This is a genomic window from Helicobacter bilis, assembly GCF_001999985.1.
Classification (GTDB): Bacteria; Campylobacterota; Campylobacteria; order Campylobacterales; family Helicobacteraceae; genus Helicobacter_A; species Helicobacter_A rappini.
Genome location: NZ_CP019645.1, coordinates 1,555,390 through 1,670,732, shown reverse-complemented (window position 1 = coordinate 1,670,732; position 115,343 = coordinate 1,555,390). Strand labels below are relative to the sequence as shown.

Below are 115,343 nucleotides of genomic sequence, written 5' to 3'. Positions count from 1 at the left end.
GTAGCGGGGCTGGAAGTGCAAGCAGACATGCTATCGGCACAGGTGTTATTGGTGGTATGATGGCAGCAACTTTTATCGCCATATTTTTCATTCCGCTTTTTTGGAGTTATGTAGCAAGACTAAATGAATGGCTTAATAAGAGAAAAGAGCAAGAAAGTTAAATAAGATTCCGCCATATTCTATGTGTTTGGAAATATAGGGCTGTGGTTTTTTGTTGCGGTTTCTCTTCACCTGCACTTGTGCTAATACAGATTTATATTTCTATAGACAAACACAAGACTTGTGTGCAATGTGGTTTTGGTTTTTATAAATTCTTGCATTGTATGCGATCATTTAAGAACAAACATAAAAACCATGAAAACAACATAAGCTACATGAAAAAATATCTATCGATAAAATTCCGTTTCTACTTGCAGTAAAATCATATTCTAAGCGTATGGACTACTAGGTATATCCAAGCGATATTAATGCTAATGCAAAAAATGTCTTTTGCCAGAAAAATAAAGTGCGATATTATGTTTATCTGCTTCTTGTATCACCTCATCATCTCTTATACTTCCACCCGGCTCAATAACTGCACTTACTCCCACACTTGCGGCAAGTTCTATGCTATCCTTAAAAGGGAAAAATGCTTCACTTGCAAGCACACAGCCCTTTAAATCTAGCCCCATTTCTCCAGCCTTTTTAATGGCTGCATGACTTGCATCAACGCGGCTTGTCATACCCATGCCAATGGCGACAAGGCTGCCATCTTTTACATAAGTTACGCAGTTTGACTTTGTAAGACTTGCGACTTTATAGGCGATTTCTAAATCAAGCATTTGGGCTTGTGTAGCCTTTGCTTTACTCACGCATTTAGAATCTCTCACTTCATTTGGTGTGATAAAATCGCTATTTTGATACACAAAACCACCCTCAATATGTTTAAAATCCCATGTATCTCGTGGAAAATAAAGGCGGCTATTCTCCGCATTACTGCAAGTAAAGATTTTAATCCGCTTTTTATGACTAAAAGATTCTAAGGCTTCAGGGGTTACATGACTTGCTACAACGACTTCAATATAGCTTTTTAGAATCTCTTTAGAAAGCTCTACATCTAGCACACCATTAATCGCTACAACACCACCATACGCACTCACACTATCACATTGCAGGGCATGGCGATAAGATTCTATAAGATTGTCTTTGAGACTAAAACCACAAGGATTCCCATGTTTTACAACACATACGCAATCTTTATCACCAAACGCACTAGCGATTTTTATAGCCGCATTCATATCGGTGAGATTATTAAAACTTGCCACGCCTTTTAAGCTTTTAAAATGCTTTGAGTAAAACTCATTGTATTCATAGAGACTGCCTTTTTGATGCGGATTCTCCCCGTAGTTCGTATCCATGACTTTTTTACCAGTGATAAATACAGAATCTCCAAAGCCATCACAAAAGCGACTAGACATATAGTTTGCTATCATGCAGTCATACTCAGCGGTATGACTAAAGGCTTTTATCATTAAATTTCTGCGAAACTCTAGCGTATTATTACTTTTTAGATTCTCTAAAATATAGCTATAATCCTTAGAATCTACAACGACTATTACATGCTGAAAGTTCTTAGCTGCTGCGCGTATCATGCTGGGACCGCCAATGTCTATATTCTCAATGATTGTATCAAAGCAATCTGTCTTTTCTATCGTTGCTTTAAATGGATAGAGATTCACACATACAAGGGATATATTAAAGATTCCATGTTTTTCTGCGGTTAGTTTGTCTTCTTTATTATCTCGTCTATGCAGTATTCCGCCATGAATCTTTGGGTGCAGTGTCTTTACTCTGCCATCAAACATTTCCTCACTCTGTGTATAGCTACTCACTTCAATAGATTCAATACCATTTTCTTGTAAGACTTTTAGAGTCCCACCTGTGCTTAGAATCTTATAGCCTAGCTCTATTAGCCCCTTAGCAAAAGGGATAATATCAGTCTTATCACTCACACTCAAAAGTGCGTATTTTTGTGTCATTGCTTTTCCTTACATAAAATAATGAAGCGTATTGTAGCCAAGTAACAATAAGGTTTAAATAATAGCCTATAAATTACCCCCAAATATCAAGGCTGTTTATATAAAGCAGTGGGCGTATCTTAGGGGGGATATTTTGGATTCTATATTTCTCTCTCTCTTGTTTTGGAATCTTTATAGAATCTTTTTGTATTAAATTATATAAATGCTTTATATTGCAAGGTAGTTGTATATATTTTTCCCTTCTTTTCTCTAAAAATGCCTTTATAAGCCATCTAATCTCAATGCCTACAAATATAAAAGATTCATTCTTTGCAATTACAATTTTGCCACCCATGACACACGCCCCATTTTTTAAAAGTGTATGTTGCAACTCATCTTTTTGTTTGCCACTCATAATGTAGCCAAGTCGCTTTGTAAGCATATCTATCGTGTGAATCTCGTGTATATGACTTTTACATATAAAAAGATTATAATCTACACATACCATCACATGCGGATAAAGCCTAGCCCTCTCTTTCTCTAAATACACAAAGCTTTTTTTGATACCATTTACAAAATCCCTATTCATTAGCCCAGAAAGCTGCTGTCTAAATAGATTGCGTTTATAGCTTATATCGCTATTGCTTGTATCAATGAAGTATTTAATATTATTTGTGTGATTGTAGTTTAGAATCTCTTGCTTTGTGTAAGTGATAAATGGTCGCACAAGATAATACACTTTGTTATGTATCATGCGTTCTGTTATATCATGAAAACCTAGCAATGTGTTTAGCCCAGCACCACATGAAAGCTGCATGAAAAACCACTCAAGTCTATCATCAAAGTGGTGTGCTGTAATGAGATTATGATAATCACGCGTGATTATAAGCTTATGAAAAAAGTCATAGCGAATGTTTCTTGCATTATGTTCAAAATCTTTTGTAATAGATTCTGAAATGAGTGTATAGCATTGCTTTTTATACTGCTTTGCAAGGCTTTTAGCATATAGCACTTCATCTTTACTTTGAGATCTTTTGCCATAATCAATGATTGCAATATCAAACTCTATTTTATGCTCCATTAACACAAAAAAAAGTGCAGTAGAATCTACCCCGCCAGAAAAAGCAAGTAAGTTTTTATTGTTACTTAAAATGGCATATATATGCGGTGAAATTGTAAGGGTGTGTGTATCTTTGTGTTTCATTGGTGTTCTTTAGTAAATGAATTGCGGCGTGTAAATATAAAAATATGATAGTATAAAAACCCTATCAATATGATCTTAACCTAGCGATTTGTAATTGTTTCGGGATATAAATCATGCAACCATAAACGCTTTTTTGCCATTTTTGCATACACACTTTTTTCTTTTCCATAATTTACATAAGGGTCTATACTCAAGCCGCCTCTTGGTGTAAATTTACCCCAAACTTCAAGATATCTAGGCGATAAAAGATTGATTAAATCATCTGCGATTGTATTTACACAATCTTCATGGAAGCCGCCATGATTGCGGAAGCTAAATAGATATAATTTAAGCGATTTTGATTCTACAATAAGTTTGTCGGCTATATAGCTAATGTATATGGTAGCAAAGTCCGGTTGTCCTGTGATAGGGCAGAGTGAAGTAAATTCTGGGCAGTTAAACTTAATAAAATAATCCCTTTGTGGATGTGGGTTTGGCACAGATTCTAAGACATTTGGATCATAGCTGAAAGTATATGTCGTCTCTTTGCCTAATTGCTTTAAATCATATTGTTTTTGCTTTGCCATACTTTTTCCTAGTTTAGATTCCACATTACACTAACAAAATTCTTTCAACAAAAGTTTTTGTGTATCCATTACGCCAATACCCTTATCAAGCATATCTTGTGCTATCTTTTGTGCGTTATGAAGAGAGTGCATTTTTGCTGTGCCGCATTGATAAATATTTAGTTCTGGGATCTGTTCCTCGCTTGTTAAACGCAAAATATCACGCATACTTGCTTCCCACGCCTCTTTTACCTCATATTCGCTAGGTGTGCCAATCACGCTCATATAGAATCCAGTCCTACAACCCATAGGAGAAATATCAATGATTTCTGTATTTTTGCCATTGAGATGATCTCGCATAAAACCTGCAAATAAATGCTCTAGTGTATGAATGCCTTTTTCATCTAATATCTCTATATTCGGCTTACAAAAACGCAAATCATATACAGAAATCTTATCGCCTTTTGGTGTTTCCATGCTTTTTGCAAGACGGACAGCTGGGGCAGGCATAATCGTATGATCGACTTTAAAACTATCAAGTAATGGCATAAATGCTCCTTAAAAATATAAAAAATTAACGCATATTATAGCAAATTATTGTAGAATATCCGCTTTATAGAATCTATTTAGTTTAGTCAAAAACTTGCAAGGAGAATACAATGTCTTTTAAAATAAAAATCTTAGGTATTGCATTAGCAGCTATCATGCTTAATAGTGGTTGTGCCAAAAAAGCCGAAGTAGAACAAAAGAATATCGCACAATGCGAAGTCTTTAAAACTTTTGCTAGTGCTACTTTTGAAGTAGAGGGTGATATGGCAGAAGCGATTGAAAAGACTGCAAAAAAGGCTTTAACAAAAAGTTGCTTTAAAAAATCTAGTGATAGCAATGCAAACTTGCGCATCAAGCTAGAAGCAAAAAAGACATTGCAAACAGAAAGTGGTTTTATACAGGACAAGCATGATAATAGCTTTGATATTACCATACACGCAATTATGCTTATACCAACAGACCAAGGCGGCTTGACAACACTTACAAGCACACAAAATGCAAAGCTTAATCTAAAATCCTCGCAAATTGCTGACTTAGGCAGTAAATCAGAGATTACAGAAAAAGACATAAATAACTTAGTAGAAGAAAATGTTTTAATAGCGTTAAAGAATCTTTTTAAAGATATGCCTTAAGGACTTGATTTTATCACTCCATAATTATAGCTAAATGCCTATTTTAGCTATAATTCACATTTAATTTTTAGAATCTAAAACCTGTCAATGAGGAAATATGCGAGAATTTACACATACTTTACTATATGCAAAATCATCTAGCACATATCTTTTTGTTTTATGCTTTGGCTTACTTATAGCTTTGTTTGGTTGCAGTGATACTGATGATAATAAGACAAGTGATAGCAAAACAGAATCTTATGATTTCACAAATATAAGCAACAGCACAACTGCAAAGATTTCATTGCAACATGTCAATAACAAAATACAGCTACATATTACAAACACGACAAATAAGCAAAGCATGCTATCTAGCAATGCAGTTAAATTATTTGCTTTTTTCCCAAAAGACTGCAGTATGTGTATGCCAACTTTTATCCATATTAACAATTTATTGCATCGTTCAAAAAATTTGCAGGTATTTATTTTAAGCAAGCAGGCAATACATGCTAATAGTTACAGAGATTTTCCAATTACGCTTAGTCAAAATTTAGTGAATCTTGTGGATACAAATAATAAGCTTGATTTATTTCTAGATTCTCTAAAACGCACATTAAATATTGAGATTAGAGACTACCAAGCACCATTATTTATACTACAAGACACTCACAATAATATCATACAAAGCATTGAGGGGGCGGTGCTAGAAGAGATATTTGAACAAATGATAACAGAACTTTTAACACAAGACAATAAAATAGATTCTAACAAGCCAGATTCTAGCACGACAGAAAAGACACCAAATAATACACTAAGTCAAAGCGCTCCAAGCAGCACAGAATCTCTACAATCTAAATAGCTCTAAAAGATAAGGAATAAACATGTTTTCATTTTTTAAGAAAACTTCAGAAAATATAGCACGATTTTTGGGACAAAAACAACAAAAGATAGAAAAAAGTATGCTAGAAGAGATTCTAATAGAATCAGATATTAACTACGAAATCATTGAAAAAATGTTAGATAATCTCGATGAAAATGTCAGTAGAGATGCCTTGCGTGTTGCTATTGAGAGATTTTTTCGCGGGGAAAGCTATTATGATAAGATTAGATTCCAAGAGATAGAAGAAAATCCTATCGTCTATCTTGTGTTCGGTGTAAATGGTGCAGGGAAAACCACGACAATAGCAAAACTTGCAAAAAGATTTAAGGATAATAACAAGAAGGTAATACTTGGTGCAGGAGATACATTTCGTGCGGCAGCCATCGAGCAGTTGCAGTTATGGAGTGAGAAAATCGGCGTAGAGATTGTTACCACAAAACACGCTCATGACCCAAGTGCGTTGGCATTTGATACGATTAGTGCCGCAAAAGCACGGAATATGGATTATGCTATTATCGATACAGCAGGGCGACTACCCAATCAAACAAATCTTAAAAATGAGCTTATAAAAATCTCAAAAACATGCAGCAAGGCTTTGGAAAACAAGCCTTTTCATAAGATTTTAGTGCTAGATGGCACACAAGGCAGCTCAAGTATAGAACAAGCTAGAATCTTCCATGAAGCCTTAGGACTTGATGGCATTATCATCGCAAAAATGGATGGCACAAGCAAGGGCGGTGCGATTTTAAGCATTATTCATGAGTTTAAACTGCCCATTCTATTTTTGGGTGTTGGTGAAAAGGCTGATGAACTTATTGCATTTGAAGAAAAAGATTTTATCAATGGACTTTTAGATTCTATTTTTGAGAAGTAGATTCAGAGTGTTATTAAAAATATAACAATCGCATGGTTTTGGTGTGCCATTACGAATACTGCATTCTACAAAGAGTCAATACAAAACTAAAGAAGTAAAAATATTAAACGATAAACAAGAACATAAAAAGATATTTCAAGCAAAATGACAAATGATAGAGAAGGCATTTCTACAACAAGAAAGGGCGAAACAAATACCAACTGCATACATTTGAAGCAAATACAATAACCTAAAATTAGAAAGTCAAATCGTAGAATCCGTGTAAGACATTAGATTCTACAGCAATCGCATATTATAGCGACATAGCAATCTCACGCAGAGACTTAAATCACATTTCCCATTGCCTATTATCTAAAAATAGACATCTTTAAAAGCTATCGCAATAAAATAATTAATCCCGAAAGATTCCAAACTACTTCTTAGGATTACCTTTATGACTACTATTGTTACTTCCTTTAGAAGCATTGGTGCCAGATTTTTTAGATTCTGGATGCACTTTTTGATATTCTAGGTGATTTGGATTTAACTGATTTGAATGATTATCAAACTCTGCTTGTGTAGTCATACCATGATCTTTTTTAGCCATATCTATTCTCCCTATTCTAAACCATATTGTCTTACCAATGCACCATTGCCACTTTTTAAAAGAGCATTCTTAATATCTGCCACTTTCCATTCTGCAGAATCTACAAAACATGTTGTTTTGTGTTGTTTTTTTGCCTCTCCTGCAGCTTTTGCATACTTTTCAGCTACTTGCTTATCCGCAAACTTTGCTATTAACCTATCAATAGACATACTGATCTCCTTGTAAATAAAATATTTGTCAAAAAAATATGACGGAGGGCATTCTAATATATATATATATATAGTAAATGAAATAAAATTTTTGGACTTTTAGTAGTTTGTGATTTTAAACGATTAATCCCATGCAATACTTTTTAAAATGCTATAATAAAGCAAACTACAAAAAGGAAGATTATGCAAAGCTATGAAAAGATTATAAGCGGGGAGCAGGGGCTGCTTGAGTGGATTGTAGAAAATGCGACACAAGAGGGCTTGGATAAAGACTTGCCAGATGATGATAGTCTGCATATTGCTATGCCAGAGATTGCGGGGCTAAACTTTATGCCCGGAATGCTAGATGGCATTATGGGAAAAGATGAGAAAAATAGTGCAGATACGCTACTTACGATGTTTAGGCATTTTGCGGAAGTGGATTCTAATGCATTAAGCGATGAATTGATAGATAAGCATTTAGGCGGGATTTATATGTTTATTATCCAGCATAGAACGCTTGGGTATATTGATGATTTTTTAGAAGCACTAATCAATGAGGCGGATAATAATGCGAGGCTTTTGCATTTCTGTATCACTGCGGCTAGGCGATTTTTGCTTAGTGGGGTGCATAGAGAGGCGATTAAATTTGGCATTGCCGTGCTTGGGATTTGCAATCTTGATGAAAAAGAGATAGCTATGCTTTTATACTTGGGCTTGGCAGATGAGTTTGCGAGATTTGTCGCCGTGGCGTTAATGCGTAATGAGAAAAATGACGAAATCTTTTATCTAGCAAAACGCACAAAGGGCTGGGGGAGAATCGCCTATGTGGATTATATGAAAATTGATGATGAGAAAAAGCGAGAGTGGCTGCTGCTTGAAGGCTATCAATGTGAGATTGGCATTGATCATATTGTGCTTGAGTGTTTAGAAAAGGGCGATTTGCTAGGGTTTATAAAGGAGCGGGGATTTGATGAAAAAATCTACACAGCAACGGGACAAATGCTAAAAAGCTTTTGTGGCTTGAGTAAGGTGCATTTTGCAGACTATCCACACTCAAAAGAACTAGTCGCGTTGTTTATTGAAGAATCTAAAAACAAAGCGATGAATATAGAGCGATTTGCCATTATTTGTGCGTTGATTAGCCCTATTGAAGAGGAGCTAGAATATGATGAGAGTGAGAAAAAGGAGCTGCTAGATATTATCAATACTCTAGCCTTTCATAGCGGGATTGATTGGGAGGGGCAAATCCGCGCTGATGTATTTAACTATGATGCAAGGAGCATTGCTAGGCATCTTGGCATTGATATATGGGAGGATATGTTTCATATTGCTAGAGAAAATAAGGATTTTACAGAATGGTATCCCCTTACACTCATAGATTCTAAAGATAGATATAAAAGGCTTTGTGAATTAGCAAGGGAGCGATTTGACTTAGAATCTTTAAAAAGTGAGCCAAAAGATGAGCTAGGGCTTGGGGCGGAGTTTAGGGTGTATGATGAAATAAGCTTCATCGTGCAAAATCTTAGAAATTTTGATGAGATTATTGGGCTAGAGTTTGTAGAAACTGCCCTGCAAAGCCCTGTAACTCGCTGCCGCAATATGGCATTAAATGTAATTGAAACTTACAAAGAGATTCCACAAAGCACTATTGACATTATGGAGAGAAATAGCAAAAAAGAGCCAAATAAAGGCGTGCTAGAGCGATATGAAAAGCTACTACAAAAGCATAAAGAGCAATTAGAGCAAAAAAGAAATATTAAGCCCTGTGGCGATAAGTATTGCAAGCATAAATGGCATTTGCAAGTGTGGGAAGAGTTTGGGAGCAGTGGAATATGGAATCTTTGGGATAGTAAAAAGGGGGAAAGGAAGTTTGCAAATGTTGATTATGAGTCTTTAGATTTGCCACAAGATTTAGCGTGGAAATTTACGCAGTGGCAGAGGCTACACGATGAGTATGGGCTGTATTGGTATAAAGATGATGCAGATGAGTTTCTAAAAAAGCTGTATGCTGCCTTTAATGAGCAAAAATTAGAACTTGCTAAGGCATTGAAAGCACACTTTAAAGGCGATGCGTATATAGAGACTTATGTTGAGAGTGAAGATGATATAAAGGAGATAAAGTATTATTTTGTAATGGCGGATTATGATTGTGGGATATGGAGTGAATGTGGTGGTGCTGATTTGCTTGAGGGGATTATGGAAAATGACTTAAGGCTTGACATAACAGACAAAAAAGCAGAGATAGAAAAGCTTGATGAAGAATTGAGAGATTGGGGGTGTGATTCTAATAATTTTCAATTTGATGAAGATGGTGAGTGGCTGGGGGAAATAACCGATGAGTCCCTTGTTGAAAAAGGCAAAATCCTAACAGAAAGAGTAAAAGAAATTCTGCCGCATTACTGCGTCGTGGAGTATAGGGTATAGAATCTTATGAGATAAAAATGATTTTGAATCCAAACTCATTAAGATTTTGAGTGAATAAAATCTAAACCAAACCTAGTTTAAGAATCTCGCCTATAATATCGCCACAAATGCAATAAGGAGAGTGCAATACTTATTTTGCTGGTGTGATATCTTTTGTTTCACACCCTAAATCTACACCCAGCCCATTTGGAAGAAAAACCTTTTCGTTCATTTAACACGCATATTTTTTGGGGGTGGGCATGTGAATTAATTGCCGTTTTGCCCTCTTTATGCGTCCCATTATTATTTACTATTTACATTTTTACTGAAATGCACGAGATTTTCACTCATATTTTTAACAACTTTATTTATAGCCTATGGGTATATGTAATTAAGTATGCTAATTGTCTGGAAGAAAATCATCAAGTGTATGAATGAGTGTATATTCACTCTTATCTAATTCCTCTGAGTTTTCATGTTTTTTATCCCTATCTAGCAAGTAGCGTTTTGTTATACCTGCATTTTTAGCTGCCATAATATCAGTTAATCTATCACCAACAAGACAAGATTTACTAAGGTCTAAATCTAAATCATTCATAGCTTGTATAATCATGCCATTTGCTGGTTTTCGCCTTATCGTATCATGTAATAGCGGACAAAAATAGATTCTATCAAAGCAAAAACCCATTTGCTCTTGCATATAGTCTTGCATATAAGCACTTAATGATAAAAAATCTTTTATTGTGTAGTAACCCCTTTCAATTCCCGATTGATTTGTAACTACAACGAGCTTATACCCTTGCTTTTTAAAACGCGTAACACAAGGAAAGAAATCATCATAGAATCTAAAATCTTCCTTTTTATACACATAAGATAAATCCATATTAATCACACCATCTCTATCAAAAAATACTGCTTTACTTTTTGCCATAACTTACTCCATAATGAAGTTTATTTTGCATTTAGAATCTGTTTTATCATTCACAATTACCTTATAATCATAGATTTTAGCAATCAGCATTTATAAGATTCACTAGTAAAGAGATTTAAACCCATTCCCTTACACTTAACACACCAAAACAATCCCTACATTTCCAAAATCTGCATGAGTTCGCTAGATTCTATAATCTTAATGCCTAGCTCTTGTGCTTTGGTGAGTTTTGATCCAGCTTTTTCACCTGCGATTAGAAAGTCTGTTTTAGTGCTAATACTGCTTGAGACTTTTGCCCCAAGTGATTCTAGCTTTGCTTTTATAGAATCTCTGCTTAAAGCAAAAGTGCCAGTGATAACGCAAGTTTTTTGATAGAAAATAGAATCTGTGTTTATCTGTGTAGTTTGTGTTTGTAATTGTGGCTTTAATATCCCTTGCATTTCGTTGATAAAATCTTTATTATGGATACAAAAGTCATAAAAGCTTTGTGCCATATCCTTGCCAAAGCCCTCAATCCCTTGTAATTTTTCTATATCATAATCAAAGATTTCATAACCATAATTTGCTAGTTTTTTACTCGCTACTTCGCCTATATGTAAGATCCCAAGTGCGTGGATAAATCGCCAAAATTCCCTATTTTCTATGCTATCTTTAATCGCATTAATAAGATTTTGTGCCTTTTTCTCTTTGAATCCTTCAAACTTTAAAAAATCTTCTTCCTTTAAGCTATAAATATCTTTACACTCTTTAATCACGCCATTATCGACTAAAAGCTCTATAATGCTACTGCCTAGCCCATCAATATCCATACATTTTTTTGAGGCAAAATGTATGAGTTTTGCCTTGATTATCGCATCGCAATTTGGATTTGTGCAATAGATATAAATATCTTCATAGCTTAACTCATGACTGCATATAGGACAATGCGTGGGCTTTTCTATCTTTATTTCATCACCCTTTCTTCTCTCATGCAATACTTTTGTAATCTTTGGAATCACATCGCCACTTCTAACAAGCAGACAATAATCGCGTATGCGTATGTCTTTTTGGTCTATCTCTTTGTAGTTATGCAGTGTCGCTCGACTAATAAATGCACCATCTAGCGGTGTGGGCTTAAAGTTTGCAACGGGTGTAATGATACCAGTCCTGCCAACTTGTGGTGTAATAGATTCTATATTTATCACAACTTCTGTTGCGGGGAATTTATACGCACAAGCAAACCTTGGGGCTTTCTGTGTAAAGCCTAGCTTATCCTGCAAGGCTAAATCATCTAGCACAATCACAAAGCCATCAAGCATAAAAGGATAGTTATCCCTATCATTTAGAATCTTTTGATACTCACGCTCAATAGATTCTGCATTCACTCTTTCTAAATATCTAAAGGAGCTAAAGCCAAACTCTGGTAATAGCATAAGCATATCATAAAAGCCCAAATTAGATCTTTTCGCATATCTTTCTAGCTCTTTCATATCAACACTGCCTATACCCCATGCTACAAAGCTTAGATTTCTCTCTCTTGTGAGATTAGAATCTAGCTGTCGCATACTCCCTGCGGCAGCATTGCGTGGATTTGCAAAAAGGGCTTTATTATTCCTTTCTTGCTCTTTGTTTAGTCTCGCAAAATTCTCTTTAGATAGCACGACTTCGCCCCTTATCTCTATGCTGCCTTTAAAGGGGATTGTATGCGGGAGAGAATGCAGGGTCTTTGCATTTTGCGTAACGACTTCGCCTATCTCGCCATCGCCCCTTGTAGTTGCACTTTGCAAGATTCCATTTTCATATAAGAGATTCAGACTCATGCCATCATATTTTGGTGAGATACAAAAGGCTAGATTGTTTATAGAATCTATTTGTGTTTCTGTATCAAAAAGCGTTGGACTTAATGTAGTCTTTTGGACTCTAGCTATCGCATTTGATAGCTTTGTAAGCCACTCATCTAAATCGCTTGGGTTAAAAATATCTTCTAAACTCCACATACGCTTTTTATGCTTATTTTTACTAAAATCTTTTAGAATCTTATCGCCTATTCTTTGCGTTGGGGAATCTTTTGCGATTTTATCAATATTATTTTCTTCATAAAGTTTCACTGCCTTATATAGCATATCATATTCAAAATCACTAGCAATAGGGTCATCTAACTCGTAATAATGCTTTGCATAAAGGTTTAGCGTTTTAATAGATTCTAAATATTCTTCATAGCTTTTAATCTCTTGCATAGTTGCCCTTTACTTATCATCTTGGTCTTGTATCTTTTGTATTAATACTCTTGCAAACTTTTTCTTACCTTTTATATAAGGAAAATATTGTTCTTTTAAAATGATTTTGAAACCACATTCTAACACACCATTTAGAATCTGCCTTGCTGATACTGCAAAAGGTTTATCATAATCATTTGGGATATAACTGCGATCTACCAACAATACACCGCTATCATCAAAGATTCTATACACATCTGGAATCTCAATTAGTGGCATAAATTTTAAACGACTTTTAGTGGGGCGATCTTTTATAGGAAAATTTGTAAAAAAATGCCCTGCGGCTTGGACTGGGACTCTTTTTGGATTTAGATACCAATCTACACGGGTATATCCCGCCCATGCTTTTTTATCGGCAAAATAGGGAATAAAAGATGGCGTAATGCAATTTGTAATATTTGAGATAATGATAAATTTCTTTTTACTGCTTATTAGAATCTGCCAATATTCTGCTGCACGAGAAAAGGGGGGATTTGTGCAAACAATATCTGCCTCTTCGTTTAGAATCCTAAGTGATTCTGTCTCTTCAAAACCACCATTATAACCTTTTGGTGTATTTAATAGCTCCCTTGCCCCTTCTTTCGTAAAGATATAGCCTTGTGTCCCTGCGTTAAATAAATCTGCTCTACTTCCATAATGAGTGCATATAAGCTTTTTAAGCTTTAGTCTAAAAAAATGTTTTATAAAATAAAGTGAAAAGGCTGAAGAATCTGTATAATCTCTATTGCTGCCTATCGCATCATCGCAATTACAAAATACAACTTTATCTTTCCATATTTTAGTAGGATACATTGAGAGTTCTTTCTCTACATCTTCCATGCGTGTATAAAACTCATCATCTTTTATCCGCATGGCTTTATCAAGTAGTAATTTTCTTGTAACTCCCCGCTCTTTCATCGTGGGCGTATTAGCAGGCTTTATAATTGTTTGCTTTTTAGATTCTTTAGTGTTTGACTTTGCAAGAAAGCAAGGGTGTGATTGAATAAAATCTACATACATATCAAACAAACTTTGATTAAAAAAGTAAATTTCTCGGCTGCGATACTCACGCAAATGCGGAAATTGATTTTTTATATCTTGCTCGATTTGACGCATATCGCTCACTTCACAAGTAAAAAGATAGCTATATGTATTATCCAGTGATATGCCTGTAATACTATTATATTCTTTCAATCTCCGCTCTAAATCATTTGTGATTCCAATCTTGCATTTGCTTGGCTCTTTACTTGCTTGAATTATGTAGAGATACTGCTTCATAGATTTGCCTTTATTGAAAGCTTTTAAGGGTTAGTCTGCTCTACTTCTGTAAAGACATTTGTTAAACCAAAATATTGTAATGCTGCCATGATTTCTACAAACTGCTGCACATTTGCATCTTTATCCGCTTTAATAATCACGCTAGTTTTAGAATCTAAGCTGCGTAAATAGCCCTGCATTGCTACCTTATCAACCTGCTGTGTGTTGATAAATATCCTGCCGTCTTTATCTAATGCAATATGAATGCGTTTAGATTCTAAGCTATTTTGTGCACCTTCATCAACTTGGGGTATTTGAATGGGGAGTTGAGATGAGACGCTAAAAGAAGCTGACATTAAAACAATCACAAGCAATACAAGCATAATATCAATGAAAGGCACAAGGTTTAGTGAATCTATCTTTTTCATGCTAGTCCTTTTTGTCTGTTGTTGTTCTAGATACTATATCTTTCATCTCTAGTCGCTTTGCTTTGTGTATGCGGTCTTTGAGATTAGAATCTGTTGTATAGCTATATGGCTTTGGTCTTTTATCTTCTCTTAATTGATTGCTTGTTAAATCTTCTCTGTAATCAAGTCGTGGATTATTCTTTGTATTTGTGTTTGGATTTGTGAAAATATCCCAATTTGTTAGAATCACTTCTGCTTTTCGCACTAAAAGGTTATAAAACACAATGCTAGGTATCGCTACAACAAGTCCCAATGCAGTAGCCCTTAATGCCATAGCAAGTCCTACCATAATGCCCTTTGTATCAAGCATACTATTTGCCCCAATGCTAGTAAAAGTTAGCATAATGCCAATAACAGTGCCAAGCAAACCAACATAAGGTGCGTTTGAGCCAATCGTAGCAACGAGTGTAAGCCGCTTGTGTAAATCAAGCTCCAACTCCCTTTTATCGCTATAATCATCAAGCCGAATGATTGAATAAAACCAAAGTCTCTCAATCCCAATGGCAATAACAAGCAAACTCAAAAACACTAAAAAACCAAAGATTCCATAATCTATATACAGCGCATAATCTGCTACCTTTTCCATAATAACCCTTTAATATGTATGATTTTTCATATTTGCTCTAGCTTCTCTATCTAGCTCTTTTCTTTTTATAGTCTCTCTTTTGTCGTATTCTTTTTTCCCTTTTGCAAGCGCGATAAGCATTTTTGCATAGCCTTTTTTATTAAAATGCACTTGTAGCGGCACGATGGCTAAACCCTTTTGACTGACTTGCCCAAAGAGTTTATCAATTTGCTTTTTATGTAAAAGCAGCTTTCTTGGACGCTTTTCATCTGGCTTAAAATAGGGATTTGTAGTGTGATGATAGGTTAGGTGCATACCAAATACAAAGGCTTCATTATTTATAATACGCACAAAGCTGTCTTTAAGATTCGCCCTGCCATTACGCAAAGATTTAACTTCACTCCCTGCTAATACAAGCCCTGCTTCAATTTGCTCTAATATAAAGTAATCATGATATGCTTTTTTATTGCGGATAATACTACTCACGATAACTCCTTTAGATTCTTAAAGTAGCTCCTTTGAAAGCACTTTGTGCATTATGTCAAACGCACTTTGCTTTGTTATATAGACATAAGACAATGCAAAATTGATAGAAAAAGATTCTGTGTGATTACACAAACACCTAATACATTCTATTATATCTATTACGCATGGCAAACCATAGAAAACTAGTCTTGAGAATCTTGGCTAGATTTTCTATCTTTGTTCTGTGAGTTTGTGCTATATGTGTCTAAAAACTTTGTATATACTATTTCCCATAAGTGATTTTTGCACTATCACGCATTTTTTTCACTTTTTCTTTTAGCACTTCTTCCATTTTTTGTTGTTTTAAAAGCTCAACAAGCTGTCCTTTTACAGAATCAAAAGTTTGTGTTGCTGGCTTATCAAGCTTTTTAAGATAGATTATGTGATAACCATAACGAGTTTTTACAGGATTTTTTGTATAAGTTCCTGCACTCATTTTTAGCACTTCTTGTGCGAATTCTGGTGCGATTGCTGGGCTATTGATAGGCAATTTCATAAGACCACCATTGTCCTTTGAACCCGGATCGATTGAGAGTTTTTTAGCGAGTTCTTCAAACTTACTTTCAGTTTTTGCTTTAGGCACTTTATTAATCTCTGCGATAATGTTTTTTGCATCTTGTTCTTTTTGCACTAGGATATGTCTTACCTCAGCATTTTGCGTTACAAATGCTTTTGGGTTTGCATCATAAAATTTCTTTGCATCCGCAACGCTTACATTAATGGTTTTTGAAAGGCTATCAACTTGTTTTTTAAGCCATAAGCCAGATAGCATTTGCAAATTTGCCATTCTGTATTCTTCACTTTTATCAAGCCCTTCTTTTTTTGCTGCATTCGCTGTAACTACACCATCAATGATTTCATCTAATAATTGCTTTTTTTGTGCTTCAGGCAATGCGTCATAATTAAAACTTGGATTTTGCTGCTTTAATGCCGAAAAGATAGAATCAGAAATCTCAATCCCATCAACATTCACAAGAACCTTTGCATTTAACGCCATTGGCATAAGGCAAAGACTAGAAATCGCCGCCACTTGTGCTACACGCTTTAAAACAAAACTTTTCATCACTACTCCTAAACTTAGAATGTCAAAAATAAGCTATAATTATAGCGATTAATTGTAAATTCGCTTATAAATACCCAAATATCACATTTGAAACACATAATAAAGGATTTAAGCATGTTGAATGGAGATAAGGAATACTATAGGGTTGTTATAGATTTGCTCAAAAACATCATTACCGCTTTGTTTGTAGCAGAACTTGGATTAATTGGGTATTTTTTCACAAATAATAATGAATATACTATTTATGGCATAGGGATTGTGTTTATTTGTCTTATTTTTGTTGGTATTATTTTCTTTAATATTGCTGAAAATTTGAGAGATTAAAGGGGTTAGTTATGAAACATGAAATTTTAGCGTTAATTATGTTATCAATGGTTGGACTTTTGCCCGTAGTATCCGGGCTATATGTGATTTATAGAAGCAAAAAAGACAAAAAAGCAACAATAAAAAAGGATTAAAATATGAATATATACATAAAAAGCTTTCATCATGCTAAATGATTCTAAATGATATAAGGAAAGCGTAGATGAAAATTAATATTAAGCCCAATTATGCAAGGACTATAATCACACAATGCTTTAAACAAGCATGGCATAGTTTGCGGTATAAATACATATTGCTTTTAAGCTTTTTACCATTTTGCTGCTCTATTTTGCTATGGGTAGTTGTGATTACTTTAAGTATTACGCATTTTGATTGGTTTTTGCACCAGTTTCCTAGCATTTGGATTAATTACGCTTTGAGTGAAGGAATCTTGCCTAAAATCTCATACTATCTACTCATATTTTTTGCGACTATTTCTTTAGTGCTATGCGGTGTGGTTTTAGTAGGTATTTGCATGAGTATTATAAACGCATTTTTAGCCCCGCTTGTAGTGCAGTTTGTGCATAAGACTTATTATCCTTATATACGGCTAAATGCACCAAATTTTATGGAATCTCTTCGTTTAAGCTCTATGTTACTTTTAAAAACCTTGCTAAAATTTATCATCTTTTCACTTGGGTGCTATTTGCTTTCATTTATCGGCTTAGGTTTTATTGGCTTAATACTTGGCATTTTTGTATATTTTCAGTTTTATTGCAAGAATCTAAATCATGATATTGGCATTAGCATTATGTCAAAAGATTCTTATAAGCTATTTTTACAGACAAATAGACTGCCACTTATTGCTATAAATATTTTTATTTTTATCCCGCTTTATATACCTGTGCTAAATTGCTTTATTGCGACATGGCAAATGCTTGTATTAACGCATTATATGTTTGCTTGGTATGGTGAAAATCATAGTGATGAAGCAAACGCATATATTGAAGATGCGGTTATTGTTGAGTAGATTCTATGCGGCTTGATTGCTTTATCACACAAAAATATACGCATATCACAAGGCAAAAAGCGCTAGAGCTTATAAAACAAGCCCAAGTCAGCGTAAATGGCAAGATTATCTTAAAACCAGCTTTTAATATAAGCGATACAGATTCTATAAGCATAAAGCAGGACTTTTTTATAGAAAGTGAGATTTTTTGTAGTAGAGCAGCATTAAAACTGCAAAGATTTCTACATAATACAGAATCTAGTGTCTATTATTCTGCATTCTATAACCCCCTGCTTTTAACAAAAGAAAATAGCTTTCTATCTCATTTCACAAAAGATTTAGTTATATGGCAAAAAGCCCATGATTCTATAAAACACAATATGGAATCTAGCCTAAAAATCTATATCACAACAAGCCTAAAAGAAATACTTCCTTTACTCATAAAAGATTCTATTATCCTTGATGTTGGAGCAAGTGCTGGGGGATTTAGTCAAGTACTACTCACTTATAAGCCAAAGCTTATAGTCGCACAAGATATTGGTAGCTTACAACTAGATTCTAATCTATCCAAAAGAGATGAAATTGTATCGATTGAAAATGTAGATATTAGAATCTTTTCACAAGATTTTCATATCTATAAAGAAAAGATTCTAGAACGCATAAAAGATTCTAAACATAGAGCCTTGAAAGAGAATCTATTTGATTTTTTAGTATGCGATGTGAGCTTTATCTCACTAGAGAATATTTTAGAATCTTTGCTTAATCTCTCAAAAACCATGCTACTTTTATACAAACCACAATATGAAGTCGGCATACAAGCAAAACGCAATAAAAAAGGTGTAATCAAAGACACGAAAATAATCTTAGCATGTTTAGAATCTTTTCTAGCATTACTAAAAGCTAAAAACGCACTCTATATTTTTGTAGAGAAATCACTCTTAGCAGGAAAGGAAGGTAATGAAGAGTTTTTTATCTTTTGTCAATTCTAAGCTACCTTATGAGCGAGTAGCTATTGGCAAATTTGATGGTATGCACAAAGCACATAAATATCTACTAGGACTTGTGGGGACAAATGGTTGTGCCCTAAGCATTGCATCAGTCAAGCCTCCCTTTATAACCCCGCCAAAAGAGCGGACAACATATACGCATATCCCCTTTTTTCGTCTCCGCTTTGAGAGTATTAAGTCATGGGATTCTATGCAGTTTTTGCAATTGCTTTTTATGGTTATGCCACATTTAAAGTGTATTGTCATAGGCTATGATTTTCACTTTGGCAAGGATAGAATGAGTCATGCAAGTGATTTATATGGACTATTAAAACTCATGGGTAAAGCCGAAGTCCAAATAAAGATTATAGCCCCACAAACTTATCTCAATATACCATTGCATACAAGCATTATTAAAGACCTTTTAAAACAAGGCGAGATACAAAACGCAAATGCTATGCTTGAGCGATTCTATCATATCAAAGGACGCATTATAAATGGGCAAGGCATAGGCAGCAAAGAACTCTATCCTACTATTAATATGAAAAATACGCTTTATTTCGTGCCAAAACATGGCGTATATGCCACCTTTGCTTATTATAATGGCATACTTTATAACGCAGTATCATTTGTTGGCAATCGCTTCAGCACTGATGAAAGATTCTGTATTGAAACCCATATTATTAATGAAACTATAAACACAAAGCATAATGAAGTAATTACAATCTTTTTTGTAGCCTACCTGCGTGATAATAAAAAGTTTTTAAACCTTAACGATCTAAAAATACAAATAGAATCTGATATAACAGATGCAAAAGAAAAACTAAGCACACATGATAGGACATATTGTAAATAGCGTGTTGTGTATGGTATAGAATCTAAGGTGGTAATAAACTAGATCTGTTGCTTGTAACTTATTGATTTAATATCTGGAGTCTCTCTTGATTCTTGCATTAGTTTTTAAACTTGCATACAGATACACAAACAAAACCTATCTAAATTTCAGCAAAACACTCTTCACACATTATAAAATGAAATGATTTTAGCTATAATACAGACTTATTTTTGGGTTTTAAAGGTGGTGTAATGGAAGTCTTTTTAGCAAGATTTATGCGTTGTAATCAAAGTCAATTTCACAAGCAAGGCTTTAGAGATTTGTTTGCTAAATGCTTTATAGCTAGGTTGTTTGTCTCAAAGTTATTTATATTAGGCTTATTTGTATATGGCATGTTTCATATCGCTCATGCAGAAACACAAAGCACACAAATCTTTGTGCCACAAAAGCCACTCACCGCAATACAAGGTAGCTTTTTAGCATGGTATCAGCAATGTGCTAAAAGAAATTATACTTCATGTGGGCTTGTCGGCAGGGCGTATTATGAGGGTTATGGAGTATTGCCAAATATGACTAGGGCAAAAAGCTATTTTACAAAGGCTTGTTATAATGGCGTTGTAGAATCTTGTTTGCTTTTAAGCAATTTTACAAAAGAGAATGCAAAGCAAGAATATATGGTGCTTTTATATCAGCAAGCTTGCGATTTAGATCATAAAGAATCTTGTCTAAAACTAAGTGATATATTACTAAAAGAAGCGATAAGCGATATAACAGATTCTAAAAAAGCAGAGATTAGCCATACGCTAGATAAGATTTGCAAACTTGAAAATGATAAGGAATGCTTTAGAAAAAAGGCATTTGAAGCACAATTTGATAGCAACGCAAATGCACTTCTTGCAGTAGAGTTTCAAAGAGATTTTGCCGCATGTAAAAAAGCCCAACAAGAACATGCTGATGATATGAGGGTGTGCGGTGAAGTTGGCATAAAATACGCAAGGGGCTTGGGTGTTACTAAAGATAAAGAAGAAGCACAAAGCTATTTTCACATTGCATGTAAAAAACATAGTGAATTTTGTCGCTATGAAATACTTGATTCTATATTAAATTAAGGTGGCTTTAATGAGAAATAATTTTATAGCATATATTGTAATATTTATGGCATTATTTAGTCTTTCTTATGGGAAAAATGGGGTGCTTAATGATGAGTGTAAAAATAACTTTAGCCCAGCATGTCTCGCCTTACTAGAACAAGCAAAAAAAGAAAATAATAAAGAAAATATCGCCCTTTATAAAACAAAACTGCTTGATATTATGGAGAGTGCATGTAAGAAAGACTATCAAACATGCCTTGTGCTTTCACGCATTTATGAAGAGAGAGAAAATGCAGCAATACAAGCGATAAAAAAAGATATACAAGCACAAAAAATACCCGCACAAATCCCCTTGCCAGATTCTAACTATACAGATGAAACAAAGAAATTTTTTACCGATACAGAATCCATTGTTAGCTTAATGCGTGAAAAGCCAGACCAAAGCAAAGCCTTGCAGTATCAAGAAAGAGCGGTAAATATGCTAGAGCATACTTGCTATGATTCTAATGTAGGGGCGTGTTTATATTTACGCTATTTCTATGAGTATGGTATCGGTGTGGCACAAAACAGACCAAAGGCAGAACGACTTGTAAATCTAGCCCTAGACTTTGCTGCAAAAGAGTGTATGCTAGGTGATATGCAGTCATGCAAACTGCTCAATCCATACAAAGAGTATAGAGAAAAGATAGCAAAAGATTTAGGTGAGCTGAATAGAAAATGCGATGAGAAAGATTCTATAGCTTGTTATCAAATAAGTCTTTATTATACACAGGACTTTTATATAAGCGATAATATCGATACATACGATGATAAAAGCGACTTTGTAAAAGCGGCAAGATTCCTACAAAAAGCCTGCAAGCTTGATACAAATGCGTGTGATGATACAATCTTTAATATCAAGTATGCAAAAGAATGTATTATGGATAATGATATGAGGGCGTGCTCTAGCGTGCAGAATGTGCGACCAGAGTTTTTCTCCCTTGCATGTGATAGCGGAGATATGACTAGCTGCTATGAGTTGCGACATTTACCTACATTTAATGATACAAAACGATATGTGAAACTTTTACAAAGAATTTGTAGGGGTGGAATCATTGAATCATGCACAGAATTAGCAAATATGTATGAAAATGGCGATCGTGTAGCAAAGAATAAAGAAAAAGCATTGGGCTTTATGCAAAGGGCTTGTGCGTGGAGTATGAAAAAAGGGGAAGCAGGGAATCATTGCTATTTTGCAGGGCTTGGATATGAGAGGGGTGAATATGTAAAACAAGATATAGAAAAAGCCATTGAAGCCTATCAATACGCTTGTCAAATAAGCGATGAAAATAGTGCTGCTTGTGAGCGTTTGGGTGTGTTACATGAGAATTACAGGCAAGATATGCGGAGTGCATTAAAGTGGTATGAAAAGGCGTGTAATTTAAGCAAAGATTCTGTAATTAGCTGTATGCAACTTGCTAAACACTCTATAAACGGGGAATATTTAGCTATAAACGAAAAAGATTCTATACGCATTTATGAAGAATTATTAGAGCATAAAGAAGCCCCACATGATGAGATTTACTACAATCTTGCAAATATTTATAGCACATTTGAGTTTCAAAATAAACACACTCATACAACAAAAGAAAACTCACATGTAAATTATGCAAAAGCATTGCAATATTACAAGAGGGCATGTAGTCTAGGCTTACAAAACGCATGTAAGAAAAAGCTTACCTTGCCAAACTTAGCCAAAGAGTGTAAGGCAGAGAATGCAAACTCATGCTATCAGTTAGCCACCTTGCTTGAATTAATACAAAAAGATTCAAGTTATCAAAATATGCTTATCATGCCAAATAAAGATTCACTACAAATAGAAATCACAAACAATACAAAACCACTTGCAAAGGGTAATGATAAAACACTTCGTCTATTACTTTACAAACAAGCATGTAAGGGCAATGTAGCAGAAGCTTGTATAAGATTCTATAATGAAACAAAAGGAGTATTTGAAAAAGACTTTGTATTGCAAGAGTCAATGTGTAAGAATCTAAAAGCCCTGCCACTTGATCAAATGCAAGATAGCAAGAATATAGATTCTATATCTAAACAAAATAAAACCAAAACACAAGAGAGAAAAGATTCTAGCAATGACTTAGGCACATTTAGCTATTCTGGCACACAAGGGCAAGGGCAAGATGAAAAAGATTCTAAGCCTGTAAAAACAACTTTAAACGCAAAGTCAATATGCCTTGATTTTGCTAAAGATGCGATAAAAGAAAGTGAATACCAAAAAGCAATTAATGCCTTAGAGCCATATCAAACAAAAGATGATGCAATAGCCCTTGATTTACTTGCAAAAGCCTACTTTTACGCAAAAGAGTATAATAAAACCTTTGATACATATAAACGCATTTATGCTTTAGATATACCAAATGACTACTTTTATTTAGCCCAAATGTATGCTAATGGTTTTGGTGTAAGGCAAAGCTATGAGAAGGCAATGAATATTTATAAATTATCGCAGTCAGCAAAAAACTATCATTCAGCTAGAAGCTATCTTGGATTAGCAGAGATGTATGCCAATGGGCTTGGAGTGCAAAAAAGTATATTTAACGCAAAAGATTACTATAAACTTGCATGTCCGCTTGATACAAACGATGAAGCAAAAGTTGCAAATGAAGCATGTGCGAATCTTGGCAGCATTATCTATAATGAAGGGGATTTTAGAACTGCACAAAAGTATTATCTAAAAGCATGTGAAATGGGCTATAATGGGGATATTATATCATGCGATAAAAAGTAGATTAAAGGGATTAAGAGAGCATGAAAAAAGCAGGTTTAGTATGTGTAGCATTATGTTTGCAAGGCTTATTTGCAGATTCTATTGATAATGCCCTTTTAGAATCTTTAAGAGAGAGTAAAGAGAAGGCAGAGATAGAAAAACACAATAAACAAAAATATAATCAAGCAGATTCTAATCTTTTTGAATCTAGCACCAAGCGTAATGACAACCTAAAACCGCATGTAGTTAAGCCACATTCACGCTCACCTTTTCGTTATCATCTTATTCAAAATGAAAATACGCAAGATTTAGAACCATATAAAAAGCTTACATGGTTTTTTGGCATGGGGTTTGAGTATCAATTGCCAAAGACAAATAATGATGGTAAAGCTCTTCTTAGCACAGGCTTACAACTTGGACTTTTTACGCGTTTTTCACGACATCAAGGACTTAGATTCTCACTGATAAGTAACTATAACTTAACTTTAAAAGATGAGTTTTACAGCATTGGCGGGGCGATTGATTATTTTTATGATGTGTTGCTAGAGGGACGCCTTTTGAGTGGGTTTGGCGTATTTTTTGGAGCAGCAGCTTTAATGCCACTTAGCATATATGACACGCCAAATGTTGCTGCTAGAATCGGACTAGCAGTAAGCGGGATTGGCACTCGGGTAGAAGTGTATGGTGGATATCCTATCTATCAAGATTTGAGACTAAATAATACTATTGTTGTTGGTGTCAATTTACATTATCTTTTTTAGATTCAAGGCTTTTCATGCGATTTGGGAAAATAGAATACTTAAATTTATTGCCATTTGATGTATTTTTGAAAGGATATAGAACAAGCAATAGTTTTAAAAGCACTTGCAATTACAAAAGAAGCTATCCTGCAAAGCTAAATAAAGAGTTTTTATTTCGTCGTATTGATGCTGGTTTTATCTCATCTATCGCGGGAATGAAAGCACACTATAAGACAAAGGCATGCAAAGCAGGTATCATAGCTTATAAGGAAGTATGGAGTGTGCTTGTTTTAGAATCTAGCCCCGCAAGTGATTATCAGTCAGCAACCTCTAATGCGCTTTGCTTAGTGCTTGATTTAAAAGGGGCGGTATTAATCGGCGATAGGGCATTAAAATACCACTATGATTGCATGTATGCTAACTCTAAAAAATCTAATTCTAAACGACATGATTCTATGAAATCTGCTTCTACATATTTGACTTATAAAAATCTTAGTTCCAAAAATTCTAATTTTCAAAACTCTACTCTTAAACATAACAAGCCATCAAAATATTATGATATGGCAAAATGCTGGTATGATAAGACTGGTCTCCCCTTTGTTTTTGGTCGTGCATGTTTTCATACAAATGATACTTTTTATAAGAATCTTATAAAAGATTTTAATCACAAATTAGGACAAGGAAAGAGATATAAGGGAGTTAAGATTCCACACTACATACTTATGCCTTATGTGAAAAAAATTGGCATTACAAAAACATTTGCCATCAAATATCTAGAACATATTTATTACAAAATAGAAGCTAAAGAACACCATGCCCTAACCCTTTTTTATAGATACTTGCGAATAAAAGGGATAAAAGCACCGAAGAGATTTTAGAATCTCCCCTTAAAAATTCGTTATAATTGCTTATTATTTTTTTGTTTCATGGTAAAGAAAAAGGATATAAAATAATGCGGTATTTACTTGTAACACGCGGTATGCCTTTATGTGGGAAAACTACATGGATACAGCAATATAATTTAGAATCTTATGTATTGAATCCAAAGCATTTTCAGCGACTCTTACACGCACCTATGCTTGATGATTCTGGAAAATTTACACAGCCAAAGCAAAATGATAAGCTTGCGTATCAAATGCTTTTTACAGCCTTGCAGTCAAGAATGGAACGTGGTGAGTTTATCATTATAGAAGATTTGCATATATTAAAATCATACTGGAGTAACTACAAAGAAATGGCAAAGCATTATGCCTATGAAGTGCTTATAGTAGACTTTAGTGATGTGCCTTTTGAGACAATTTGTGAGAGAAACAGCACACAAAAAGACCCTTATACAAAAGAAGAGTTACAAACTCTCTATAACACCATGAATAATGAAGAGATTCCTATTAAATGTAAGATTATAGCACCAGATGAGATTAAAGCAATGCTAGATACAGAGCCTTATAATCTCAATGGCTACAAGATAGTCCATCACATAGGCGATATACATGGCTCATATCATGTATTGAAGCAATATCTAAAAGATATGAAAAATGATGAGTTTTATATCTTTCTTGGGGATTATATTGACAGGGGATTCCAAAATTATGAAGTACTAGAGTTTTTAATGCAGATTATGGATAGAAAAAATGTGTGTTTGCTTGAGGGTAATCATGAGAAATGGCTATGGGAGTGGGCAAATAATAGAGAGGTTGAGTCAAAAGAGTTTCGCTTTAGCACGCAGATAGAGTTAGAGCAAAAAGGCTTAGATAAAAATGATGCAAAAAGATTGTATCTCAAATTAAAGCCCTATCTTTTCTACAAATTCCATGATAAAAGAGTGATTTGCACACATGGTGGAATCTCAAATATGCCAAAGCATTTAATCCTGCTTAGTGCCGCACAAAGCATACATGGCGTAGGCTCATATCTTAATGCAAGCAGCATTTCACAGGCATTTGCATACAATACACCAGAGAATTTCTATCAAGTATTTGGACATCGTAATAAAACGGGGCTGCCTATACAGCTAAATGATAAAAACTTTATTCTAGAATCTCAAGTTGAGTTTGGGGGCTATTTACGCATATTGCAGTTAAACCAGCATGGCTTCACAGATAAAAGCTTGAAAAATACCATTTTTATCCCAAAAGAAGAGAAAGAAGCACAAAGAAAGCTGCAAAAATTTTTCGATCATCTTTTACATAACAAGCGATTTATATTGAAAGAAAACAGGGATTTTATCGGTGTAGAATATCCCTCAATCAAGCGACCAAAGGATTTAGTCGAGCTTATACACGCATTTTACCCCTGCATTATTGATACAAAAAAGTGGCAGTTTGTAGCAAGAGGATCTCATCTAAGCCAAGATAAAAACCCTTATTTTCAAGCAAATAAAGAGAGTGTCTTAGAGCATGTAAGATTTCCTTTACATATCACACAAAAGCTTTTTAGTAAGCAGTTTATCATCTCTTTTTACAACAATAACTTTTATATGTTTAAAGATTCTATAATGGAATCCAAATTGCCAAAATTCTTACGAGATAAAGATAAACAAAAAAAGCTTATAGAATATTTTAGGAATAAATCACATTCCATGCTTTTTGCTCAAACAAATAGACATGAGATTTATCTGCTTGATATATTCCCTAATCTTACTCAAGCAACAGCCCTGCCACAAAGCGAGAGAGAGAAAATCGCAGAAATACTTCACATAAAAACACAAAAACTTCTTTTTACAATCAATAATAAAGAAGAATTTAGTGCTTTTATAAAAGCTATCAATAGCTTTAATATGCGTATCGCTTCAAGCAAAACACTTCAAGTAAATAAAATAGATTCTAATGCGATTGATAAAAATAATGATTCTACAAATACAGCACAAGATAGCACAAACGCTACTTCAATAAACACAGAATCTGACTCTTTAGAATCCATGCCTTTAGAGCTACATATCTTAGAATCTAGTGCTTTAAACATACGCCCTAATGTATCTTTTAGTGGCTTTTATGTGGTTGATACTGAAGGCAACTATTTTACAATACAGACTTTATATAAGCATGAAATGCAGGTTTGCTTGGAGCTTGTTAAAGTGTGGCGTATGCGTGATGAGATTGCCCCTTTATCATGGGTGAATAGCCCATTTCGCCTTGCTTTTATGCGATGGTTTAGTGCCTTTGCCACGCAAAATGATTGGAAAAATATGCCAATATCATGGATACAAAATGCGTTTATACATAATTTAGTTAGCAATGAAAATGCTACACAGATTCTATGTGATTTTACGATTTAATAGCTTTAAATAGGTAGATTTATGTTTGTTTTTGGAGATTATATCTACACAGATTCTAAACGCATTTTGCAAGCTTTTAGCTATGATGAGGTTATGGCATGTTTGCGTATCATGCAAAATCATACAAAAAGAAAAAAGAAGGGCTATTTTGTCGGCTATTTAACTTATGAATGTGGATTACTTTTGCAAGATTCCTATTATGGTATGCAAGGTAGTAAAAATCTAGATTCTAAACAACTTGAGCGAAGTGCGGGATTTAAGGTACAAACAATAGAGAATCAGGCAATAGAGAATCTAGATTCTAAAACTTGTCATACTGAGACTTTAGTCGAAGTATCTAAAGTTTTAGAATCTAAAAAAGATTTTTCAACTTTTGCAGCAACTCACACTTGCAAGAATATAGATTCTAAAAAATCCACACCCCAATGCCCTACACCCGCCCAAGTAAAAGGAAATATAGAATCTAACCCCAGCACAATTAAAACAAATAATACAAAAGAACCACTTCTCTACTTTGAGCTTTTTTTAAAACGAAGGAAATTTAAACCAATCCAAAAAAAATATCAAAAAAATAAACTCTTTGAGATAGTAAAACCCCTTGATAAAAAGCGATATAAACTCGACTTTTCACGCATTAAAGAAAATATAGAACAAGGGCATACCTATCAGGTAAATTACACACAAGAGATTCTATTATCCCCGCTATTAAAAAAAGATTCTTTTACTTACTTTAAAATTCTATCCAGTCGGCAAAACACAGCTTATAAAGCCTATATCACAAATAAACATGTAGAGATTTTATCCCTATCCCCAGAACTCTTTTTTCATTATAAAAATCACACTATCACAACACAACCCATGAAAGGCACAATAAAGCGTGCATTTATAGAGAAAAACAAAATAAAAAACGAAGTAAAGCCAAATCTAAAACTCTACAAGCAATATAAAAAGATTCCAAAAATAAAGGGCATTGACAAAGTAAGCGATTTTTCTAACCTTAAAACACTGCATTATGATTCTAAAAATCGCAGCGAAAATGTGATGATTGTAGATCTATTGCGAAATGATTTAAGTCGCATAGGACTGCAAGGAAGCGTGCGTGTCAAAGAACTATTTGCTATCCGCACCTATCCTACGCTACATCAAATGGTATCAACAATACAGGCAAAACTGCCAAAACACTATGGAATCATTGAGATTTTAAAAGCACTATTTCCATGCGGGTCTATCACAGGTGCGCCAAAATACAAAACCACGCATATAATCAGCGAGTTAGAACAGCGAAAAAGGGGGGTGTATTGCGGTGCTATTGGTGTGATTAGCAAAAAAGAGTGCATTATGAGTGTGCCTATCCGCACACTTTATAAGCCCAAGCAAGAAGTATATTATCACTATGGTGTCGGCAGTGGAGTCGTATGGGAATCTTTGGCAGAAGAAGAGTTTAGTGAATTGCAGTTAAAATGTAAATTCTTAACTGATATAAAATTTTAAACAATAGTCTCTAACTTTAGAATCCAAAAGAACTTCACAAAACCCTAAAGTGCTAATTTATACTTAATGATTCTATGGCATATAAAGTAAAACAAGCAAAGCAATACAATATTATAGAGATAGAGTAATAATAAAATTGTATTCTCTTCTATGTTATCTGGCAATAAGTTAGATAATATTCCAAAAAGTATGAGTAATAGCACTTTGATTCCAAAATAAGTCAAAATACCAATAAATAAAGTGTAAGTCTTCTTACGATGGACTAAGGCTACCACCATAAATATAAACACAATCTCTTGTAAAACAGATAGTATAAAAAGTGGAATGAGTCTCCATATAAAATCTAGCGTCTTTTTAAAAAATACTAAAAGGTCGTGTATCGATGATATGCCGCTTGTGCCTGCATAAAGGGCAAACACAAAAGCCGCAAAAATCACTAAAAACCATAAGAAATAAATGAGAATCTTTGCGCCAATAATGCTCTCAATACTCACAGGCAAAGCATGTGTTAAATAGGCGTGTTTCCCAAAGACACCTTGATAAAAGCTTATAGCCGCACTTAGCACATAGGTGATGCTACATATAAAAAACGCAAAATATTGAATCCCTATCAAAATGAAAAATGTAGCAGAATGCGGATCATTATTGATAAATATAAGCAGATTTATCGCCATGATAATACATACGATAATAAGCAAGATTCTAGACATGAGAAACTCATGCTTACATATTTTTAGGGCGTGTGAGATATGCGTTTTAAATGGGGTTTTTGCTATTTGCATGATATTCCTTACTCTTTAGATTCTGTATTTTCAAGTTGTTTTAAAGGCTTTATAGTGCTATCACTCGCATAATATCTAAAGCTATCTTCAAGGCTATTAAAATCTATTAATAACTCCTCCTTACTACCATAAGCCATAGCCTTTTTATTCAAAAACAAGGCTTTAGTGAGAATGGCTTCTACACTAGAGATTAAATGTGTAGCAATGATAGTCGCTCCACTCTTACAATATGTAGCAATCAGCTTAAAAATCTCATCACGGCTAATCACATCAGCCCCAGCTAAAGGCTCATCAAAAAGATAGAGTTTTGCCTCCCTTGCAAGCATGAGTGATAGGGCTAACTTTTCTGCTTGTCCCTTTGACATTGTGCTAATTTTTTGTGTCGGCACTACATCTAATAGCTGAAAAATCTCTAAAGCCTTCTTATCATTAAAATCACTGAAAAAATCCTTGAAAAACGCAATGCTTTGCAAGCCATTCATGTGTGAGTATAAAAAATCTCTATCAGGCAAATAGGCAATATGCTGCTTAAAAAAGATGAGATTCCTTTTATCCCTTAGATTATGCCCTAAAAATTCAATATCGCCAGTGTAATCTGTAAGCATTGAAGTAATGATTTTAATCATTGTGGTTTTACCACCGCCATTTCGCCCTAAAAGCCCGAAAATATCGCCACTATTTAGCGTAAAGCTAATATTATCAAGAGCTATTATTCCATCATAATGTTTGCTGACATTGTGTAGGTTTAGTATCGTTTCCAAAAAGTAGTCCTTAAATAAAATAGGAATTCTAACAAAATTTTATGCATTGTTTGAAAAACTCATCTAAAAATTCATTAAACCATTAATCAACCTATAAATATGCCTTCTTGTTGCATAAGGTAACATATAGTTAAAAACTATAATATTAAGTATTTTTTATAATTTTAGTTAGTATAAATAAAATATACCAATGCATTATTCTTTAACACATTTTATAACCATTCTCTAAAAAATCATGTTATTTTTGCTTTTATAACAAAATATTTTATACTCTAAAAGTATTCATGTTTGCAACATGAGAATCATGTAACATAAAGGAATGGCAATGAAAAAAGAGATTGACTTAAATAGTGATATGGGTGAGTGCTTTGGTCCATGGATTATCGGTGATGGTGTTGATGATGAGATTATGCCCCTTATTAGTAGCTGTAATATTGCGGCAGGATTCCATGCGAGTGATCCAAATATTATGCGACACTCTGTCCAGCAAGCCATAAAAAATAATGTAGCAATAGGTGTTCATCCGGGCTTTAGGGATTTAGTAGGTTTTGGTAGAAGATTAATTATTGCAAAGCCAGATGAATTAGTGAATGATTGTATTTATCAGCTTGGGGCATTGCGAGAGTTTATAGGGATTGAGGGGGGCAAACTCCACCATTTTAAACCACATGGCTATCTTTATATTCATGCCTCTAAAGATAGAGATTTTTCTACACAATTAATACAGGCTTTACAAAAAATAGATTCTAAACTTCCTATTTATTGCATGGAAGGCACAATTACTTGCGATGTTGTGAAAGAGTTAAAACACCCTTATGTGCGAGAGTTTTATGGCGATAGAGATTATGGTGATGATGGACAGCTTGTTATGGTAAGACGCGCTAGAGCTTACACGCCAGATGAGGTTGCAAAAAAAGTATTGCAAGCATGCAAAGAAGGCACGGTAACAAGCGTTACAGGAAAGACCATTGAAGTAGATTTTGATTCTGTATGTATTCATAGTGATACAGCTGGGGCATTGCAGCTTATTGGGGCAACAAGAAAGCTTTTAGAGCAAAATGGCATTACCATCAAGCAACCAGTGGTGCATGGATTATAGAGACTAGTCTCTAATCTTTGTTGTGTTGCACAAAGCGAAATCTCGATATGGAATCTAGAGGATATTTTTGCTTTTTGAAAGACTTAAAACAACAAGATTGGATTCTAGATCTTAATTTCATTGCAAAATAGTAACGCATAAATAAAGGCAATAAGCAACTACTTTTAAAACACGAATATGTTATGGAATCTAACCCTGTGTATCTCTCTATACAACTTCAATGGATATAGAGGGCTAGATTCTAGCAAAATTACTTATAAAGGAAACAACATGGCAGAAGTTTTAAGCCCAATACCAGGAACATTTTATAGGAAACCAAATCCAGATGCAGCGCCTTATGTAGAAGTAGGCAGTGTAGTAGAGGCAGATACAACGGTGTGTCTTGTAGAAGTGATGAAAACTTTTAATGAAATCAAGGCAGGTTCAGCTGGAAAAATAACAAAAATTTGTGCGGAAAACGAAGCATTTGTAAATCCGGGTGATGTGCTATTTGTCATTGAATAGAGTGTTAAAGAGATAGAAAAGATTCTAAGCAATATTTTTTAATAGCGATTTAAATCACAAAGTCTAGAAGCATATAGAATCTTTTCGTGTTTTACAATAAAGATAAGATTTTAAACTCTTAAAGATTCTAATAACAAAAGACTCTAAATATAGAATCTTTTAAGTAATCAAAATATTTCTAGTAATTAGATCTACTAATGATTTTAAATAGAATAAGCCCAAGATTCTAAGCTATGCTAGATAAGCTGAAATGGTTGTAGAATCTAGAGTTATAGAATCTCATCTTAAAAGTAAGGCTTAAAAGTAATGATAGCTTAAGGTAATGAAAGGAGCAACATGTCATACAAACCTAAGAAAATTAAGAAAGTTTTAATCGCTAATCGTGGAGAAATTGCAGTGCGTGTTATCCAAGCAGCACATGAGCTTGATATGCTTGCAGTGGCAATTTGCAGTGATGCAGATATTGGAAATCTCGCTTCACAATTAGCCGATGAAGTCGTGCATATTGGTGAGAATCTAGCACATAAAAGCTATTTAGATATGGATAAAGTGATTGATGCGGCAAAGCAGGTAAATGCCGATGCGATTCATCCAGGCTATGGCTTTTTGAGTGAGAATCCAGTGTTTGCGAAAAAAGTGGTAGATGCGGGTATGATCTTTGTTGGTCCAAGTAGTGATATTATCAAAACAATGGGCGATAAAGCCGCAGCGATTCTGAAAGCAAAAGAAGCAAATGTACCGACAATACCGGGCAGTCCAGTATTAAGCGATGTGGAAAATGCCATAAGTGAAGCTAAGAAAATAGGCTATCCAGTCGTTATCAAAGCCATTGCAGGTGGCGGTGGCAAGGGTATTCGTATTGTGCAAAATGAGCAGGATTTAAAAGAGCAGTATGTCATAGCAAGCAGTGAAGCGTTAGCAGCCTTTGGAAATGGTGGCGTGTATTTAGAGGCATATCTACCAAAAGCAAGACATATTGAGGTGCAGGTTTTAGGCGATGGAAAAGATGTGATTCATCTCTATGATAGAGAGTGTTCCCTGCAGAGAAGAAGGCAAAAAGTCGTAGAGGAAGCCCCAAGCCCAGCCCTTAGTGCTGAAATGCGAGAGAATCTTTGCAAGAGTGCCTTAGGTCTTGCAAAGCTAGTAAATTATAAAGGTGCTGGCACACTTGAATTTCTCTATGATGAGGAAAGGGGTGGATTTTATTTCTTAGAGATGAATACAAGAATCCAAGTCGAACACGCCATTACAGAGATGATAACAGGTGTAGATTTAGTGCGAGAAATGCTGCGTATTGCCGATGGTGAGCCTTTAAGATTCAAGCAAGAGGATATAAAAATCAAAGGGCATTCTATTGAAATACGCATTAACGCTGAAGACCCAAGCAATAATTTCTTCCCAAGTCCGGGAAAAATTAGCGAAGTCTTTTATCCCACCGGCTCTGGAATCCGCGTAGATAGTATGCTTTTTAATGGCAGAGTAATTCCACCTTTTTATGATTCTTTAGTAGCAAAACTCATTATCTATGATGAGAATAGAGCGATGGCTATTTCTCGTATGAATAGGGCATTAAGACAAGTAAGGATTGAGGGTATTAAAACAACCCTGCCTTTATTTAACGACTTATTTAAAGATGAAGATGTTGCAAGTGGTAACTATCATATCAATTTCTTAGAATCTTGGATGGCAACACATAATAATAAAGGAGCATAGCATGTTTAGATATACATTTGGTGGCGATACATTTTTGTATGTGGAGGTAAGCGAAGAGGGCATGAGCCTTGAGGCTTTCTTTCAAGCGATGGCGATTTGTGATAAATTACGCGAGAGAAATATCAAGGGCATTACAGAGATTTGCCCGGCAAATGCGTCTTACATGGTTGCATTTGACCCTGATATTTTGCATTATAATAAAGTGCTTGATATATGTAAAGAGTTAGAAAAAGAAGTGCAAAGCACGAATGCAGAGATTATGACAAGGTTGATTGAATTTCCTGTATTTTACCAAGACCCTTATACACATGAAACCTTAATGCGATTTAGGGATAATCATCAAGTGAGAGCAGAAGATTCTAAATTTGATCCAAACACCACGGACATAGAATACGCAAGTAAGATAAATGGCTATGATAGCGTAGAATCTTATATTAAAGCACATTCAGAAAATCCATGGTTTGTAAGCATGATAGGCTTTGTAGCAGGGCTTCCATGGCTATATCAGCTTGTAGAGAGACAAAAGCAAATAGAAGTGCCAAAGTATCTAAAAGCACGGATTGACACTCCAAAGCTTACCATTGGACATGGTGGCTGCTTTGGCTGTATCTATGCTGTGCGTGGTGGTGGTGGCTATCAAATGATGGGAATAACCCCTGCACCTGTATGGGATCCAGCTCAAAAGCTTGAATACTTTAAAGATTCTATGGTATTTTTAAAACCAGGGGATATTATCAAGTTTAAGCCTATTGATGAAGCAACTTATAATAAAGCGGTAAAAGAAGTAGAAGATGGCACATTTACACTAAAAAGTGCGAATGTAAAATTCTCACTACAAGAGTGGCAAAAAGACCCAAATAATTACAATAAAAAACTTTTGGAGGTATTCAATGGCTAAGATTAAAGTAATAAATCCCGGACTTGCAACCTTTGTAGAAGATAGCGGACGCTATGGATACTATCATTTAGGCATTCCGCCCGGCGGGGCATTAGACCAAATGTCCTTTAAGGCTGGAAACTTGCTTTTAGGCAATGATATAAATGCTGCTGCACTTGAAGTGGCTTTAATGGGACCCGTTTTAGAGTTTGAAGAAGGTGGCTTTGTCGCTATTACTGGAGCAGAAATGACTCCTATTGTAAATGGTGAGAAAAAGGCTAGTCATAGTGTCGTTGAGATTCCAAAAGGTGGGACACTAAGTTTTGACTTTTTGCGAGGTGGTGCTAGAAGCTATATCTGCGTGAAAGGTGGCATTGATGTGCCCGTTGTGATGGGATCTCGCTCTACTTATCCGCTTGGTGGCATTGGCGGATATAAGGGTAGAAAGCTTGAAGCAGGAGATATTTTACCTATCGGAGATTTCACAGAGAAACCACAAGTTGGCAAGGCATTGCAAGATGAATATAAGATTAAGTTAGAATCTATTGAGACATTACGCGTAATCATGGGCTTACAAGACTATAAACTCACAGAGGATTCTGTAAAAGGACTTTTTGAAGACACCTTTGTTGTATCAAGCGAAGCTGATAGGACTGGTTATCGTTTTAAAAATGGTCGTAAATTTAAATACAAAGACTTACCGCAACCATTTGGCGCAGGAAGCGATCCTAGCAATATTACAGACGCATGTTATCCAGTCGGCTCTATGCAAGCACCGGGTGGAAATGAACCTATTGTGCTTTTAAGAGATGCACCAAGTGGCGGGGGCTTTGCTATGTATTGCACGGTTATTAGCTGTGATTTAGATAGAATGGGGCAACTACCACCAAACCATAAGGTAAGATTCCAAAAAGTTAGCATGGAAGAAGCCCTAGAAGCAAGAAAGGCTTATCAGGCAAAATTACAGGCTTTACAAAAAAGCTTGTAATGCTCCACCAAACACCATTTAACACAACCTACTAGCCTATTACATTCTATTGTAATGGGTGTTTTAGGGTTTGTCGTAGCTTGTGCATACGACAAAGCAATGAAAAGCATTTTCAAAATCACCATTACCCCTTATGCAAAAATATTCGTTACGATGAAACCTTAATAAAAGATATTTTGACAATCATGTATATTTTTGATAGAATCTAGCCTTTTAGCCATTTACAATAAGACATAATATTTATGGCACTCCGTTGTCGCATTTTAGATTCTATAAGGTATAACATGCAAAGTAATATTCGAAATTTCTCTATCATAGCCCATATCGACCATGGTAAAAGCACCATTGCTGATTGCTTACTGCAAGCATGTGGCAGTGTATCTAAGCGTGAAGTAAGCACACAAATGATGGATACCATGGATATTGAAAAAGAAAGGGGCATTACTATCAAAGCCCAAAGTGCGAGACTTTTATATCAGCAAGGGGGGCAAACCTATATTCTAAATCTCATTGATACGCCCGGACATGTGGATTTTAGCTATGAAGTGTCGCGTTCATTGAAGTCATGTGAGGGTGTGCTGCTTGTCGTTGATGCAAGTCAAGGCATACAAGCCCAAACTATCGCAAATGTGTATATCGCCCTTGAGAATAACCTTGAGATTATCCCTGTGATAAATAAGATTGACTTACCAGCCGCACAGCCCGAGCGAGTTATCGCAGAGATTGAGAGTATTTTAGGACTTGATTGCTCTAATGCGGTGCTTGTGAGTGCAAAGACTGGGCAGGGCATAGAATCTTTATTAGAAAGCATTGTTACGCTTATTCCGCCGCCACACATTGATGATTCTAAACCGCTTAAAGCCCTTGTGTATGATTCATGGTTTGATAACTATTTAGGTGCATTGGGGCTTATTAGAATCATGGAAGGGCAGATAAAAAAGGGTGATATGGTAAAAACTATGAGTTCTAATAATGCGTATCAAGTTTTAGGACTAGCCTATCCACATCCGCTTCATAAGCAAAATAGCGAGATTCTAAAGAGTGGCGAGATTGGGATATTAAATCTTGGGTTGAAAAGCGTTACAGAAATGGCGGTTGGCGATACGATTACTTTGCTTGAGAATCCAACGAGTGAAGCAATAGAGGGCTTTATGCCAGCAAAGCCCTTTGTATTTGCAGGTATCTATCCTATTGATACAGATAAGTTTGAGGATTTACGCGATGCTTTGAATAAACTAAAGCTTAATGATTCTGCCTTGCAGTTTGAGCCAGAAAGCAGTGTAGCGCTTGGCTTTGGATTTCGCGTTGGGTTTTTAGGGCTTTTACACATGGAGGTTGTCAAAGAGCGATTAGAGCGAGAGTTTGGACTTGATTTAATCGCATCAGCACCAACCGTTGTATATGAAGTGCATTTAACAGATGGCAGCATGGTTATGGTGCAAAATCCAAGCGAGTTGCCACCAGAACAAAGGATTGCTTGTATAAAAGAGCCATTTGTAAGAGCTACTATCATTACGCCAAGTGAGTTTTTAGGTAATATCATCGTACTGCTGAATAACAAGCGAGGTGTGCAAGAGAATATGGAGTATTTGAATGAAAATCGCGTTATGCTGACCTATGCCCTGCCGAGCAATGAAATCATTATGGATTTTTATGATAAGCTGAAATCACAGACTAAAGGCTATGCGAGTTTTGATTATGAGCCGATTGAGTATAGAGAGGGTAATCTCATAAAGCTTGATGTGCGTGTGGCAGGGGAAGTTGTTGATGCTTTAAGTGTTATCGTGGATAAAAGCAAGAGTTATGAGAGAGGCAAGGCGCTTGTATCTGCGATGAAAGAGATTGTGCCAAGACAGCTTTTTGAAGTGGCTATTCAAGCAAGTATTGGCAATAAAGTAATCGCAAGAGAAACCGTGAAATCTATGGGTAAAAATGTAACCGCAAAATGCTATGGCGGGGACATTACACGAAAAAGAAAACTTCTAGAAAAGCAAAAAGAAGGCAAAAAACGCCTTAAAGCAATCGGTAAAGTCGAAATCCCACAAGAGGCATTCCTTGCGGTATTGAAGATTGATTAGGTTTGCCCTGATCGGTAAGGATCAACATATAGTCTTTGTCCAACCTACATACACCATGCCCAAGCTATTGCTTAAACTAGACTCCACAATCATCATCTCTAGCACTTCTTTTTCAGCCTTATGTAATGCTTCTAAAGTTGCGATACTATCTGTCAATGCCATGCTTCCAGCCAAACAATCTTTTATGAGATTTATCCTGAAGTTTTGCTAAGGTGTTTTTTGAGATTAAATTTACTTTCATTGCAAGCAACATCATCAACCTGCATTTCTAAGCAATAATCTCTTTTTGTGCGTCCGAAAAGTTTATTACTCCATGCAAAATGAGATGCGATCTCTAAGTATGCCAATTTCTTCATCTTTTTCAAGTATATTTAATATATGAAAAACCCATAAATAAAATATTACGGGCATGAATTTTAGAAAAAAACTCTCTCCCTATCACGCAAAAAAATACACTAAAACATAAAAGTCTTGTTAATATGTTATGCTTTGTAACTTATAAAAACAAATGCGTATAAGTCCCCATTTCCTTATAATTCCATATCATCTCTTGTTTTAATCCTAAGGGGTTATATATTTTATATGCAACAACAACTATTTTAAACTTACACAACATCAAGCCACAATGACAAACCCCTACTTTCTAGCAGGAGAGATTTATAAAGGATTAATAAGGCCAGTTTGATTCTATTGCATCTGTAGTTGGCTTTTTAGTAAGAGTTTCAGAGATTTTGCCAACGCTTACAATAGAGATTTTACTATCAGCGATATATTGACTTTCAATCGTGTTATTTTGCTGTATATCATAAGGGCGGACAACACCGCTGATTTGGATAATCTGCTTTTCACCATTTACAAGCATTTCTTGCTTACCATAGATAAAGTAGTTGCCATTTTCCATAACCTTTAAGATTCTAGCCGTAATCGTTAGGGCAAGATTCTGTGACTGCGAATATGTCCCACCACCTTGAAAGTTAGTCGCATTGTTTGGCTTTGTGAGCGTATAATTGACTTGATCGTTAAGATAAGCTGTGTTTGCCTGCTGCTGTGCGTCCTGCCCATTATAAGTCATCTGGGCTGGGGTAACATTCCCTCCACTACTTCCACTATATTTTTTGTCAATCTTGAAGTCGTTTGTGATATTTTCCTTAATCTTAATCGTGATTAAATCATCGACACGCATAGCCCTTCTATCTGCAAATAGCGGTCTCTCTCCCTGTCCAAACAAAGAACCCGGTCTTTGAAACTCCGGCACAAAGTCTTTTGATGGCATATCATTTACATAATCTGGGGCATTCATATCAATTTCTGGCTCATACGCACAAAGCAATGCTGGAAGTAATAATGCTAAGCCTATTTTTCTTATACTCGCTTTTCTCATACTCATCCTTTAGTAAAATATTGTATAATTCAAAGCAATTTACATTCCCAAAAAGGATTTACATGAGTATTAAAGATTCTATAATGGCAGACATTAAAGAGGCAATGAAAAGCGGTGATAGCACAAAACGAGATGCGTTAAGGACACTGCATTCAGCACTTAAACAAGTAGAAATCGATAAAAGGATTGTGCTAAGTGATGAGGACTGCATAGGGATTCTAAAGACTGCACTGAAGCAAAGAGAGGATGCAAAAGAGAGTTATTTGAATGCAGGTAGGCAGGATTTAGCGGATAAAGAGAGTTATGAAATCGCACTTATTCTGCAATATCTACCAAAACAGCTTGATGATAATGAGCTAGAAAATGCTATAAAAGAGATTATAGAAAAGGTTGGTGCAAAAGATTCTAAGGATTTAGGCAAAGTCATGGGTGCAGCAAAGAGCCTTAATGCAGTCGCTACTGGTAAAAGAATATCAGATATGGCAAAAAAGCTGTTGCAATAAATATGATTAGATTGTGTTTGAGTGGAAATTTACATTAAAGGTATAGCTATAAAATCCCACACCAAAGATTCAATCCCTAACGATATAGTTTTTTAGAATCTATTCTATATGGTTTATACCGCCTTGCATAGATTCTGCAAAGCAGTGGGTTTTTCTGTAAAGTCATATTTGGTATTGTGAGTATTGATGTAAGATAGTTTGCATTGATAGAGTTTATTTTATCTCACTTACCCATTTTTGTTCCCTTATTTTTAGCTAAAAGCATTAGAATCTTATTAAGCAGTTTTATCTAATAACCTTATTTGATTATATGCCATATAGCATTATTCTAAGCCTATACACATAAAATAACAATCTTTTGCATTAAATTAAAATGGATTTTGAGAAGCTATGCAATCTAAGACTAATGCGGCTAAATAATGTTGTGTTAAACCTTTTTTACAATACTCTAAAATCAATGTCTCAAAGTATTCTCTAGCTCCATAGATAAATCAACGCCTTCTGCTGGTGGAGGTGGAAAAAGTCGTGTTTCCATTTTGCGTAAAAAAGCAATCACAGAGCTATTATAGTCGCCATAGGGCGATTGAGACACCATATAAAGATAGGTAAGCTTGCCTCCTGCATCGATTCTAATGCGAACTTTCGCGCTTGTGGCTGCTTGGTGAAAGCTTCCGCTTTTTTGCCATTCACTCATTAAAATTTGCTCAATTTGTGCATACCATTTATCATATTTCTTTTTATCTTCAGCGTTACCAGAAAATTTGGGCTTTTCTAGCATGATTTTTGTTGTCATCGCTTGTTTAATATTTGTTTTAAGATTCTGTGTGGCTTGCTGCAGGGCTTTTGTGCTTTGCTCTAGGGCGAGTGCATTTTGTGTGAGTTGTGCTTGTTTTGCTTTTTGCGCTTCATCTCTTTGCTTCCTTGCCTCATCTAACTCTTTTTGACGCTTTGCTTCTTCTTCCTTGCGTATATCTTGTGAAGTCTTTGATGACACATTTGCAAACACATCAGCAAGATTCACTTCTTTTGGTTTCTCTTGCACTTCCTTTGGCTTTTCTACTAATTTTTCTGGTGTTTTTTCTGCTAATGTTTGTTTTGGTGGCGTTATTTCTTTTGGTGTTTCTGCTTCTTGTTTTGCAGTGGATTCTGTCATTTTTTCTTCTATTTGTTCTTGTGGAGTATTTTCGTGTGTCATTGCTTGTTGCAACTCTTGCAGGGCAGAATCTTCTTGTGGTGCAATATCGGCTAATTCAATACTTTCATTTGCTAGAATCTCTGCCATTACCGCCTCTTCTTCACCATATCGCACCTGCTCTTTATAGAATCTAAAGCCGCCAATAAGTAAAATCAGCATAAGCGCATAAATCAAAAAGGCTGCAAACCCACTTGCTACATGCAAAGATGGGCTATTCTTGTGCATAACGACATCTTCTTTCATTGCGTTCCTAACGATACTTTAGTAAATCCTGCTTGTTTTAGCACAGCAAATATAGGCAAAACTTCGCCATAGTATAGATTCTTATCTGCATAAATATAGACTGATTGCGATTTATCATATCTATTTGCACGCAGTGAAAAGTTCTCTTTAAAACTCTCATAGGCAAACACATCTTTATCCACATGGATTTGCCTATCCTTATCGATACGCACAGAGAGTATAGGATTTATTTCAGCGCGTTTGCTTTTTGAGCCATCTGGTAGCTGTATATCCTCTCGATACACTATCGCTGGTGTTGTTACCATAAGGATTGCAAGTAAAACAAGCATAATATCAACAAGCGGGGTAATGTTTAACTCTGGTTTTTCTTCAAGATCTAAATCATCCATTGACTTTTCCGCCCCATACAATATTATTAGTTTTTTCTTGCGTGAAAGCCTCTTTGGTCCTATCAAAGCCGTTGTTGTCTGTATCGGCGGTAGCAGCAAGGGCTACATCAATTTGTGCTTGCAAACATACGCCAAGCACAGCAATCTTGCGTTTCAATATGAGATAGAAAGAATACGCAGGAATAGCACATAAAATGCCCCATGCAGTCGCCACAAGCGCCTTTGAAATAATAGGGGCAATCACCTCAAAAGTCGCTTGTCCTTGTGAGCCTAAATGTGCAAACGCATCAAGGATTTCTGTAACTGTGCCAAACAAGCCGATAAATGGTGCAGTAGAGCTAACAATGCTTAAGAATGTAAGCCCACCACTCGCATTTTTTAGAATCTGACTTTTCCAAACTTGTAACATCTCTTTTGATAAAAGCCTATGCCCTTTTGAGCGTGCAAATACCGCACTTTGCGGAATACTTATATCCTTTGATAATAATAAATCAAGCGAATAAGTCTCCCTATCTTGAATACCGCGTATCACAAACCATTTATAGATAAAAATCCATAATGTAGCAATCACATAAAGCGATAGCCAAAAAATAACAAGCAGAGTAATAACCCCACTTGTCTCAAAAAAGCTAACCAACGCACCCATACATTATCCTTAAAATAATTAGAATTAATCAAAGTCCCTTACTAATAATCTAGGAATTATATACATAAATTGCGAATTTATAGAATCTTTACAAAATATTGAAGTTGAAAGCGAGTTGCCCTAGCACATAGAATCCATATCACAAAATAAGGCACACATTTTGCTTTACTACATGTTGATAAAACGCATATATGGAACTTATATGAAAAATAAATATCTTTTAAAATCAAATATCAATAACGCACACAGAGTGATTTGCCAAGATAATCATGAAGTCATCTTAGAGAAAATAGATTCTGTGTTTGCAAAAATGCTTTATCCACAGACTAATACAAGCGGTGAGCAAAATCAAGGGCTATTTGCTTCTCATGTGAAAGGATTGAATCTTTTAAGCAAAAAAAGCTTATCAATGAACTATGCAGATGATGAAGCCATAAAAAAATACAATCAAAAAGCAAATGTGCAAACCACACAAAAAGATATTAATGACGCTATTTTACATACACAAAAGCAAAACACACAAATCCTATCAAAGCATTTAAAAGCAAAGCATAATAATACAACACAGCATAATGACGACTTCTTTAATGCAGCTGCCTTGCAAGAGCAAAAAAATTGCTTACTAGAAGATAAACTAGCTCTAAACTCAAATTTAGATAGCCTAAAAAACCTCATCGCACCCATGCAGATAAAACAAGATAGAGAGATAACACAAGAGAAAGCAAAAGAGAGTGAGCCTATGGTATTAGCCCTTGTGAATCCTTATAAATTACGCGATTATTCCTTTATGATACCAGAGTATTTAACGCTTATTTTACATATCACAAAAAAAAGCAAGTTGCTTGTGTATTGTCCGCTTGATTTAAATAGCCCTTTAGAATCTTCAGAAATCAACTATCTTTTTCCTATTATATTTAATACAGAGACAAAGTTTGCCGCACAGATTCCATTATCAATTATGGATTATCCGGATTTTAATAAGCAGAAATTAAGGGATTTTCTATAAAGGATTTTTATGCAGCAGACTTCACATTTAAATAAAAAGCTTTTAGAGAGAATTTTTACAAGTGCATCTATTAGAAGGTGGAATGATAAAGCCGTGCCGCTTGACTTTGTAGAGCTAGATAAACAAGCACATAAGGTAATCCTTGCCTATATCTTTGCAAAGTATGAAGAAAATGAAGGCAGAAGTATTAATTACACAAAGCTAATACGACAATTTTTATTTGAGTTTTTTGAACGCATTGTGCTAACAGATATTAAACCACCTGTATTTCATAAGCTAAAGAGTGCGCATGGCAAAGAGTTAGCAGCATTTGTAGCACAAAGCCTTGCAAATGAATTGCAGGGTTTTGACTTTTTTCACTCAATGCAGAGTTATCTTGCTGAAAAAAATGATGATTTAGAGACAAAGATTTTACAAGCAGCGCATTTTTATGCGTCTAAATGGGAGTTTGATATTATCTATCATTTTAATCCAAAACTCTATGATATTGAGAATATTAAGGCAATTATAGATTCCCAAACAGAGGGCTTTTATGATTTAGTCGGTATGAAAAATCTCTATCTCTATCAAGATATAAAAGAGCTTGTTGGCATGTTTGCAGAGCTTAGATTCCAAAAGAGATGGAGTCAAACACCGCGTATCCCGCAGACTTCAGTCTTAGGACACATGCTAATGGTGGCAATCTGTGCGTATCTTTTGAGTGTGAATCTTAATGTATGTGAGAAAATGCAGATAAATCACTTTTTTGGTGGGCTTTTCCATGATTTGCCTGAAGTTTTGACAAGGGATATTATCTCGCCGATAAAGCGGTCTGTAAAAGGGCTTGACTCTTTTATTAAAGGTATTGAAAAAGAAGAAATGGAGGCAAAGATTCTAAGCAAACTCCCGCATTTTATCCGCAATGACCTTATCTATTGGACTGAAGATGAGTTTGCAAATCGCTATAAAGAACATAATAAAGTGGTATTTGCTAGTGATATAAATCAGCTATTGATTCAATTTAATCACGATAAATACATGCCTGTATGCGGAGAATTGCTAAAATTTTGCGATAAATTAACCGCCTTTCTTGAAGCAAGAATTTCTATCGCACATGGTGTAAGTAGCCCTGATTTAGTCAATGGAGCAAAAGCATTATATGGAGATTTACTGCAAAAAGAGATTCTGGGTGTAAATATTGGGCTTATTGTGCAGGATTTTATGTAAAAGTGGTTTAGAAGCGTGTATCAAAAATTTATGATAATAAAAATATAAAGGACTTGCGTAGTCATATCTTTAGGTCAGAATCTAGTGTTATTGAGATTCTATAATTTTACAAGTGAGTTTAAAAGAAACATATTTTATTGCATATAGTTACCATTTGGTATATAAAAACATAATGATTATAATTTTCTTAAAAAATGTTCGTTATAATCGTGCTTCACATTGTTTTACAAAAGGGAGATTCTATGAGTAGTTGGGTTGTCATGCTGATGCTTGGCGTATCACTATGTATGGGATTTTTAGGCTTAATTGCTTTTTTATGGGGGCTAAGAAGTGGGCAGTTTGATGATAAAGAAAAAATGATGCGTGGTGTGCTTTTTGATAATGTTAGCGACCTAAATAACATGGCAAAACAAGATAAAAAGGATAAAAAACATGAAAATTTATGATGTTGTAATAGTTGGGGCTGGACCCGGTGGTATCGCAAGTGCGATTGAGTGTAAAAAGATGGGTATTGAAAATATTGTGTTGCTTGAGAAAACAGATAATATTTCTGCGATGATACGCGAGTATTACAAAGATGGAAAGCGGGTTGATAAGGATTATAAGGGGCAGGTGGTAACACTTGCTGGGCATATACCCTTTAGCGATGGTAATAAGGAAAGCACACTAGATCTTTTTTCAAAACTTTTAGATGAAAATAGCGTTGAGATAAAACTGCAACACGAAGTCGATAATGTCAGCAAAAAAGATTCTATATTTATCGTAAGGACTACAAATAATGTGGAATTTCACGCAAAGCATGTGATTATTGGTATCGGAAAAATGGGTAAGCCAAATAAGCCGAGCTATCCACTGCCTACAAGTTTGCGTAAAAAGATTAACTTCAATGTCAATGATTGTGTGGCAGGTGAAGAGATCTTAGTCGTTGGCGGTGGTAACTCGGCGGTTGAATACGCCATTGCCCTAAATGCGATGACAAAAACAACGCTAAACTATCGCCGTAAGGAATTTAATCGCATTAATGATGAGAATGCAAGAGAGCTTGAAAAGAGTTTGCAAAATGGCTTAATATCAAAGTTTGGCATTGATATTATTGCAGTTAGCGATAAGGATTCTAAGCTAGAGGTAACCTTTAGTGATAATAGCACGGGTATTTTTGATAGGATTGTGTATGCTATTGGTGGCGTTGTGCCTGTGGATTTTCTAAAGAAATGCGGTATAGAGCTAGATTCTAATGGCGTAGCACAATGCAATGAAGTCAAAGAAAGCAATATTGCTAATCTCTTTGTAGTCGGTGATATTCTCTTCAAAAATGGCGGCTCTATTGCCCTAGCTATGAATGATGCTTATACCATTGCAACAGAGATTTCGAAAAGATTACAAAAATAGCTAGATAGTTGATTGTAGCAAATTTTAAGATTCTATTGGTTACTATGACTACAATGACTACAATGCAAGAAAATGTTCAATAATGAAAAACATAGTATTTTGTTATCGTCAGCACAATTTGTAAAAAGTTTTTTGTCTGCTTGCACACTCATATTAAAAAACAAAACCCAGCCTTATCTACTTACTTCTGTGTGTAAGACATATTATTTCATTGTTTTGATCATTTAATAAAAAAATACCTAAGAGTGCATGGAATATCACTGGATTTCTAAATACAAGGAAGAAAAGGAGTGGTGGATCTTGTAGGACTTGAACCTACGACCACTCGGTTATGAGCCGAGCGCTCTAACCAACTGAGCTAAAGATCCATTATGTAAAATGGAAGCGTTATTGTAACATAAAAAATAGTGTTATGGTAAATAAGTTTGACAGAAAAGATTCTAGAATCTTATTATTTTGCGATTTAATCCTATATCTACACGAATTAACAGGCAGCTACACCCGTAATCACTTGCGTATATGGTGGAGTATAGAAATGTATTTGTGTAGATTCTGAGTTGATTGCATTTCAATGCATTGTAAAATAACATAATCATTCAACTATTCAAATGAGAGATTATTGGAATTTTGATCTTAATCTTTACTTTTTAAGCTTTATCTTATATATATATATATATAATTTCCCACGCATTTTGAAATCTTAGTGATATTTAAAATGTTTATTTTTTAAGAAAGGCTTATTGATGAGAAAGATGTTTGTTTCATGTGTCGCAAGTGCGATGCTTTTTGGTGTGTTTAGTGGTTGCGGTAGTGCTGTGCCAAGTTGCGATGATAAAGCAGTGCAAGATGTTTTAACTACAATCATACAGGACCAGCTAGATTCCATGCAAATAGTGCGTAAAGATGATGACAATATGACATATAAATACTCAACATTTATGACAGAAAAGGTTGAAGAACAAGCAAAAAAGGTAGTATGTAAAGCTCAAGTAGCCATAACAGATAAAAGGAATAATGGCGTATTGTCAGAGCAGTTCATACACTACTCTGCTAGAATGACTGATGATAAGCAAAGTGTATATGTGGAGTTGTTGCAGCCTTTAAGCTTTGGTGGTTTTGGGTTTGATGATGAATAACTAAAATTATCAATATGATGTATTTGTGATTTTTACAATCTTAGATACATGTTGCATAATTCTGTTATTTCAGCTGTTTTAAGGTTTTATCTTCAAGCAAAACTATATGAGTGCAAAGTTCAGCGATTTGCTGATCGTGCGTGGCTACCACGAGGGCAGCTTCATTTTTTTCTACATACGATAAAAGATATTGCATGATACTCATTGCGGTGTCTTTGTCAAGATTTCCAGTTGGTTCATCAGCAAGTAGAATCTTTGGTTTTTTTGTCAAAACGCGTGCGATACTTAGCCGCTGTTGCTGTCCGCCACTCAACTCACCGATTTGCTGTTTAAGTGTATGTGCTATGCCAAATTCTTCAAGCATTTGCATATCTATTTTGGTTTGGGCGATGAGTTCGGCGATTTGGAGATTCTGTGTAACATTAAAGCCGCGAAAAAGATAATGCGTTTGAAAGATAATACCTAGGATCTTTTGACGCAAAAGCAATAATTGATTCTCATTAAGATTATAAATATTTTTTAAATGTGCGAGATTTATTTGTCCTTTTTGTGGCGGTAAAAGTGTTGATAAATGGTTTAAAATCGTGCTTTTTCCGCTACCACTCGCCCCTAAAATCGCCATGCTTTGCATAGGTTTCAAACGCATAGAAATATCTTCATATAGCACAACATCAAATTTATGTGAAACATTTTCCATCTCAACCAAATATTCCATTTTATCTCCTTAGATACACATGCAACTATTGTTTTATTAAAACATTCCTATTGCAACTTTCTTGTCGTGTTGCAAATTGTGAGTAAAAACTTCATACATATACGCCTTTGACAAAATATCTTTTCTAGAATCTGTATTTAGATTCTTAGCACTTCTCAACACAACAACAAATAATCTACAACCACGAAAGAATAGAATCTTCTAGATCTTTTGCGTTATAGGTTTGAGTGTGAATCTCTTTTTTATTAAAAAGATCTAAAATACTAGAATCTATTTGTAAGCCATTTTGGGCTATATTGCACTCTTTTAAACGCATAAAGATTCTATCTAGGGCTTCTTTATCACTTAATCCCCTTAGCGTGTTCTCATCTAGATCACACAATGCCCTGCATACTACCTTTGCAAACTTTGCAAAATGCGCTGTTGAGATGATTACTTGTGGCGTATCTATGCTTAATTTTTCCTTGCAATATTGTGCGAATAGATACGCATTGCTTGTGTGTGGGTCAAGCACATAACCTTTTTCAAATGCCATTTTAATACCCCGCAAACACTCATCATCACTGAAACTTCTTGCTTCAAATATATCCCGCAAAAGCGATAATTCATCTGTGTTTAGTCTAAAATACTGCGTTTCATCGAGTGATTGCATGCACTCTTTTGTCCTTTCTGCACCAAAGTAGGCAAACAAAAGTCGCTCGATATTTGAGCTTTTCAAAATATCCATAGCAGGAGAATACGAGAGTTTTAACTCTTTATTGCGTATGTCATAAACGCCTGTTGTGAAAAATTGCGTCAAAATGTCATTTGGGTTTGAAGCGATACAGATTTTTGTGATAGGTAGCCCCATTTTCTTTGCAAAAAATGCCCCTAAAGCATTGCCGAAATTACCGCTTGGGACAATTACGCTAAATTCATGCAAACCTTTTTTTGCTAGTTCTCTACCAATGATGAAATAATAGACTATTTGAAATGCGATTCGTGCGATATTCACGGAGTTTGCCGCACTTAAAGCATAACCCTTTTTTGCTACCAAATCCCTAAAAGTTTCACTTTTCAGCAAAGATTTTAATGTGCTTTGGGCTAAATCAAAGTCGCCTTTTATGCCATATACTTTTAGGTTTTTTGCATCTTGTGTTGTCATTTGTAGTCGTTGCACATCACTTGTGCCACCTTGCGGATAAATGCAAATAGCTTTAATATTTTCTCTATTTGCAAAGCCGCTTAATGTCGCAGGACCTGTATCGCCACTTGTGGCACTAAGGATTAAATATCTCTCATTTCTTTGCAAGGCGATGGCTGATAGCAGGGCTGAAAAAGGCTGTAATGCCATGTCTTTAAACGCATAGGTTGGTCCGTGATAAAGCTCTAATGAATACAAGTTTTTCTCTATTTCTACAAGTGGGGCAATATCTTTTGTGCGAAATGTTTCATAGCTTTTTAGCACAGATTCTAAAAGATTAGAGGGAATGTCAATACCTAAATGCGTAAAAATTTTTTCACACATTTTGTTGTATGAGAGAGTGTAGAGATTTTCTAAATTTACTAGAGGCTTTATATCGCAAAATGTATAAAGTCCGCCATATTCTGCATTTGGGTCAAGCATTGCCTGAATAAAGGTCTTGTTTGTATTGTTATTACTTCTTGTTTGAGCGAGTGTTTTTATATTATTTTGTGTTTGCATATTTTCCCTTCTAGATTCCATGTATTATCTATTTGCAAAATCCTATGGAATAGAATTATAACAAAAGTTTCTTTAGTTTCTTTGCTTCGTAGGACAAAGCAGCTAAAGCTTTATGTGTCTTTTGTGTGAAAAATAGCCCTCCTTGATCACCCCATTCTTCGCCCAATAGCTATTTTTTGAGCTAATTGTGTAGGCGCTAAACATTTCATTTATGCTATATATGACTTTACATAAATTATGTCAAACAAAAATGTTTAAAGTACTACCTTGAGATTCTAACATTCATACAACATCATCATAAATTCTGCTATATTTTATCTTAATTTGTTACTTATAGTAACATTTTTTAATATTTTTTACACAAAATCACAAAAAAACCTTGAAAATCCTTTTTTTTTTTTTGTAGAATGCGGTTACAAACTTTTAAAGGAAAAGGACTTACTTATGAAAAAATACTTAGTTTCAGCGGTGCTTGTTAGCACACTTGGCTTTAGTGCATTGAATGCAGCAGAGGAAAACAATGGTGCGTTTTTAGGTTTAAATCTTGGTGGTATGATTACTGGACAATTAAGCAATAATGTTTCACTGAACTCTTCAATTGCAGTTGGTTTAAAAGGTGGTTATCAGGCGTTTTTCTACGATAGAATTGGGGCTAGATTCTATCTTTCTGGTATCAGTGCATTCGGTTTGCTTGGTGTGAATGGTGCTGGTGGTGTTACATCTGGTATGAATGTGAATCTTAGCGTTATGGCTGACTTAAACGGCGACATGCTATTTGACTTTGTAAGCGATGATGATTTTACAACTGGTATGTATTTTGGTTTCTTTGGTGGTGCGCTTATCCAAACACCTATCTATGTGCCTGCTGGGCAACCAAGAGGCAATACAACCGTTGGCACAACTGCTGGTATCAATATCGGCTCAAGAACGACTGTGAAAGCTCACCATGAGTTTGATATCGGTGCAAAAGTAGGTGCAGCATTCAACATGGATGGCAAGACAACAAGCGTTGGTGCAGCAATCTATGTAGGCTCATCTTATTCATATAAATTCTAATCTTAGTTATACTCTAAGGTGTAATGTGGGATAACCTAAAGGCTTTTATCCCGTTTTATATTAAATGTATTTTCTAAAGTTAGATAACTTTTGACTTTGGATAGCTTATCTTTATAGGCTATCTTACTTCTTGTTGCTTCATATCTTTAAACTAGTTGAAAACATTAACATATCTCACGTAATTTTTGTTTCAATATAAAGCCCAGCTATAAGCATGTGTTACTCTTGCAAATCCTAACTTTCCTATGTTTTTATTTTTTTCACTCTCGACATGCAGTTAGAAAAATCAAAGTTAAAAGCTATTTTCACAACAAACAAGGACAAATAAAGGGCTATAGGCAAGACTCATGAACACAATGCAATGTATGTAAATAATAAAACTGCTTGTTCTTATTGTTTAGTGTATGTTTGACTTCATATCCAAACAATAACTAAAAACCCCACTCTAAAATCTCTTCCTATTCACATCTTCTAGAATCTTAGCAGCAACAGAATCTATTGCCGTGCTTATATCTTGTGATTTGTTTGCGATTTCTACATTTTGCTGTGTGGTTTGCTCTAGTTGTGAAATAGATTCATTAATCTGTCCTATGCCTTGAGCTTGTTCTTTTATAGATTCTGCCATATCATTTATGCTTTGGACTAGTATATTTGTATTTGCTTCTATTTCACCTAGAGACTTTTGAGTTCTCTCTGCTAGCTTTCTTACTTCATCAGCAACGACTGCAAAGCCTCTACCATGTTCCCCTGCTCTTGCTGCTTCTATTGCTGCATTAAGTGCAAGTAGGTTTGTTTGGTCTGCTATATCTCTAATAATGCCTATAACATTTTTAATATCTTCGCTTTGTGCTATAACTTCACTTGTTCTGCCACTTACATTTTGCATTGATGAAGTAATCTCTTCAACTGAAGCAGCAGTTTGTTGTAGTGAGCTTGCTTGTGTGTTTGAGCTTTGTGTAAGAGTGGTTACCGCTTCTTCTAGATCTTTTGATTTAGATTCTAACTCTTTTGCAAAACTTTGACTTGTATGCAGCATTTTTCTTATTTCTTCACCTAGTGTATTGGTTACTACTTCTACTCTACCATTTGCATCTCTTACTTCTGTGGTAAAGTCTAGATTAACATAGCTATCAAATACTCTTGCTATCTCGTTTGTATCACTACCTATCTTTTTCTCTAAATCATCTAGCATGTGATTTAATACATTTTTTAACTCATTTAATTGTGGATTATGTGGTGTTTCTGTGATTCTTGCTCTAAAATCACCTGCTTCTATTGTTTTAGCTGTTTCTACGGCTTGAGCTACTGCTTTAGAATCTTGCTCTAATCCTAGCTTTGTTTTTTCTATGTTTCCGTTTATGGCGTGAGCCATCTCTCCTAGCTCATCATGGGTTGTAATATGCAGGGGCTTTGGTGCGGTTTTTACCTCGTGGTTTAAAAATGCAAAAAATGTGAGTAAGCTTTTTTTGATAGTTTCAACTGGCTTAAGGTAGATATAAAGCACCACAAATAGCACGATCACGCTTATCGCTGACATTAAAACAACAAGTATGCTTTGCAGTGTAGCCATATCCCAAATTGGCTTTTGTATCATACTTAAATCTTCAAGTGTGCATACTGAATACGCTTGTCCTTGCACGCTTGCGTGATTACAGGTTGCCATTTTGCGTTCTGTTTTGTTATTGCTTATATAGTCAAAGAGAATATTTTTATAGTTACCTTGTTTTGCGGTCTCTGCATATAATGCTTTGAAATTCTCATTTTCTTTTAGCAGAATTTCCTTATTCGATGCTGCAAAAGGCACATGTATAGAATCAAGGGCAAATACATTCACAGGGATAGCATTAAAATGGTCTTGTAGCTGCTCTAGCATAAGATCGAGTAAAAGTATGCCGATAAACTTACCATCTTTGTAAAGCGGATATGCAAAGGTAAAGCATGGTAGGTGGGTTAAAGTATCCTCATAAGCAGGGCTAATGTATATGCCATTTTGCTTTTTGGCTTCAATATACCAATCACGCGTTCGCACATCATAGTTATGTGCTTTACCATAGGAATAATGGCTGATTTTTTCCTTATCAGATTCTGTGTCGCTGACTATAAGCTCCCCATTTTCTCTGCCTATACCAGCACTCATAAAGTTACCACCAACACGAAATGAACGAAGAAGCGGTCCTACATTTTCCATCACTGCTTCTTGTGTGGCTAACTTTTCATAAGGCATTTCTAGAATCATGTTGCCAAGCTCTTGTGTAGCTTTGAAATTAGTCGTCATAAAATCAGCAATAATTGCATCTGCCATTTTTACATTATTTGCTTGTGTATGTGCGGCTAACTCTAGCGTATTGCTACGAGTAACAAAGAAAGTGATTAACCCGATACCAAGCAGTGCGATCACCATTAACGCGCCGACTAAACATGCGATTTTTGTTTTAATACTTTTTACCATGAAAGCTCCTAAGTATGTAGAAATAAATTATTTTGTGTAAATGCAAGTAATTTGTAGAACTGCATTAATGCGTGTATATGGTAATAACACAAAAATATAGCCCGAAACTATACATTGTTAAAAATAATCAAGATTTAACATCATTGTCTTTATTTATTGCTTCACTATCGAATGTCTCACCAGCCTCGCTCAAATCCCTTGTCTTTTTGCTTCTTGCTTCAATAATGATTGGTGTGCCAAGAAAGCCAAAATGTTGCCGTAAAGTATTGATAAGATAGCGTTTATAGCTAAAATGCAGGGCATTTGGTCTATTCATAATAAGGGCTATTTTTGGTGGTTTAGAATCAAACTGCGTTGCATAATAGATTCTCACAATTTTGCCATGATCGCTTGGTATGGGGTGCTTTTTAAGTGCGTTTTGTATGCAGGTATTAAGCTTTGCGGTTGGGATTCTAAGGCTAAAATGTTGATAGACTTCTATAATCTTTTGCTTTAATTCTTTGATGTGCCTATGCGTTGTGCTTGAAGCGGTGATAATTGGAGCATATTCTAAAAACTTGAATTTTCTTTTATAAACTTCAAGGCGACTATCAAACTCTTTGCTGCGTATATCCCATTTATGAAACACTACGATAACGCCTAGCCCATTACTACTTGCAATGGAGCTAATCTTTTCATCAAGCTCCACAAACTCCGTGCTACAATCAAGCACAAGTAGGGCAATATCGCATTCTTGTAGCATTTTTTGCGTTCTATCAAGGGCGTATTTCTCTATCCCTTCAATCTTACTGCGTCTGCGAATCCCTGCGGTATCTACGAATGTAAGCTTATAGCCATTATACATAATATGCTCATCAACGGGGTCAATGGTAGTCCCTGCGATGTCTGATACAAGAGATCTGTTTGTATTTGTGAGTGCGTTTAGTAGAGAGCTTTTGCCGACATTTGGACGACCGATAATGCCTATTGAGATGGTGTTGTCTGTATTTTGTGTTGTGTCTATTTGATTAGATATGGTGCTTAAAGATTCTATATCCCGCGAAGTTTCATTTATAGAATCTAGAAATTCATTATTTTGTGATTTAGATTCCATATCAGCTTTTAAAGGTATAGAATCTGAATTATTATCGCATTGCGTATTAAGTGAAATATCTTTTAAAGATTCTATACTAGATGTTTCGCTACGCTCAACATGACAAGGATTAGAATCTAGATTCTGTGTAGCTTGTGTTTTAGAATTAGTGCGACTTTTTAAAGTGGGATTAGAATCTAGCTCTTCATCTTCAAAAGTAAGAATGCTTTCTGTATCGTCAAAATAATCTAAAAAATCAAGTGTTTTTAAAGTCTTTTGTGCTTTTATCTTTTTAGAATCTATAAGTTCTTGTATCATGTTTTCAATGCTTGATAAAAGCTTTGTAATACCTCTATTATGTGCCACAGAGATTGTGATATAAGGCACACCAAATGCCATAAAATCATTTGCCTGCATAGCGAGTTTATCATTATCGACTTTATTTAGCACAAGTAAAAGGGGTTTTTGCTTGCTTAACTCTCTAAAGATTCTAATATCTTCATCAGCGACAATATTGCTTCCATCAACCATGTATAAAATAATATCGCTTGTCGCAACGACTTTGTATGAGTGAAAGGCGATGTGTTCTTTTAGCTGGGTAGCAATTATGGCTTGTTCTCTTTTATTGCTACGATTTATATCATGTATGTCTTTTGTGCTTGGGGCTATTGTTTGAGATTGTGTAGCTTTATTTTGTTTGTAAAACTCTTTTAGTCTATGTGCTAAGACTTCAAGCCCACCTGTGTCAATAAGTGTAATATCAAAGTTATTCAGCCTTAAATCTCTTTTGTTAATATCCCTTGTGCTGCCGCTTATATGTGAGGTTATGGCGATATTCTTTTGATTTAGCCGATTAAAAAGTGAGCTTTTGCCGACATTTGGTCTGCCCATGATTGCTACACTTGCGATAGGCTTTATCTCTATTTGTATAGAATCTTGTGTGTTTTCTTTAGATTCTATATGTTTTTTGCCACGCTTGTGTGTGTCTTGCGTGATAGCATTAGAATCTTTTATATATTTTTTACCAAGCCCTAATAGACTATTTTGACTCTTTTTATGATATTTGCTTTTATTGTTTGTATCTTTTTTCATAATGGTATCTTATATGTGAGTTTGTGGGATAGCCCCAAATTTTTGGATTTAGGGCTATGTTAATGTTTGAAGGAGCTATGTTAAATTAGAAATGAAGACCTAGTGTAACGCCTATTCTATGCATATCCAATTCAACAGAATTTAGCACTTTTGGTTTTTGCCAAGACGCATCAATACCGATTGCTAAAGGTAAAATTGGAATCTTAAACTTCAAACCATAGTTTAACGCCCAAGTATTTGAGATTGTCGCATCTGTAAATTGAGAATACGCAACACCTACATAAGGAGTAAGATAGAAAAACTCAAGCCCCAATACTGCACCATATTGTAGGTTATTGTTTCTATCGCCACCATTGATGATTGTATTAACCGCATTGTTTTGAGTAATTCCTGTGATATTTTCCCACTTCACAAAAGGTGCAATGCGGAATGAACCCGGCTTTAACCATAATCTTGCATACGCACCATAAGTGATATTTGTGTCGCCATCAAATTTTCCACTTTTTGCACTATCAAAGCTAGTCCCTACGATACCACCAGCTTCTGGTGATATAAATGGCAATGCTTGCGCACTACCTGCTGCAAGAACACTTGCCAAAACTGCTGCTTTCACACATTTTGTCATTTTCATCTCTTTATCCTTTCATTGTGTAAAATTTATTCAATGCTTAAGATTGAATGCACAATTATACAACTATATCGTCTCATTAAGGCAAACATAAAGTAAAGAAACAAAAAATGACGATATGACTGCTATGTCTATTTTGGCTTACATTTTGTATCTTTTATCTCATGTTTTACACAAACAAAAGAACTTTCAAGCATGCAAAGCTAAGGGATCTAAACAAAAATGTATTGTTTTGTAACATTTAATAATGTGTTATGTATCATTGTCGCATGTAATTTACTATGTCAATAAATGATATGAATAAAATAATTTCGCAAAATTTGATTTCTAAAAGTTAAAGCAATATGCAATAATGAAGTTTAAGAAAGGTAAGCAATGAAAATATGTCGTTTTATGATATTAGTATTTACTGCCTACGCATTAACAATACTTAACGCAAAGACAGATTCTAAGAAACAAGAAGTAGAAAGTCTAGATTCTAAAACAACCGCTTGTCATACTGAGCCTTTAGGCGAAGTGTCTAAAACTTTAGAATCTAAAAAAGATATTTCATGCTTACTCACTCAATATGACAAGAATCTAGATTCCAACTCGACACAAAACACAGAAACAAGGCAAAACAACAATACAAACAAGGAAGAAACCCATGAATACCCACTTTTAGATAAAAAGTCAAAAGATGAGTTATTTGGCACGATAAATACCGCAGAAATCCCCGATGCAATACCCGCCCCACTCACTACAAAAGCCCTTTTAAGCGTTGAAGATTGGCGTGATACTTATTTCATATATCTTTACAATTTCACACCTATGGAAAATCCACGCCATATACCAAATGAGCTTAAAGGACAGATAAGCTTTAGAGTCCCTTTGTCAAGGAATATTTTTAAAAGCGGTGGAATCTTATATTTTGCTTTTACAGATACTTTCTTTTTTCAAGTGTTTAATGAAAAGGCAAGTTCGCCGGTAAGAGACAATGACTTTCAACCTGAATTTCTCTTTACCTATCCTATGAATGTAGTATTTTGGGGTGGCACACTCACAGAGCTTACAACTGGTTGGAGGCATATTAGCAATGGCGAGATAAATATAGAGCATGGTGGGGCAGCTGATAGAAGTCGGGGTAGTGATAGATGGATATTTAAAGCTAGATGGACGACAAAGCATTGGGGTGTTGATATGGAGGCATTTGCCCCTGTGAGATTCTATCCCGAGAATCCATTTATATATAAATACTTAGGAAGCCTTGAGATAAAAATATTTATGCGTTATAACAAGCATTTAGCCGATGCGACTATAACGGGCTTATTACGATATTTTCAGCCCGGAAAAAAGATTGATAGCTTACATGGTGGTTTGCGGCTAAGCTATACTTATAAGCTTAATCCATATTATGGAGTTTATATGCAATATTTTGTTGGCTATGGGGATTATCTTTATGAATATGATAAAATAGGACATAGAATAGGCATTGGTGTGCGTTTTGTGAGATAGGTGATACAAGATTGTTGCTTATAGTTTCTAAAATATGCTAAGATTAGAAAACAAGATAAAGGCAAAACATGCAAATATCACTTGATACTTTTATTATTTCTGATACGCATTTTGGACATAAACATGTGCTTGTAAAAGAGCCTTTAAGAGTGATTACACTGAATAACACGCATTATAAAAGCTTTGATGATTTAAGTTTAAATTGGTGGAATGAAGTCGTGAGTGTGAATGATAGTGTGTTGCATTTAGGGGATTTATACTTTGGCGATGGTGATAGCATTTTGCCTAAACTCAATGGTGAAAAAATGCTTGTTGTAGGCAATAATGATATGGGTAAATATCAAAAGCTAAAAGATTGGCGTGTGATAAAAAAGATTAAATTTAAGATTCCAGAAAAAGATATGCTAAAAAAGGCAATGAAAAAAAAGTGGGGTGATGAGCTAAAAAATCCCTATGCCACAGGCTTAATCGTTGATGTGAATAATGTGCGGATTATGTTTAGCCATTTTCCCGTTGGCGAGAGAAAAAGAAATGATAAATATCATAAAGCAAGGGATATTATCGACTATGCTTTTTCTTTGGCAAAATGTGAAGTCAATATCCACGGACATATACACTCAAGAGATAGTGTGCAAGATTACTGCATTAATGCTAGCACAGAAAGACTCTCATTCCGCCCTAAAAGATTGCGCGATATTCTCTCTTCATGGGCACATTTTTAATAGCTTTTTAGAATCTTTATCTTAATAAAAGGGGCAGTTATGTTACTAAAAAATGCGTTTATAGCTTTTCTCTCACTTTCTACTTTATATGCAGATACACTAAAAGAGTGTAAAACCGAAGCGGATAAAATAAGCGGTTGTGTAAAGAGAGATTATCATTCCAATGGGAAACTTTGGGAAGAAATACCATATAAAAATGGCAAAAGAGAAGGCATAGGAAAGTGGTATTATGAGAATGGGGATCTGGTAAATGAAATACCATATAAAAATGACAAAAGAGAAGGTATGACAAAGTGGTATTATAGGAATGGGAATCTAGAATCAGAAACACCATATAAAAATGGCAAAAGAGAAGGTATGTCAAAGTGGTATTATGAAAATGGGAGTCTAAAAGCAGAAACACCATTTAACAACGATGGAGTAAATGGGGATATGAAACTCTACACAGAAGATAAAAAGCTATTAGCCTTAATTAAAGCAGAGAATCATAAGTTCATAAGCGGTAAATGCTTTAATAACAAAGTCTTAACAGACAAAGAATTAAAAGAGATACGTAGAGACGTCTTCATCGAAAGAGCAATTATCTATTTAAAAGAAATATGCCTTAAAGGCGATTCTAAATAATTTATGATTTTAAAGTCTTAACACTTGCTAGATTCTAATCTTAGAATCTTTCAGGCTTTAATCTAAAATAGTTTTTGTAAAATACAGAATCTTTATCTTAATTTAAAAGGACAAATATGTTATTAAAAGCGTGTTAATGGGTTTCTCTCACTTTCTACTTTATATGCAGATACACTAAAAGAGTGTAAAACCAAAGCGGATAAAATAAGCGGTTGTGTAGTGAGAGATCATTTAAATGGGAATCTTTGGAGAGAAACACCATATAAAAATGGTAAATTCGAGGGTATCTTAAAAGCATATTGTGAGAATAGGGAATCCTTAAACATTAAACCCATAAAAGAATTTGGCACAAACTATGCAGAACATTATCACAGCGGCGAGACTGCTATACAAAAACTCATAAGTGAAGCACAAGCGCATAAAGAAAGCGGAGCTAAAGGTGAGTATAAAGGACAAGTCGCAGGGGCATTTCATCGTAAAGAATTGGGGGATATTGATTTAGTTTGGGGAGATTCTAACTTTGGATTAGCACATATTTTACAAGAGAGAACAAAGCAATGGGGTGAAGAAAAGGCTTTGAGATTTATATCACACTTAAGCGAAAATATACAAAAAGGGCATATTGTAGAAGTAGAAAAAGGTCGCATTGGAATTAAAACCGAGCTAACGACAATTATTTTAGATAAAAAAGAAGGGAACAATTTTGTTATAACTGCTTTTAGAGATAGTGGAAATAAAAAAGAATTGGAAAGCCTTAATTTGATTCAGTCTAAGGCTTTAACAAGTGAAAACGCTGGAACTAACGCAAAGGAAAGCCCTGTTACTTCACTTAACCAAGAAAGCATTATACCACAAACCCCACAAGAAATAATCAAACAAGCAAAACAAAGTGGAAAAAGTGTAAAAGAAACAAAAGAGTTAATAAAAGATTCCATAACTATGCAAAGTAACTCACATTTGGGAAGTGGATTAATAAGCGGAAGTGCAGCAGAAATAGAGATAGATGAGAATGGAAATATTATGGGCTTTAATCCTGCTAAGCTTGCCGCTGGATTCTTAGGTGGGGCAGTAGGGAGTAAGCAGTTGCTCAAGGCTTTAAATATTTAAAAAATAATTCGAAGCTAAAAGAAGTCGCAGCAAAAGACTTAGCCGATACATTAACACAAGGCTTTGATAAAGCAAAAGAAAAATATCCACTTTTAGCACACATATCCCACGCTATATCGTGCAGAATGAAAAGGGTGAAAGAATACAGGCTAAGAGTATGCTAAAATTAGCAGAAAAAGAGAATCAAAAATGCAACCAAAGACATATAAAGCACTGAAAAAATACACCATAATCGCTAGAAATCGCACAAGAGCAAGAGCATAGAGAATATTTGTGGCTAATGTGGGAAAAAGGGTTATGAAAAAGCCCCAAATATTCTAAAAATTGCCACTTTTTACCACAGGAGATCAAAAACGCTTTGAGTGTTAAGTTTGATGAAGTATTTTTGACTAAAAAGGATTTAAGCTATTTTTTAGAACAGCACGAAAGGAAAATTACAATCAAGCCTTAAGTGAAGCCGAAATACTAGAGATTCCAAGTGTTATAGCAAATGCAAAAAATGCTTATATTGACACAAATCATAAGAATTTTTTCATCGTGTTTGCAGATAAACAGGATAGCATAAAGATTAATTTTATACGCTTTAATGCAGACACACTTGGTAAATTATATCATTCCAACAAAAAAAAGCAAAAAAGGAAGTTTTGAATAATAAACAGTATCAACAAGTAGGGAGCAGAATCGAACCATACATACCATAAGCGAAGTGCCTATGCCTCTTCCACTGGGTGCATCGCCCACTCATAAAAAGCATCGTGCCACAAAACACCAAACAAAACAAACCCCATAATCTAATTAAAAAAAGTAAATGCAATAAACATGTATCGCTTGTGTTTGAAGCAATTTAAGCATAATCCCCCCTCCCCATTATTAACATATGCATAGTAGGATTAATTGAAAATAAGACTTTGCATAAAGCTTTACTACAATTTTGTATCTATTGTTGTTTTGACCATGAGTGAAAAAAAGGGGGGGGGGGGGCAAATCTCTACTTAATATAAAGCAAATATCATAACTGAAATATTTTCGCTAACTACAAAAAATTGTATAAAATTTCTTAAAAAATAATATTATTCATTTTTAGACAAGTATATATAACATGGATAATGTTATACCGGATTCCATATTTATTTTCTAGCTCATTTGGTTTCCAAAATATTTATAGTTAAAGTTCTATATTGTTGGTATAAAGTCCAGCGTTTAGACATAAAAACATGAGATTTGTAAGGCGCATAAAACTGGCAGTTGCGGTGTAACTTAGGAAATAACTTTAAGTTTCCTAAACTCCAGCCGCCTCTAGTTCAGTAAAACAAGGCAATGGAATTACACAAACTAAATCATATATAGAGAAAGGCAAGCTATACACTTTTTATTTAATCGATTACCAGCTAAAGCTTCCACCCACTCTTACATTGGCATATTTTGGTGCAGTAGTCCCAAAGTAATCAACCCATGTTGTGCCAACTTCTGCAGCAATATCAATAAGTCCTAAGATATTTACACCAGCAGTAAGTATAGCCCCAGTGTCTCTTCGTAAATCATAGGCGACACCGCCTCTCACATCTACAAATCTATAATCAAGTTTAAAACCGCCACCTATCATTTGAGAATACAAACCATATTGACTATAAGTTAGCACTTCGTTTGGCAATACATCAGCGTCAAATGCAAGTGAGAATCTTTTGCCATTGTAGGCTATACCTGCCCTATATTGTGGTTTTATACTAATAGTTGGTGCAGTATCGAATCTGAAAGTTGGCGTATTGATATTTTTTGCTACAAAACCTACACCAAGCTGACCGCTGTCAGAGAGATTATAGCCATAATATGTGCCTAAATCTATCCCAAAAGTAGTGTTGTATTGTATGTTTGAGGCAAAGTTTGTATTAAACTGCAAGTTTGAGCCAAGAAACTGCTCATGATACAGACTCGCCCCAAGCATAAGCTTCCCAGCTACGCCTATGCTTAACTCCGAATTGTCAAAGTTAAATCTATACGCATAGCCCACGGGTAATTCTGTGAGATTAAACACAGAACTTACAACTTTATGTGCATCGCCTTTTTCAACAGATTGTAAGATAGAAAACTTATTATATTCATCTTCTGTAGATTGTTTCAGCGTGTATCCGCCAGGCTTTGTAATAAGTTCATAATATCCGTTTGTATCACCAAAGATAAGTCGCATTCGACTCTTATCGCCAACAAGCGATACTCCAGCTTGAGTAGTATTAAATAATCCTACTGCAAGGCTACCAAACTTCTCTTGCATGGTCTCACTAGAGAGTTGAAAGACTATACCGCTTTGACTGATTACATTCATGTTGTTATTTTTTAAGACTTCAAAAAGAGTGTCTAAATCTTTCATAGCAGCGTCTAATGCCCCATTACTACCAGACTTAATTGTCATGCTTGTGATTTTACCATTAGATACATCAAAGTCACTCCAATCCACCGATTCAGCAAAGTCGTTAAACATATCTTTTTGCTCTTGGGTCATACTGGAATTATTTACAGAATCTTTTAGATTCCCAACCAGTTGTGAATGATCCGTGCTACCTTGATGCTTCTTTTCATAATCTTTCCATAAAGTCTCTAAATCATTTGACTGATTGCCGGTAGCTTGTTGCAAAGCTTCCGTCAAAGCACCAGTTAAATTACTCGCAGCCCTTGTATTGCCATTTGCTGCAAACGGCATTGCACCACTATTTATAGCAGGTGCAGCGGATCGAATTGTTTTTGTAATTGCTTTACTGCCGCCACCCATTTGACTGCCAAGACTTGTAAGAGATTCTACCATTTTGACAAAGTTTAGATTCGTAAGCTTATCAAGGTTTGATTGCGATAAACCAACACCTATACTATAACCTATACGCATTTTAGAATCTGAAGCAAGCAATGCCGGATTATAATACAAAGCAAAAGGACTTTTCAAAGCTACTCCAGCCCCACCCATAGATGCAGAGACATTCCCCATTGTGCCAAACTCCATAGCCTCTACTACACTAAACGCACTTGCAAACAAAGCCCCACACAACACAGACTTTCTATATTTTCTAAATTTATCCATTCTATTCGTATGCATTGTAGAATCTCGCATAATCTCCCCTTAAATCTATATGAAAAATAAAAGACATATTCTAGCAAAAAATCGGCAATAATTTGTATATGTATCGGAATCTTGCGGATATTGTGTATTTTTTATCAAAATATCATTATAGACAAATAGCCCTATACCTTAACCACAACTGGTAATAATGTAACATTTTGTATAATTGCAAACTAAACCGCTTGTCATAATTTGATAATGCTGTTTTGCTTATTTACATTTTAATGAAATAATGAAGCACAATTTTACATAAGGAAGAAACTATGGGTTTTAACATTCATAAAAGTTTAGGTGTAACACCGCTAAAATCTCTTGTGATGACAGGGTTTTTAAGCGTGAGTGCTGTGTTTGCAGCGAGTTATCCTCCAACACGAGATACAACAGGCACAGGACTTGCGATGACGAGTAGCCCTTATGCTACTGCGATAGGAAAAGCTGTGCTTGATAATGGCGGAAATGCGATTGATGCGGCTGTAGCAGTTGGCTATGCTTTAGCGGTAGTCCATCCTGCTGCCGGAAACATCGGTGGTGGTGGCTTTGCTGTCATTCACCTTGCAAATGGTGAGAATATTACACTTGATTTTAGAGAAAAAGCCCCGTTAAAAGCCACAAGAGATATGTATTTGGATAATAAGGGCAATGTGATTCCAAATGCTTCAACACTTGGATATTTAGCTGCAGGAGTGCCCGGCACTGTTAAAGGTATGAGTGCTATGCTTGATAAATATGGCACAAAGCCGCTTGGCGAACTCATGCAGCCTGCTATCGATTTAGCTGAAAATGGCTTTGTAATCACTGATAGACAGGCTGAAACAATGCTTGAAGTAAAAGATGATTTAGCTAAATTTGCAAGCACGAGAAAATACTTTTTAAAGAAAGATGGCTCACTTTATCAAGGTGGGGATACACTCGTGCAAAAAGATTTGGCAAAGACCTTGAGACTTATACAAAAAGAGGGTGAGAGTGCGTTTTATCAAGGGAAAATTGCAGAATTGATCGTTGCTGATATGCAAAATAATGGCGGTATAATCTCTAAAGAAGATTTAGCACAATATAATGTGGTATGGCGAAAGCCAGTAACAGGCACATATAGAGGCTATGAGATTATATCCATGTCTCCACCAAGTAGCGGCGGGACGCATATCATTCAAATTCTAAACACAATGGAAAATGCAGATATAGCTAGTCTAGGTTTTGGCTCATCAAAGTCTATTGCCTTAATGACTGAAGCAATGCGTCAAGCCTATGCTGATAGATCGGTATTTATGGCAGATCCAGATTTTTTCAGTGTGCCAACTGATAAATTATTAGCAAAAGAGTATGCAAAAAAAATCTACACAAATATACTCAATGCAAAGGGCAAAGCAGTCCCTAGTAAAAATATTAAGCCCGGACTTGGTGCCATAAAAGTAGGGCAACCCATAAATCATAAAGAAGGCAATCACACTACACATTATTCAGTAGCAGATAAATGGGGTAATGCTGTAAGCGTAACCTATACTATTAATGCAAGTTATGGTGCGATAGCAGCGGTTGAAGGGGCTGGATTTATACTTAATAATGAAATGGATGACTTTTCTATTAAACCCGGTGTAGCTAATCTTTATGGCTTAGTAGGCGGTGAAGCAAATGCGATTGTCCCGGGGAAAAGACCGCTAAGTTCAATGAGTCCTACAATCATTCTAAAAGATGGTAAGCTATTTATGGTAGTGGGCAGTCCGGGTGGTGCAAGGATTATTACCACTGTGTTGCAAGTGATTTCTAATGTGATTGATCATAAAATGGATATAGCAAAAGCGGTAGAATCACCAAGATTCCATATGCAATGGGAGCCAGATGAGATTCGCATTGAGCCTTATGGTATGACAAAAGATGTGCAAGATAATCTTAAAAGAATGGGATATAAAATCACAGAATTACCAGATATGGGTGATGTGAGTGCAATTTTGCGTGATCCAAAGACAGGCATTATCTATGGAGTAAATGATCCAAGAAAAGAGTTTTAAATAAGGAAAATGTCAGCGGAGAATAATTTTGGTAAGAAGTATTTGATCGCTAATTTTGTGGCGATCAAGGATTATTGTTAAATAAATCCTGCTTTTAAGACTACTATTTTTTTGATTCTATGCTTTTTCGGTAAATTGCATATAACTTACAGATACGCCTAATTAGACAGTTTTGTAAAGCATATGCCAAACAACGCACAAATCAATAGGGCTAATTGCCAAAAACATTAATCAGTAATAGCTATCAAAATGTCCTATCAAATGCAAATAAACCAGACTTGCTTAAAAGCTATGATATGCAGCAAACTACCGTGAATGCACTCAAAGCAATAGGTGAAGCTCCAATCAGTGATTACACAGATGAGTGGAAAAAGGTGCAAATACCTGACTACAATACAGACTTTGATACTACTATACTAGAGATATATGCTACTAAGAGTGTTATAGCTATTGATGAAGTGATAGGATTTCATATTGTTACCTCTATTGAGTTAGTAGAAGTTGAGTGGGATTTTGGAGATGGTGAAGTGAGTAGTCAAAAGGATAATATATTAAAGTCTTTTAATAAAGAAGGCTCATACAATGTAAGATTAAAAGCCTTAGTAGAAGTTGAGAATAAAGATTATGTCAATGATAAAAGCCAAGATAAATTTGTAATGAAAGAATACTTTAGGGATTTAGAGATTTTGGTGTGTTAAGTGTGTGTTTTGCTAGTGTTTGAATGTGTTGTGGAATCTTGTTTTATATGTTTTTGTGTGCTAGATACTGCTGTGTTTAGAATCTTATCTTGTTTTTTTTGTTGTTTTTGTCTAGATTCTGTATTGTTTAGTTTAGATTCTATGCAAGCCAGTGCGACCTTTTCTAAGCTCACACGCCACATTTAAAGGTTTGAATTATTTATAGTAGTCATTGCGACCCTTGCAAAGCAAGTCATGGCAATCCATTTATTGTTTATGCTGCCATATTTGCCATGCCACACTTTAAAGTCCAAAATCTAAATTTATGCGTTTTTGTTTGTTTCTCAATGTTTCTGTGTCTTTGTGTTTGAGTGTTTTTTCACGCCACATTTTAGGTTTTAGAATCTGTGTCATGTTGAGCGTAAGCGAAACATCTTTATTAGATTCTGTGCTATCTCAACTTCACGCCACACTTGAAAGCCAAAATTGCATTTTTTGCATTCTCAAAGCCTTACAATCCACACGCCACATTTTAGAAGATTTTTATATTTTACATATTTGTTGATAGTAATATATTATGAGAGAGAACTTATAAAAAGATTGTTTGCGGTTTTTTGACAAAAACACTATGAAAAGAAGCAAACAGCTCGAGAATTTAACAAAATTGCAAGAACATGCAAAGCCATTTATGCAAGTTTAATGGCAGATTTAAGTGTAATTCCTATCAAAAAAGCAAAAACTAGCCAATGTAGCCTATTTAGCCGAGTTTAGCCCTATTTCAGTGGAATATCAGCCAAAATTACACAAATAACACACAAAAACCCTAAATCATGCAAACATAAATCACACTAGCCTTTACATTTACATAAAAGCCAATCAAAGCAAGATAATGTCAAAAGAGCCAATCACACAAGCCATAAAATCTTTAATTCTTGTAATCTTTTTCTGCAACTTATCTCATTCTTTAAGATTTTCTGCAACTAACAAAAGACACAAAAAATACACTGATGACACAAATTTTGACACACATATACATTTTATGCCCTATTTTGCGGACTTTGGATAGAATTGTAATTCTAGCAATGAAATTTTAAGCTATTCTTAAGTTTTAAATAAAGCTTTATTTAAGCTAGATTCTAAACAATAATAAATCCATAAAAACAACTTGCTTAAAACATGATAAAATACGCATTTATTTTTACTTAAATTTATACTTACGGAGAGAATATGGGCTTAATAGAACTTGATAGCATTAAAGCTGCTAAGAATAGATTGCAACATATAATCATGCAGCACCCATTAGCTTATGCACCGCGTTTAAGCAATATCGCAAATGCAAAGGTGTATCTAAAAAAAGAGAATTTGCAACCCACAGGAGCGTTTAAAATACGCGGGGCGTTTAATAAAATTGCGACATTAAAAGAGCTAGATAGCAAAAATAATACACAGATTCTAAATAAAGGCGTGATATGTGCAAGTGCGGGTAATCACGCACAAGGTGTAGCCTTTAGCGCACAGCATTTTCATACAAGGGCAGTTATCGTTATGCCAGAATCTACGCCGCTTTTAAAGGTTATCGGCACAAAGGCTATGGGTGCTGAAGTCGTTTTAGCAGGGAATAATTATGATGAAGCATATGAGAAGGCACAAAAGATCGCACAAGAAGAGAATCTAACCTTTATCCACCCTTTTGCTGATATTGATGTGATGGCAGGGCAAGGCAGCATAGCCCTTGAGATGATAGCAGAAGAAGAGCTTGATGTTGTGATAGTGCCAATAGGTGGTGGTGGGCTAATTAGCGGTATAGCAAGTGCCTATAAAGCCCTATCGCCAAAAACGCGTATCATAGGTGTGAATGCAAAAGGTGCAAATGCGATGAAGCAAAGCTTTTATGCAAGAGCTATGCAAAACTCAAGCAGTGTAAAAACTATCGCTGATGGGATAGCTGTGCGAGATGTGAATGAGATGACTTTTAACTGCATTATGTCCTGTGTCGATGGCATTGTAGAAGTAGATGATGAAGAGATAGCAAGTGCGATTTTATTCCTTTTAGAATCTCAAAAGCTAGTGGTAGAAGGGGCGGGTGCTGCTAGTGTTGCCGCCCTAATGCATCATAAAGTAAAAATTAGCCCAAATGAAAAAGTCGGGGTGGTTTTAAGTGGTGGAAATATCGATGTAACCATGCTAAATATCATTATAGAAAAGGCTTTATTAAAGAGTGATAGAAAGATGAAATTTCAAGTTATCCTTGTAGATAAACCCGGAAGCCTTCAAAATCTAACCGAGCTTTTAACAAAAGAGGGGGCAAATATCGTATTTATTAACTATTCACGCATTAGCACAAAGCTTGAATATGGTGATGCTATTGTGGAATTAGCCCTTGAAATTAAAGGAAAAGAACATAAAGATTCTGTATATAAGATTTTATTAGAGCATGGGTATCAATTCAGCGAAATGCCCTAAATATAACACAAAGGATTCTCATGTTAGCCCTATCTATAATAGTCCCTATCTACAATGTAGAAAAGTATCTAAAAGAATGCCTAGATTCTATACAAGCACAAACTTATAGCAACTTTCAAGCCATACTTATAAATGATGGTAGCAAAGACAAAAGTCCTAAAATAGCACAAGAATACACGCAAAAAGATTCTCGCTTTATCCTTATAAATCAAGAGAATAAAGGCTTAGGGGCAGCTAGAAACACGGGGTTAGAATACATTTTTTCAACACAAAATACACAAGATACTGCATACATTGGCTTAGTAGATTCTGATGATGTGATAGCAAAAGATTATTATGCTAATCTTATCTACTGCCTTGAAGCAAATAATGCCCTAATCGCAAAGAGTAGAAATATCTGCGTATTCCATGATGATAACTATAATAAAGAGATTTTCACAAAGACACAAGAGAGAGAGAAAGGCATCATGCGTAAGGTTACAAGTAAGAATCTTACAGATAAAATCGATCCATGGCGAAGTGTCTTTTGTGCGTCTTTGCTAAAAGACTTGCGATTTCCACCTGTGAGATTTGCTGAAGATGTGCCTTTTGGTGTATGTGCGAATGTCTTAGCAAAAGAGATTGCCCTGACAAAGAGTGCGATATATTTCTATCGATTAAGGGCTAATTCACTCACAAAGAAAACCCACCCGCCACAAGAGTTTTTTAACGCCTTTGCTTTTATCTATAACTTTTTTAAAGAGCATGATTTACTGCATACCTATATTTTGCCGACTCATATTTTACGCCCATCACAAAGCTATGAGTATTTAGCAAAAGATTCTAATTATTTAGCTCTTTTACAAGAGTTTATCCACTCTTTAGGGATAGAATCTAGTGTGCTTGCTAAAAATAAAGTGCTAGATTCTGCCCTTAAAGCAAAAACACTTGATGAGTTTCTGGCAAAAACGCAAACCTTTAAAGAATGGCGGCGTAAAAACTTCCGCATAAGTCTTAATAAAAAGCATAAAATCGTTACGCTATTTGGCAAAACGCTTTATAATCGCTAAAGGATTCCCATGCAAAAAATCTATATCATTCTCAAAGATATTACAGAATCTGGCGGGGGCGAGAGAGTGTGTGTCAATCTCTCTAATGCGTTTAGTGAGATAGGCTTTGAGGTAAGCATTATTAGCTTTTTTAGAGTAGAAAAAGATATTGCTTTTAGCTTGAATGAAAATATAAATGTCCGCTTTCTATCACACACTACACCAAAGAGTAAAAACCCATTGAAAAAGCTTTTTAATAAAAGCATTTATCGATATATTTTAAGCAAAAAAGTAGATACAATCGCACAGCAAGAAAAGCCTGATATTGTCCTAGCAAATGATGGCTGGTATATCCCAAAAACTAAACTAGATTCTATACAATATATCCGCTTATGGCATTTAAAAGCACCAAAAAAGATAGATAAAAGAAAGCAAAAGATATTTAATCTCTTTGATACCTTAGTCGTGCTTTCACCTCGTGAATTAAACAAATGGCAGAGCTATCATAAAAATGTTAAAGTAATCCCAAACTTTCTGCCTAATATCTCACAGAAAAACACAGATTCCAATCAGCATAGAATCATATCCGTTGGGCGACTGAGTGCTGAAAAAGGCTTTTTAAGGCTTATAGATATTTGGGAAAAGGTGCAGGAGAGAATGGGTGGGCTGCGGGGTTTAGGGCACAAAAATAATGAAAATTTAGATTCTAATCTTTGTTATGCTAAACCTACTTCTTGTCATACCGACTTTACCACTTGTCATACTGAATCTTCCATTTGTCATACTGAGCCTTTAGGCGAAGTATCTAGCCTCAATCCTAATCCTTGTCATGTTGAGCGAAGCGAAACATCTAAAAACCTAGAATCAAAAAAAGATATTTCGTGCTTACGCACTCGCACGAGCGAAGCTCTTGCCCACACTTGCAAATATGACAAGATAACAATTCAAAATGACAGCCACAAAACAACCTTAGATTCTAAGCGACTTAGTGCGGAAGCAGTTTGCGATGATTTTAAGAGTTGTGAAGCCTTGAGTGCAAGGAGTTTATTAAACATAAATGACGAAGCACGAAAGGCAAACTCTCTTAAAAGGGCGGAAACTGCAACGCACGAAAAGGCTTTAGAAACTTGGCAACTTGTTATTGTTGGCAGCGGAGTCTTACAAGAACAAATAGAATCTAAAATAAAAGAAAAAAACTTACAAGACACCATTATCCTAAAACCCTTCACAAAAGATATAGAAAAAGAGTATCTCAATGCAAGTATTTATGCGATGAGTAGTCATTTTGAGGGCTTTCCTATGGTGCTTTTAGAATCTTGCTCCTATGCTTTATGTCCCATCGCCTTTAATGTAGCAACGGGTCCAAGCGATATTATAGAATCTCACACAAGCGGTTATCTTATAAAAGATAATGACTTGCAAGACTATGCTGATAAACTTTTTACGCTAATGAGTGATAAGCAAAAACGAGAATCTATGGGATTACAAGCAAAGCAAAAGGTAAGTATAGCTTTTAGCAAAGAAGCAGTAATGAAACTATGGCAAGATATATTTAATAACTAGATTTAACACATAGCATTTTAACAACACACAAACTTACATGCTACAATGAAACCTTACAAAAAAAGGAAAGCAATGCAAAAGAATATTATTTTACTTGGTGGTAGTAATTCTGTTATGGGTGATGGATTACAAAAGGGCATACAAGATTCATTAATGAATAAAGATGAGTTTAAATTTTATAATTTTGGACTTGGAGCGTGTAATTCATTTCAAAATTTCTATGAATTAAAACGAAAGCGAAACAAAGAAATTTTTGAAAATGCAGAGTTGATTATTACAGAATCTAATGTAAATGATGTTATCAATACATGCAACTCTTATGAAAACATTCCACTTGATACTTTTTATCGCAATCTCTCATGGTATTATAAAGAGTTGTATTTTTTAAACAAAAAAATAGTATCTTTGCTGTTACCTAATGAATTTGAAAATTATAGATTGATCAATAATATACATAAAATATTATGTGAAAAATATGGATTTAATTGCATTGATATGCAGGAATATTATGAAAATCATGCTTTACAAGAGTTTGGCAAAACAATTGACTGGGGACACCAGTTGAGCAGCATTATGCAAAGAGTAGGCAAAAATATCATAGATTCCATAGAGATTTTTCAAATGCCAAAAAAGCTTGCAATCACAAATGATAATCCAAAATTTTTTGAATGCACTCCAAAGGATATGATAGTAAAAAAGGGTAAAATAAAAGAGGATTATCTCGTCAATTCAATGTATGGGGAACAGATATATAGACTAGATTCTAATACAATCTTAGCTTTCCCTAAAAAGTTAGAGGATTGTTGTCTTATAGGCTTACATACATGGAATAATACAAGGGAATGGAAAGAGGATTTTAAAGCACCGGAGAGCTGGGAAGAGTGTGGCTTAGCATACACAAGCTTAGAATTATGCAATAATACATGCACTAATAACGCATACAATGGGGGGGGGGGGGGTAATATTGTCAAAGAAACGAATATGCTAAACTGCATGATTGAGATACAAAACCCCTTTTATATCAGAAAAAATACAATATGTAGGCTTGGCGATAATAAAGATTATAGTAAAGAATACTATCACAATGCAATGAGTTGGAGAGAAGATTCTCATCAAATCTCATTTTGCGACATTATTGCTTTCTTTTGTGCTACAAAAGAGGGTAACTATCACACAGAAACTCTGGACTATGAAGCCCTATCAAAAGAAAATATAAAAATTTCACCACAATATAGCTATAATCACATACTCCCACCCATAGAAAAATATAAAAGACTGATAGATAAAGCTTTATCGCATAAAGACATGGTTGAAATTTTACTACATAGAGATATTATTATTGAATATTTAATAAAAACAGGAGCTAAGGAACTAGAATCTAGCATTCACTCCACAAAAGAAACATATAAGCACACCCAAAATACATATTGCAATCGACTCTTACATAAGATAAAACACAGAGCAACCATGCCATACATTAAGCACAAACTCCGTAAGATGTTTAGAGTTTAATATGTGAGATCTTAAAAATTAGCTTCCGGTGTTTCAAGGCTTTATTATGGTTTAACAAGCTTAGCAATTACACTACAAATTTACCAAAACTTTTGGAAACTTTATGGCAAAAATACCATATATCCTTCCGCATGAAAATACGCAAGAAATAGCACAAACCATATCTTGCATATTAGAATCTACTTAGATTCTAATACCGCAACAATTAAGTTATAAGAATATCTACTTCATCGCTATATAAGGTTCTTCTCGTAATGGATAGCTAAGCTGTCCGCCACTAGACTGCCTTGCGATCCTTAAGGCTTGGATAAGCACAAGCAGGGTTACACACATAAAGAATATACACAATACCGCATTAATAGAGTTATTGATTACCCCTTGTTTCATACCTGCTATATCTTGCTCATTCTTTGCTATTTCCATTTCACGCAATTCTTGCACACTTTTGCCTTCCATGTTAAGCGTAGGATTAGCCCTACCCTCTTTTAAGTCCTTATTTGTTTGCTCTAGGGCGGCTATTTTTGCGTTTGTATTCTGTACGAAGGCTACATGGCTTACTGCATCATGTATCTTTTCACCATTTGCAGGAAGCACCTTTTGCACCCCAGCATAAAGCATGGCAATAAGCACAAATGTTACAGGCATAGCTACAACCCAAGCATATCTGCCTCTTCCCATTTTGAAAAGGATTGCCATTACAAGTAGTAATGCCATAGCGTATAAATGCCACCTTTTGGATCAATTGCCCCTTGATAGAGAAAATATCCCCAACCGGCTACACAAAGTCCAGTAGCAATTAAACCAGCAGGAATAGAATCTAGATTCCCTAAAGGCTTATATATATTACCTAAAATATCTTGCACCATGAAGCGACATGTGCGTGTCCCTGCATCAACAGCAGTAAGAATAAAGAGTGCTTCAAACAAAATAGCAAAATGATACCAAAACGACATGGAAGCCGCTGAAAAAAGTGGCACTTGAGAAATGATAGTAGCAAGTCCTATTGCAAAGGTTGGCGCACCACCTGTGCGGCTTAATATAGTATTTTCACCGATATTTTTTGCAAGTTCTGTAATGTCTTGTGGATTGACTACAAAGCCCCAGCTAGATATAGTTTGTGCTACACTTACCACATCTGTCCCAATGGCAATAGCAGGGGAATTGATAGCAAAATATAACCCCGGTTGCAAGATACACGCAGCAATTAAAGCCATAATCGCAACAGCAGATTCCATAAGCATAGAGCCATAGCCAACCATTCTAGCATGTGTTTCGTTCTCAAGCATTTTTGGCGTAGTCCCAGAGCTAATTAAAGCATGGAATCCACTTATAGCACCACATGCAATAGTAATAAATAAGAATGGGAAAAGCTTACCAGCAAACACAGGACCAGTGCCATCAGTGTATTGTGTGAATTTTGGCATTTGCAAATCAGGGGCAACAATAAGGATAGCTACCGCCATAATTACGATAACCCCAATCTTTAAAAATGTGCTTAAATAATCCCGTGGTGCAAGAAGTAGCCATACAGGTAAAACCGCAGCGACAAAGCCATATCCCATAATGATTAAAGCAAGTGTAGTTTCTTTAAAATGAAAATAGCTTGATAAAACAGGATCTTGTGCGACAATTTGTCCATAATAAAGCGCAAACATAAGCAATACAAAGCCTATGATACTAGCCTCACCTACACAACCCGGTCGTAAAAATCTCATATATATACCCATAAACATAGCAATAGGTATAGTCATAGCAATGGTAAAAGTCCCCCATGGAGAATCTGCTAAGGCTTTTACTACAACCATTGCAAGAATAGCGATAATAATAAGCATGATTCCAAAAATAGCAAGCATAGCAAAGCTACCAATGGTATTACCCATTTCTTCTTTTATCATTTCACCTAGTGATCTACCATTGCGACGAGATGAGATAAACAGCACGACAAAATCATGCACTGCCCCAGCTAAACAACCGCCTACTAAAATCCATATCATAGATGGTAAATAGCCCATTTGTGCCGCAAGGATAGGTCCTACAAGCGGTCCAGCCCCAGCAATGGCGGCAAAATGATGTCCAAATAAAACGACTTTATGTGTGGGAACAAAGTTTTGCCCATCATTGTTTAAGACTGCGGGTGTAGCCCTTGTGCTATCAAGTCCTAATACTTTATTTGCTATAAAAGCACTATAAAAGCGATAAGCAATAGAATAGATACAAATTGCAGCGACAACAAGATAAAGTGCAGAAATCTTTTCGCCATTATGCAATGCTAGCACACCAAAACAGCATGCCCCAATGACTGCTATGGCTATCCATAGAATCTTACTCATACCATTCATTAAAATACCTTTAATGTAAAATATCCTGTCTTAGCTAAACTATTTAGAACTATGAATTTCATCTATTTCGACATTTTCTAAATTAAGTTGCTAAAGACACGAGTTAGCTATATAATATATAAAAAAGCATTTTTTCTGTAAAAATGAAATACTTTTTTGCTCAAAATTATAAGCATGTATAAAAAAGTATCATTTGTGTTTTATATTGTAGTTTATTGATACAAACAGAAATAAACACAGCGATGATGGAAAATAAAAATGCTTTTTATACTTTTGCATAGAATTAATATGAATAAATGGTAAGCTTTTTGCTTTATATAGCCAATTTCGCATACAAGGGATACAATGGAGTTAATAGTATATGGCATTAAAAATTGTAATAGCATGAAAAAAGCATTTGCCTTTTTAGATGAAAATGATATAGCATACAGATTTCATGATTTTAAAAAAGAAAGGTTAGACTTAGAATCTTTGAAGGCTATACTTGAATGTATAAGCTTAGAGAATCTTATAAACACTAAAGGCACGACCTACAAAAAGCTAAAAGAGCAAGGCATAAAGGATATAACGCCTGAAGTTGTGTTGCAGAATCTAAGCGTGATAAAGCGACCACTTATTGTGAGTTATGAAAATGGAGTTATACAAAAAGTTACTATTGGATTACAACATTTAGAAGAGTTGCTATGAAAACTTTTATCAAGATTCTTATTGCAATATATGTATGTTTGTCAAGCCCTAAAGCACAAGAAGGCATTAATGTTAATATACTTTCTGGCACAGATAATTCGCAAAAATTTAATCCAACAGAATCTATGCCATTTCAAATACAAAATCTTAATGTAGCAAACAAAGAAGAATATCTAGCAAAGTTTTATGCTGTGTGGGATATAAATAAAATCAGTAGCAATAAAGATTCTGTATTTTATATCGTGCCATCACTGCAAAATGCTCTAAATTATCATAAAGAGCTAGAAGAGCTAAAGAAAAAGCCGCCAAAGAAAAATGCGAAAAATTACGCGAAGCTAGAGAGAGAATATAAAGCAAAGATGGCTTCACTCGAGCAAAGGATAAAAACATTGCTTGGCGTTGGTGAGAATCTTCTGCCTAATACACTTGATGAGTTTGAAGAGATTCTAAGCAATATGAATCTAGGCGAATTTTTACGCAAACCACAAGCTGGAATAATCGTCCAAGCTACTTCTGTGAGAGCTGTGCCTACACATAAGCCGCGTTATAAAAACAAAGATGATTTTCCATTTGATAGATGGCAAAATAGCTTCATATTTGAAGGCACACCTGTAATGATTTCTCACTTTAGTAGTGATGGGCGATATGCGCATATACAAGGACCTTTTGTATATGGCTGGATTGATACGCGTAGTGTTGGACTAGTGAGTGATAGTATGCGTAAAAGAATCCTTAGCTTTGAATCCTATAAGATTCCAAATAAGGATTTTATCCCCTTGTCTTATCAGAATCAATGGGTGCTTGATGCGCGTGTAGGACAGATTTTCCCCTACAATAAACGACATGACACACTCATAACCTTTTACAAAGATATAGATAATTACGCACAAATTCGTGAAGTAGAGTTTGATCCTAATCTATTTTCAGATTTTCCCATGCCTTTTAGTGAAGAAAAAATGTCATCACTCATTCATACTATGCTAGGGCAGAAGTATGGTTGGGGTGGTTTGCTTGGCAATAGGGATTGCAGTGCTTTTACGCGTGATAGCTTTGCGTCATTTGGAATCTTTTTGCCACGCAATTCCGCCGCACAAGCGCAATTTAAAGGGCAATTTGTGAATCTATCTAAAATGACAGAGAGTGAAAAAGAAGAGTATATTATCGCAAATGCAAAGCCCTTTGCAAGTATCATTTGGCTAAAGGGGCATATTATGCTTTATCTAGGACATGTCAATATCAAAGGCTCACAAAGGGCTATTGTAGCCCATAGTGCATGGGGCGTTAGACCTGTTATTAATAATAAACAAGAGGATATTAGACTAGGTGGGGTGCGTATTACAACGCTTCATATAGGTGGGGCATTTAGCTCAAATGTAGCAATGAAAAATACCTTGCTTTCAAGGATAGAGGGTGTTACAAATATCTATAATACGGAAGTAAGCCCTAGGGCACTAGATTTATTATCAGGTATTAATATCTCACATTAAAGTGTTAGCGTAGTGTGCAAAAGAGTAATTTTTTGCTATAATTGCGTGTCTTACAGAATCTTTTAATTTATAGAGGGGTGTCCGAGTGGTTGAAGGAGCACGCCTGGAACGCGTGTAAAGTGCAAGCTTTCGAGGGTTCGAATCCCTTCCCCTCTGCCATAACTTTCTTTTGCTTAGTTCTGCTTATTTTCTATGAATATTTTTTAATCATCATGCAACTTCATAAACTTGTTATATCTTTTCTCATGGATAATATGACAAAAATCTCTTGAGTTTTTCAACTCAAAAGAATAAATCTTAAATAAAACAAAGGAGTAAAATGAAAAATAAAAAAAGCTCCTAAAGGAGCCTATAAAAGGAGTGGAGAGTAACAAAAACTTCACAATTTGTGGGGTTCAGCAAAGTTTTTGAAGCTATTAGGTGTAGGGAAATTGGAGGGGGTAACCTAACCTAATAACTACGCCCTAACATTAGGAACGCGATGAAACTATACATAAAAAATGGTTATTTGTCAATAAAAATGTAAAAAATACTTTACATTTTTGTATATTTTCATAACACAACCCCTTATCATTGTATGAAAATGGGATTTTTAGATAAATCTTTATATGCGTAATGGTCTCTTATTAATCAAATTTTATACAAATACAATGCCTGTTGAATAAGTGATTTATTAGTTAGAGATTTCGTCGTTGAAGTTATTAGCCCATTAGATTCTAAAGCTAAAAGAAATTTATGTAGTGAAAGTTATAAGCAAATAAAATAAAATCGTAAAAAACTTTGATAGCCAAAGCATTATCAAATAGAAATGGTTAAAATTCTCCCTATAACCCCCTATCTTCTCCCCCTTGCATCAAGTCCCTTTTTTACAGATCGTTCAAACTCCATAGCAAGTTCTGGATGCTTTTCTTCAAATCTTTTTTGAGTTTCAATGATAATATCTTTTTGTGCGTTTTTATGAAGAGATAGGGCAATGAGAATGTTTTTAATTTGCAGTTTGCTTAGTTCCAATTTATCATATTCGCTAAAAAGCTTATCTAGCACTTCTTGTAAATCTTCTAGTGAGCTAGAGCTAGAATCTAGCACCATCATAACACTCTCAACACTAAATCCACCTGTTAAATCAATGTCAAACTCTCTTTCTTTTGGCTTATTCGATAGCACAAACTTAAAAAGTGCGAAGATAAACAGCACAACAACAACGACAAAGCTTCCAACAATAACAATCACATTTGTTTCCATATAAATCCCTTTGGCAAGTAACCCTTTGTAAGAATTAAAGTCTGTATTCTAACATATTTTTTTACTGAATTCCAAAGTTAATTATTTTTTATTTGCTAGATTGGGTATGGCTGATAAAAAATAATACTCAATCTAGCAAAGTTTAGATTCCAACCCCCCCCCCCTATGTTCTATTACACAAGAGAGCATATTGACAATCTTTGCATGTAGATAATTTCTCTGTCATTTCATTTGTTTCACCAAAAGTCTCAAGCATTTCTTGAATCTTTTGTATATTCTCATTCAATTTATTTTCATCATTAAAGAGTAATATCTTGTTTATATCTTTTGCTCCAAGATGATAGTATGCTAATTTTGTATGTAAGCCATTATGTGGTTGCAAGAGTGGCATTTCATTCGCACACATCGCATAAAAAGGCATTTGTAAATCTGTGCTCTTAGGTATGCTAGCCCCGCTTTTATAATCATATAGCACAATCTCATCATCCACCATATCTATCCTATCTATTGCCCCATTGAGTGTATAGCCTGTATCTTGAGTGGCATGTATGCGGAAATTTTCTATACGAAAAGTATATTCAAGTCCTAGAATCTTTATAGAATGCTTTTTTACCCTCTCTCTTTCATACTCAAAAAAGGCTCTCATATATGGGGTAAAGCTATCAAGTTTTACGAAAGTTTTCATATCTATTTCTATGCTTTCTTCTTGATTATTTTGTGTAAGTAAAGTATTTAGGGCATAAAATTTAGAAAAAAAGCTAGATTCGATTGCATTTATAGAATCTAATGTTAATGTCTCTTCAATATAAGGTTTATAAGATTCAAAAAGCCATTCATGTATAATGCTACCAAAATACTGGCTTTGCGTTCTCTCTTCTTTCAAACCCTCAACATAGCGGTAGTAGAATTTACGCGTGCATTCATTATATACATTCAGTGCGGTAGCACTTAAATTTTCTACTTTCCCAAATGGTTTGTATTCATCTTCATAAAATGTTATATTAGCTTGTTTAGTCATATCATAGTAGCTATAAAGTGTGTCAATAGATTGGGCTGATTCTGTATTGCAGCCGATTTCAAATAGCATATTTGATTCTATCTGTTCTTCATTATTTACAAAGCTAATATGCGTTATTTCTGTATTTTTCATAATATTGTAGTAGTGGTGCTTATAGAGATTTTCTTTATCTTTTCTTGTCGGCATACCATAATGAGATCTAATCTTAGAGTTTAAAAACATATCATCATGTGTAACATTTGGGACAAAATCATCGCTAAAATCAAGTATTAGCACTTCTTTGAAATGCAGATTTCTTGCCTCTAGTGTGCCAATGACTTTTATCTTACCACCCGCTACATGATTGATTTTTAACCCTGCAATTTCTCGCATAAATAAAGTAAAAAGATTCTCAAAATGCAATGTATTGACATTAAAAAAGTTTCTATTTGCGATATGATTAAAGGTTGAGAGTATTTGTGCTATTTGTGCTAGTAGGGCTTCTTCGTTTTCAAATAATAGCATTAGAATCTTTTCTAAATGCAATATATTTGGATTGGAAATAATTGTAGAATCTTGCAAACATTGCTCTTTTAATTCATTAATCTTTTGTGTATCATAGCTATCACTTTCTAAAAGCGGGGCTATATCAAACACTTTTGTTTGCATATAAGAATCATATAAGGATAATAATAGATTATAAGATTCTAAATAGGCGATATGTATCCCCATCGCAAAGTTAAAGATATGATTGGAATCTAGTGTTAATAAGTGATTGCAGAAACTCTCGCTAGGTAAAATTATTGCAAAGTCATTTTCACTTGCCTTGTTTTGTAATATCTCTTCTTGCCATTTATACGCTAGGGCTAGGGCTAGGTTTGCTTGACTTAGTCTTTTTGTAGTTTTGTAGAGTTTAATATTTTGTCTTTTTAATCTTTTTGTATCTTGTGTAAATAAATCTTTAGTCTGCAAATTATAAATATAGCTTTTAAAAGATTCTAATTCTTGCTTTAGAAACTGAAAATGCCCCATATTGTAGCTATCTGTCCTAAAGTGAATAAAGGTTGGGGTAATGCTACTCACACGCTCTAGAATCTCATATTGCAGTGGCGATATAAAGCCCTCTAACTCTATATGTATGCTTGAAAAACTCTGTATATATTCACTAAAAATATTATAGCTTTGTGTTGTGTCGCTGTATATAGAATCTGTGAGTTCATTTGCCTTTAATAATAAGTTATACTCCTCATAAATCTCTGCTAAAAGGCTTAATTGCTCGCTATATTCCTCATAGCTATCGATATTTGCAAACTCTTCTAAACTCTCTTTTGTTATTGCAATCTTATGTTCTCTTAACTCATCATAAAATTGCAACAACACAGAAGAAGTTTGTAAAAATAGCATAAAGCTTGTTTCAAAGTTTAAAAAGTCCTGTGTTTTTTTCTGTGTGTTTTTTGTTTTTTGCTTTACATTTTGCAGGGCTTGAAACATGAAAAAATCACGCACATTATTGGGTATCATAGCGTAATCACTAAAGGTTATTTTTGTGAAAAACTCATCTATACTTAGGGCGTAAGGCAGAATTATAGAATCTTTATTATTAAATATTTGATGAGATTTTGTATCAAATAGCATAAAGCAATTATTGAGTATTTCATTAGATTCTGTATTTAAATGCAGGTTAAAATCTAAACTGCTTTTCGCCTTAAAATGCAGGTAAAATTCCTTTTTAGATCTTGTGCTACTGAGTATAAATAAGGGTTGTTTTGTGGTAAAAAGATTCTGTAATTGCGTAACATTATCCATAACATTCCTTTATTTTTGCGTGTAATTGTAGCATTAAAATATTTTGTTACGCCCGAATAAAATATACCAATACCTAAGAAAAATCACATCCACTCAATAATCTGTGCCACCTCTAATGCTTGAGTGCATTTTACCTGCCCCTTATAGCCTTTTGGGATATTTGGGACTATGGCATTTTTAAAGCCAAAGTTTGCCAACTCTTTTAATCGCAGCTCAAGCCCACCCACCTCTCTAATATCACCAATCAAACTTACTTCACCAATGAAAGCTGTGCTTGATCTTAATGGGCGATTTTTATAACTTGATAAAATACTTGCAATAAGGGCTAAATCCGCACTTGTTTCACTAATCTTAATCCCACCAGCAACATTTACAAAGACATCATGTTTATGCAAATGGATACCTAGCTTTTTCTCAAGCAAGGCTAGAATCATATTTAATCTATTGCTATCAAAGCCATTTGTAAGGCGTTTTGGGACACCATACTCATTCTCACAAGTTAGGGCTTGAATCTCTACGACTATACATCTGCTTCCCTCCATAATCGCTACTGCTGCACTACCAGACATATCCTTTTTTGCGTTAAAAAACTTCTTTGTCGCTTCATTCGCACTCACTAAACCATGTGCTTTCATCTCAAAGATTCCAATCTCGCTTGTCGTGCCAAAACGATTTTTAAACCCTCGCAAAATCTTTAGCTCATTGCTTCTCTCTCCCTCAAAATATAGCACACAATCAACCATATGCTCTAGCACTCTAGGACCTGCAATCTGCCCATCTTTTGTAATATGCCCGATGATAAACATGGCGATATTAAAGCTTTTTGCAAGCCGCATAAGCTCGAATGTAATCTCTCGCACTTGTGAGACAGAGCCGGGTGCTGCTGTGAGATTAGGCGAATAAATCGTTTGTATAGAATCTATAATGCAAACTTCAAAGCCACCATTTAACAGATTTTCCTTAATCTCTAAGATATTAATCTCGCTTAATAGATAGAGATTATCACTCAAGCAATGACATCTTTTCGCACGATTATGTATTTGACTAAGGCTTTCTTCACCGCTTACATAAAGCACTTTTCTGCCTTTTGTTTGTGTGGATTTAGAATCTAGTTTTTCTGTCTTTATGGGCTGGTGCGGAGCTTTTTGTGTTATTTGATTAGATTCTAGATTCTGTGTCAAATCTGGGTGGGTTGCAGGGTTTAGGGTGTAATTTTTAGAATCTAAATTTTGCATATTGTCATATTTGCAAGTATGGGCAAGAGCTTTGCTCGTGCGAGCCTTTGAAAAAGGCGAAATATCTTTGTTGGATTCTATGCTAGATATTTCGCTACGCTCAACATGACAAGGATTAGAATCTAAATTCCGTTGCTTCTCACTTTGAATTGTATTTGAAAAGCTATTATAAGAATTTGCTTGATTATCTAAACTTGTATTATTTGTATGAAAAGTAGCACTAGATTCTGTATTTAAAGCTAGATTATTTGTGTAAGGATTAGAATCTATATTATAGGACTCGCCATTTGCCAATCCACCTGCCACCTTTAAAAGCAAAGTGGATTTACCAACACCCGGACTCCCACCGATGAGATAAAGCCCACCTCGCACTATCCCACCACCAAGCACAATGTCAAGCTCACTTTGTGTGGAGCTAAACCTATCTAGCACCTCTTCTTGCACTTGTGTGATAGGCAGGGCTTTTGTGCTAGAGTGTGTAGTTTGTGTGTTATTGCTAGAATATGCGTAGCTTAACGCTTCACCCTTTAACTCGATAAGACTTTCCCATGCACTACAATTTGGACATTTACCAAGCCATTTACTGCTTTGCCAACCGCAATGCTGACATTCATAAAGTGTGCTTTTTTTAGCTTTCATTATATGCCTTTATTGATTGATAGATTCACTCACAGGTTCATTGATATTCTAGCACACAATAGACTTTGCTTTGCAGATTTTGCCTTGTAGGGTAAGAATCTCTTATTTGCTTAATTTATACTCAAGCAAATAAATCTTGCACTAATACAAAATTAGTATTCATTCTTTTTATACACGATATAGCCTAGCCATTGTTCTTCTTCTTGTGCTTGTGTATAAATCTTTGCTACCTTAAAATTTACAATCTCTTCGGGGAAAAAATCCACGCAAAATTCATTCATCTTTTTTTGTAACTCTTCTGTTGTTTTCGCAGTAAATATTTGCACTTGCGTAATCATTGCCATTCCTTATTTTAAAGTAGAATACTTATAGCTACATATCACTTAAAATCCGCTTAATCACGCTGAATTTATCATTTGCATTATAAATAGGTCGCCCAACAACTATAAAATCACTCCCCATTTTTTTTGCTACACTTACACTTGCCACTCGTTTTTGATCGTCATTATTAGAATCTTCTAATCGTATGCCCGGCGTTACACAACATAGCGTATTTGATATGCTTTTTATAAGTGAAACTTCATCAATTGAGCATACAAGCCCATCAATGCCGCTTTCATACACGATATTTGCAAAGGATTTTACACCCTCTTTGATAGAGATGTTGTATATCTCTTTAAAGCCAGATTCATCAAAACTTGTTAAAGCACTCACAGCTACAACACGCATATTTGAAGATTCTGTGCGTAAAAATTTAGCAATAGACTTCATCGCCTCTTTACCACAACTTGCATGGATAGTCATCATATCTACGCCGAGTTGATGACACTCATAAACGCAATCAAGCATGGTATTAGGTATATCATAAATCTTTAAATCTAAAAAGATTTTAAAACTTAAATCCTGCAACATACACACAAAATCCCTGCCATCACGCACAAAGCTACGCAAACCAACTTTTAGCCATATTTCTTCGTTACTAAAATGCTTTTTAACTTCCTTTGCTAGAGCAAGATTTTCCTGCATACTTGGCATATCAAGGGCGATACACAACTTCATATTAATCCTTTTTTGTGTTTTTCTTTTTGCTAGTTTTTGTTGTTTTGGAATCTTTTTGTTTATTGTTTTTAGAATCTAAATTAGTTTTAGATTCTTTTGTCTTCTTAGTATCTAAACTAACTTTAGAAACCTTTGCTTTTTTGGAATCTTTAATTTGCTTAGAATCTGATTTTTTTTGAAAATCCTTAGTTTGCTTAGTTTTTTGTTTTGTTTTAGAATCTTTGTTGATTTTAGATTCGGTTTTTATTGTAGATTCTAAATTGTTTTTAGAATTTTCTGCTTGTTTAGAATCTCTTATCGCATGTTTTGCTTTATTGTTTTTAGAATCGTTTGTTTTATTCTGTTTAGATTCTAACTTAAGCCTAGAATCTTTTAATGGTTTAGTATCTTTATGACCTCTAGATTCTAATTTACTTTTAGAATCTTTTATTCGCTTAGAATCTTTAGACTGACTAACATAACTAGCTTTCTTAGACATTCTCTCGTGCTTAGATTCTGTATCCACACCTTGTGCTTCTCTCTCTTTTTTACTCGCACTTATTTGGATTGATTTTACATGAGTCATATCTGTCTTTTTTGCTGGTATTTGTGCGGAATCTTGCTTTACTTCTTTTTGTATAGTTTGTTTAACCCTTTGTCTTTTTGTAGAATGTGTAGAATCTATTTTGTGTTTTATGGGCTTTTTAGATTCTATATGAGTTTGTTTTATGGAATCTTGTGTTAATTTTTCAGTATTTATTTGTTCTTGTTTTTGTATCAATTCATCTAGCGTTTTAGAATCTGTCTTTGCCACAGAATCAAGTATGCCATTAACTAGTCTAAACGCATCTTGCACATTAAACGACTTTGTAAGCTCAATAGCTTCATTGATAATCACCGCTTTTTGCGTATTTGTCTGCAGCAGCTCATACACACCAAGCTTTATGATGTTTTTCTCAATCACACCTAAGCGATTTAAATCCCAACTTTTTAAGAATACATTAATAATATCTGCGATTTTTCTCTCTTCATTACAGATTCCATGCAGTAGATTAAGGGCAAATTCTTGCTGTTTATTGCGTATTTTTTGTGCGTTGAGAAAGGTTTCTGCTTGTTCTATCGCCTTATCATTGCCCAATTCTTTTGCGTATAGAATCTGAATGATAGCTTCTCTTGCTTGTTTTCTTGTCGCCATTAGTCAAGCTGCCTATATATATCGATGAGTTCAATAAGGCTTGCCATCGCTTCAAAGCCCTTATTACCGACCTTTAAGCCCGCACGATCTAGGGCTTGCTCTATGCTATCTGTTGTCAAAATGCCAAAGCTAACCGCCCCACCATACTTTAGCGTTACATTTGCGATACCCTTTGTAGATTCTGCTGCGACATAGTCAAAATGCGGCGTGCCACCACGGATAATCGCCCCAAGCACACACACCCCATCATAATCACCATTTTCAAGCACTTTTTCAAGCACAAAAGGCAGCTCAAAAGCCCCCGGCACTCGTATCAAAGTAAAGTTATCTTCACTCCCACCATGTCGCAAATAGCAATCCTTTGCCCCCTCAATCAATCTTTCAGTTACCATACTATTAAAGCGACTACATAAAACAGCAATCCGCTCATTGCCTTGCAATGCGATTTTACCTTCTAAAATCTTCATAATAAACCTTTCAATACGCAAAATAAAATCATAATTGTAGCAATAAAAAATAAAATAACTAGTAGTTTTACGCACAATCTGCTATTTTAAGAGAATAATATTTTTGCTATACTTCTCTTTATGAATGCAAATATTTTTCCCACACAAATCACACAAGATTCCGCACATAAAGCAAAAAACATTGCTAAACAATGGCAGATTCAACTCTTAGAATGGTATGCGATACAGGGCAGAATTTCTCTTCCTTGGCGAAATCTAAAAGGCGAAAATGCCCCCTATGGCGTGTATGTAAGCGAGATAATGCTCCAACAAACGCAAGTAAAAAGAGTGGCAGAATCCTACTTTACCCCATTTTTAAACGCCTTTCCCACACTTGAATCCTTAGCAAAAGCAAATCTAGATTCTATACTCAAGCAATGGGAGGGCTTAGGCTACTACTCCCGTGCGAGAAATATGCAAAAAGCGGCGATTCTTTGCTGTGAAAAGCATAATGCTACCTTGCCTAATACACGCCAAGATTTGCTTAAAGTGCCCGGAATTGGTGCATATACTTCAGGGGCGATTTTATGCTTTGGTTTTCATCAAAGTGTGAGTTTTGTAGATGGGAATATTAGACGAGTTTTATGTAGAATCTTTGCATTACGCAAACCTAACCAAAAGCTTTTAGACGAGCTTGCATTTTTGCTTTTAGACACAAAACACAGCTTTGATTATAATCAAGCCTTGCTTGATTTAGGTGCGATGATTTGCACACCAAAATCACCTAATTGCCTTATTTGCCCTATGCAAAATCTCTGCAATGGCAAGATAAATCCAACCATCTATCCCACTCCAAAAACTTCTTCTTTAACCCCGCTTACACTTCATCTTTTGTTATATAAAGATTCTCAAGGCAGGATTGCTTTTGTGTATGAAAAAGGGGATAAAGGTGGCTTGTATCAAGGCTTATACAATCTCCCACAACTTAAGCTAGAAGCACTTGCAAATAGGCACAGATTCTACAAAAAGGGATTCTACAAATGCGGTAGTTTCAAGCACCACTACACAAAATACGCTATCACCGCAAATGTGTATAAACTAGATTATAAACACTTAAATCTATTAACGCAATCCTTGCCACACACAAAGCTATATTTCTTTTCACAAAAAGAGCTAGAATCTAAACCGCTTTCATCACTCTGCAAAAAGGCATTAAGGTTTGTGGATTTCAAACAAGTATAAACAAAATTAATTGATGCCAACAATTCTATGTATCATTCCAAATAAAGTAAAGCCCCTGACCTAAATATAGTTTCACCCCAAACTACCTACTAAGCGTAGCAAAATATCTAACAAAATTTCAACTTGATAATAACTTAAATTTCAGTTTAGATTCTAAAAAGATTCCTTGCTTAACATCTAAAATAAAGTTTCTGTAAAAACAACACAATCCAGATTTCATATTTTTGCTGCACTATACTATTTTGCATGAAGTTTTATAGAGTCTCAATTTTAAACATAAAGCTAGAATCTAAAAAATACGGACCCAAAAAGGGCGTGATAAAATTTTATAAACCTATATCCTAGATTCTATAAACTCACGCATGTCAGCAACAATAACCTCAATGCTTCGTTCGCCATCTATCACATGCAAGATTCCATTTTTTGTATAAAAGTCTTGAATTTCTTTCAAAGGCTCTAGATACACACGCATACGATTTTTAAATACCTCAGCATTATCATCAGCACCCCTTGCACGACCAAGCACCCTATCTTTTGCCACTTCTTCGCTTACTTGCACTTCAATCACATTGACAAGCTGCACTTTAGAATCTTGCTTTAATACCTTGTCAAGCTCAAGCATTTGCTCGACACTACGCGGATAGCCATCAATCAAAATAATATCTTTTGGTGAATTATTAATCGCACCAACAATAGTTTGCACCACAATATCAAGCGGGACGAGATTCCCTGCTGATGTAAAACTCTCAATGAGTTTGCCCTGCTCACTGCCACTTGCCACTTCTGCACGCAATAAATCACCTGTAGAATAATGTGCGATTTTCGCATTAGATTCTGCGATTTTTTGTGCGTCAGTTGTCTTACCGCTGCCCGGTGCACCGATGATTAAAAACAATTTCTTCATGAATTTCTCCTTAATTAATGTTGAAGTTTAATGTGCAATTCGTTTAATTGCGATGTTGTAACACTGCTTGGTGCTTCCATTAGAAGACAGCTTGCCTTTTGTGTTTTTGGAAAAGCAATGACTTCTCTAATGCTTGTCGCACCGCTTAAAAGCATTACAAGCCTATCAAAGCCGATCGCAAAGCCACCATGTGGCGGTGTGCCATATTGTAATGCTTCAAGCAAGAATCCAAACTTTTCAGTCGCTTCTTCCTTGCTTATTTGCAGTAAGTCAAAGATTTTGCTCTGAATCTCGTTTTTATGGATTCTTATGCTACCACCGCCTAATTCCACGCCGTTTAGGACTATGTCATAGGCGATTGATTGTATAGATTCTATATCATTTTCATCGATATTTTTTGGCATTGTAAATGGATGATGAAGGGCTTTGATACCCTCATCAGTTTTCTCAAACATAGGGAAATTTACAACCCACACAAAGCTTAATTTGTCAGCACAAATGAGATTAAGCTGACTTGCGATCTCAAGCCTTAATCGCCCCATATAATCCCAAACGACATGCTTCTCTCCAGCTCCAAAGAAGATAATATCACCCTTTTTCGCACCAACTCTTTGCAACAAAGCCTTTATAGAATCTTCTGTGAGAAATTTAGTAAGCGGTCCTTTCAAACTCTCATCAATGCTTTCTCTATCAAAGCTTTTACACTCTTCTTTTACTTGGATATAGGCTAATCCTTTTGCACCAAAATTACGCACAAATTTCTCTAAATCAGCAAGACTTTTACGACTAAATTTAGAATCTCCATCACGCACACATAGGGCTTTTATGCGATTAGCCTTTGTGTCAAGAGCTATTTCTTTAAATATATCGTTGTTTGAATTGACAAACAAATCAGCCACTTCAACTAAAGGCATATCAAAACGCAAATCAGGCTTATCGCTACCATAACACTCCATAGCGTCCATATAGTCCAAATGCGGAATCTTATAGGAAATACTCTTGCCACATGCTTTAAAAATCTCAAGGATTAAATCCTCTGCGATTTGCATGACATCTTTTTCTTCACAGAAACTCATCTCAACATCGATTTGACTAAACTCTGGTTGCCTATCAGCACGCAAATCTTCATCTCTAAAGCATTTTGCTATTTGATAATATCTCTCAAAGCCACTCATCATAAGCAATTGCTTGAATAACTGCGGGCTTTGCGGGAGCGCATAAAAAGAGCCATCATGCACACGACTTGGCACAAGATAATCTCTCGCACCCTCTGGCGTTGCCTTTGTGAGTATGGGTGTTTCGACCTCTAAAAAGCCATGAGATTCTAAAAAATTACGCGTAACACTTGCTATTTTTGCACGCAATTTAAAAATATCAAGGCTTTTTTGACTACGCAAATCAAGGTAGCGATATTTTAGTCGTAACTCTTCATTTACGCTTTCATCACCTATGATAATGGGTGTTGTTTGTGCTTTGTTTTCAATAGTGAGAGTGTCTAGCACGACTTCTATTGCACCTGTTTTTAACTTTGGATTGACTAAGCCCTCGCCTCTAGCCCTTACTCTGCCTTTTGCTAATAATACATATTCATCACGCACACTCGAAGCTATCGTGTGAGCCTTGCTGCTTGGGTCTGCTACAAGCTGTATAATACCGCTTTTATCACGCAAATCAATAAAGACAACACCACCATGATCACGATAACTATTACACCAACCACATAGTGTAACCTCTTTACCAATATCATCTGTGCTTAACGCTGTGTTATAATGTGTTCGCATTAAATTCCTTAAGAAAAAATGATTTGAAAGAAAATGATTTTAGGATTGTAGCATTTTTTTGTTGAGAATAGCATTTTAAAAAATTCTCTCTTGTTTTTGGTGTGTTGTAGATTTTAGATTCTGGGTTTTCATAAAGATTTAAGTTAATATAGTTGCTTATGCATTCTAACTTTCAATGATTGCTATGCTAAATGTAAAAAGATCTCTAAATTTAGAATCTAATAATTTTTTCATGCTTCTCTAAACGATAAGGTTTTGCATTTTGTTAAACATGCTATTAGGAAATCATTACACTTAGTTCTTATAATTTTGGTTATATATAATAGCATTATGATTTTAAGGATATCTTATCGCAAGATACATTGAAAAGAAATTTGATTACGCATTAAAGTTTATATAATTTTTAATACCATTCAATGGCGAGTGAAGTCTAAGGGCGAAAGACATCAAGCATTTTTTGGGATATAAAGGGTAGAGTTCAGCCTATCATAACCCAAACTAAAAACGAAAGTGTTGGTTGCAAATGGTGAATTATGATGGTGTTTTTATCATGCATGTTGTATTAATTTTGCCTTACCCGATTAATAACTTTCCAAAGTTAAAATACAAAAATCAAACAAAAAGCTTATGTTTTAAGTTGTTACTTGAATATAATTGAAAGGGTGAAAATATTGGCAATATGTGTGCAACTTGGGAATAGGTTTAGGCATTCATTCATAAAGTTTCTTTTGCAGCTCTAGCAAATCTTCACTCTCATTTGCAAGGGCTTTTATGATAATCATATCGTTATGTAAGCTTAGGGCAGTGTAAGTTTTAGAATCTTCTATAATGCTTTGTAGTTTCTCTCTATTTGCATTCTTATCATAGATTACAAAATGAAGATAATGCGTAAAAGTATGAAAAGCACAAATACTTCTAAGATTTATAGAATCTGGTTTTAGGTTCATATTATCATAAAATATCAATGCGTTATTTTGATAGATAAAAAGCCTTTGATGAAAGTGCTTGAAAGCAAATATTTCATCTCTTGCTATGCGTCCCGCACAAAAAATCTCGCCATAATATAGCTTAGAATCTTCTTGTAAATGTATTGTCGTTGTGTTTTTAAAACTTGAGTTTGCAAAGGGAATGCAGGGAAGTGGCGTATATATTAGCAAAGCGTCATTTGCAAGGTTTAGTGTCGTATTACGCATGGCAAGGCTATCTTGCGTGTTGTGGATTTTCTCATAGCTTTGTGAGGTGATTTTCACTCTTGCTTGTGTGTCAATGTCAAAATTTATAGTCTGCATGTCTCCTGCCATAAGCCCTGCGGATACATTTAACAGCATGATATTTGCTATATCATTTTCATAGAATGGAGCGATAATCTTTAAGGGCGGTGTGAAAAACATAGATTCTATAATTGTTTTTCCACTTGCCCCCTTTTTTACATGGCAGTAAAGTTTGCTTGTCTGTGCGTAGCTACTCACGCTAAATCCTCTAAAAGTGCGTATTTTTTAATCCACTTTATCACCTCATCTAATCCAACTTTAGCTTTAATATTTGTAAAGATAAAGGGCTTATCCCCTCGCATTTTTTTAGAATCTCTATCCATTACACTAAGATCTGCCCCAACATATTCTGCTAAATCAATCTTATTTATAATGAGTAAATCAGACCTTGTAATGCCCGGACCACCCTTTCTTGGTATTTTATCCCCACCTGATACATCAATCACAAATATTGTAAAATCAGCAAGTTCTGGGCTAAAAGTAGCCGATAGATTATCCCCACCACTCTCAATAAATAGAATCTCTAAATCTTTAAATCTAGATTCCATCTCATCTACCGCACAAAGATTCATAGACGCATCTTCTCTAATTGCAGTATGGGGACAGCCGCCTGTCTCTACGCCGATTATCCTTTCTTCTGGTAGGACAGAGTTTTTACACATAAAGTTTGCGTCTTCTTTTGTGTAAATATCATTTGTTATAACCGCAAGTGAATAATCCTTACTCATAAGCCTTGTAAGACTTTCAATCAAAGCGGTTTTACCACTGCCTACCGGACCACAGATTCCAATCTTTACCATATTTATCCTTTTTATAAATTACGACATATAAAGTCTTGAGTGCAAACTCTCATGTAGCATGCCCTGCATATCATTATGCACGAAAGCATTGCAAAACTCATCTTCACTTAATTCTAGAATCTTTTCATAAATAGTGTTAAAATCTGTGTGTAATCTTGCAAGTATCGCCTGTCCATCATATTGAGATAAGGGGATAAGCTTCACGCAATTTGTAAGGGTATTTGAGATTTGTGCGTAGGTGTAATGCTGTATTGACTTTTTGCAACTAATAGCCATTGCTTTACAAAATACCGCATAGGCACTTTGATGTGTAGGATATATAGAATCTTTTATATACTCCTTAAAAAACGGGGGTAAATCTAGCTTCATAGATTCTAAAGTTTTAATGAAAATTAAGCCAATTTTTTGCATACCCTCCCTTGTCTCTCTTGCTGGGGTTGAAGCGTTGATTAAAGATTCTATATTAAGAATAGATTCTAAAGTTTTGCTTTCATAGATTAGTCTTATAGCGAGTAAATCTGTATAAAGCATTTGTGTGTAAAGCAGAGTGTGTAAATAATTATAGGCTTCATCTTTATTGGTGATTAAGCCTTTTTGCACATAGGTTTCTAGCCCAAAAGACTGCGTATAACTACCGATAGGAAATGCCGAGTCATTAATCTGTAAAAGTAAAAAATCCATGTTTTAATATCCTTCTACCTTATTAGATTCTGTTTAGAATCTTTTATAAAATCTTATGCTTAATTTTGCTTAAAAGATTCTAAACAATAGCCTATTTACTATTCACTATCACTTTAAAATCATTTGCAATTTTAAGACTTGGCTCTGGGGCTATAAGACTTGCTTGTAGTCTATCTTTAGAATCTAATATACCCTCTTCTTCCTTGTAGAATATGTTATATCTATCAAGCACTCTTTGCAGTGGTATCTCAAAAGGTGTGCGAAAATGAAACGCATTCTCTCCAAGGAATAAAGGCAAATGATAGTTACCTATCTCATAGCAAAGCCTTGCTATGTCTAGCTCTGTTTTTGCGTATATATTTAGGATATGCGTTGGCAGAATGGATATTGCGATTATGCTTTTTTCATCTCTAAATACAATATCGCCATGATTTAGCCCGATAGTTAGGGGCTTCTCAAACTTTAAGGCAATATCAATTCCACTTTGTGAAGTATATCTTGCGATTCTTTTTCTTGTGTTAAACCACTCAATATTTATAGAATCTATGTGTATATCAGTCTCTTTAATATCTCTTAGATTCCCTAAAATCTCTGCAATAATCACTACATGCTCCAAATACCCATGAAAAATAACCAAGCAGGTATCCACGCTGTAACAATGCCCTCAAAAATAGCAAGATAAGGCACAAACTTTAACTCAATCTTTAGCACACACTCAATAAAGCCAGTGAGCCATAATACTCCCCATGCAAGCCATATCGCAGTAAATGAGATATGCACGACATCATCTTTATAACTCAAATATGCCGCTGGAATGGAGTTTATCGCAACAAATAGGCTATACCAGCCAAACGCTCTTGTATCAAGATTAAAAAGATTATTAGCAGCGACAAATAAATAAGTAAAGCCAAATAATAAGCCGGTCGCTGCTGCATAAAAATCACTTTTATCATTATTAAAATCACCATGTATAATGGCTATAACATTAATAATAACAGAGAGTAAGCCTACAAAGATATTCATAATAGAAGCACTCTTGCTATCGATATTGCTAAGCCTACAGATTCCATTATTAATAAGCACAATGGCTACATAAAGCAATACAATTTCTAGCATTTACCACACCTTAAAAGAGAGTGTAAAGCTGCCCTAAGGACACTTTACTAACGGGTTTTGAAGTGATTTTTACTCCATTTACCTTTACTTCATAGGTTTCAGAATCTACTTCTATTTTTTCTACTACATCGTTATGTTTCATATCTTTTTTTGTGATATTTCTACAATTTTTTACAGGCAAAATATTTCTTTCTATCCCATATTTTTCTTTAATATTAGAATCAAAAGCTACTTTTGATACAAAGGTAAATCCGCAATCATACTTTGCGCTTCCCACACTACCAAACATATCAGCATAGACTATAGGTTGTGGTGTTGGGATTGAAGCGTTGCTATCACCTATTTTTGCTGCGACAATCATGCCATTTTTAAGAATCATTTCAGGTTTCACACCAAACATGCTTGGCTTCCAAATCACTAAATCAGCGATTTTACCTATCTCGACAGAGCCAACATAATCTGCTATGCCGTGCGCTATCGCTGGATTTATGGTATATTTTGCGATATAGCGTTTGATTCTAAAGTTATCATTATCGCCTTTTTCTTCTTTTAATGCACCAAACTCTCTTTTACACTTATCAGCTGTTTGCCAAGTCCTAATGATGACTTCGCCAACTCTACCCATAGCTTGTGAGTCAGAGCTTGTGATAGAAAAGATTCCCATGTCATGTAGGGTATCTTCCGCAGCAATTGTTTCAGGGCGGATTCTAGAATCTGCAAAGGCTACATCTTCTTTAATATTTTTATCTAAATGATGGCAAACCATAAGCATGTCTAAATGCTCATCAGCAGTATTTGTCGTAAAGGGAATCGTAGGATTTGTTGAAGCGGGTAATACATGGAGTTCCCCTGCTGCTTTGATAATATCAGGGGCATGTCCGCCACCTGCACCTTCTGTATGAAAAGTGTGTATCGTCCTGCCATTAATTGCTTGCAGTGTATCTTCCATGCAACCAGCTTCATTGAGTGTATCAGTATGGATAGCGATTTGGACATCATATTTATCTGCAATATTTAGTGCATGATTAATCGCTGCGGGTGTTGAACCCCAATCTTCATGCACCTTTAAGCCCAAAGCCCCAGATTCTATCTGCTTACTCAAAGCATTTTCATTCGAGCTATTACCCTTACCAAAAAAGCCAAAATTCATAGCATAATGCTGTGTCGCCCTAATCATCTCACGCATGTGCCAACTCCCCGGTGTGCAAGTCGTCGCACTAGTCCCAGCCGCAGGACCTGTGCCACCACCAATCATAGTGGTAACGCCGCTATATAAAGCCGTTGGAATCTGTGTAGGTGAAATATAGTGGATATGCGTATCAATGCCACCAGCAGTAACGATTAGTCCCTCACCAGCGATAACTTCTGTATTTGTGCCAACAATAAGTTTATCACATACGCCATCTTGTGTGTCTTTATTCCCCGCTTTTCCAATGCCAAAAATCTTTCCATTTTTTATGCCTATATCTGCTTTATAAATTCCAGTGTAATCTATAATAACTGCATTTGTGATTACAGAATCTAGCTCATTTTCACTATCACTCACAGATTGTGCCATACCATCTCTTATAGTCTTGCCACCGCCAAACTTAATCTCTTCTCCATATATCGCATAATCTTTTTCAATCTCTGCGAATAATTCTGTATCGCCTAGTCTTATCTTATCACCCGTTGTTGGTCCATACATTGAGACATACTCTTGTCTATTTATTTTTATCATGTTTTTCCTTTCTTATAATTTATTATTCAAAGCCCTTAAGCTTAAATTTTACTGAATCTTTTGGCTTTGTTTGTCATATTAACACGCTTGTGTCAAAACTCTTTTGTAAAATACAGATATTTTGTGTTTCACACTCAACATAAATGTTGTATTGGTTTGTCATGTTGAAGCACTTTAGTGCTGAAACATCTCTTTCTATAAGAAGAGTTTTTATCCTTAATGCAAAACAACAAAATACATATTCAATAACAAAATAAAGTCTTGCTACTTCACTTAATACAACAAAACCCTATTCTTATTTAAAAGAATAATCACCCTAACTCAATCTACAAAACCCTTATTTCTCGCATTATCTAAGGCTTGTTGCTTATTGGCTTCGCTTATTTGCCCATTGACTAAGTCATTAAATCCATATAGCCTCTCATTCCCACCAAAGCTAATGAGATTTACACTCTTAGTCTCTCCGGGCTCAAATCTCACAGAAGTCCCAGAGGCAATATCAAGCCTTTTGCCATAAGCCATCTCTCTATCAAATACCAAAAGCTTATTTGTCTCAAAAAAGTGAAAATGTGAGCCTACTTGTATAGGTCTATCGCCCTTATTCGTAACCTTAATGCTGATAGAATCTTTATTTGCATTCAACACAATCTCTTCATCTTTTAGGATAAATTCACCCGGTTTTAGTTTGCCACTCTCTTCAATAGGATTATGAATTGTAACAAGTTTTGTGCCATCAGGGAAACTCACCTCAACTTGCACATCATGTATCATATTTGCTACACCTTCCATCACATCATCTGCTTTTAAAAGCGTCCTGCCTAACTGCATGAGTTCAGCGACACTTTTTTTGCCCTCTCTAGCGTGTTCCATAATCTCCATAGAAATATAGGCAATAGATTCTACATAATTTAGCTTTATGCCTTTATCTTTGCGACTCTTTGCCAAAGTCCCAGCATAATGCAACATCATCTTATCTAACTCTCTTGGGGTTAATCTCATGAATATTCCTTTATGAAATGTAAAAATAAGTATTTACACTATAAGTATAAACAAAATAGTAACATGCTTTATAGTTTGTTATTTTTCATGCGTTTCTTTGGCACAAGAGTGCTTGTTCAAACAAGCCAACACCTCTGTATGCTATATGCTTCAATATTCGTTTAGATTGTATTTTGTTTATTTGTCCCCCAACGCACAAATAAATCATGTGGTATATCAAGCATATCAAAATATTTACCGATTAAAAAATCATGCAAGGATTCTAAATCACAAATACCGCCATAATAACCAGCAATAGGTGGTGCGATATATACACCAAGATTAGCAAGCTTTGCCATATTTTCAAGTAAAATAGCGCTTAAGGGCATTTCCCTTACACCAAGTATTAGTTTCCTCTTTTCTTTCAAACACACAGCCCCTACACGCGTAAGGAGATTGCTTTGCAAGCCATTTGCAATGCTTGATAGTGTGTTACTGCTTGTTGGTAAAATAATGCAGGATTCAAAATAAAAGCTGCCACTTGCTAAAGGGCTTGTCATAGAATCATGAATCACGAGATTATCCGTGCGTATCGCATTGATAAGATTTCTAAGATTTTGTTTCTTTTCTGCTTGACAAAGCATGGCTGCATTTTGCGTTGGCACAACATAGAGTGCGCGATCTTTTGGGAATCTCTTTATAAAATGCAATGCCAACTCAATACAGCTTCCACCGCTTATACCAAGCACAATAGGCGTATAACTCACTCAAAAATTCCTTATATTGTTAAATAATCGATGATTTTATAGTAACTTTGTCGCGATATATGAAACTTCATGTGTTAAACCTGCATGAAATAATTCACATTTTTACACATAATGCACAAAAATGCAATAAGCATTGAGGTGAAAAAAGTATTATAGGATTTTTTATGTTATGCTGTAAGTCTAATCTTTAATTTGGGAGTTTTAGTTATGAAGAGATTTTTGCTGTTATTTGTTATGTTGTCCGGTTTTCTTTTTGCGGCGGTAAATATTAACACTGCTAGTCAAAAAGAGCTTATGACATTAAATGGTATCGGTGAAGCAAAGGCAAAAGCGATTGTTGAATATCGCACAAAAAATAGATTCAAAAAGATTGAAGATATTATGCAGGTAAAAGGCATAGGGCAAGCGATCTTTGATAAGATTAAAAAAGATATTGTTGTAACGAGCCAACCACAAACAACAAAAAAATAATTTTTGTATCTGCTTTTATGTGATAAATATCACAATGGTGTGATTTATTTCTTTTGCTGTAGTGTATGATTAATCCATGTTTCATGGCGTTTTGCTGTGCTAGATTTTGTGAAGCAAAAAGCAGATCTTTGTGTCAAAATATGTGCGGGATTGTTTTTTTTGTAGCTTAATTGATAGCGTAGAGTTAGTGACTTGGGTTAAGGAATATTTGTCATTTCAATATAACCTATAATCTGCAAGAAACTTTGTTGCTTAAGGGGGGGGGGGGTGAGCAGTGTTATTTGTGTTTTTTGGAAGTTTAGATATTTGTCATTGTATGTCGCACTTTCACATAGGTTCTCTCCAAAATTATAACACTTAGAACTTCTCTTTTGTTATTGCACTTCAACATGCTATGCAATTGTCTTGCATTCCTTAAAATAATAACAATTTGTATAATTTTAAGTATATATTAATATAATAATAGTAATAATTCCTTTTTTTAATTAAAAATAAAGGGGTTGTTATGAAAGATTTAAATAAGTGTTATATCATAGTTTTAGCTATGGTGTATCTCACACACGCAGAAGAGAGTAAAAATACACTTTCACAAGATCAAACTTCACAAGGCACAAAAGAAGTTACACATAGGCTCAATGCCGTTGTTACAACGAATACTAAGTTAAAAACCTATCAAAGTGGATCAAGGCTTAATAAAAGTGTTCTGGATTCTAATCCTAGTGGCAATGGTGATATAACCTCGATATTAAAGATACTGCCTAATGTGCAATTTGATAACGCACAGCTAAAATCCACTACACCCGGTGAGATTGACCCTGCAAATATCAGCATTAGTGGCGGACTTTTCTATCAAAATAACTTTCAGCTAGATGGCTTTAATATGAATAATGACTTAGATCCTGCAGGCTCACAAGGTAGCAATCCAGTCGCAGCCAATGCGCTTCCGGGTAGAAGTCAAGGACTAAATATTGATACAAGTCTTTTAGAATCTATTCAAGTGCAAGATTCTAATATCTCGGCTGCTTATGGTGGCTTCACAGGGGGTGTTGTGGAGGCAAATACAAAAAGACCTATAAAGAAATTTGGCGCAAATATTAGCTATCAAATCTCGCAGGGAAATGCCGCTAATGATAAATTTTCACTGACAAATTATCATATCTATGAGAGTAACTCACAAAGTTATGAAAATTTTCTTAACTCAACTTCAGCAAGCGCGCAGCCTAATTTCATAAAACATGCAATCCGCTCAAGTATAGAATCTAAGTTTAACGATAATGCTGGTGTGATTGCAAGTTTTACCACTATGCAAAGCTTTATCCCGCTTAATGCTTATACATCAAGTCAAAATGGCACGACCACAGATAGCTCGATAAAAACGCAAAAGCGACAAAGCTACAACTTTTTTATAAAAGGCTATTATGACATTGGAGAAAATATACAAATAGAGAGTAGCTATGCGTATGCACCGCAATATAATGAATATTTTATTGTAAATACGAGAGATTCTGATTTTTACTTGCAAAGTGGCGGACATCAGCTAGGAGTAAAGACAACTTATCAAAATGAATTAGGCGTATTAAACGCACAAAGTAGCTTTAACTATATGGAAAACTCTCGCAGTGGCAGTGAGCAGCACATGAGAGGCTGGAGATATAGCAGTGATAAAAATTGGAATCCAAATGGCAATCAGTCAGAGGGCAGTTATGGTAATGTTGAGACTTCGCAGACAAAGCTTGATTTGAGAGTTGCACAGCAGTTTGAGCCGCTTAGTCTAAGCTTTTGGGAAAATGTCTTTAATGTCGGTATGGATTTAGGCTATACTTATGCATTGTATGAGAGAGCAGAAGATACGCTATTTAGCGGATCTGCTTTTACAAAGCCACTTAAAAACGGGCAAACATGCAGTGAAACTTTTTGGTGTTCGAATGGTGTTGTGGCAAATCAACAAAATGATTGGAAAGATAATAACGGACAATACATGTATAAGGCTACACTCTATAAAGCTGGAAATATTAATCTATCCAATGTCAATACAGCAATGTTTGCGGAAGATTCTATGAAGTTTGATTTTAAATCTTATGGTGATTTGCTTGTGCGTTTTGGTATAAGGCTTGATTATGATACCTACATGAATAAAGCCCCGATAGCCCCACGACTAAGTCTAGCCTATATCGCCCCATGGAATCACGACTTAAAAGACTTTGCAACAACATTTAACTTTGGGGCAAACCGCTATTATGGAAGAAATCTTTTTACCTATGTCCTAATGGATGGACGATCAAGCTTAGAATATACCCTTGAGCGTAAAGACCACTTGCAATCATGGGAAAATGCAAGCGCAACACAAAATAAAAATGATACAAACTTTTCACAGCTAAAAGTCCCTTATGCTGATGAGCTTATGGCTGGAATCTCACAGCAAATCTATATGTTTAATTTGAGTGCGAAATATATCCATAGATTTGGACGAGATGAGATAAGAAGGGCTTGTAAAGACCCACAAGGCAATATAAGCACACGCAATTGTAGTAGCAATGTAGCAGGTCTCACAAAAGATTTGCGTTATGTATATACAAATGATGGAAAAAGTGATACTGATGTTGTAAGCATTAGCTTGCAAAATAATAAAACGATTGATACATTTGGTATCAAGCATTATTATCTATTTGCGTTTGATTGGACTGGAGTCTATCGTAATTATGCTGACTATACAGACATTTTAACCAATGGGGAATTGGCAAATCAATGGATAAGCTATGATGGAGTGCTTATGCGTTATGCTGATAGACCCGCAGAAAACTTTGTGCGTCCTTATACTTTGCGACTGAATCTTACACATACTTATGCTTTCTCACGCTATAAATTTTTATGGAATAATTTCTTCCGCTATCGTGCGGGATATAATACAATGGCAAGTGTTACTAATGATAAAGATAAAGATAGCTTTGTAATCGATGGGATTTTAACAAAAGTAGATACCTTTAAAGCCTTTATGATACCGGGAGCATTTACTTGGGATATGCGTTTAGGTGTGGAATTTAACATGGGAAAAGGCAATATAGCCTATGTGAATCTCGATATTTTAAATGTGCTAGATTCTAAAAATATTGCTATCGCAAGTGCTAGTTTTTCCGCTACTGCTGGGACTACCGCCGTGCCTGTTTATGAAGTGGGACGACAATTTTATATACAAGGGGGATATAGGTTTTAAGGTTTGGTGTTATAGTGTTTCTCTCATATTGATATACTATAACAATTAAATTGTGCTATTTTACTCGTTTATAATATCATCAATCATTCTGTTAAGGGTGGTTTTTAGTTGCTTAATGCTTAAGTCTAGCTCATAGATTCCAGCAACTTGACAAAACTCTTTATCATCTTGTGTGAAATTTTTACTTAAAGGATCTGGTAGCTTTGCGTTTTCATTATGATAAAGCTTTGCTATTTGCTCTTGTAGATTTTGGGGGAATAATGGTGTTTCTATCAGGTGAAAATAGCTCGGTGCACAATGCCCACCTTGTCCGCCAACGCTAATAAATTTTAGCATTTTCTTAACCCTCCAAAACTCCAAGAAACAACGCATAAAAATACTTTCAATAAAATCATTATTTGTATTTATAATTCTAATTCCGTGATAGTTCGTTGCTATATTATGTGTGTCATCTATAATCACACAGCTTTTAAAAGTTGCCTCACCGCCAAAAATTATATCTCCTTTTTGAATTGTTTTTAACTTTGCTTTAGTGCCAATAAAAGTAGTTTTTGAAATAGTGCCAAACTCCGTGATATTTGTAGGAATTAGGAGTTCATAATATCCTTTCTTAAAAGTGTCGCTATCTACACGAGTGCCTATAAAGTTTTTTTCCAATGAAGTTCCACGAGCATAAGTAAAGCCTCTATCAATTAAATTTTTACTTCCATATTTATAATTTTTTATAATAAAATTCCATTTTTTAAACTCTTCACAATAAATTCCCGTATCAAGTCGCCCTGCAATTTGCAATTCTTTAATATTTGGGTAAGTGTAGGTAAAGGTATTTGGTAATTGATTATTTAAAAGCTCAGATTCTATTAGGTTTAAAATCTCTTTATGTCTTGTTTTGATTAAGGCTTCTTTTTTGATAATGGATTTTGTAAGGGTTTCTATGAAATCTATCGTTTTTTTGTCGGTAATTTTTGGAATATAGAGTTTTTCTTTATCACTTGAAATAATATTTTTTTGCACACCGCCCTTACCTTGCATTTGCGATTTAAAAAAATGATGTTTTGTAAAAGCTAGAAACAAATAAAGAAAACTAGATTCGTTGGCTTTATGAAAATAGGCAGATACTCGCTGATTGAGTAAATATTTCTTATCCCCCTCGCAAAATACACTTATATTGTCCTGATTTTCTCCGCCTGTGAGAGAAAGAAGTATGCAAGGCTTATCAAGTAAAAATCTTTCTTTAATATGAATTTTAGGGATAAATCTGCCAAATTGTGATGAAAGGGCAAAATCGCTTTGATTAACATTTGATATTTGTATGAGTGGTATAGCGTAATTTGGACTTGAAGTAAAAATATTTGATGAAAACGCATATCCATCAAGTGAATAAAAATCCTGCAACAAATTTTCATATTTTTTTGATAAAAGTTGTTTTGTTTTTTCAATAGTTAAAAACTTATAACTTGAAGCAGAGAAATTACAATCATTTTCTAATAATTCTTTAGAAGAGATGGTTTGCGGAATATCTACATAAGCCATTTATTTTGCCTTAATAAAAAGATTTTGTAGGGTTTCTTCTTGCATTTTGCACCATTGTCTAAACTCATTTAGAGTCTCGCTAAAGTCTTCATTAAGCTTTGCTTTGCCTTGTAAATCTGTTTCTATCTCAAAGGTTTCTGGGTGGATTTTATAGACTTTTTCAAAGCTTTTTACGCGATTGGTTGTCTTTATCTCATAGCCTATGTTTTGTATGTTTTTTGTAAAAATGCTATAACCTTGCTTTTTTAGCCTTTCTAGCTCTTTTGTTTCTGGCTTGTAGGCTATGATTAAAGAGACATTGACACCTGTTTCTGCAAAGGTATTTGCTGGTAGGTCAAAAATGGCTACGATACGCATTTTATCCATTAGCCATGCTCTAGTGTCTTTGTGTGTATCAATGCTTGCTATGGAGTTAGATAGCACGATACCTAAGCGCCCATTATCCTTTAAGATTCTATATGCGTTTTCTAAAAAGACTACACCTAAATCAATACTGCCACTTCCGTCTTTTTTCTTATAAAAATCCCAAGTTTCATAGCACTCTATCATATCTTTTTCTTCTTTTTTGTTTGGTTTAAAAGAGCGTTTCTCACCAAATGGAGGATTTGTAAGGACGACATCAAATTTTTTCAACTCTTTATTATCCGCTCTATTGTCCCATGTGCCATTTTTGTTGGTATTAGAATCTAGCTTTAAAATCCCACCGCCTTTAGCAAATTTATAAGCTATTGAGCCTAATCCTGCTTTATGCTCTAGCGTGGCATTGCCATCACCATTTAAAAGCATATTAAGAGTAGCAAGGCTTATCATTTGACTATCAATATCCATACCAAAGATATTTTTATCATCTAATTTTGAATTGGAATTGACATAAGAGATAGAGAGAAAATCTGCTATGCTCAACCGTGGGGTCAATGACACTTTCAGTATTTCTAGGATTAACAATGCTTACTAGAAAATCAATCAGTGGCAGGGGTGTTAGAAATTGTGCTTTATCGCCTTTGGTAAATTCACTTGCAAAGCGGTGGAAAATAAGCTGATATAAATCGCTTTTATAAGATCGTGTGAAAGAGTAGTCTTGGAACTCTTTGGTGATAGAGATTAAGACTTTTATGTGATTTTCGTTTTTATAATCTAGCTCTTTGTCTTTTAGAATCTCTTTGTATTCATCTTTAGCATCATCTACTACGGATTTAATCCTTGTGATAAATGATTGTATAGTATCATCGCTTAATGCTTGATATTGTGTTTCTTCATTTAGGATATAAAAACGCAAGGGATTATTATGCTTTTCATCATAGATTTTTAGAGCTAAAGTTTGGATTAAAATCACATAGCCTTTTTGGTTGACTAAGCTTACAGAATCTAGCGTGTGGAGTATATTAAACATCGCTTGATTTAGCGTTGTGGAGTTTAGCCCTGAGATAGTTTCTAGCTCATTTATGCTTCGTTTTTCTCTTTGAATGGGCTTTGGATTCTGAAAGTTTTTTAAATGTGTAAAATCTGGGATATTGTAATAGGGGTCTGGCAAATGCAAGGTTAAATCATCTGTTTTAGAATCTTGCCCTTTAGCATTAAACTCTTGAGAATAGCGTAAGAATTTGCCCTCTTGCTTTTTAAAGATATAGAGTCGTTCAGTATCATATAAAATGCCTAAACAAAAATGGTTTTCACATTCTTTCATATAGGCTTTTAGCTGTTTGTCATAGACTTCTTTAATCCTTTTAGAATCTTCCTTTTTGAATTCTATCACGCATAAAATGTGATTTTTCAGCCATTGTAAAGATTCTAAATTATTGTTTTTGTGGTAGCTTTTATAGTGATCAAACCACGCTTTATCATCAAAAATGACTGCATCAATTTTGAGTGAAGCGGAATTTTTATTACCTTTTGGTAGGTGAATCTCTGTGCCTATATAATCCTTTGCAAAAAGCTCTGAATCTGTGAGAGCGAATAAAAACTGCCACTTATAATACTGCTCGTTTTTAGAGCCATCTTTTTTGTATAAATTTGCTTGTTTGTTAAAGCTTAAATGTTCGCTTAAAAATTGGGTATATTCCCCCCCCCCCCCCGTAATTATAGTATTAAACTTATCTTTACTTGCTGCAAAACTCATTTTATCCCTTATTATCTCTTATAAATTTTAGATAGTTTTGTGTTATTTTTTCTCTTTTTGTCGTTTATGATACAAAGCAATATGGAGTTCTAGCACTTCAAGGCTTGCGGGTGTGATACCGCTGATTAGCTTTGCTTCTTTGAGTGTCTTTGGCTTTGCTAGAGTTAGTTTCTCTATCACTTCAAGGCTTAAGCCAGAAATGCCTTCATAGCTAAAATCTAGCGGAATCTCTATATGAAGATTCTTTTCACTTCGCTTTATTTGCTCACTTTGCTTTTCAATATAGTTTTGATATTTCGCATGGATTTGCAGCTGCTTTAACGCTCTAGCGGATAAGCCACTAAATCGCGGGTCTAGCTTACGCATTTTTGTAGGTTTCATGCTGTCTCTACCAAGTATTAAACCAAAGTGGCATTTATTTTGGAATCCTTCTTCACCTATGCGGGTTAATCGCTCAAGATTCTGCTTATTTGGCGTATAAGATTCACTAAGTATTGGTAAATGCTTTTCTATATTTTCTAAATCGACTTCAAGCTGATTTAATATCTCTTCATCAAGCAAACCTAGCTCACGCGAATAAGGCAGCATACGAAAACACGCATTATCTTCACGCAAGAGTAATCTATACTCTGCCCTGCTTGTAAAGACTCTATAGGGCTCATTTGTCCCTTTTGTAACTAAATCATCAATCATAACGCCAATATAGCTTTCTTCCCTTGAAAGCACTAAAGATTCTCTCTTGCTTTTGCCTTGTGTATAAAGCAAACTTAGGGCTGCATTAATCCCTGCTAGAATCCCCTGTGCCGCCGCCTCTTCATAGCCTGTTGTGCCATTAATCTGTCCTGCTAGATAAAGACTTTTTACAATCCTAGATTCTAAAGTGTGAAAAAGGTTTGTAGGCTGACTATAATCATACTCAATAGCATAGCCATAACGAGTAATAATGGCATTTTCTAAGCCTTCAATAGAGTGGATAACCTGCTCTTGCACTTCATAGGGCAAACTCGTTGAAAGTCCATTTACATAGTATTCCCCAGCACTATAAGTCTGTGGCTCTAAGAAAAGCTGATGACGCAACTTATCTCTAAAGCGATTAATCTTATCTTCAATGCTAGGGCAATAACGCGGTCCAACGCCTTGTATCTGCCCTGTAAAAAGTGGGGCGCGATAGAAATTCTCTTCTATAATCTTATGTGTTTTCTCATTTGTATATGTAACAAAGCAGGGCAGCTCTTTTGGGCGGAAATAGCCATGCTTCATACGCCTTTTAAGATATTTTGAGATGATATTCTCACGATTATAAAGCAGATAATCATGTGTTAAAAGGCTAAAATATGGTGCTTCAGTATGGCTTGTGATAAAAAGCTGTTTAAACTCAAAGCTATCTGTCTTATTGCTATTTTGTGAATCTTGTGTAAATTCTTGTTGTAATATTGCATTAGAATCTTCATTTGCCTGAAAGCTAAGATTTTTCTGCACGAAATGTTGAAACTTACTCCATTCTTGTAAGCTTGTATGCTCTAATGCGTTTCTAAAAAGTGAATCTTGTTTTGTTTGTGTGCTATCTTGTGCTATTTTTTGATTAGATTCTATATGTTGATTTGTGTTTTGATACTCATCGGTTAAAAGACTTGCTGTGTGTAAATCGCTAAGATTATGTAACTCATCATAATGTGCATCTCCATAATGTTTTTCAAGTGTTGTATGATTGATACTAGACCCAAGTATGCGGGGACAAGTCCCTGTTTTTAGCCTTGAAAGCGGAATATTTAGCTTTTTTAAACTCTCGCTCAATTCATTGCTGCTTATCTCACCAGCACGACCATTTTCACTTTTATTTTCACCGATATGGATTAAGCCTTTGAGAAAAGTGCCTGCTGTAATGATTATCTTTTTAGCAAAAAACTCTTTTTGTATGCTAAGTTTCACACCTATGGCTTCTGTCTTCTCTTCTTTAGTTTGAGATAGAATCTCTATAACATTGCCTTGTATTACATGTAAATTTTTTGTATTCAGCAAAATATCTCTTGCATGTTTGCGATATAAATCCATATCAATTTGCGCTCTTGTGCCACGCACTGCTGGACCTTTTGATGCATTTAAGATTCTGTATTGAAGTCCGCTAATATCAGTGATTGCCCCCATAAGCCCACCAAGGCTATCTACCTCTTTTGTGAGATGTCCTTTGCCTAAGCCGCCTATTGCTGGATTGCAACTTGCAAGGGCGATATTATCGATTAAATGAGTAATGAGTAGAGTTTGTAAGCCCATTTTCGCACAAATATGACTAGCCTCTACACCAGCATGTCCGCCGCCAACTACAATTATGTCGTAATTATTTCTCATTTTTTTGTCCTAATATATGTTTTTTCTAGTAGAATTATAACACCAAGTTATCAATATGGAGTGTCGTTATGGTTAAGAAATTTAAGGCTGTTATTATGCAGGATTCCAAGCGTTTTTGGAGTGGTGTTGCGATGATTATCTGTCTTGCCATTGTGTTTTTTATCAATGATATAACGCTTACATGGGGGCTTTTGGGTGTGCTATATCTTATCGCATTTTTTGAAAGCACAAGGCTGTATCAAATTAGCTTTCATGTATTAGGTTTATTGCTTGCTATCTTAATTTGGGTTGGAATCTATTATAGCCATGAGGCACTCATTGTAGCACTTTTTGGACTTTGTCTTGCTTCATTAAGCATTGTTGCAAGTGAAAGCAATCCAAAGTATGCCTTGCCTTTTATCTATCCTACATTGCCTTTTGTAGCCCTTTTTGTGCTGTATGCTGCTCATGGTGTGGGCTATCTTATATGGCTTATTGCGGTTGTGGCTTTGGCTGATATTTTTGCCTATTATGGTGGCAGGCAGTTTGGCAAAACAAAGCTTTGTGCGGCTTCTCCAAAAAAGACTATTGAGGGGGCTTTATGCGGACTTGTAGGTAGCATTATGATTGGCTCTGTGGCAGGTATTGGAATCTTTGGTGGCTTTTATCTGTCCTTACTTGCAAGTGCTATTGTCGTTGTTATTTCTATCATTGGCGATCTTTTTGAGAGTGCGTTAAAAAGAAAGGCGGATTTAAAAGATTCTGGTTCTATTCTACCCGGACATGGCGGTATCCTTGATAGAATGGACGCGATTTTATTTGGCAGTATTGCTATGCTTATGTGCTTGTCGTTTCTTAAAATGTATCAAGTTTAGCTAATGCTTATCGCATTTTTGTATAAAAGCTAAGAATTGCATGTGCTATTGAATGTAAATTGCTTTTTCTTATGTTTGAAAATAGACATGCCATAAAGATATTAAAAAATAAAAGGTAAATATGGAATCTAAAAACACCAAATCTCAAGCAACGAATGAAAAAGATTCTACACAATATAATAAAAGCCTTGAAGGGACTCAAAGGATAGGGAATCTAGATTCTAATTCTTGTTATGTTAGCCTAAAGCAAAGCAAAAGGGAGAATGAAATATCTAACATGGAATCTAACAAAGATATTTCACCTTTTTCAAAGTTTCAAAATAGCAGTAATCTAAATTCTACAAAAAATACAACACAAAAAGATAGAATCTTTTTACAAGATTCCACGCAACCCATGCCAAAGTTTGAATTTAACGAAATGGTAGCAAGTGTGTTTGATGATATGCTAGAGAGATCTATCCCCTTTTATGATGAGGTGATGAATCTTGCCATTTTTTTTATAAGAGAACATTTGCAAACTATGCAAAAATCAAGTGAAATCCCAGTGATTTATGATCTTGGCAGCTCAACAGGCAATCTATTATTAAGACTTGCAGCAAGCCTAGAAGAATGCAAGATGAAAGCACACTTGTATGGTATAGATAATGCCCTAGCTATGATTGAAAGAGCGCAACTAAAGAATGCAGCGATGGGCTTTAACATTGACTTTTTTCAAGCAGATTTTCTTACATTTGATTTCAAGCCCACACATGTTTTTTTGGCATTTTATACTATGCAGTTTGTGCGTCCATTGCAAAGAAAAGACATGATACAAAAAATTTATAATTGTTTGAATGAAAACGGAATCTTTTTGTTTGCTGAAAAGGTGATTAGCGATGATTCTAGACTAGAGGGTCAAATGATTGAGTGTTATTATAACTATAAGGCAAAGCAAGGCTACACACATAAAGAAATCTATAAAAAGCGTGAAGCCCTAGAAAATGTGCTTGTGCCTTATAGCGTGAGTGAAAATTGCACTATGCTTAAGTCTTGTGGATTTAAACATGTTGAGATTCTATTTAAGTGGGTGAATTTCACGCTTTTTCTTGTGCGTAAGTGATTTGTGTTTTGAAGACTTCATGAATCTTGCATTCAATGTTTTATATCCATGCAGCATTTACAATATTTCAAACGACTATTTATCAATACAAACTCTTTGTAATATGCAGAACAATTAAGAATTGCATATATTTAATATCAAATATTAATTTCAATAAAAAATAGTAATAATTCTTATTTTAATTTATTTTTAAGTTTTCTTTTGTTATACTTTCAAGCGTAATCATATTACATGATTATGTGTTCTTACAAAAAAGGTTCTCCTTTGATAGTTTTGGGTTAAGTTAAGAACATTCTTTCACATTATCTTCCTTTAAAGAATAAGGTGGGTTATACCATCTTATACTCATTTTTCACAAGATTTCGTAGTTTTTTTGTTAGGCTTTATAAGTATTAGTTTTTATTGTTGTGATTTTTTAGTTCTAGCTCACATTTTTCTAATATTGCGTATTTTTGCTTATTTGTATCTATCCATGATTGTATGACTTTGTATTTTTCTTCATAGACTTTTGTTAGGTTTTGTTGGATTTGCCAAAGTGTCTTTTTATATAAAGGGAAGTTTAGACTTAGCTTTTCTTGATAGAGTGGATAGTGTAAGCCTAGATTGATTAAATCTCGCACATTCTCTAGTGTTGGGTTATAAAGTGGCAGGGTATCGGGGTTTGTTTTATGTTTTGTGAGTGCGTTTTCTACCTCAAAATGAAGCTTTTGCAAGCATAGCATAATTGTATTTTGAAAGTTTAGATTTAAGAATTGTGCTAGATTTGCTAACTCATTTTGTAAGTTTTGCACACATTGTGAAAGTGTAGCTTTATAATCATTTGTTATCTCGCTATCTAGCACTTCGATTCTAAAATGTCGCTCAATTATCCCATCACTCACCGCCATATCACTAGAATAAGCAAGGCTTAAAGACTGCAAGGCACTCTCTCGCCATAGCTCCAAACTATCACAAAGCCCTGTCTTTTGCGTATCAATAAAGGTGCTAAACTCACTCCCAAATTCACTCAACATAAAGCCTAGCTTTCTCATCTCTCTAGCATACATATTGTCATTATTGCATAGCTCACTCATAAGCCTTTCTTTTGGCAGGACATTGACTTCTTTTGTTTGTGTGATTTGAGATTTCATACCGATAAAGTTTTTTGTCTCACGCATGATTTCAAAGGGCTTTAGCTCAAAGCTATTAAAGATTTTTTGTGCTATGGAATCAAATTGTATCTCAAGATTCCCAAAAAGCTTTTGAAAGCTCTTTTCTAAATCGCTTTGCAAGGCATTAAAATGTAGCTTTTGTGTGAATACATTAAGTAGTGAGTAAAGCTCTTTATATGCTAGATTTATCTTATGCAATTTCCACTTTTCTCTCACAATAAGTGTGCGTAAATCCCGCAAGATTCTATAATCTTTTGCTTGAATAGCTTTTGGACGGATAGCATTGTAGATAAAGTCTAGCACCGCACCGATATTAGAATCTTTAAAAAGATCTTGTGCTTCCTTATTGTTAGAATGTAGATTATGTGTCGCATTTTCACCATTAGATTCTGTATTATAACTCGACAAAATACCTGCGTTAAAGAAAGTCTCACTATCTTTTTGAACCAGATTTATAGAATCTAGGGCTTGTTTTGCTGATATGGCAATCACTTCTTCAAAAAAGCCCTCAAACGCCCTTTTTGCATACTCAATACTTGTATTAATCTCTTCCTCACTTTTTAATCTATCTTTTTGATTTAGCACGCATAGGCTTTTGTGTGCGTATCGTTTGACATGGGTTTGGAGAATCTCTTTTTCACTATTTTTGCCGACATTATCAATGAGTGTAAGCCAGATGATACCATCAACAGATTCTAGAATCGTATTTGTCGTTTCTGTGTCGCTTTCATTCTGTGAGTTAAAGCCGGGTGTATCAAGGAAGCTAACCACTTTTAAAAGCTCAAGTGGCACGAATAATTTATAATATGAAATCTTTAGATTCTCTATCTCATCGACCTCACCTAGATAGCTAATAGGCTTATTTACAACCGCATTGTTTTTGTAGTGAATCTCAAGCCCCACCTCATCACCATAAGTAATCTCACACACTTTTGCCGTAACGGGCGTAATGCCGCTAGGCAGTATCTCTTTACCTAAAAGTGCGTTTAAAAAAGTGCTTTTTCCGCTACTAAACTGCCCGATAATTGCTACTTTCATAGGCTTATCAATGTCTTGTAAAAGGCGATTTATAATCGCTTTATTTTGCGAATGCAAGGGAGTGCTTTGCGTGAGTGCATATCGTGTTTGTATGATTAAGGGATAGAGTGGATTGCTACTTTGTGAATCTTGCATTTTTGCTTGTAAGCATTCTTGTATAAAAGTCTCAAATAAGGAATCATTAAGGGCTATATTGTTTTGATTTTGTTGTGCTTCATTCATAACCATGCCTTGTGTCTATGCTAAAGTTCAATGCAATTTTATCAAAAGTTTTTAGTTTTTGTAAGCTTTGAGCGTGTTTTCTAATGCTAAAGAATCTACTTGTTGTATTTTGATATAATAACACATTTTAATTTTATCATAGGAGATATTATGGATACAATACCTTACATAGACAGAGAAAAATGCGTGATAACAAAAGATTGTGATTTGGAGATTCTAAATAGTGAATCTTATCCTATATTTTGTGGTTGCTTACCGCATGATGATTTGGAATCTGATATTATTGCTACACAAACTTTTGCAATATCAAAATCTGGTGTCATTCAGCTAAAAAGGTTAATCCCGCTTGATATGCTATATCAATACGGACATGACGCTGGGTCTGTTGGAGGTCTTTGGGATTCTCATCATAAAGAATTCGCGGAATTCATCATGCAGGCACAACCCAAAAAAGTCTTAGAAATAGGCGGTGGGCATTCTAAACTAGCCTTGCATTGTTTGCAATATGAAGAAAAGCTAGAATGGAATATCATAGAACCAAACCCGACAACCAAAGATAATCGCATTGTGTATATAGAATCTTTTTTCACAAAAGAGATTCTAGAGCAAGGCGATTATGATACAATCATTCATTCACACACTTTTGAGCATATGTATGACCCACATAGGTTTCTAGCAGACATTGCTGCTACTAGCATTGATGCCACTTGCATTGACACTACTATGGGGGGGGGGGGGCAAGATGCTCTTCTCTGTCCCAAACATGCAAAAATGGCTAGAAAATAAATGGACAAATACCCTAAACTTTGAACATACGATTTTACTCACTGAAGCAGTGATTGACTTTCTACTTACAACACATAAATTTAAGATTCACAAAAAACATTATTTTGGCGACCATAGCATTTTTTACTGGACACAATATGACAAAACACTGACAGATAAACCCATATTGCCAAATGAGTATCAGCAAAACAAATCTCTATTTCTAAATATGTATGATTTTTATCACGCACAGATTGCAAAGCTTAATGCAAGATTAGAATCAACCAATAAGAAAGTGTATCTCTTTGGGGCACATCTTTTCTCGCAATATCTTCTTTATCATGGATTACATTCACTTAAAATAGAAGCGATTTTAGATAATAATCCAAACAAGCAAAACAAACGACTCTATGGCACAAAACTTCGTGTATATTCCCCGCAGATTCTAGCAAATACAGACAATGCTCTTGTAATCTTAAATGCTGGTGCGTATAATAATGAGATTAAAGAATCTTTGAATACAATGAATAATAAGATAGAAATCATCATGCTTGATTAGCTTTGTAGTATGCCCTAAGTTGCATAAAATCTTGTTTATATGCCATTAAAGATTCTAAGTGTTTGGCTGTGTAATTTATTATATATTTGCCTTTATACGATAAAAGCTTCACTTTGCTTTGTAATAACATGTAAAAATCTATGGTTATGTGGAATGGAATTTTAAATAATACAGAATCTTGGGATAACTAGATTTTTAAATCACTAGAATCTAAGTTTAGAAACTTAGAGAAAGATTTTAACACACATAGATTTTACATATTTATCTTGCAATCTAAGTTTTATAAAGGAATGTTATGCTACTAGAATCTTTTAGATACACGCTGGCTGAGTATTATTTATATATTAAAGTGTTTCACATAGTTTCTATTATTACATGGATGGCTATGCTGTTTTATCTGCCGCGTTTGTTTGTGTATCATGCGGAGCAGTATGAGAATGCTGGGTTTAGAAGTGTAGTCGAGCTGCAAGAAAAAAGGCTGTATTATGCTATCGGTTATCCTGCTATGATCGCTGTTTTAGTGAGTGGCTCTTTGATTACACTAGCCTTGCCCGGCATTATGCAGAGTGGTGGCTGGATACATGCGAAATTCACACTTGTTTTATTGCTTTTAGTGTATCATTTTCTATGTGGATTCTATCGTAAAAAACTTTTAGTTTCTTGTTGTAAAAGCGGTAGATTTTTCCGTATTTTTAATGAGATTCCAACTTTGTTTATGGTGATTATTGTATATCTTGTTGTTGTCAAGTCGTTTTAGATTCTATATTCTTGTCATATTGAGTGCGTAAGTACGAAACACCCCTTTTAGATTCTATTAGATATTTCGCTACGCTCAATATGACAATTTATTATAGATTCAAATTCTGTTTAGATTCTATAAATTTTCGTGTTATGAGACTTCTTTATATTGCCTAACATTATAGTTTAAGTTGAATATAACTCTATCGCTTAAGATTTGAAAGCCTCTAAGCTCAAAGTCAAACTAGAAACTAAAGATTAGGCAAACATATTTCATGCAAAAATCTGAAAAAAGCAGTTGAAGTGTTACTTGTCTCTAGAGTTGATATTTCTTCATCTGTTAGTGTTTTGCCATTATGACATTTGCCGCTTATATAATTATTATTTTGTGCGTTTATTGTGGCAAGTAGCTTTGTCTTCTGTGCAGTATTTTAAAACTCCGTGTATTTCATCGTCTAAATATGGTAATTCTGCTTGCAAGTTCCCATTTTCATAATATATTTTGTGATACCTTTTGCCTATCATTTGTGTATGGTATTTCCAGATAAAGCCCCCCCCCATTTTATAATAAATTTTCTGCACGCCTTCTATTTCATTGTTTAAATATGGCGTTCCTGATTCTAGATTTCCAACTTCTTTAGCTATTTCTACGCAGTGGGTAGTTTATAGCAATATGTTCACTTAAGTCTTGTATATCCCCCTTTTTTAAGCTTTGCTTGCAACTTGCCAAATGCCACTTAAAACTGGACTTATTTACATCTAGCTCTTTAAAATCCAGTTTCATTAGCTTTGCCTCTCAATGTGTTGAATGATAGATTTTCTGCATGTTTAGCTGTATTTTTAAAAGACTTGTCTTTAAGTTGTTTTTTAAAGCTGTGTTGTAACTTCTTGTATTGTATCTATATCTTTTGCGTGGGTTTTTAGCTTATCGGATTTTGCTCGTATCATAAGGGTGTGGAAAATCTTGTATCATTTCATTGTATTTTTTAGGGATTGCTTGATCAAAATATTGCTTTTCTAGCTGAATTACTCCATCTGGCTTCAATACATGATATCAATACTCTTTATCTGGTTTCTTAACTATTTGCTATTTGTTGCTTCACTTCTTAGATTTTTGTTTGCAACGCTGTAGGTTGTGGATTATCTTGTATAGCATCTTTTATGTTTTGCGGTATAATGCCGCTATCGGTTTTAGCAATATTAGCGTTGGACGCACACCATCACGGGTTACTTGAGCTTTTACCGCTACTTCTGTTTGCATGTGCGGCGAACTTAAGGAAGTAGGATTCTCTAAGTTTTCTAACTCTAAAGTATAAATTTTATTATTGCCTTCCTTTTTTTCAAATAATGTAATTTTTGCTATTGCTTCCTTACCATTGACATTTATATCTTTTGTAAATCTATGCACTTGAATAATATTATCTCTATTTTTGTAATCATTATGCGATTCTCTTTTTGTAGCATTTTCATAAAGGTTTTTTAGGTCTTGTCCCACCCTGTAATGCTCATCTATGGTAAAGCCATTTGCAACGCTTTTATCCACTGCCTTTTTGCTTGATATTTTGTTGCGTTCTGTTTCTGTTATTACGCCTTTTAGCCCTGTTTCTTTATTAACTATCTCTTTATTTAATATGAGCTTAATACTTCTTTTAAATCATTTCTTAATTCTCTTATTCCTTTTGACTCTTGCGTTGTGTATGTAAAATTAGAATTTATTTCATTTCTTAGATCTTTTTCTTTCGTATTGTCATTTTGAGCCATAGGCGAAAAATCTTTATTGGTATGGAAAGATTTGGCTTCGCCTCGAAATGACAGGGAAGTTGTTTCGCCGTTCTGAGAGATGACTACAAATCTATTAAAACAAGCGCAAGATAAAGCAAATACTGCTAATCTAAACGCACAGAATTCACAAAATAAACAAACACAACAAAATATCGGCAATGCTATCAGTATGGGCAATAATGTCTTATCTATGCAAACAAACCAAAATACACTATCACAAGCTAACAATACAACACTACAAACAAATACAAACACTACGCCTACACAAGCAAAGACTTTTAATGAAGAAATAGCCCTAAGTAGTGATAGGGATTTCAAACCACAAAGTGAAATACCATAAGAAACACAAAGCATAATGCAAGATCTCATTAAAACCAAGAAAGGCACATTGCAAAAAGAAAGAGGAGTAGCAGACTTTGAGAAAAACTTTAATCAGTCTGCATATACAAGAAATACAACTGCATTCTTAGGCAACCGCATGAATTTAGTCGTTATAAACTTGCTATGACAGCAAAATCAAAACTATTACGGAAGGGTTGGAATCCAACAGATTTAAATCCTAACGCAATTGATAGTGAATTTAGAGAGATTACAAGTCAAACAAAACAGAATGATGTGCTGTGGATTCCACAAGATGAGTATTTATTGTGAACTACTAAAGATTTAACAAATCTTTATCAATTATTTAGTAAAAAACAACTGGTAGAATTAGCAACTTTAAGAAGATTAATTTGCAAGAAAACTACGCCAAGCGGAAATCAGGCAAATAGAATGAGAAAAAGAGGATTAAGATATAGTCTTTTGCTTGCATTTAT

The 115,343-nt window shown here is 35.0% G+C and carries 101 protein-coding genes, 2 tRNA genes and 4 pseudogenes (1 of these 107 running past the window's edge); 52 read left to right on the top strand and 55 right to left on the bottom strand.

Going from position 1 to position 115,343, the window contains the following annotated elements; translation table 11 throughout:
* Window positions 1-161 carry the final stretch of an efflux RND transporter permease subunit gene (locus XJ32_RS07745; protein WP_077388912.1) on the top strand. 2,971 nt of this gene lie to the left of the window's left edge, so the window shows 161 of its 3,132 coding nt (coding positions 2,972-3,132); its start codon lies off the left edge, out of view; the stop codon is at window positions 159-161.
* Window positions 162-470: 309 nt separating this feature from the next.
* Here the strand turns inward: XJ32_RS07745 and purH are convergent, their stop codons facing one another.
* The 4 genes from purH to luxS form a co-directional block, all read right to left on the bottom strand.
* On the bottom strand, window positions 471-2,018 hold the full coding sequence (gene purH / locus XJ32_RS07740; protein WP_077388911.1) for a bifunctional phosphoribosylaminoimidazolecarboxamide formyltransferase/IMP cyclohydrolase: 1,548 nt from the start codon (window positions 2,016-2,018) through the stop codon (window positions 471-473).
* A 73-nt stretch (window positions 2,019-2,091) separates the two neighbouring features.
* Window positions 2,092-3,201, bottom strand: a complete 1,110-nt coding sequence (tilS, locus tag XJ32_RS07735; RefSeq protein ID WP_077388910.1) for a tRNA lysidine(34) synthetase TilS — start codon at window positions 3,199-3,201, stop codon at window positions 2,092-2,094.
* Between the two features lie 80 nt (window positions 3,202-3,281).
* Window positions 3,282-3,767 (bottom strand): preQ(1) synthase, encoded by a 486-nt coding sequence (queF, locus tag XJ32_RS07730; protein ID WP_077388909.1) that lies wholly within the window; start codon window positions 3,765-3,767, stop codon window positions 3,282-3,284.
* 30 nt (window positions 3,768-3,797) lie between these two features.
* Window positions 3,798-4,295 carry an S-ribosylhomocysteine lyase gene (gene luxS, locus XJ32_RS07725; protein ID WP_004087445.1) on the bottom strand — a complete coding sequence of 166 codons (498 nt, stop codon included), beginning with the start codon at window positions 4,293-4,295 and terminating at the stop codon, window positions 3,798-3,800.
* A gap of 110 nt (window positions 4,296-4,405) precedes the next feature.
* Here luxS and XJ32_RS07720 point away from each other — a divergent pair, with 110 nt between their 5' ends.
* The 3 genes from XJ32_RS07720 (at window position 4,406) to ftsY (ending at window position 6,660) form a co-directional block, all read left to right on the top strand.
* Window positions 4,406-4,927, top strand: coding sequence for a hypothetical protein (locus XJ32_RS07720; protein ID WP_077388908.1), 522 nt, complete (start codon window positions 4,406-4,408; stop codon window positions 4,925-4,927).
* 97 nt (window positions 4,928-5,024) lie between these two features.
* Complete coding sequence (locus XJ32_RS07715) at window positions 5,025-5,765, top strand: hypothetical protein (protein ID WP_077388907.1); 741 nt, start codon at window positions 5,025-5,027, stop codon at window positions 5,763-5,765.
* Between the two features lie 22 nt (window positions 5,766-5,787).
* Window positions 5,788-6,660 (top strand): signal recognition particle-docking protein FtsY, encoded by an 873-nt coding sequence (gene ftsY / locus XJ32_RS07710; protein ID WP_077388906.1) that lies wholly within the window; start codon window positions 5,788-5,790, stop codon window positions 6,658-6,660.
* A gap of 412 nt (window positions 6,661-7,072) precedes the next feature.
* On the opposite strand, the gene XJ32_RS11940 is transcribed toward ftsY, so the two are convergent.
* A complete protein-coding gene (locus tag XJ32_RS11940) occupies window positions 7,073-7,246 on the bottom strand; it encodes a hypothetical protein (protein WP_155761483.1) in 174 nt (57 codons plus the stop codon).
* Window positions 7,247-7,257: 11 nt separating this feature from the next.
* Window positions 7,258-7,455 (bottom strand): hypothetical protein, encoded by a 198-nt coding sequence (locus XJ32_RS07705; protein ID WP_077388905.1) that lies wholly within the window; start codon window positions 7,453-7,455, stop codon window positions 7,258-7,260.
* A gap of 183 nt (window positions 7,456-7,638) precedes the next feature.
* Between XJ32_RS07705 and XJ32_RS07700 the strand changes: the two genes are divergently transcribed.
* Complete coding sequence (locus tag XJ32_RS07700; protein ID WP_077388904.1) at window positions 7,639-9,861, top strand: hypothetical protein; 2,223 nt, start codon at window positions 7,639-7,641, stop codon at window positions 9,859-9,861.
* 379 nt (window positions 9,862-10,240) lie between these two features.
* Here XJ32_RS07700 and XJ32_RS07695 read toward each other — a convergent pair whose 3' ends face one another.
* From XJ32_RS07695 to XJ32_RS07665, 7 genes and pseudogenes are all read right to left on the bottom strand, one after another.
* Window positions 10,241-10,771: a D-glycero-alpha-D-manno-heptose-1,7-bisphosphate 7-phosphatase gene (locus tag XJ32_RS07695; protein WP_077388903.1), complete on the bottom strand. Its 531-nt coding sequence runs from the start codon at window positions 10,769-10,771 to the stop codon at window positions 10,241-10,243.
* A gap of 155 nt (window positions 10,772-10,926) precedes the next feature.
* Complete coding sequence (gene ligA, locus XJ32_RS07690; RefSeq protein WP_077388902.1) at window positions 10,927-12,987, bottom strand: NAD-dependent DNA ligase LigA; 2,061 nt, start codon at window positions 12,985-12,987, stop codon at window positions 10,927-10,929.
* Between the two features lie 9 nt (window positions 12,988-12,996).
* A complete protein-coding gene (locus XJ32_RS07685; protein ID WP_077388901.1) occupies window positions 12,997-14,283 on the bottom strand; it encodes an adenine-specific methyltransferase EcoRI family protein in 1,287 nt (428 codons plus the stop codon).
* 23 nt (window positions 14,284-14,306) lie between these two features.
* Complete coding sequence (locus tag XJ32_RS07680) at window positions 14,307-14,690, bottom strand: ExbD/TolR family protein (RefSeq protein WP_005217492.1); 384 nt, start codon at window positions 14,688-14,690, stop codon at window positions 14,307-14,309.
* 193 nt (window positions 14,691-14,883) lie between these two features.
* Window positions 14,884-15,315, bottom strand: a pseudogene (gene exbB, locus XJ32_RS07675) (TonB-system energizer ExbB); the annotation flags it as partial.
* Between the two features lie 9 nt (window positions 15,316-15,324).
* Window positions 15,325-15,780: an SsrA-binding protein SmpB gene (gene smpB / locus XJ32_RS07670; RefSeq protein WP_005217496.1), complete on the bottom strand. Its 456-nt coding sequence runs from the start codon at window positions 15,778-15,780 to the stop codon at window positions 15,325-15,327.
* A gap of 262 nt (window positions 15,781-16,042) precedes the next feature.
* Window positions 16,043-16,882 carry a peptidylprolyl isomerase gene (locus XJ32_RS07665; RefSeq protein ID WP_020995394.1) on the bottom strand — a complete coding sequence of 280 codons (840 nt, stop codon included), beginning with the start codon at window positions 16,880-16,882 and terminating at the stop codon, window positions 16,043-16,045.
* A 114-nt stretch (window positions 16,883-16,996) separates the two neighbouring features.
* Between XJ32_RS07665 and XJ32_RS07660 the strand changes: the two genes are divergently transcribed.
* The 11 genes from XJ32_RS07660 to XJ32_RS07615 all read left to right on the top strand — a co-directional run bounded on the left by XJ32_RS07660 (window position 16,997) and on the right by XJ32_RS07615 (window position 29,378).
* Window positions 16,997-17,206, top strand: coding sequence for a hypothetical protein (locus tag XJ32_RS07660; RefSeq protein ID WP_077388900.1), 210 nt, complete (start codon window positions 16,997-16,999; stop codon window positions 17,204-17,206).
* 11 nt (window positions 17,207-17,217) lie between these two features.
* Complete coding sequence (locus XJ32_RS13205; RefSeq protein ID WP_004084506.1) at window positions 17,218-17,340, top strand: hypothetical protein; 123 nt, start codon at window positions 17,218-17,220, stop codon at window positions 17,338-17,340.
* A gap of 68 nt (window positions 17,341-17,408) precedes the next feature.
* The gene (locus XJ32_RS07655) at window positions 17,409-18,215 is read left to right on the top strand and encodes an EI24 domain-containing protein (RefSeq protein ID WP_077388899.1); all 807 of its coding nucleotides are present in this window, start codon (window positions 17,409-17,411) and stop codon (window positions 18,213-18,215) included.
* A gap of 5 nt (window positions 18,216-18,220) precedes the next feature.
* Window positions 18,221-19,183, top strand: a complete 963-nt coding sequence (locus XJ32_RS07650; protein WP_077388898.1) for an SAM-dependent methyltransferase — start codon at window positions 18,221-18,223, stop codon at window positions 19,181-19,183.
* Window positions 19,152-20,036 (top strand): bifunctional riboflavin kinase/FAD synthetase, encoded by an 885-nt coding sequence (locus XJ32_RS07645; protein WP_077388897.1) that lies wholly within the window; start codon window positions 19,152-19,154, stop codon window positions 20,034-20,036. Before XJ32_RS07650 ends, XJ32_RS07645 begins: the two co-directional genes overlap by 32 nt.
* 230 nt (window positions 20,037-20,266) lie before the next feature.
* On the top strand, window positions 20,267-21,124 hold the full coding sequence (locus XJ32_RS07640; protein ID WP_077388896.1) for a tetratricopeptide repeat protein: 858 nt from the start codon (window positions 20,267-20,269) through the stop codon (window positions 21,122-21,124).
* 10 nt (window positions 21,125-21,134) lie between these two features.
* Window positions 21,135-23,894 carry a tetratricopeptide repeat protein gene (locus tag XJ32_RS07635; protein ID WP_077388895.1) on the top strand — a complete coding sequence of 920 codons (2,760 nt, stop codon included), beginning with the start codon at window positions 21,135-21,137 and terminating at the stop codon, window positions 23,892-23,894.
* Between the two features lie 20 nt (window positions 23,895-23,914).
* Complete coding sequence (locus tag XJ32_RS07630; RefSeq protein WP_077388894.1) at window positions 23,915-24,634, top strand: hypothetical protein; 720 nt, start codon at window positions 23,915-23,917, stop codon at window positions 24,632-24,634.
* Window positions 24,635-24,648: 14 nt separating this feature from the next.
* Window positions 24,649-25,491 carry an MqnA/MqnD/SBP family protein gene (locus XJ32_RS07625; RefSeq protein WP_077388893.1) on the top strand — a complete coding sequence of 281 codons (843 nt, stop codon included), beginning with the start codon at window positions 24,649-24,651 and terminating at the stop codon, window positions 25,489-25,491.
* A gap of 74 nt (window positions 25,492-25,565) precedes the next feature.
* The gene (locus XJ32_RS07620; protein ID WP_077388892.1) at window positions 25,566-27,887 is read left to right on the top strand and encodes a metallophosphoesterase; all 2,322 of its coding nucleotides are present in this window, start codon (window positions 25,566-25,568) and stop codon (window positions 27,885-27,887) included.
* A 21-nt stretch (window positions 27,888-27,908) separates the two neighbouring features.
* Window positions 27,909-29,378, top strand: a complete 1,470-nt coding sequence (locus tag XJ32_RS07615; RefSeq protein ID WP_077388891.1) for a chorismate-binding protein — start codon at window positions 27,909-27,911, stop codon at window positions 29,376-29,378.
* Between the two features lie 44 nt (window positions 29,379-29,422).
* Here XJ32_RS07615 and XJ32_RS07610 read toward each other — a convergent pair whose 3' ends face one another.
* A complete protein-coding gene (locus XJ32_RS07610; RefSeq protein ID WP_077388890.1) occupies window positions 29,423-30,160 on the bottom strand; it encodes a hypothetical protein in 738 nt (245 codons plus the stop codon).
* An 8-nt stretch (window positions 30,161-30,168) separates the two neighbouring features.
* Window positions 30,169-30,921, bottom strand: a complete 753-nt coding sequence (locus tag XJ32_RS07605) for an ABC transporter ATP-binding protein (protein WP_077388889.1) — start codon at window positions 30,919-30,921, stop codon at window positions 30,169-30,171.
* 325 nt (window positions 30,922-31,246) lie between these two features.
* Here XJ32_RS07605 and pxpA point away from each other — a divergent pair, with 325 nt between their 5' ends.
* The 6 genes from pxpA to lepA all read left to right on the top strand — a co-directional run bounded on the left by pxpA (window position 31,247) and on the right by lepA (window position 38,180).
* On the top strand, window positions 31,247-32,020 hold the full coding sequence (gene pxpA / locus XJ32_RS07600) for a 5-oxoprolinase subunit PxpA (RefSeq protein WP_077388888.1): 774 nt from the start codon (window positions 31,247-31,249) through the stop codon (window positions 32,018-32,020).
* 270 nt (window positions 32,021-32,290) lie between these two features.
* The gene (locus XJ32_RS07595) at window positions 32,291-32,524 is read left to right on the top strand and encodes an acetyl-CoA carboxylase (protein WP_077388887.1); all 234 of its coding nucleotides are present in this window, start codon (window positions 32,291-32,293) and stop codon (window positions 32,522-32,524) included.
* A 336-nt stretch (window positions 32,525-32,860) separates the two neighbouring features.
* Window positions 32,861-34,237 carry an acetyl-CoA carboxylase biotin carboxylase subunit gene (locus tag XJ32_RS07590; RefSeq protein WP_077388886.1) on the top strand — a complete coding sequence of 459 codons (1,377 nt, stop codon included), beginning with the start codon at window positions 32,861-32,863 and terminating at the stop codon, window positions 34,235-34,237.
* A gap of 1 nt (window position 34,238) precedes the next feature.
* Window positions 34,239-35,135, top strand: a complete 897-nt coding sequence (locus tag XJ32_RS07585) for a 5-oxoprolinase subunit B family protein (protein WP_077388885.1) — start codon at window positions 34,239-34,241, stop codon at window positions 35,133-35,135.
* Window positions 35,128-36,102, top strand: a complete 975-nt coding sequence (locus XJ32_RS07580; protein ID WP_077388884.1) for a 5-oxoprolinase subunit C family protein — start codon at window positions 35,128-35,130, stop codon at window positions 36,100-36,102. Before XJ32_RS07585 ends, XJ32_RS07580 begins: the two co-directional genes overlap by 8 nt.
* A gap of 284 nt (window positions 36,103-36,386) precedes the next feature.
* The gene (gene lepA / locus XJ32_RS07575) at window positions 36,387-38,180 is read left to right on the top strand and encodes a translation elongation factor 4 (RefSeq protein WP_004086076.1); all 1,794 of its coding nucleotides are present in this window, start codon (window positions 36,387-36,389) and stop codon (window positions 38,178-38,180) included.
* A gap of 21 nt (window positions 38,181-38,201) precedes the next feature.
* Here lepA and XJ32_RS11935 read toward each other — a convergent pair whose 3' ends face one another.
* The 3 genes from XJ32_RS11935 to flgH all read right to left on the bottom strand — a co-directional run bounded on the left by XJ32_RS11935 (window position 38,202) and on the right by flgH (window position 39,561).
* The gene (locus XJ32_RS11935) at window positions 38,202-38,342 is read right to left on the bottom strand and encodes a hypothetical protein (RefSeq protein ID WP_155761482.1); all 141 of its coding nucleotides are present in this window, start codon (window positions 38,340-38,342) and stop codon (window positions 38,202-38,204) included.
* Between the two features lie 29 nt (window positions 38,343-38,371).
* Window positions 38,372-38,527, bottom strand: a complete 156-nt coding sequence (locus XJ32_RS11930) for a hypothetical protein (protein ID WP_155761481.1) — start codon at window positions 38,525-38,527, stop codon at window positions 38,372-38,374.
* Window positions 38,528-38,847: 320 nt separating this feature from the next.
* A complete protein-coding gene (gene flgH / locus XJ32_RS07570) occupies window positions 38,848-39,561 on the bottom strand; it encodes a flagellar basal body L-ring protein FlgH (RefSeq protein ID WP_004086732.1) in 714 nt (237 codons plus the stop codon).
* A gap of 62 nt (window positions 39,562-39,623) precedes the next feature.
* Between flgH and XJ32_RS07565 the strand changes: the two genes are divergently transcribed.
* The gene (locus tag XJ32_RS07565) at window positions 39,624-40,064 is read left to right on the top strand and encodes a GatB/YqeY domain-containing protein (protein WP_077388883.1); all 441 of its coding nucleotides are present in this window, start codon (window positions 39,624-39,626) and stop codon (window positions 40,062-40,064) included.
* A 454-nt stretch (window positions 40,065-40,518) separates the two neighbouring features.
* On the opposite strand, the gene XJ32_RS07560 is transcribed toward XJ32_RS07565, so the two are convergent.
* The 3 genes from XJ32_RS07560 to XJ32_RS07550 are packed head-to-tail and all read right to left on the bottom strand — an operon-like array spanning window position 40,519 to window position 42,537.
* Window positions 40,519-41,502, bottom strand: coding sequence for a TonB C-terminal domain-containing protein (locus XJ32_RS07560; RefSeq protein ID WP_077388882.1), 984 nt, complete (start codon window positions 41,500-41,502; stop codon window positions 40,519-40,521).
* Window positions 41,499-41,891 (bottom strand): biopolymer transporter ExbD, encoded by a 393-nt coding sequence (locus XJ32_RS07555; protein WP_077388881.1) that lies wholly within the window; start codon window positions 41,889-41,891, stop codon window positions 41,499-41,501. The genes XJ32_RS07560 and XJ32_RS07555 overlap by 4 nt, the downstream gene beginning before the upstream one ends.
* Window positions 41,884-42,537 carry a MotA/TolQ/ExbB proton channel family protein gene (locus XJ32_RS07550; protein WP_077388880.1) on the bottom strand — a complete coding sequence of 218 codons (654 nt, stop codon included), beginning with the start codon at window positions 42,535-42,537 and terminating at the stop codon, window positions 41,884-41,886. Before XJ32_RS07550 ends, XJ32_RS07555 begins: the two co-directional genes overlap by 8 nt.
* A gap of 202 nt (window positions 42,538-42,739) precedes the next feature.
* Between XJ32_RS07550 and fliW the strand changes: the two genes are divergently transcribed.
* From fliW to XJ32_RS07530, 4 genes are all read left to right on the top strand, one after another.
* Window positions 42,740-43,543, top strand: a complete 804-nt coding sequence (gene fliW, locus XJ32_RS11925) for a flagellar assembly protein FliW (protein ID WP_167619992.1) — start codon at window positions 42,740-42,742, stop codon at window positions 43,541-43,543.
* Between the two features lie 9 nt (window positions 43,544-43,552).
* Complete coding sequence (locus XJ32_RS07540; protein ID WP_005217236.1) at window positions 43,553-44,749, top strand: HD domain-containing protein; 1,197 nt, start codon at window positions 43,553-43,555, stop codon at window positions 44,747-44,749.
* 242 nt (window positions 44,750-44,991) lie between these two features.
* Entirely contained in the window at window positions 44,992-45,195 is a 204-nt protein-coding gene (gene ccoS, locus XJ32_RS07535) for a cbb3-type cytochrome oxidase assembly protein CcoS (protein WP_020995526.1), read from the top strand.
* Complete coding sequence (locus tag XJ32_RS07530; RefSeq protein WP_077388879.1) at window positions 45,182-46,138, top strand: NAD(P)-binding domain-containing protein; 957 nt, start codon at window positions 45,182-45,184, stop codon at window positions 46,136-46,138. Before ccoS ends, XJ32_RS07530 begins: the two co-directional genes overlap by 14 nt.
* A 291-nt stretch (window positions 46,139-46,429) precedes the next feature.
* Here the strand turns inward: XJ32_RS07530 and XJ32_RS07525 are convergent.
* Window positions 46,430-46,506: transfer RNA gene (locus tag XJ32_RS07525), tRNA-Ile, on the bottom strand.
* 375 nt (window positions 46,507-46,881) lie between these two features.
* On the opposite strand from XJ32_RS07525, the gene XJ32_RS07520 reads away from it, so the two are divergent.
* Complete coding sequence (locus XJ32_RS07520; RefSeq protein ID WP_077388878.1) at window positions 46,882-47,274, top strand: hypothetical protein; 393 nt, start codon at window positions 46,882-46,884, stop codon at window positions 47,272-47,274.
* 64 nt (window positions 47,275-47,338) lie between these two features.
* Here the strand turns inward: XJ32_RS07520 and XJ32_RS07515 are convergent, their stop codons facing one another.
* A complete protein-coding gene (locus XJ32_RS07515) occupies window positions 47,339-47,980 on the bottom strand; it encodes an ATP-binding cassette domain-containing protein (protein ID WP_027338461.1) in 642 nt (213 codons plus the stop codon).
* 184 nt (window positions 47,981-48,164) lie between these two features.
* The gene (gene thrC, locus XJ32_RS07510) at window positions 48,165-49,673 is read right to left on the bottom strand and encodes a threonine synthase (RefSeq protein ID WP_077388877.1); all 1,509 of its coding nucleotides are present in this window, start codon (window positions 49,671-49,673) and stop codon (window positions 48,165-48,167) included.
* Between the two features lie 444 nt (window positions 49,674-50,117).
* Here thrC and XJ32_RS07505 point away from each other — a divergent pair, with 444 nt between their 5' ends.
* Window positions 50,118-50,729, top strand: a complete 612-nt coding sequence (locus tag XJ32_RS07505) for an outer membrane beta-barrel protein (RefSeq protein WP_077388876.1) — start codon at window positions 50,118-50,120, stop codon at window positions 50,727-50,729.
* A 445-nt stretch (window positions 50,730-51,174) separates the two neighbouring features.
* Here the strand turns inward: XJ32_RS07505 and XJ32_RS07500 are convergent, their stop codons facing one another.
* The 3 genes from XJ32_RS07500 to XJ32_RS07490 all read right to left on the bottom strand — a co-directional run bounded on the left by XJ32_RS07500 (window position 51,175) and on the right by XJ32_RS07490 (window position 55,973).
* Window positions 51,175-53,178 carry a methyl-accepting chemotaxis protein gene (locus XJ32_RS07500; protein WP_077388875.1) on the bottom strand — a complete coding sequence of 668 codons (2,004 nt, stop codon included), beginning with the start codon at window positions 53,176-53,178 and terminating at the stop codon, window positions 51,175-51,177.
* A 127-nt stretch (window positions 53,179-53,305) separates the two neighbouring features.
* Window positions 53,306-55,141 (bottom strand): GTP-binding protein, encoded by a 1,836-nt coding sequence (locus XJ32_RS07495; protein WP_437339619.1) that lies wholly within the window; start codon window positions 55,139-55,141, stop codon window positions 53,306-53,308.
* 286 nt (window positions 55,142-55,427) lie between these two features.
* Entirely contained in the window at window positions 55,428-55,973 is a 546-nt protein-coding gene (locus XJ32_RS07490) for an outer membrane beta-barrel protein (RefSeq protein WP_077388873.1), read from the bottom strand.
* A 372-nt stretch (window positions 55,974-56,345) separates the two neighbouring features.
* On the opposite strand from XJ32_RS07490, the gene XJ32_RS07485 reads away from it, so the two are divergent.
* From XJ32_RS07485 to XJ32_RS12900, 4 genes are all read left to right on the top strand, one after another.
* Window positions 56,346-57,464, top strand: a complete 1,119-nt coding sequence (locus tag XJ32_RS07485) for a phospholipase A (RefSeq protein ID WP_077388872.1) — start codon at window positions 56,346-56,348, stop codon at window positions 57,462-57,464.
* 68 nt (window positions 57,465-57,532) lie between these two features.
* A complete protein-coding gene (locus tag XJ32_RS07480; protein WP_005217276.1) occupies window positions 57,533-58,186 on the top strand; it encodes a metallophosphoesterase family protein in 654 nt (217 codons plus the stop codon).
* Between the two features lie 39 nt (window positions 58,187-58,225).
* Window positions 58,226-58,810: a toxin-antitoxin system YwqK family antitoxin gene (locus XJ32_RS07475; protein WP_077388871.1), complete on the top strand. Its 585-nt coding sequence runs from the start codon at window positions 58,226-58,228 to the stop codon at window positions 58,808-58,810.
* A gap of 219 nt (window positions 58,811-59,029) precedes the next feature.
* A complete protein-coding gene (locus tag XJ32_RS12900; RefSeq protein WP_254422313.1) occupies window positions 59,030-59,917 on the top strand; it encodes a putative barnase/colicin E5 family endoribonuclease in 888 nt (295 codons plus the stop codon).
* 1,381 nt (window positions 59,918-61,298) lie between these two features.
* Here the strand turns inward: XJ32_RS12900 and traF are convergent.
* Window positions 61,299-63,014, bottom strand: coding sequence for a conjugal transfer protein TraF (gene traF / locus XJ32_RS07465; RefSeq protein ID WP_077388870.1), 1,716 nt, complete (start codon window positions 63,012-63,014; stop codon window positions 61,299-61,301).
* A gap of 326 nt (window positions 63,015-63,340) precedes the next feature.
* Between traF and ggt the strand changes: the two genes are divergently transcribed.
* Both ggt and XJ32_RS07455 read left to right on the top strand, forming a co-directional pair.
* Entirely contained in the window at window positions 63,341-65,029 is a 1,689-nt protein-coding gene (gene ggt / locus XJ32_RS07460; protein WP_077390226.1) for a gamma-glutamyltransferase, read from the top strand.
* Between the two features lie 215 nt (window positions 65,030-65,244).
* The gene (locus XJ32_RS07455) at window positions 65,245-65,727 is read left to right on the top strand and encodes a PKD domain-containing protein (protein WP_254422312.1); all 483 of its coding nucleotides are present in this window, start codon (window positions 65,245-65,247) and stop codon (window positions 65,725-65,727) included.
* On the opposite strand, the gene XJ32_RS07450 is transcribed toward XJ32_RS07455, so the two are convergent.
* The gene (locus XJ32_RS07450) at window positions 65,724-65,900 is read right to left on the bottom strand and encodes a hypothetical protein (RefSeq protein ID WP_155761479.1); all 177 of its coding nucleotides are present in this window, start codon (window positions 65,898-65,900) and stop codon (window positions 65,724-65,726) included. The genes XJ32_RS07455 and XJ32_RS07450 overlap by 4 nt on opposite strands.
* 1,033 nt (window positions 65,901-66,933) lie before the next feature.
* Between XJ32_RS07450 and ilvA the strand changes: the two genes are divergently transcribed.
* From ilvA to XJ32_RS12895, 4 genes are all read left to right on the top strand, one after another.
* On the top strand, window positions 66,934-68,169 hold the full coding sequence (gene ilvA, locus XJ32_RS07445) for a threonine ammonia-lyase (protein WP_077388868.1): 1,236 nt from the start codon (window positions 66,934-66,936) through the stop codon (window positions 68,167-68,169).
* Window positions 68,170-68,189: 20 nt separating this feature from the next.
* Complete coding sequence (locus XJ32_RS07440; protein WP_077388867.1) at window positions 68,190-69,218, top strand: glycosyltransferase family 2 protein; 1,029 nt, start codon at window positions 68,190-68,192, stop codon at window positions 69,216-69,218.
* Between the two features lie 9 nt (window positions 69,219-69,227).
* Window positions 69,228-70,760 carry a glycosyltransferase gene (locus XJ32_RS07435; RefSeq protein WP_077388866.1) on the top strand — a complete coding sequence of 511 codons (1,533 nt, stop codon included), beginning with the start codon at window positions 69,228-69,230 and terminating at the stop codon, window positions 70,758-70,760.
* A 72-nt stretch (window positions 70,761-70,832) separates the two neighbouring features.
* Window positions 70,833-72,272 (top strand): hypothetical protein, encoded by a 1,440-nt coding sequence (locus XJ32_RS12895; protein ID WP_254422311.1) that lies wholly within the window; start codon window positions 70,833-70,835, stop codon window positions 72,270-72,272.
* Between the two features lie 222 nt (window positions 72,273-72,494).
* Here the strand turns inward: XJ32_RS12895 and XJ32_RS07425 are convergent.
* Window positions 72,495-74,611, bottom strand: a pseudogene (locus XJ32_RS07425) (carbon starvation CstA family protein).
* Window positions 74,612-74,956: 345 nt separating this feature from the next.
* Here XJ32_RS07425 and XJ32_RS07420 point away from each other — a divergent pair.
* From XJ32_RS07420 to XJ32_RS07410, 3 genes are all read left to right on the top strand, one after another.
* On the top strand, window positions 74,957-75,298 hold the full coding sequence (locus tag XJ32_RS07420) for a Spx/MgsR family RNA polymerase-binding regulatory protein (protein WP_005218234.1): 342 nt from the start codon (window positions 74,957-74,959) through the stop codon (window positions 75,296-75,298).
* A complete protein-coding gene (locus XJ32_RS07415) occupies window positions 75,295-76,785 on the top strand; it encodes an SH3 domain-containing protein (protein ID WP_077388865.1) in 1,491 nt (496 codons plus the stop codon). The genes XJ32_RS07420 and XJ32_RS07415 overlap by 4 nt, the downstream gene beginning before the upstream one ends.
* A 71-nt stretch (window positions 76,786-76,856) precedes the next feature.
* Window positions 76,857-76,944, top strand: a tRNA-Ser gene (locus XJ32_RS07410).
* Window positions 76,945-77,619: 675 nt separating this feature from the next.
* Here the strand turns inward: XJ32_RS07410 and XJ32_RS12890 are convergent.
* From XJ32_RS12890 to ribH, 8 genes and pseudogenes are all read right to left on the bottom strand, one after another.
* Complete coding sequence (locus tag XJ32_RS12890; RefSeq protein WP_020995383.1) at window positions 77,620-78,027, bottom strand: hypothetical protein; 408 nt, start codon at window positions 78,025-78,027, stop codon at window positions 77,620-77,622.
* A 163-nt stretch (window positions 78,028-78,190) separates the two neighbouring features.
* Entirely contained in the window at window positions 78,191-80,830 is a 2,640-nt protein-coding gene (locus tag XJ32_RS07400) for a PD-(D/E)XK nuclease family protein (protein ID WP_077388864.1), read from the bottom strand.
* A gap of 83 nt (window positions 80,831-80,913) precedes the next feature.
* Window positions 80,914-81,912: pseudogene (gene radA / locus XJ32_RS13330) on the bottom strand (DNA repair protein RadA); the annotation flags it as partial.
* 432 nt (window positions 81,913-82,344) lie between these two features.
* Window positions 82,345-82,704: pseudogene (locus XJ32_RS13325) on the bottom strand (DNA repair protein RadA); the annotation flags it as partial.
* A 152-nt stretch (window positions 82,705-82,856) separates the two neighbouring features.
* Window positions 82,857-83,042, bottom strand: a complete 186-nt coding sequence (locus XJ32_RS07390; RefSeq protein WP_004083978.1) for a hypothetical protein — start codon at window positions 83,040-83,042, stop codon at window positions 82,857-82,859.
* A gap of 34 nt (window positions 83,043-83,076) precedes the next feature.
* Complete coding sequence (pyrF, locus tag XJ32_RS07385) at window positions 83,077-83,763, bottom strand: orotidine-5'-phosphate decarboxylase (protein WP_077388862.1); 687 nt, start codon at window positions 83,761-83,763, stop codon at window positions 83,077-83,079.
* A 1-nt stretch (window position 83,764) separates the two neighbouring features.
* The gene (gene nusB, locus XJ32_RS07380; protein WP_077388861.1) at window positions 83,765-84,937 is read right to left on the bottom strand and encodes a transcription antitermination factor NusB; all 1,173 of its coding nucleotides are present in this window, start codon (window positions 84,935-84,937) and stop codon (window positions 83,765-83,767) included.
* Complete coding sequence (gene ribH / locus XJ32_RS07375) at window positions 84,937-85,404, bottom strand: 6,7-dimethyl-8-ribityllumazine synthase (RefSeq protein ID WP_004083981.1); 468 nt, start codon at window positions 85,402-85,404, stop codon at window positions 84,937-84,939. The genes nusB and ribH overlap by 1 nt, the downstream gene beginning before the upstream one ends.
* A gap of 120 nt (window positions 85,405-85,524) precedes the next feature.
* On the opposite strand from ribH, the gene mutY reads away from it, so the two are divergent.
* Complete coding sequence (mutY, locus tag XJ32_RS07370) at window positions 85,525-86,625, top strand: A/G-specific adenine glycosylase (protein WP_077388860.1); 1,101 nt, start codon at window positions 85,525-85,527, stop codon at window positions 86,623-86,625.
* A 334-nt stretch (window positions 86,626-86,959) separates the two neighbouring features.
* Here mutY and XJ32_RS07365 read toward each other — a convergent pair whose 3' ends face one another.
* From XJ32_RS07365 to XJ32_RS07320, 10 genes are all read right to left on the bottom strand, one after another.
* Window positions 86,960-87,529 (bottom strand): adenylate kinase, encoded by a 570-nt coding sequence (locus XJ32_RS07365; RefSeq protein WP_005217869.1) that lies wholly within the window; start codon window positions 87,527-87,529, stop codon window positions 86,960-86,962.
* 14 nt (window positions 87,530-87,543) lie between these two features.
* Complete coding sequence (gene aspS, locus XJ32_RS07360; protein ID WP_077388859.1) at window positions 87,544-89,310, bottom strand: aspartate--tRNA ligase; 1,767 nt, start codon at window positions 89,308-89,310, stop codon at window positions 87,544-87,546.
* 710 nt (window positions 89,311-90,020) lie between these two features.
* The gene (locus XJ32_RS07355; protein ID WP_077388858.1) at window positions 90,021-90,779 is read right to left on the bottom strand and encodes an urease accessory protein UreD; all 759 of its coding nucleotides are present in this window, start codon (window positions 90,777-90,779) and stop codon (window positions 90,021-90,023) included.
* A complete protein-coding gene (ureG, locus tag XJ32_RS07350) occupies window positions 90,776-91,381 on the bottom strand; it encodes an urease accessory protein UreG (RefSeq protein ID WP_005219126.1) in 606 nt (201 codons plus the stop codon). The genes XJ32_RS07355 and ureG overlap by 4 nt, the downstream gene beginning before the upstream one ends.
* Before the next feature lie 18 nt (window positions 91,382-91,399).
* The gene (locus tag XJ32_RS07345) at window positions 91,400-92,062 is read right to left on the bottom strand and encodes an urease accessory protein UreF (RefSeq protein WP_077388857.1); all 663 of its coding nucleotides are present in this window, start codon (window positions 92,060-92,062) and stop codon (window positions 91,400-91,402) included.
* A gap of 91 nt (window positions 92,063-92,153) precedes the next feature.
* On the bottom strand, window positions 92,154-92,699 hold the full coding sequence (locus XJ32_RS07340) for an urease accessory protein UreE (RefSeq protein WP_254422310.1): 546 nt from the start codon (window positions 92,697-92,699) through the stop codon (window positions 92,154-92,156).
* A complete protein-coding gene (locus tag XJ32_RS07335; RefSeq protein ID WP_004088058.1) occupies window positions 92,666-93,178 on the bottom strand; it encodes an AmiS/UreI family transporter in 513 nt (170 codons plus the stop codon). Before XJ32_RS07335 ends, XJ32_RS07340 begins: the two co-directional genes overlap by 34 nt.
* Window positions 93,179-93,188: 10 nt before the next feature.
* Complete coding sequence (ureB, locus tag XJ32_RS07330) at window positions 93,189-94,898, bottom strand: urease subunit beta (RefSeq protein WP_077388855.1); 1,710 nt, start codon at window positions 94,896-94,898, stop codon at window positions 93,189-93,191.
* A gap of 321 nt (window positions 94,899-95,219) precedes the next feature.
* Window positions 95,220-95,897: an urease subunit alpha gene (ureA, locus tag XJ32_RS07325; protein WP_077388854.1), complete on the bottom strand. Its 678-nt coding sequence runs from the start codon at window positions 95,895-95,897 to the stop codon at window positions 95,220-95,222.
* A gap of 161 nt (window positions 95,898-96,058) precedes the next feature.
* Window positions 96,059-96,643, bottom strand: coding sequence for a UbiX family flavin prenyltransferase (locus XJ32_RS07320; protein WP_077388853.1), 585 nt, complete (start codon window positions 96,641-96,643; stop codon window positions 96,059-96,061).
* Between the two features lie 207 nt (window positions 96,644-96,850).
* Between XJ32_RS07320 and XJ32_RS07315 the strand changes: the two genes are divergently transcribed.
* Window positions 96,851-97,114: a ComEA family DNA-binding protein gene (locus XJ32_RS07315; RefSeq protein ID WP_077388852.1), complete on the top strand. Its 264-nt coding sequence runs from the start codon at window positions 96,851-96,853 to the stop codon at window positions 97,112-97,114.
* Window positions 97,115-97,619: 505 nt separating this feature from the next.
* Entirely contained in the window at window positions 97,620-100,325 is a 2,706-nt protein-coding gene (locus tag XJ32_RS07310; protein WP_077388851.1) for a TonB-dependent receptor, read from the top strand.
* A 60-nt stretch (window positions 100,326-100,385) separates the two neighbouring features.
* Here XJ32_RS07310 and XJ32_RS07305 read toward each other — a convergent pair whose 3' ends face one another.
* The 4 genes from XJ32_RS07305 to XJ32_RS13420 are packed head-to-tail and all read right to left on the bottom strand — an operon-like array spanning window position 100,386 to window position 106,320.
* Complete coding sequence (locus XJ32_RS07305) at window positions 100,386-101,858, bottom strand: restriction endonuclease subunit S domain-containing protein (protein ID WP_077388850.1); 1,473 nt, start codon at window positions 101,856-101,858, stop codon at window positions 100,386-100,388.
* A complete protein-coding gene (locus XJ32_RS12485; RefSeq protein WP_217332051.1) occupies window positions 101,859-102,773 on the bottom strand; it encodes an HsdM family class I SAM-dependent methyltransferase in 915 nt (304 codons plus the stop codon).
* A complete protein-coding gene (locus tag XJ32_RS12480; RefSeq protein WP_217332050.1) occupies window positions 102,703-103,974 on the bottom strand; it encodes an N-6 DNA methylase in 1,272 nt (423 codons plus the stop codon). Before XJ32_RS12480 ends, XJ32_RS12485 begins: the two co-directional genes overlap by 71 nt.
* Before the next feature lie 42 nt (window positions 103,975-104,016).
* Complete coding sequence (locus XJ32_RS13420) at window positions 104,017-106,320, bottom strand: tRNA uridine-5-carboxymethylaminomethyl modification enzyme MnmG/GidA (protein WP_077388849.1); 2,304 nt, start codon at window positions 106,318-106,320, stop codon at window positions 104,017-104,019.
* A 68-nt stretch (window positions 106,321-106,388) separates the two neighbouring features.
* Between XJ32_RS13420 and XJ32_RS07290 the strand changes: the two genes are divergently transcribed.
* Window positions 106,389-107,174, top strand: coding sequence for a phosphatidate cytidylyltransferase (locus XJ32_RS07290; RefSeq protein WP_077388848.1), 786 nt, complete (start codon window positions 106,389-106,391; stop codon window positions 107,172-107,174).
* Between the two features lie 394 nt (window positions 107,175-107,568).
* On the top strand, window positions 107,569-108,273 hold the full coding sequence (cmoA, locus tag XJ32_RS07285; RefSeq protein ID WP_167620014.1) for a carboxy-S-adenosyl-L-methionine synthase CmoA: 705 nt from the start codon (window positions 107,569-107,571) through the stop codon (window positions 108,271-108,273).
* Between the two features lie 392 nt (window positions 108,274-108,665).
* Here cmoA and XJ32_RS07280 read toward each other — a convergent pair whose 3' ends face one another.
* Window positions 108,666-110,684 (bottom strand): dynamin family protein, encoded by a 2,019-nt coding sequence (locus XJ32_RS07280; RefSeq protein WP_077388847.1) that lies wholly within the window; start codon window positions 110,682-110,684, stop codon window positions 108,666-108,668.
* Between the two features lie 150 nt (window positions 110,685-110,834).
* Between XJ32_RS07280 and XJ32_RS12880 the strand changes: the two genes are divergently transcribed.
* The 3 genes from XJ32_RS12880 (at window position 110,835) to hemJ (ending at window position 112,765) form a co-directional block, all read left to right on the top strand.
* Window positions 110,835-111,470, top strand: a complete 636-nt coding sequence (locus XJ32_RS12880) for a class I SAM-dependent methyltransferase (RefSeq protein ID WP_254422309.1) — start codon at window positions 110,835-110,837, stop codon at window positions 111,468-111,470.
* On the top strand, window positions 111,427-112,008 hold the full coding sequence (locus tag XJ32_RS12875) for a ubiquitin family protein (RefSeq protein WP_223808304.1): 582 nt from the start codon (window positions 111,427-111,429) through the stop codon (window positions 112,006-112,008). Before XJ32_RS12880 ends, XJ32_RS12875 begins: the two co-directional genes overlap by 44 nt.
* Before the next feature lie 295 nt (window positions 112,009-112,303).
* Window positions 112,304-112,765, top strand: a complete 462-nt coding sequence (gene hemJ / locus XJ32_RS07270; protein WP_004085929.1) for a protoporphyrinogen oxidase HemJ — start codon at window positions 112,304-112,306, stop codon at window positions 112,763-112,765.
* 362 nt (window positions 112,766-113,127) lie between these two features.
* Here hemJ and XJ32_RS07265 read toward each other — a convergent pair whose 3' ends face one another.
* Window positions 113,128-113,328, bottom strand: a complete 201-nt coding sequence (locus XJ32_RS07265) for a hypothetical protein (RefSeq protein ID WP_155761477.1) — start codon at window positions 113,326-113,328, stop codon at window positions 113,128-113,130.
* 577 nt (window positions 113,329-113,905) lie between these two features.
* Window positions 113,906-114,331: an LPD3 domain-containing protein gene (locus XJ32_RS07260; protein WP_254422527.1), complete on the bottom strand. Its 426-nt coding sequence runs from the start codon at window positions 114,329-114,331 to the stop codon at window positions 113,906-113,908.
* Between the two features lie 255 nt (window positions 114,332-114,586).
* Here XJ32_RS07260 and XJ32_RS07255 point away from each other — a divergent pair, with 255 nt between their 5' ends.
* Window positions 114,587-114,868 carry a hypothetical protein gene (locus tag XJ32_RS07255; protein WP_077388844.1) on the top strand — a complete coding sequence of 94 codons (282 nt, stop codon included), beginning with the start codon at window positions 114,587-114,589 and terminating at the stop codon, window positions 114,866-114,868.
* Between the two features lie 164 nt (window positions 114,869-115,032).
* Window positions 115,033-115,179: a hypothetical protein gene (locus tag XJ32_RS11905; RefSeq protein ID WP_155761475.1), complete on the top strand. Its 147-nt coding sequence runs from the start codon at window positions 115,033-115,035 to the stop codon at window positions 115,177-115,179.
* Window positions 115,180-115,343 lie beyond the last annotated feature (164 nt).

Bases quoted from the DNA above. Each gene is read 5' to 3' on its own strand.
- purH (WP_077388911.1), bottom strand. From the start codon at position 2,018: ATGACACAAAAATACGCACTTTTGAGTGTGAGTGATAAGACTGATATT.
- tilS (WP_077388910.1), bottom strand. From the start codon at position 3,201: ATGAAACACAAAGATACACACACCCTTACAATTTCACCGCATATATAT.
- queF (WP_077388909.1), bottom strand. From the start codon at position 3,767: ATGGCAAAGCAAAAACAATATGATTTAAAGCAATTAGGCAAAGAGACG.
- luxS (WP_004087445.1), bottom strand. From the start codon at position 4,295: ATGCCATTACTTGATAGTTTTAAAGTCGATCATACGATTATGCCTGCC.
- XJ32_RS07720 (WP_077388908.1), top strand. From the start codon at position 4,406: ATGTCTTTTAAAATAAAAATCTTAGGTATTGCATTAGCAGCTATCATG.
- XJ32_RS07715 (WP_077388907.1), top strand. From the start codon at position 5,025: ATGCGAGAATTTACACATACTTTACTATATGCAAAATCATCTAGCACA.
- ftsY (WP_077388906.1), top strand. From the start codon at position 5,788: ATGTTTTCATTTTTTAAGAAAACTTCAGAAAATATAGCACGATTTTTG.
- XJ32_RS11940 (WP_155761483.1), bottom strand. From the start codon at position 7,246: ATGGCTAAAAAAGATCATGGTATGACTACACAAGCAGAGTTTGATAAT.
- XJ32_RS07705 (WP_077388905.1), bottom strand. From the start codon at position 7,455: ATGTCTATTGATAGGTTAATAGCAAAGTTTGCGGATAAGCAAGTAGCT.
- XJ32_RS07700 (WP_077388904.1), top strand. From the start codon at position 7,639: ATGCAAAGCTATGAAAAGATTATAAGCGGGGAGCAGGGGCTGCTTGAG.
- XJ32_RS07695 (WP_077388903.1), bottom strand. From the start codon at position 10,771: ATGGCAAAAAGTAAAGCAGTATTTTTTGATAGAGATGGTGTGATTAAT.
- ligA (WP_077388902.1), bottom strand. From the start codon at position 12,987: ATGCAAGAGATTAAAAGCTATGAAGAATATTTAGAATCTATTAAAACG.
- XJ32_RS07685 (WP_077388901.1), bottom strand. From the start codon at position 14,283: ATGAAGCAGTATCTCTACATAATTCAAGCAAGTAAAGAGCCAAGCAAA.
- XJ32_RS07680 (WP_005217492.1), bottom strand. From the start codon at position 14,690: ATGAAAAAGATAGATTCACTAAACCTTGTGCCTTTCATTGATATTATG.
- XJ32_RS07665 (WP_020995394.1), bottom strand. From the start codon at position 16,882: ATGAAAAGTTTTGTTTTAAAGCGTGTAGCACAAGTGGCGGCGATTTCT.
- XJ32_RS07660 (WP_077388900.1), top strand. From the start codon at position 16,997: ATGTTGAATGGAGATAAGGAATACTATAGGGTTGTTATAGATTTGCTC.
- XJ32_RS13205 (WP_004084506.1), top strand. From the start codon at position 17,218: ATGAAACATGAAATTTTAGCGTTAATTATGTTATCAATGGTTGGACTT.
- XJ32_RS07655 (WP_077388899.1), top strand. From the start codon at position 17,409: ATGAAAATTAATATTAAGCCCAATTATGCAAGGACTATAATCACACAA.
- XJ32_RS07650 (WP_077388898.1), top strand. From the start codon at position 18,221: ATGCGGCTTGATTGCTTTATCACACAAAAATATACGCATATCACAAGG.
- XJ32_RS07645 (WP_077388897.1), top strand. From the start codon at position 19,152: ATGAAGAGTTTTTTATCTTTTGTCAATTCTAAGCTACCTTATGAGCGA.
- XJ32_RS07640 (WP_077388896.1), top strand. From the start codon at position 20,267: ATGGAAGTCTTTTTAGCAAGATTTATGCGTTGTAATCAAAGTCAATTT.
- XJ32_RS07635 (WP_077388895.1), top strand. From the start codon at position 21,135: ATGAGAAATAATTTTATAGCATATATTGTAATATTTATGGCATTATTT.
- XJ32_RS07630 (WP_077388894.1), top strand. From the start codon at position 23,915: ATGAAAAAAGCAGGTTTAGTATGTGTAGCATTATGTTTGCAAGGCTTA.
- XJ32_RS07625 (WP_077388893.1), top strand. From the start codon at position 24,649: ATGCGATTTGGGAAAATAGAATACTTAAATTTATTGCCATTTGATGTA.
- XJ32_RS07620 (WP_077388892.1), top strand. From the start codon at position 25,566: ATGCGGTATTTACTTGTAACACGCGGTATGCCTTTATGTGGGAAAACT.
- XJ32_RS07615 (WP_077388891.1), top strand. From the start codon at position 27,909: ATGTTTGTTTTTGGAGATTATATCTACACAGATTCTAAACGCATTTTG.
- XJ32_RS07610 (WP_077388890.1), bottom strand. From the start codon at position 30,160: ATGCAAATAGCAAAAACCCCATTTAAAACGCATATCTCACACGCCCTA.
- pxpA (WP_077388888.1), top strand. From the start codon at position 31,247: ATGAAAAAAGAGATTGACTTAAATAGTGATATGGGTGAGTGCTTTGGT.
- XJ32_RS07595 (WP_077388887.1), top strand. From the start codon at position 32,291: ATGGCAGAAGTTTTAAGCCCAATACCAGGAACATTTTATAGGAAACCA.
- XJ32_RS07590 (WP_077388886.1), top strand. From the start codon at position 32,861: ATGTCATACAAACCTAAGAAAATTAAGAAAGTTTTAATCGCTAATCGT.
- XJ32_RS07585 (WP_077388885.1), top strand. From the start codon at position 34,239: ATGTTTAGATATACATTTGGTGGCGATACATTTTTGTATGTGGAGGTA.
- XJ32_RS07580 (WP_077388884.1), top strand. From the start codon at position 35,128: ATGGCTAAGATTAAAGTAATAAATCCCGGACTTGCAACCTTTGTAGAA.
- lepA (WP_004086076.1), top strand. From the start codon at position 36,387: ATGCAAAGTAATATTCGAAATTTCTCTATCATAGCCCATATCGACCAT.
- XJ32_RS11935 (WP_155761482.1), bottom strand. From the start codon at position 38,342: ATGGCATTGACAGATAGTATCGCAACTTTAGAAGCATTACATAAGGCT.
- flgH (WP_004086732.1), bottom strand. From the start codon at position 39,561: ATGAGAAAAGCGAGTATAAGAAAAATAGGCTTAGCATTATTACTTCCA.
- XJ32_RS07565 (WP_077388883.1), top strand. From the start codon at position 39,624: ATGAGTATTAAAGATTCTATAATGGCAGACATTAAAGAGGCAATGAAA.
- XJ32_RS07560 (WP_077388882.1), bottom strand. From the start codon at position 41,502: ATGAAAGAAGATGTCGTTATGCACAAGAATAGCCCATCTTTGCATGTA.
- XJ32_RS07555 (WP_077388881.1), bottom strand. From the start codon at position 41,891: ATGGATGATTTAGATCTTGAAGAAAAACCAGAGTTAAACATTACCCCG.
- XJ32_RS07550 (WP_077388880.1), bottom strand. From the start codon at position 42,537: ATGGGTGCGTTGGTTAGCTTTTTTGAGACAAGTGGGGTTATTACTCTG.
- fliW (WP_167619992.1), top strand. From the start codon at position 42,740: ATGAAAAATAAATATCTTTTAAAATCAAATATCAATAACGCACACAGA.
- XJ32_RS07540 (WP_005217236.1), top strand. From the start codon at position 43,553: ATGCAGCAGACTTCACATTTAAATAAAAAGCTTTTAGAGAGAATTTTT.
- ccoS (WP_020995526.1), top strand. From the start codon at position 44,992: ATGAGTAGTTGGGTTGTCATGCTGATGCTTGGCGTATCACTATGTATG.
- XJ32_RS07530 (WP_077388879.1), top strand. From the start codon at position 45,182: ATGAAAATTTATGATGTTGTAATAGTTGGGGCTGGACCCGGTGGTATC.
- XJ32_RS07520 (WP_077388878.1), top strand. From the start codon at position 46,882: ATGAGAAAGATGTTTGTTTCATGTGTCGCAAGTGCGATGCTTTTTGGT.
- thrC (WP_077388877.1), bottom strand. From the start codon at position 49,673: ATGCAAACACAAAATAATATAAAAACACTCGCTCAAACAAGAAGTAAT.
- XJ32_RS07505 (WP_077388876.1), top strand. From the start codon at position 50,118: ATGAAAAAATACTTAGTTTCAGCGGTGCTTGTTAGCACACTTGGCTTT.
- XJ32_RS07500 (WP_077388875.1), bottom strand. From the start codon at position 53,178: ATGGTAAAAAGTATTAAAACAAAAATCGCATGTTTAGTCGGCGCGTTA.
- XJ32_RS07495 (WP_437339619.1), bottom strand. From the start codon at position 55,141: ATGGGCAGACCAAATGTCGGCAAAAGCTCACTTTTTAATCGGCTAAAT.
- XJ32_RS07490 (WP_077388873.1), bottom strand. From the start codon at position 55,973: ATGAAAATGACAAAATGTGTGAAAGCAGCAGTTTTGGCAAGTGTTCTT.
- XJ32_RS07485 (WP_077388872.1), top strand. From the start codon at position 56,346: ATGAAAATATGTCGTTTTATGATATTAGTATTTACTGCCTACGCATTA.
- XJ32_RS07480 (WP_005217276.1), top strand. From the start codon at position 57,533: ATGCAAATATCACTTGATACTTTTATTATTTCTGATACGCATTTTGGA.
- XJ32_RS07475 (WP_077388871.1), top strand. From the start codon at position 58,226: ATGTTACTAAAAAATGCGTTTATAGCTTTTCTCTCACTTTCTACTTTA.
- traF (WP_077388870.1), bottom strand. From the start codon at position 63,014: ATGCGAGATTCTACAATGCATACGAATAGAATGGATAAATTTAGAAAA.
- ggt (WP_077390226.1), top strand. From the start codon at position 63,341: ATGACAGGGTTTTTAAGCGTGAGTGCTGTGTTTGCAGCGAGTTATCCT.
- ilvA (WP_077388868.1), top strand. From the start codon at position 66,934: ATGGGCTTAATAGAACTTGATAGCATTAAAGCTGCTAAGAATAGATTG.
- XJ32_RS07440 (WP_077388867.1), top strand. From the start codon at position 68,190: ATGTTAGCCCTATCTATAATAGTCCCTATCTACAATGTAGAAAAGTAT.
- XJ32_RS07435 (WP_077388866.1), top strand. From the start codon at position 69,228: ATGCAAAAAATCTATATCATTCTCAAAGATATTACAGAATCTGGCGGG.
- XJ32_RS12895 (WP_254422311.1), top strand. From the start codon at position 70,833: ATGCAAAAGAATATTATTTTACTTGGTGGTAGTAATTCTGTTATGGGT.
- XJ32_RS07420 (WP_005218234.1), top strand. From the start codon at position 74,957: ATGGAGTTAATAGTATATGGCATTAAAAATTGTAATAGCATGAAAAAA.
- XJ32_RS07415 (WP_077388865.1), top strand. From the start codon at position 75,295: ATGAAAACTTTTATCAAGATTCTTATTGCAATATATGTATGTTTGTCA.
- XJ32_RS12890 (WP_020995383.1), bottom strand. From the start codon at position 78,027: ATGGAAACAAATGTGATTGTTATTGTTGGAAGCTTTGTCGTTGTTGTT.
- XJ32_RS07400 (WP_077388864.1), bottom strand. From the start codon at position 80,830: ATGGATAATGTTACGCAATTACAGAATCTTTTTACCACAAAACAACCC.
- XJ32_RS07390 (WP_004083978.1), bottom strand. From the start codon at position 83,042: ATGATTACGCAAGTGCAAATATTTACTGCGAAAACAACAGAAGAGTTA.
- pyrF (WP_077388862.1), bottom strand. From the start codon at position 83,763: ATGAAGTTGTGTATCGCCCTTGATATGCCAAGTATGCAGGAAAATCTT.
- nusB (WP_077388861.1), bottom strand. From the start codon at position 84,937: ATGGCGACAAGAAAACAAGCAAGAGAAGCTATCATTCAGATTCTATAC.
- ribH (WP_004083981.1), bottom strand. From the start codon at position 85,404: ATGAAGATTTTAGAAGGTAAAATCGCATTGCAAGGCAATGAGCGGATT.
- mutY (WP_077388860.1), top strand. From the start codon at position 85,525: ATGAATGCAAATATTTTTCCCACACAAATCACACAAGATTCCGCACAT.
- XJ32_RS07365 (WP_005217869.1), bottom strand. From the start codon at position 87,529: ATGAAGAAATTGTTTTTAATCATCGGTGCACCGGGCAGCGGTAAGACA.
- aspS (WP_077388859.1), bottom strand. From the start codon at position 89,310: ATGCGAACACATTATAACACAGCGTTAAGCACAGATGATATTGGTAAA.
- ureG (WP_005219126.1), bottom strand. From the start codon at position 91,381: ATGGTAAAGATTGGAATCTGTGGTCCGGTAGGCAGTGGTAAAACCGCT.
- XJ32_RS07345 (WP_077388857.1), bottom strand. From the start codon at position 92,062: ATGGATTTTTTACTTTTACAGATTAATGACTCGGCATTTCCTATCGGT.
- XJ32_RS07335 (WP_004088058.1), bottom strand. From the start codon at position 93,178: ATGCTAGAAATTGTATTGCTTTATGTAGCCATTGTGCTTATTAATAAT.
- ureB (WP_077388855.1), bottom strand. From the start codon at position 94,898: ATGATAAAAATAAATAGACAAGAGTATGTCTCAATGTATGGACCAACA.
- ureA (WP_077388854.1), bottom strand. From the start codon at position 95,897: ATGAGATTAACCCCAAGAGAGTTAGATAAGATGATGTTGCATTATGCT.
- XJ32_RS07315 (WP_077388852.1), top strand. From the start codon at position 96,851: ATGAAGAGATTTTTGCTGTTATTTGTTATGTTGTCCGGTTTTCTTTTT.
- XJ32_RS07310 (WP_077388851.1), top strand. From the start codon at position 97,620: ATGAAAGATTTAAATAAGTGTTATATCATAGTTTTAGCTATGGTGTAT.
- XJ32_RS07305 (WP_077388850.1), bottom strand. From the start codon at position 101,858: ATGGCTTATGTAGATATTCCGCAAACCATCTCTTCTAAAGAATTATTA.
- XJ32_RS12480 (WP_217332050.1), bottom strand. From the start codon at position 103,974: ATGAGTTTTGCAGCAAGTAAAGATAAGTTTAATACTATAATTACGGGG.
- XJ32_RS13420 (WP_077388849.1), bottom strand. From the start codon at position 106,320: ATGAGAAATAATTACGACATAATTGTAGTTGGCGGCGGACATGCTGGT.
- XJ32_RS07290 (WP_077388848.1), top strand. From the start codon at position 106,389: ATGGTTAAGAAATTTAAGGCTGTTATTATGCAGGATTCCAAGCGTTTT.
- cmoA (WP_167620014.1), top strand. From the start codon at position 107,569: ATGCCAAAGTTTGAATTTAACGAAATGGTAGCAAGTGTGTTTGATGAT.
- XJ32_RS07280 (WP_077388847.1), bottom strand. From the start codon at position 110,684: ATGAATGAAGCACAACAAAATCAAAACAATATAGCCCTTAATGATTCC.
- XJ32_RS12880 (WP_254422309.1), top strand. From the start codon at position 110,835: ATGGATACAATACCTTACATAGACAGAGAAAAATGCGTGATAACAAAA.
- XJ32_RS12875 (WP_223808304.1), top strand. From the start codon at position 111,427: ATGCTCTTCTCTGTCCCAAACATGCAAAAATGGCTAGAAAATAAATGG.
- hemJ (WP_004085929.1), top strand. From the start codon at position 112,304: ATGCTACTAGAATCTTTTAGATACACGCTGGCTGAGTATTATTTATAT.
- XJ32_RS07255 (WP_077388844.1), top strand. From the start codon at position 114,587: ATGACTACAAATCTATTAAAACAAGCGCAAGATAAAGCAAATACTGCT.
- XJ32_RS11905 (WP_155761475.1), top strand. From the start codon at position 115,033: ATGACAGCAAAATCAAAACTATTACGGAAGGGTTGGAATCCAACAGAT.